Below are 91399 nucleotides of genomic sequence, written 5' to 3'. Positions count from 1 at the left end.
GGGGGCCGGGGTGCGGGCCGGGGCCCTCGGCTGACCGCCGTGGGGCCCCGCCCCCCCCCCCCGGGGGGGGGGGGCGGGGCCCCGACGAGGACGCCCCGCCCCGCGCGCCGCGCCTGCCGCCCCGATTTCCCGCCCGTCCCTGCGTTGGTGCTCGGCGCCGCCCGGGATCATGCTGGTCAGGGAGAGCCTGCCGAGCAAGGGCGAGATGAGCGGCGATGGAGCGACAGTCGACGTACACGGCCACGGCCACCATCGATGCGCAGGGCATCCTCACAGGCTGGAGCGAGGGCGCCCAGCGGCTCCTCGGCTACGACTCCTCCGCGGTCCTCGGCCGGCCCGCCGCCGCGCTGCTCGCCGCCGAAGGCGCCGCGGCGAGGCGGGTCCTCGCCGGACGGGAACGCTGGAACGGCAGCATCCCGCTGCGGCACCGGGACGGCCGGTCCCTGGAGCTGGGCGTGCTCGCCCACCGGCGGACCTCCGCCACGGGAGCCGTCGACTGGCTCGTGGTGAGCGCCGTGACGGCCCGGACCCAGCCGCCCCGGGGGGAACCGCTGGAGGAGTGGACCTTCCTTCAGTCGCCCTTCCCGCTGGCCATCTTCGACGCGGAGCTGCGGCTGGTGCGCGCCAACCGCCGCATGGAGCACGCCCTCGCCCTGCCCGAGGCGGCGATGCGTGGACTGCGCCTCGTCCACATCGTGCCCGGTGCCGCGAGCGAGGAGGCCGACCGCTCGCTGCGGCTGGCGCTGGAGTCCGGCCGGCCGCAGGACGTCCGGATCCGCCTCGGCGCGGAACTCGGCCGCGGGATCGTCCTCACCCCGCTGAAGGACGCCGACAGCCGGGTCCGGGCCGTCTGCCTGTCCACCCAGCAGCCCACCCAGGACTCGGCCGTCCGCAGGAGCCCGTCGGGCGAGACCGGCTCGCGTGTCGGCACCGTCGCGGACCAGGCCCGTGCCGCACAGGAACTCGGCGAGGTCACGGTCCCCCGGCTGGCCGACGTCATGGCGGTCGACCTGCTCGACTCGCCCCGCTCCGGCGCCGAGGACCCCGTCCCCCAGCCCGGCCCGGTCGTCCTGCGGCGCGCCGCCCTGCGCGCGATGCCGAACGGCGACGGGCCGGCCTACGGCACCGGGGTGGGCGAGGCGATCGTCTGCCCGGCCGACTCCCCGCCGGCACACTGCCTGGCGGCGGGCCGCCCGCTCCTGTACGACACCGCGGACCCGGCCATCACCGAGTGGGCGACGCTGGACCCGGGTGCCGTGTGGCTGCGCACGTCCGGCGCCCGGTCACTGCTCGCGGTGCCGCTGCTCGCCCAGGGCAACACGCTCGGGGTCGCGCTCTTCGGCCGCCACCGGGACCGGGAGCCGTTCGGCCCGGAGGACCTGCGGCTCGCGCAGGAGTTCACGGCGAAGGCGGCAGCGGGCATCCAGCAGGCCCGGGCCTACTCCCGGGCCCGCACCACCACCATGGCCCTCCAGCGCAGCCTGCTGCCGCACACCCTGCCCGACCAGGGTGCCCTGGAGATCGCCACCCGCTATCTGCCCGCGGCGACCCGGGCCGGCGTGGGCGGCGACTGGTTCGACGTGATCCCGCTGTCCGGGGCGCGGGTGGCGCTCGTCGTGGGCGACGTGGTCGGCCACGGCATCCGCGCCACCGCCACCATGGGCCGGCTGCGCACAGCGGTGCGCACCCTGGCCGACGTCGATCTGCCGGCCGACGAACTCCTCACCCACCTCGACGACCTGGTGCTGCGGCTCGCCGCCGACGAGGGCAGCGCCGACCCGGCCGCCGAGACCGCCGGCGGCATCGGCACCACCTGCCTGTACGCCGTCTACGACCCGATCTCGCGCCACTGCACGCTGGCCCGGGCCGGCCATCCGCCGCCCGCGGTGGTCACCCCGGACGGCACCGTCCGCTTCCTCGACGTGCCCGCCGGGCCGCCGCTCGGGCTCGGCGGACTGCCCTTCGAGGCCGTGGAGACCGAACTGCCCGAGGGCAGTCTGCTGGCCCTGTACACCGACGGCCTGTTCGAGGCCCGCGACCACGACATCGACGAGGCGCTGGACAAGATGTTCGCCGCGCTCGTCCGCCCGGCGAAGTCGCTGGACTCCGTGTGCGACCGGGTGCTCACCGAGCTGCTGACCCACCGCCCCGACGACGACATCGCCCTGCTGGTGGCCCGCACCCGGGCGCTGCACGAGGACCGGGTCGCGTCCTGGGAGCTGGCGAGCGAGACCACGGTCGTCTCCCGGGCCCGCCACTACGCCATCGAGCAGCTGTCCGCGTGGGGCCTGGAGGACGCCTCGTTCACCACCGAGCTGATGGTCAGCGAACTGGTCACCAACGCCATCCGCTACGGCCGCCCGCCCATCCGGCTCCGGCTGATCCACCAGGGCAAGACGCTGGGCTGCGAGGTGTACGACTCCAGCGGCACCACACCACACATGCGGCGGGCGCGGATCTTCGACGAGGGCGGGCGGGGGCTGCTGCTGGTCGCCCAGCTCGCCGAACGCTGGGGCACCCGGCACGATCGCGTCGGCAAGACGGTGTGGGCGGAACAGACGCTCGCCTCCGGCTGACCGGCGCCGCCGCCACCCCGGCGGATTTGGCTATAACTGGTAGAGCTACATATAGGCCCTACCGATACCCCATCTAGGTACTTGTCCGGCTAATCCCTCACCCATTTGCGCCGCATCCATCACCGAATGGCGGCGTTATCTGGAATATGACTAAGGCATCGGGGGGGCGGGGGTTCGCATCCGTCCCGAAGCGGTCGCACTCGACTGCGCGGCGGCCCGCGCGGCTGGGCTCCTACATGTACGTGCCCGGGCAACCCGCCACCGGCCCCGCCAAGGGAGTTCTGGTGAAGGGCGGTCTTCCCGTCGCCCTCGAGGTGACCGAGGAGATCCTCCAGGAGTTCGTGGATGTGATGAACTCCCTGGAGGATGACGTCGCACAACGCTGGCCGAGCCAGGAGACGTGGCTCTGCGGCTCGCCCACAGGGTGAGTGGGCCGCATCATGTATCAAGAGCATATGGGGTATCCGGAACCTTCCATGGGATATCCGGACGACTATCAGAGCGAGTATCAGGGCGCCGAGGGATGGCATCCGGCGTCCACCGAAGGATTCTCCTCCCCTTTGATCCCTCCGGACTCCAGCTGGGATCCCGCGGAAGAGCTGGCCTTCATCCTGCAGGAGACCATCGAGCAGCAGCCGAGGATTCCGGCCGCGCGCGATGAGGACTTCTTCGCCCATCCACGCGTGATGACTCCACGCGAAGCGCTCGTAGAGATGACCGCGGAGTTGCCCCCGGTAAAGTCGCCTCCCCGAGGCCATCGAAGGGTCAGGGCACGGCAGCGCCCGAGCAAGATCCGGATCGCCAGTCACTTCATCGCCGCGGTGGTGACCTCCGTCGCGTCCGCGGTGAGCATCTTCGGCGGCCTGATCGCCTACGACCCGCTGCGCTTCGTGGCGATGTCGCGGATGCAGACCGACGTGGTCTCGTGGTGGCCGGTGCTCGTGTTCGGACCCTGGATGGTGGCGTCGCTCTCGATCGTCCGCGCCGCGCTGCACCAGCGCCGGGCCCTGCACTCCTGGTCCGTGCTCCTGGTGTTCTCGGCCATCGGGATGACGCTCTGCGTCGCCCAGGCGCCGAAGGACATCATCGGAGCCGCGGCCGCCGCCCTGCCGAGTCTGGCCTCCCTGGCCTGCTTCCAGCAGGTGGTGCGTCAGATCACCCTGACGAGGCCGCCCCGGAAGGTCACGCCCCGGCACCGTACGAAGCTCGCCGAGCCGCCCGCCGGAAAGAGTGACCGGCAGGTCCGTACGCCACCCCGTACCAGGAGTGCCGAGTGAACAGTGTCGCCGCGGGCTTCCTGACTCTGCCCGACGTCTCCCGGCTCCTGCCCCGCCAGCAGATGGCCATGGACTGCGCGGTCTGCGCGCGCCCGCTCGGTGCCAACGGCCAGGTGATGGGCGACGTGCTGCACCTCGGTTTCCTGTACCGGCTCTGGGTCTGCATGCGCGGCTGCGAGGTGGGCGGACCGGCTTCCGGCCACCAGGTCTCCCGGGGCCCGACCACCACGGGGCCGGGGCTGCTGCTGTAGGCCGGCCGTGCACGCAGAGGGGTCCGGGTGGTGCGGTCGTCGACCGCACCACCCGGACCCTCTTACATCAACCTCTCAGGCGGTCCGCGCCCTAGCCGGCGGTGGCGTCACCGCCGTTGCCTCCGGTGGCGTTCCCACCGGCATTGGTGGTGGCGTCGCCGCCGTCGCCGCCGGTCGCGTTGCCACCCTTGTTGGTGGTGGCGTTACCGCCGTCCCCACCGGTCGCATTGCCACCGGCATTGGTCGTGGCGTCACCACCGTTGCCGCCGGTCGCATTACCACCCTTGTTGGTGGTCGCATTACCGCCGTTCCCGCCGGTCGCATTGCCACCGGCATTGGTCGTGGCGTCACCACCGTTGCCGCCGGTCGCATTACCACCCTTGTTGGTGGTCGCATTACCGCCGTTCCCGCCGGTCGCATTGCCACCCTTGTTGGTGGTCGCATTACCGCCGTTCCCACCGGTGGCGTTCCCGCCGCCGTTGGTCGTGGCGTTACCACCATTGCCGCCGGTCGCGTTGCCGCCACCATTGGTCGTGGCATTTCCGCCGTTACCACCCGTCGCATTTCCCGGGTTCTTCTTGTGATCCTTCTTGTGGTGATCCTTCTTCTGGTGGTCCTTCTTGTGATGGTCCTTCTGGTCGTGGTTCTTGTGATGAACGACCATCGCCGTCACGGCCGAGTCGGGCATCGTGCCGGCCGAGGCGGCGGTTGCCGGGAGGATGATTCCACCGGCGACGACCACGGCCGAGGCGACGAGGGTCGAGAGTCGGAAACCGCGCTTGGTGCGGATCTCCTGGGCGTTCTGAACGTTCTCGGTGTTGCGCTGCATGGTTATCTCCTACTTGTCGTCCGGGCCTTTTCGCTTTCCGGTCCTTCCGGTGCGGCCCGTGCTTCAAGTAGGCCGGAACGTGAAAGCGGGGTCACGTTCCGAGGACTCGGGACTTGACGAGGAGGAGGGCGACCGGGACTATGCCGGTTTCCCGAGGACCGGACCGGCCCAGGCGGGCGGCTCGGGGACCGGCGCGGACACCGTCAGGGTCTCCGCGCCCAGGGTCCGCACCGGGTCCGCCGGAGCGTCCACGGCGGGGGCCGCCACATGGGCGTCCACCAGCGTCGGGGTACGGCCGCGCGGGCCGACCTCGCCGGTCGCGGTGCGCAGAGCGGCCACGAACTCCAGGCAGGAGCCGTGACGGTCGTCGGGGATCTTCGCCAGGGCCCGCCTGAGGACGTCGTCGGCGGCCCCCGGAAGGTCCGGCCGCCTGTCGCTGAGCGCGGGCGGCGGATCGTACTGGTGGGCCCAGAGCAGTTCGAGGTGGTCCTCGCGCTCGAAGGGCGGGACACCGGCCAGGATCTCGTGGACCACACACGCGAGGCTGTACAGGTCTGCCCTGCCGTCGACCGGGCGCCCGGCGATCCGCTCCGGCGCCACGTAGTCGAGGGTGCCGACGAACTCGCCCGCGGTGGTGAACCCGGTGAGCGACAGGGACTTCTTCGCCAGCCCGAAGTCGGTGAGGTAGACGTGCTCGGGGTGGTCGCTGTCGATGCCCTTGGCCACCAGGACGTTGCCGGGCTTGACGTCCCGGTGCACCAGGTCACGCGCGTGGGCCGCGTCGAGCGCGGACGCCAGCTGGGTCGCGATGCGCAGTGCGGCGGGCACCGGGAGCGGGCCCTCGCGGTCGATCAGGGCGCGCAGATCGAGACCGGAGACGAAGCACATGGCGATGTAGAGGATGCCGTCGGCCTCGCCGGCCTCGAAGACGGGGACGATGTTGGGGTGGTCGATGGCGGCGGCCACCCGCGACTCCTGGGCGAAACGGCGGCGGAAGGCGTCGTTTCTGGTGTACTCGGGGGCCAGCAGCTTCAGGGCGACCGTCCGGCCGAGGCGCAGGTCCTTGGCGCAGTAGACGACGGCCATGCCGCCGCGACCGAGTTCGCGCTCGACCCGGTAGCCCGCGATCTCCGTCCCGATCAGACCGGAGGGCCGACTGCCCTGCCCATCCACGTCCGAATTCTACCGACCGGACCCCGACGCCCGCCTGATCACACCGCCTGCCCGGACGGCACGACGGGCCCGCGCACGGGACGGCGGCAGACGAGGCCGGGCACCGACGGCAGGCCGGGCGAGGCACGACGGCGGCCCTCCGATCACGGCGACGGACACGGGCGCGGCGCACGCGGCGGCAAGCCGGGCCGCGCACCGGGGGGCCACGCGGACCGGGCCGGATCACGAAGGCGGGCGCCTCCGCACACGCCGGCGGGGCGAGGCGCAGGCCCGCCCGCGGCATGGCGCGCGCCCGGTCGGGGCGCCGCTCGCGCGGCCGGAACGTGGCGGAGGCCCGGGGCCCCCTTCGGGGTCCGGGCCTCCGCTCGTCCGGGAGCGTCCGTCACGCCGCTACCGGAACCTCCGGCCTCGCACCGCTCGCGGCGGGTGCGAGCGCCAGTTCCAGGACCTGGCGGACGTCGGTCACGGCGTGGACGTCGAGCTTGTCCAGCACCTCGGCCGGGACGTCGTCCAGGTCGGGCTCGTTGCGCTTGGGGATGATCACGGTGGTCACCCCGGCGCGGTGGGCGGCGAGCAGCTTCTGCTTCACGCCGCCGATGGGCAGCACCCGGCCGGTCAGCGAGACCTCGCCGGTCATGGCCACGTCCGTGCGGACCAGCCGGCCGGACAGGAGCGACGCCAGGGCCGTCGTCATCGTGACGCCGGCGCTCGGGCCGTCCTTGGGGACCGCGCCGGCCGGGAAGTGGATGTGCACGCCCCGGTCCCGCAGGTCGCCCACGGGCAGTTCCAGTTCGGCGCCGTGGCTGCGCAGGAAGCTCAGCGCGATCTGCGCCGACTCCTTCATCACGTCGCCCAGCTGGCCGGTCAGGGTCAGCCCGGCCGCGCCCGTCTCCGGGTCGGCCAGGGAGGCCTCGACGAACAGGACGTCACCGCCCGCGCCGGTCACCGCGAGGCCGGTCGCCACTCCGGGGACCGCCGTCCGGCGCTCGGCCGGGTCCTGGGCGGACTCGGGCACGTGGTGCGGGCGCCCGATCAGTGCGCGCAGGTCCTCGTCCCGCACGGTGAACGGCAGCTCGCGCTCGCCGAGTTCGTGCTGGGCCGCGACCTTGCGGAGCAGTCGCGCGATGGACCGCTCCAGGGTGCGCACGCCCGCCTCGCGGGTGTACTCGCCGGCGAGCCTGCGCAGCGCGCCCTCGTCGATCGTGACCTCGTCCGTGTTCAGGCCGGCCCGCTCCAGCTGGCGCGGGAGCAGGTGGTCCCGGGCGATCACGATCTTCTCGTCCTCGGTGTAGCCGTCCAGGCGGACGATCTCCATACGGTCGGCGAGCGCCTCCGGGATGGCCTCCAGGACGTTGGCGGTGGCCAGGAAGACCACGTCCGACAGGTCGAGTTCGACCTCCAGGTAGTGGTCGCGGAAGGTGTGGTTCTGCGCCGGGTCCAGGACCTCCAGCAGGGCCGCGGCCGGGTCCCCGCGGAAGTCGGAGCCCACCTTGTCGATCTCGTCGAGGAGCACGACCGGGTTCATCGACCCGGCCTCCTTGATCGCGCGCACGATCCGGCCGGGCAGGGCACCGACGTACGTACGGCGGTGGCCGCGGACCTCGGCCTCGTCGCGGACGCCGCCCAGGGCGACCCGGACGAACTTGCGGCCCATGGCGTGCGCGACGGACTCACCGAGGCTGGTCTTGCCGACACCGGGCGGCCCGACGAGCGCGAGCACCGCGCCGCCGCGCCGGCCGCCGATGACGCCGAGGCCCCGGTCGCCGCGCCGCTTGCGCACCGCCAGGTACTCGGTGATGCGCTCCTTCACGTCCTCCAGGCCGGCGTGCTCGGCGTCGAGGATCGCCTTGGCGCCCTGGATGTCGTACGCGTCCTCGGTCCGCTCGCTCCACGGCATCTCCAGGACGGTGTCCAGCCAGGTGCGGATCCAGGAGCCCTCGGGCGACTGGTCGGAGGACCGCTCCAGCTTGTCGACCTCCTTGAGGGCGGCCTCGCGGACCTTCTCGGGCAGGTCGGCGGCCTCCACGCGGGCGCGGTAGTCGTCGGACTCCTCGCCCTCCTGCTCGCCGTTCAGTTCGCGCAGTTCCTTGCGGACGGCCTCCAGCTGACGGCGCAGCAGGAACTCGCGCTGCTGCTTGTCGACGCCTTCCTGGACGTCCTTGGCGATGGTCTCGGCCACGTCCTGCTCGGCGAGGTGGTCGCGGAGCTGCTGGGCGGCGAGCCTGAGGCGGGCGACCGGGTCGGCGGTCTCCAGCAGCTCGACCTTCTGCTCGGTGGTGAGGAACGGCGAGTAGCCGGAGTTGTCGGCGAGCGCGGAGACGCCGTCGATGGCCTGGACGCGGTCCACGACCTGCCAGGCGCCGCGCTTCTTCAGCCAGTTGGTGGCCAGCGCCTTGTACTCCTTGACGAGTTCGGCGACCTGGCCCGGCAGCGGGTCCGGCACGCTCTCGTCGATACGGGCGCCCTCGACCCAGAGGGCCGCGCCGGGGCCGGTGGTGCCGGCGCCGATGCGCACCCGGCTCCGGCCGCGGATCAGAGCCCCGGGGTCGCCGTCGGCCAGCCGGCCGACCTGCTCGACCGTGCCCAGCACACCGGTCTTCGCGTACGTCCCGTCGATGCGCGGCACCAGCAGCACCCTGGGCTTCCCGGGCTCCGACCGGGCGGCGGCCTGGGCGGCCTCCACCGCGGCCCGTACCTCGGTGTCGCTCAGGTCCAGCGGAACCACCATCCCGGGCAGCACGACCTCGTCGTCGAGCGGCAGCACTGGCAGAACGAGCGTGAACGCCGTGGACTCAGCAGCCATGATCTCCCCTTAGGCAGTCAACTTGAGCTATGCCGACTCAACCGTTGGGCGTGGGCTGGTGTTCCCACAGCGGTGTTCGCTGTGGGCGATCACTGGGTGACGCAGGTGTTCTTGCAGGTCAAAACTGCCGAGGCGGCTGGGCCGACGGCGTCCGGCGGCGTACGAGAGGCCATGAGGCGACGCCGAGCGCGAGGGCGATCAGGTGGCCCCAGTTGGTCATCGGGTCCGTGAAGGCGGCGAGGTCGTCGAGGAGCATGCCGCCCACCACGACGAGCAGGAGCCCGCGCAGCCACGGGGCGAGCAGTCCGGCCAGGGCGCCGATGCTGGTGGCCACGCCGAAGCTGATGCCGTAGTCGAGGCGGTGCAGCGAACTGTCGGGCAGGTGCCCGGACAGGACGGCCAGGCCCACCGGGACCTCCGTGGCGAGCGTGGCCAGGACGTGCCCGGCGAGGAACACGCAGGCCGCGCGCGTGCCTCCGATCCGGCGCTCCAGTGCGGTGAGCACGAGCAGGAACGCCAGCGCGTACGGCGAGACGATCCCGCCCGCGATCCACAGCGCGCTCGCCGGCAGCACCAGCAGGGGCGTGCGCACGAGGTGGGCCACGTCCGTGCTGGAGGCCTGGTGGACGGCGTGCACCAGCGCGGGGTCGGCCAGGGCCGCGAAGGCCGAGGTGGCGGCCAGAAGACAGGCGTAGGCGAAGGTGAACGGGGTGCCCGCCGGGGTGGGCAGCAGCAGCCACCGCCGCGCGACCGCCGCGGCCGGACGCGTCGCGGCCGGCACCGGGGCGGGAGCCGTGGCACCACGCTGACGCGGTATGCCGTCCAGCAACCGGACGACCGCGGGCGGGCCGACGGCGGCGGCGCCGTCGGGAAGGGGCGTGCCCGGCGGGGGCGGGGACGCGGCCGTCGCAGGGCCCTTCGCGGTCCGTTCCACGGTGAGGCGCTCCTTCCGTCGCGCCCCACCCTTCGTGCTCCCCGGGCCGCTGTCTATGACCGACGCCACCCGAGAGCGGATTCACAGCAACCTCTCACGCTCCCGCCGCGTCCGCGTCCGCCGGCCGGGGCCGTCATCGGCAATTCCCGTGAACGTCGGGCCCTGTTCAAGCAGGATGGGCGTATGACAGCCGCGTACGACTCCCCCGTGGTCCTGGACCGGCGCGACGGCCCGTACGGCGAGGTGGTGCTCCGCAGACAGGGCGCGCTGCTCCAGATCATCGCCAACGGCTGTTTCCTGATGGACACCTCCGACGGCCGCTCGGAGCGGCTGCTGGTCGACGCCGCGTACGGCGCGCTGGACGGGCGGCCGGCGCCGGAAGTGCTGATCGGCGGTCTGGGCGTGGGGTTCTCGCTCGCACACGCGGCCGCCGACGCGCGCTGGGGGCGCATCACCGTCGTGGAGCGGGAACCGGCCGTCATCGGCTGGCACCGCGGCGGCCCGCTCGGCGAACTGTCCGCCGCCGCGCTCGCCGATCCGCGCACCGAGATCGTGGAGGCGGACCTCGTGAACTACGTCAATGAGACATCGGACACGTTCGACGCACTCTGTCTCGATATCGACAACGGGCCGGACTGGACGGTGACCGAGGACAACGACGGCCTGTACGCGTCGGCCGGACTCGCCGCCTGTGCAAGGGTGTTGAGACCCGGCGGCGTCCTCGCGGTGTGGTCGGCGAAACCCTCTCCGGAATTTGAAGGATCCTTGCGGAATGCCGGGTTCCAACAGGTGCGTACCGAAGAGGTGCCCGTTGCCCGGGGCGTTCCGGACGCCGTTCACCTCGGCGTCCGCCCTGGATAGCGACAGCGCGGTGAGTCCCCGTAGGGTGCTGCCCTGACGCGCGGATCATTCAAGCGTCAATCGCAGACATGGGATCACCCCACGGATTCCGGAAAGCAACAACAGGGGCGGGCGATGGAGCAGACACACACCTCCCAGAGCGGCGCGGCGACGACCACCCCGGGCGCGCAGCGCCGGGTGCTGGTCGTCGAGGACGACACGACGATCGTCGACGCCATCGCGGCCCGGCTCCGCGCCGAGGGATTTCTCGTACAGACGGCTTCCGACGGTCCGGCCGCCGTCGACACGGCCGAGGCCTGGCAGCCCGACCTGCTGATCCTCGACATCATGCTGCCCGGCTTCGACGGCCTGGAGGTCTGCCGCCGTGTGCAGGCCCAGCGCCCGGTGCCGGTGCTGATGCTCACCGCGCGCGACGACGAGACCGACATGCTGGTCGGGCTCGGGGTCGGCGCCGACGACTACATGACCAAGCCGTTCTCGATGCGGGAGCTGGCGGCACGCGTGCACGTGCTGCTGCGCCGCGTGGAGCGGGCCGCGGTCGCCGCCTCGACGCCGCGCAGCGGGATCCTGCGGCTCGGCGAGCTGGAGATCGACCACGCGCAGCGCCGGGTGCGGGTGAAGGCCGAGGACGTGCATCTGACGCCCACCGAGTTCGACCTGCTGGTGTGCCTGGCCAACACCCCGCGCGCGGTGCTCTCCCGGGAGCAGCTGCTGGCCGAGGTCTGGGACTGGGCGGACGCCTCCGGCACCCGCACGGTCGACAGCCACATCAAGGCGCTGCGGCGGAAGATCGGCGCCGAGCGGATCCGCACGGTGCACGGCGTCGGATACGCGCTGGAGACGCCGACTCCATGAGCGGTGACGGGCGCCAGGCCGCACGGAGGAGCCCCGGGGAGGAACCCTGGGGCGGCGTACGCCCGTTCTCGATCAAGACCAAGCTGGGCGCGCTGGTCGTCATCTCGGTCCTGATCACCACCGGTCTGTCGATGATCGCGGTGCACACCAAGACGGAGCTCCGCTTCATCACGGTCTTCTCGATGATCGCCACACTGCTGATAACGCAGTTCGTGGCCCATTCGCTCACCATGCCGCTGGACGAGATGAACACGGTCGCCCGTTCCATCTCCGAGGGCGACTACACGCGCCGCGTGAAGGACAACCGCCGGGACGAACTCGGCGACCTGGCCGGGACGATCAACGTCATGGCCGACGAGCTGGAGGCCCAGGACCGGCAGCGCAAGGAGCTCGTGGCGAACGTCTCGCACGAGCTGCGCACCCCGATCGCGGGCCTGCGCGCGGTGCTGGAGAACATCGTCGACGGGGTCACCCGGGCGGACCCGGAGACCATGCGCACGGCCCTGAAGCAGACCGAGCGGCTTGGCCGGCTGGTGGAGACCCTGCTGGACCTGTCCCGCCTCGACAACGGCGTCGTCCCGCTGAAGCTGCGCCGCTTCGAGGTGTGGCCGTACCTGTCGGGCGTGCTGAAGGAGGCCAACATGGTCGCCTCGGCGCGCGCGGGCATCGCGTCCGGCTCGGGCAGCCACACCCGCACGGACGTCCATCTGCACCTCGACGTCTCCCCGCCGGAGCTGACCGCGCACGCGGACCCCGAGCGGATCCACCAGGTCGTCGCGAACCTGATCGACAACGCGGTCAAGCACAGCCCCCCGCACGGCCGCGTGACGGTGCGGGCGCGGCGCGGGCCGCGGCCGGAGTCGCTGGAGCTGGAGGTCCTGGACGAGGGCCCCGGCATCCCCAGGTCGGAGTGGCACCGGGTGTTCGAGCGGTTCAACCGCGGCGCGGTGACCCGGCCGCACGGCCCGGGCAGCGACGGCGGCACGGGGCTCGGTCTCGCGATCGCCCGCTGGGCGGTGGATCTGCACGGCGGCCGGATCGGTGTGGCCGAATCCGAGCGCGGCTGCCGGATCATCGTCACCCTTCCGGGACTGTCCTCCGCTTCAAGTTGACGTAAAGTTCGAACCGGAAGCCCAAGATCCACGACGGTCGCCGAGGTTCGGCGCAGCTGGACACGTGTGATCAGGCGCAGGCCCGCGCCATCCGTCGTACCCAGGCGCCCCGGGCCTCGACCGGCGCACCCTCCCGCATCCGGAACCACGCTTGTTTCCCGCCATTTCAAGCCCTGAAACAAGATTTCTGATGTGACTTACGCGACGATGAACGGGCCCGACCTGACCTTCGCGGTCTTGGAGGCGTAGCCTTTATTCCCGCTGTCCATCACCTTGTGAAGCGGAAGAGGGCGGTTGCCGCCGTGTCGCCACAGTCCCCCAGTAACTCGAGCATCTCGACCGACGACCAAGCCGGGAAGAACCCCGCTGCCGCGTTCGGTCCGAACGAGTGGCTCGTCGACGAGATCTATCAGCAGTACCTCCAGGACCCGAACTCGGTAGACCGAGCCTGGTGGGACTTCTTCGCCGATTACAAGCCGGGTGCACCTGCCACCCCGGCTCCGGCGGGTACTGCGGCCGCGGGGGCCGCAGCCACCACCGCAACGGCGCCGCAGGCCCAGCCCTCGGCTCCGGTCTCCCGGCCCGCGGCTCCGGCCCCCCAGGCCGCCGCCCCGGCCCCCGCGGCTCCGCAGCCCCCGGCCGCTCCGGCCCCGGCTCCGGCTCCCGCCGCGAAGGCCGCTCCCGCCCCCGCCAAGCCGGCGCAGCCCGCACAGGCGCCCGCTCGGCCCGCGGCGCAGGCGGCCCCCGCCAAGGAGGCGCCCGAGGGTCCCGAGTACGTGACGCTGCGTGGTCCGTCCGCGGCCGTCGCGAAGAACATGAACGCCTCGCTGGAGCTGCCGACCGCCACCTCGGTCCGCGCGGTCCCGGTGAAGCTGCTGTTCGACAACCGGATCGTCATCAACAACCACCTGAAGCGCGCCCGGGGCGGGAAGATCTCCTTCACGCACCTGATCGGCTTCGCGATGGTGCAGGCCATCAAGGCCATGCCGTCGATGAACTACGCGTTCGGCGAGAAGGACGGCAAGCCGACCCTCGTCAAGCCGCCGCACGTCAACCTCGGCCTGGCCATCGACCTGGTCAAGCCGAACGGTGACCGCCAGCTCGTCGTGGCCGCCATCAAGAAGGCCGAGACGCTGAACTTCTTCGAGTTCTGGCAGGCCTACGAGGACATCGTCCGTCGCGCCCGCGACAACAAGCTGACGATGGACGACTTCACCGGCGTGACGGTCTCCCTGACCAACCCCGGCGGCCTCGGCACCGTCCACTCCGTGCCGCGTCTGATGCCCGGCCAGTCCGTGATCATGGGCGTCGGCTCCATGGACTACCCGGCGGAGTTCCAGGGCACCAGCCAGGACACCCTGAACAAGCTCGGCATCTCGAAGGTCATGACGCTCACGTCGACCTACGACCACCGGGTCATCCAGGGCGCCGCCTCCGGCGAGTTCCTGCGCCAGGTGGCGAACCTGCTGCTGGGCGAGAGCGGCTTCTACGACGACATCTTCGAGTCGCTGCGCATCCCCTACGAGCCGGTCCGCTGGCTCAAGGACATCGACGCCTCGCACGACGACGACGTCACCAAGGCCGCCCGTGTCTTCGAGCTGATCCACTCCTACCGGGTCCGCGGCCACGTCATGGCCGACACCGACCCGCTGGAGTACAAGCAGCGCAAGCACCCCGACCTGGACATCACCGAGCACGGGCTCACCCTGTGGGACCTGGAGCGCGACTTCGCGGTCGGCGGCTTCGCCGGCAAGTCGCTGATGAAGCTGCGGGACATCCTCGGCGTGCTGCGCGACTCGTACTGCCGCACCACCGGCATCGAGTTCATGCACATCCAGGACCCCAAGCAGCGCAAGTGGATCCAGGACCGCGTGGAGCGCCCGCACTCCAAGATGGAGCGCGAGGAGCAGCTGCGCATCCTGCGCCGCCTGAACGCCGCGGAAGCCTTCGAGACCTTCCTGCAGACGAAGTACGTCGGCCAGAAGCGCTTCTCGCTGGAGGGCGGCGAGTCCGTCATTCCGCTGCTCGACGCGGTGATCGACTCCGCCGCCGAGTCCCGCCTGGACGAGGTCGTCATCGGCATGGCCCACCGCGGCCGCCTGAACGTCCTCGCCAACATCGTCGGCAAGTCGTACGCGCAGATCTTCCGCGAGTTCGAGGGCAACCTCGACCCGAAGTCGATGCACGGCTCCGGCGACGTGAAGTACCACCTGGGCGCCGAGGGCACCTTCACCGGCCTGGACGGCGAGCAGATCAAGGTCTCGCTGGCCGCCAACCCGTCCCACCTGGAGACGGTCGACCCGGTCATCGAGGGCATCGCCCGCGCCAAGCAGGACATCATCAACAAGGGCGGCACGGACTTCACGGTCCTGCCGGTCGCGCTGCACGGCGACGCGGCCTTCGCGGGCCAGGGCGTGGTGGCCGAGACCCTGAACATGTCGCAGCTGCGCGGCTACCGCACCGGCGGCACGGTCCACATCGTCATCAACAACCAGGTCGGCTTCACCGCGGCGCCGGAGTCCTCGCGCTCGTCGATGTACGCCACCGACGTGGCCCGCATGATCGAGGCCCCGATCTTCCACGTGAACGGCGACGACCCGGAGGCCGTGGTGCGCGTCGCGCGTCTGGCCTTCGAGTTCCGCCAGGCGTTCAACAAGGACGTGGTGATCGACCTCATCTGCTACCGCCGCCGCGGTCACAACGAGTCGGACAACCCGGCCTTCACCCAGCCGCTGATGTACGACCTGATCGACAAGAAGCGCTCGGTGCGCAAGCTCTACACCGAGTCCCTGATCGGTCGCGGCGACATCACCCTGGAAGAGGCCGAGCAGGCCCTGCAGGACTACCAGGGCCAGCTGGAGAAGGTCTTCACGGAGGTCCGCGAGGCCACCTCCCAGCCGGCCTCCGGCCCGGTGTCGGACCCGCAGGCGGACTTCCCGGTCGCCGTGAACACCGCGATCTCCGCGGAGGTCGTCAAGCGGATCGCCGAGTCGCAGGTCAACATCCCCGACACCTTCCACGTCCACCCGCGTCTGCTGCCGCAGCTGCAGCGGCGGGCGGCGATGGTCGAGGACGGCACGATCGACTGGGGCATGGGCGAGACCCTCGCGGTCGGCTCCCTCCTGCTGGATGGCACCCCGGTCCGCCTGTCCGGCCAGGACTCCCAGCGGGGCACCTTCGGCCAGCGCCACGCGGTCCTCATCGACCGCGAGTCGGGCGAGGAGTTCACGCCGCTGATGTACCTCGCCGAGGAGCAGGCGCGCTACAACGTCTACAACTCGCTGCTCTCCGAGTACGCCGTCATGGGCTTCGAGTACGGCTACTCGCTGGCCCGCCCCGACGCGCTCGTCATGTGGGAGGCGCAGTTCGGCGACTTCGTCAACGGCGCCCAGACCGTGGTCGACGAGTACATCTCGGCCGCGGAGCAGAAGTGGGGCCAGACGTCCGGCGTCACCCTCCTCCTGCCGCACGGCTACGAGGGACAGGGCCCGGACCACTCCTCGGCCCGTGTCGAGCGCTTCCTGCAGCTCTGCGCCCAGAACAACATGACGGTCGCCATGCCGACCCTCCCGTCGAACTACTTCCACCTCCTGCGGTGGCAGGTGCACAACCCGCACCACAAGCCGCTGGTGGTCTTCACCCCGAAGTCGATGCTGCGCCTGAAGGCCGCCGCGTCGAAGACGGAGGAGTTCACGTCGGGTCAGTTCCGCCCCGTCATCGGCGACGCCACCGCGGACCCGGCGGCGGTCCGCAAGGTCGTCTTCGTGGCCGGCAAGCTGTACTACGACCTGGAGGCCGAGCGGGTCAAGCGCGGCGTCACGGACACGGCGATCATCCGTATCGAGCGGCTGTACCCGCTGCCGGGTGCCGAGCTCCAGGCGGAGGTCAACAAGTACCCGAACGCCGAGAAATACCTGTGGGCGCAGGAGGAGCCGGCGAACCAGGGTGCCTGGCCGTTCATCGCGCTCAACCTGATCGACCACCTGGACCTGGCGGTCGGCGCGGACATCCCGGCCGGCGAGCGGCTGCGGCGCATCTCGCGCCCGCACGGCTCGTCGCCGGCGGTGGGCTCGGCCAAGCGCCACCAGGCCGAGCAGGAGCAGCTGGTGCGTGAGGTGTTCGAGGCGTAGGCCTCCGGCGCCCGCCGACACCGAAAGGGCCCGGTACCGAGTTCCGACTCGGTACCGGGCCCTTCGTGTGTCCGCCGGCTCTTCGCGCTACGGCCGCTCTCGGCTGCCCGCCGGCTACTCGTCGTCCTCGTCCTCGTCGTCGAGGCGGGCGAGCCAGGTGGCCAGCCGCTCCACGGGCACCTCGAAGTCGGGGTTCAGGTCCACGAAGGTGCGCAGCTGCTCGGCGAGCCACTCGAAGGTGACCTCTTCCTCGCCGCGCCGCTTCTCCAGCTCCTCGATACCGCGGTCGGTGAAGTACATGGGGTGTGTCTCCTGCGTATGCATCCAGGCCGTTGATGGCTTCGAGGACAGCCTATGCCGCCCTCGCTCACCCGGATGAGTGCCTTGACTTCCCGCGAGCACGATATATCGTGTTTCCCAGAGACGCGATATGGCGCGTCACGTCCGCGCCCGGCCTAGGAGGTCCCATGTCCGAGTGGTCCGTCACCGAGCCCCAGAAGCTGACCTTCGACGCCCCGGTGCACGACCTGCGGGTCCGCCTCGTCAACGGAACGGTGAACGTGGTGGGCACGGACGAAGGTTCCGCCCGCCTGGAGGTCTCGGAGATCGAGGGCCCACCCCTGGTGGTCACACAGGAGCGCGGCACCCTCACGGTGGCCTACGACGACCTGCCCTGGAAGGGCTTCCTGAAGTGGCTCGACCGCAAGGGCTGGCGCCGCAGCGCCGTGGTCTCGCTGGCCGTCCCGGCCGGCACGCGCGTGGAAGTGGGCGTGGTCGGCGCCTCGGCGGTCGTCTCCGGCATCAGCGGACCGGCGGTGATCAAGGGCGTGACGGGGGACACCACCCTGGTCGGCGTCTCGGGTCCGGTCCGCGCGGACACCGTCTCCGGGAACCTGGAGGCCCAGGCCGTCACCGGCGACCTCCGCTTCAACTCGGTCTCCGGGGACCTCACGGTGGTCGAGGGTTCGGGACGGTCCGTCCGCGCCGACTCGGTCAGCGGCTCCATGATCGTCGATCTCGATCCGGACGGGCCCACGGAGGTCGGGCTCACCAGCGTCTCCGGCGAGATCGCCATCCGCCTGCCGCACCCGGCGGACGCCGAGGTCGAGGCGAACACCGCGAGCGGCAGGATCTCCAACGCCTTCGAAGGACTGCGGGTGTACGGCCAGTGGGGCGCCCACAAGATCGCCGGCCGGCTGGGCGCGGGTGCCGGCAAACTCCGCGCCAGCACGGTCTCCGGCTCGATCGCCCTGCTGAGCCGGCCGCCCCGCGAGGACGAGCCCGGCGCCGCCTGGGAGACCGAGCCCCCACGGACCCCCGGCACCGGCCCGATACCGGACCCGGTCGGCGACGCGCCGGCCGCGGCGGGGGACAATTCCGTCTCCGGCCAGGGTTTCGACGCCACCGACGTCCCGGCCGACGGCACGACCGACAAGAAGGTGCTCTGACATGCCCCCCGTCTTCGCCCACGGCCGCCTCCGCCTGTACCTGCTCAAGCTGCTCGACGAGGCCCCGCGCCACGGCTACGAGGTGATCAGGCTCCTGGAGGAGCGCTTCCAGGGGCTGTACGCCCCCTCCGCGGGCACGGTCTATCCCCGTCTCGCCAAGCTGGAGGCCGAAGGGCTGGTCCGGCACACCACCGAGGGCGGCCGCAAGGTGTACTCCATCACCGACGCGGGCCGCGCCGAACTGGCCGACCGCAGCGGCGAGCTGGCCGACCTGGAGCTGGAGATCCGCGAGTCGGTCGCGGAACTGGCCGCCGAGATCAAGGCCGACGTGCGCGGCGCGGCCGGTGACCTGCGCCGGGAGATGCGCGCGGCCGCCTCCGAGGCCCGCCGGGACTCCCGGGCGGCCGGCGGCGGTCCGGGCCCCTTCGGGGAGTACGGCGACCTCGGTGACAAGGAGGCCTGGCGCACGGCCAAGGAGGAGATGCGCCGGGTGAAGCAGGAGTGGAAGGAGCAGGCCCGCCGCGCCAAGGACGAGAGCCGCCGGGCCCGCGAGGAGGCCAAGCAGGCCCGTCATCAGGCCCAGGAGGCTCAGGCACGGGCCCGGGCGCAGGCGCAGGAGGAGGTGCAGCGCATCGCCCGGCAGGTCCAGGACCGCGTCCAGGACCACTTCGCCCGCGGTGACTGGCCGACCGGCGTCCGCGAGGGGCTGACCGAACTGGCCAAGGAGTTCGGTGAGTTCGGCAAGGACTTCGGCAAGGAGTTCGCCAAGGACAGGGCCTCGTCCTTCGGCCGCACCCCGGGCAAGGCCGGCCCCGCCGCGGCCTCGGAACCGCAGTACACGGTCACGCGGGAGGAGTTCCCGGCCGAGTACGAACCCTCCTGGGCGCACGAGGAATCCACCGGCGACCCGGTGCGGGACCTGGACCGTCTGCTGGACCGCTTCCGGGACGACATCCGCGACACGGCACGGGATCACGGAGTCACCGCGGACCAGCTCGACGACACCCGCCACCATCTGTCACGGGCGGCGGCCCACATCACGGCACTGCTGCGGCCGCGCACCCCCTGAGCCGGCCGGGCCCGCCGAGCGCATGGACCGCCCTCCGGCCGACCGGGTCTGCCGGAGGGCGGCAGGGGTGTCGCGTCAGCCGTACAGCACCCGGGTCACCGACGCGTGCGTGACCCCCGCGTCGGCCAGCACCTCGGCGGGCGCCCCGGGCAGGACGGTGAGCGCCAGCAGCAGGTGCTCGTCGCCGATGTGCCGGTCGCCGCGTCCGACGGCCATGCGCAGGGACTGCTCCAGCACCTTCTTGGCCGTGCGGCCGAAGCCGGGCCGGCGCCCGCCCCACCGGCTCGCCCCGTCCGTCCGGCTCGCACCCTTCCCCGCGCCGGACATCGCCAGCGCCCCGACTCCGTGCGCTTCTTCCACGCGGGCCACGATCTCCGAGACGTCGATGCCCAGCCCGGCCAGCGCGTCCGTATCGGCGCGGGTCAGCCCCGCACGGCGCCGCGCCTCCTCCACGGCCCGCCGCACCGGCTCCCGGCCCTCGGCGAGCCCGAGGGCGGACAGGGCGAACGACGCGCGGCTGCCCTCGCGGTCGAGGACGGCGAGCAGCAGATGCTCGGCGTCGACGGACCGCGCCCCCTCTCCCTGCGCATGGCCGAAGGCTCCCTCGACCACGGCCCGGGCGTCCTTCGTGAACCGCTCGAACATCATCGCCTCCCGTACTTCTTGTGCACGGCCTGCCTGCTGACTCCGAGCTCCGCGGCGATCTCCTGCCACGACCAGCCCTGATTGCGCGCGTTGCGCACCTGCACCGCCTCCAGCTGCTCCAGCAGCCTGCGCAGCGCGGCCACGGCCCGCAGTCCCACCCGCGGATCACGGTCACCGGCGCGCTCGGCGAGATCGGTTGCCTCCGTCATGATGTCAACTTACGTTGACACTCGGCGGGCGTCAACCCGCGTTGACATGTCGGTCGCGGAAGAGGCGGACCCGGTATCCCGGACCCGCCTCTCGTCGCACTTTCGCCTCAGGTGGCCTCAGGCGTTGGTGAGCACGATCTTCCCGAACTGCTCGCCGGACGCCAGCCGTTCGAAGCCCTCGCGGGCGCGGTCCAGCGGCAGTTCCTCGTCGATGACGGGCCGTACGCCGGTCGCGGCGCAGAAGGAGAGCAGGTCCTCCAGCTCGTCCTTGGTGCCCATGGTGGACCCGACCACCTTCAGTTCGAGGAAGAAGATGCGGGTCAGCTCGGCGTGCGAGGGCCGGTCACCGCTGGTGGCCCCGGAGATGACGAGCGTGCCGCCGGGTCGCAGGGACTTCACCGAGTGGGACCAGGTGGCGGCGCCGACGGTCTCGATGACGGCGTCCACGCGCTGCGGCAGCCGGGCACCCGACTCCACCGCCTCGACGGCGCCCAGTTCCAGGGCCCTCTTGCGCTTCGCCTCGTCCCGGCTGGTGGCGAAGACCCTGAGGCCGGCCGCCTTGCCGAGCACGATCGCGGCCGTGGCGACACCGCCGCCCGCGCCCTGCACGAGGACCGAGTCCCCAGGCCGTACGCCGGCGTTGGTGAACAGCATCCGGTACGCCGTCAGCCAGGCCGTCGGCAGACAGGCGGCCTCCGCGAAGGACAGCTCCTTGGGCTTGGGCAGGACGTTCCAGGACGGCACGGCGACCTGCTCGGCGAAGGTGCCCTGATAGCGCTCGGTGAGGATGGAGCGCGGCTCGTTCGGGCCGACGCCGTGGCCGGTCTGGCCGATGACGGAGTGCAGGACGACCTCGTTGCCGTCCTCGTCGACGCCGGCGGCGTCGCAGCCGAGGATCATCGGCAGCCGTTCCTCCGGCAGGCCTACGCCCCGCAGGGACCAGAGATCGTGATGATTGAGGGAAGCGGCCCGTACGTTGATGGTGCTCCAGCCGGGACGGGCCTCGGGAGCCGGACGCTCCCCCAACTCAAGGCCGGTGAGCGGCTGGTCGCGGTCGATTCGGGCGGCGTAGACGGCGAACATGGCTCGACGATAGGTGCGCTGTGCAGCCGACGGAACCAGGCGGCCCTGTGACACATGCCCTCTTGCACGACGACACCCACACAGCTCAGCCCCCCTTCGCCCCTGCCCGAGCCCCCCAGCCCCCCACCCGAACAACCGTCGACCACCCCACCGACCGACCGCCGGGCCGGCACGGAACGAGCGCAAAGGGGCGCCGGGCTGGCGCGGAGCGGGGCCAGTGTGCGCCGGGCTGACCGCGGCCACCCCCACCGACCGACGCAAGGCGAACGGAGACGGGGCTGCCGACGGGCGACGGTCCGGCAGCGGACGGGCTTCGCCATCCGGCGGGGCGGCGGGCCGGTTGCCGGGCAGCCCGCCGGCAGAGGACGGGGCCTTCTCCGGCGGTGGGGTGTTCGGGTGGCGCGAAAAGAAATGGCCCCGCCCGGTCGGGCGGGGCCATCAAGGGTGGGGTCAGCTGCGGGCGACGCCCTCGGCTCGGGCGGCTGCGGCCACGGCCGCGGTCACCGCCGGGGCGACCCGCTCGTCGAACGGCGACGGGATGACGTAGTCGGCGGCGAGGTCGTCACCGACCACCGCGGCCAGCGCCTCAGCCGCCGCGATCTTCATCCCCTCCGTGATCCGCGAGGCCCGCACCTGCAGCGCGCCCGCGAAGATCCCGGGGAAGGCCAGCACGTTGTTGATCTGGTTCGGGAAGTCGGAGCGCCCGGTGGCGACGACCGCGGCGTACTTGTGCGCCACCTCCGGGTGGACCTCCGGGTTCGGGTTGGCCATCGCGAAGACGAAGGCGCCCTTAGCCATCGAGGCCACGGCCTCCTCGGCGACCGTACCGCCGGAGACGCCGATGAAGACGTCCGCGCCCGCGAGCGCGTCCTCCAGCGAGCCGGTGATGCCCGCCTTGTTGGTGAAGCCCGCGAGCTCCCGCTTGACCGGGGTCAGGTCCTCCCGGCCGGCCGACACGACGCCCTTGCGGTCCGCCACGGCCACGTCCCCGATGCCGGCCTCGACCAGCATCTTGGCGATGGCGACACCGGCCGCGCCGGCACCCGAGATGACGGCGCGCAGCTGCCCGATCTCACGCCCGCTGAGCCGCGCCGCGTTCCGCAGCGCCGCGAGCGTCACGACGGCCGTGCCGTGCTGGTCGTCGTGGAAGACCGGGATGTCCAGGCGCTCCTGGAGCCGGCGCTCGATCTCGAAGCACCGCGGCGCCGAGATGTCCTCCAGGTTCACTCCGCCGAACGAGGGAGCGAGCCGGACGACGGTCTCGACGATGTCGTCCACGTCGGTGCAGGCGAGCGCGATCGGCACCGCGTCGACGCCGCCGAACTGCTTGAACAGGATCGCCTTGCCCTCCATCACGGGGAGGGAGGCCTCGGGACCGATGTCCCCGAGTCCGAGCACGGCCGTACCGTCGGTCACCACGGCCACCACGGAGGACTTCCATGTGTAGTCGTTGACCAGTTCCGGCTGCTCGGCGATCGCGGTGCACACCCGCGCTACGCCGGGCGTGTACGCGAGGGAAAGGTCGTCCTTGTCGCGGACCGGCACGGTGGCCTGCACAGCCATTTTGCCGCCGCGGTGCAGCGCGAACACCGGATCGAAGGAATCGAGGGGCTCCGCCCCGCCGTCCTGGTCGGTGCCGCCGTCGCTGCGAGGATTGACGATCTCCGCTGCCACTTTGTTTTACCCCTTAGGTATGCATGGTTTGAGGGTCGACCACTCCTGGTGAGGGGTGGGCGGGCACCGCGCACGGCTCGATTGCGGATACGTACGAGCACATACGCGACGGGCGCGCCGCACACGCGCCCTGAGCCCCGGATGAGGGGTGTAAAGAACCTTCTTACCGGACGGACGGTACCCGCGACGAGTCCATTAGGTTCAAGGTCACATCCCGGAACCGGGAAACCACACGGAGATGACGCCCGGCCGACGGATGGGCGAGAGCACCACCGGGGCCGCCACCGGACCGCCCCGAGGGCGTCGGCGCTGGGCGGCACAAGGCCCGAACGGGGTGAAAGGGGCAGCCGCCCGGTTGATCACATCGTGAGATGCGCTGAAGATTTTCCGGCCGGAGCGCTTGATTCCCGCAGATGATTCGGCGGCTATGGACCAAGGATGTACCGACCTGATGCGGTTCGGGGGTCACCCGTTATCTGATTTTGACATAGCGACGCCCCTGAATGGCGTAGTCCGAATGGCAAGATGCCGTAAACCCACGAGGTCGCGACACCCGAAGGTGTGTGTTTCCGTCGACCCATCGGCAACTCTTCCCATCCGCCGGAGGAACCACGATGACCGCAAGCTCCACCCGTCGTACCACCGCCGCGCACTCCCGTCTTGCGGCGGTCGGTGCGATCGCGGTCGCAGGCGCCCTGCTGCTCACCGGCTGCGGTGACCAGACCAAGGACAATGACAACGGCTCCGGCAGCTCGTCCGCCGGCTCCGCTCCGCTGGCCGACAAGCTCCCCAAGGACATCCGCGACAAGGGCGAGATCAAGGTCGGTTCCGACATCGCCTACGCCCCGGTGGAGTTCAAGGACTCGTCCGGCAAGGTCGTCGGTCTCGACCCCGACCTCGCGGCGGCCATGGGCAAGCAGCTCGGCGTGAAGCTCACGTTCGAGAACGGCACCTTCGACGCCCTGCTCACGGGTCTGCGCTCCGGCCGCAACGACATCGCGATGTCGGCGATGACGGACAACAAGAACCGTCAGGAGGGCGTCGACCCCGACACCGGCAAGAAGGTCGGCGAGGGCGTCGACTTCGTCGACTACCTGACCGCCGGTGTGTCGATCTACACCCGCAAGGGCGACACCAAGGGCATCACGTCCTGGTCGGACCTGTGCGGCAAGAAGCTCGCCGTCGAGCGCGGCACCGTCTCGGAGGACCTGGCCAAGCAGGAGGCCAAGAAGTGTCCGAGCGGCAAGAAGCTCACCATCGAGGCCTTCGACGACGACCAGCAGTCCCAGACCCGTCTGCGCTCGGGCGGTGTGGACGCGGCCTCCTCCGACTTCCCGGTCGCCGCGTACGCGGTGAAGACCTCGGGCGGCGGCAAGGACTTCGAGATCGTCGGTGACCAGGTCGAGGCCGCCCCGTACGGCATCGCCGTGGCCAAGGACGACACCCAGCTGCGGGACGCGCTCCAGGCCGCGATGAACGCGATCATCAAGAGCGGTGAGTACCAGAAGATCCTCGAGAAGTGGGGCGCGGAGGACGGCGCCGTCAAGGAGTCCGCGATCAACGGCGGCAAGTGACCCGCGGATCCCGAGCGGCCACTGAGAGGCAACACCCGTGACTGACATCAACAAGACGGTCGGGGAGCCGGGCACCCCCCCGGCCGGCGCGGAGGCCATCAAGGCCATCCCGGTCCGGCACTACGGACGGTACGTTTCCGCGGTCGTCGCCATCGCGATCCTCGTCGCGATCGTCTACGCGTTCGGCCAGGGCCGGATCAACTGGCACGCGGTACCGGACTACTTCTTCGACGACCGGATCATGACCGGTGTCGGCAAGACCCTCCTGCTGACGGTCCTGTCGATGGTGATCGGCATCGTCGGCGGCATCGTCCTCGCGGTGATGCGGCTGTCGAAGAACCCGGTCACCTCGTCGATCGCCTGGTTCTACATCTGGTTCTTCCGCGGTACCCCGGTCCTGGTCCAGCTGTTCCTCTGGTTCAACCTGGGCCTGGTCTTCGAGTACATCAACCTGATGCCGCTCTACAAGGACCACTGGTCGAACTTCATGACGCCGTTGCTGACGGCGCTGCTCGGCCTGGGTCTGAACGAGGCGGCGTACATGGCCGAGATCTGCCGGGCCGGCCTGCTCGCGGTGGACGAGGGCCAGACCGAGGCGGCCCACGCCCTCGGCATGAGCCACAGCAAGACCCTGCGCCGGGTGATCATCCCGCAGGCGATGCGCGTGATCGTGCCGCCCACGGGCAACGAAGTGATCAACATGCTGAAGACGACCTCGCTCGTGGCGGCCGTCCAGTATCCCGAGCTGTTCCGCTACGCCCAGGACATCGGCCAGAACTCCGGCGCCCCGGTGGAGATGTACTTCCTCGCCGCCGCCTGGTACCTGATCATGACCTCGGTCCTGAGCGTGGGGCAGTACTACATCGAGCGGTATTACGCCCGCGGCTCCAGCCGCAGCCTCCCGCCGACACCGTGGCAGAAGGTGAAGGCGCACCTGACGACCTTCTCGAGCAGGAAGGTCACGGCATGAGCGACAAGCTGAGCAAGACGCAGGACACCCCGCCGCAGAGCACCGTCCCGATGGTGAAGGCGGAGGGCGTCCACAAGTCCTTCGGGCACGTCGAGGTCCTCAAGGGCATCGACCTGGAGGTCAAGCCGGGCGAGGTGTTCTGCCTCATCGGCCCCTCCGGCTCCGGCAAGTCGACCTTCCTGCGGTGCATCAACCACCTGGAGAAGATCAACGCCGGCCGGCTGTACGTCGACGGCGAGCTGGTCGGCTACCGCCAGCAGGGCGAGAAGCTGTACGAGCTGCGGGACCGTGAGGTCGCGCAGAAGCGCCGGGACATCGGCATGGTCTTCCAGCGCTTCAACCTGTTCCCGCACATGACGGCGCTGGACAACGTCATGGAGGCGCCGGTGCAGGTGCGCGGCACGAGCCGGGCGCAGGCCAGGGAGCGCGCCATGCAGCTGCTGGAGCGCGTCGGCCTGGCCGACCGGGCGGGGCACTACCCCTCGCAGCTCTCCGGCGGCCAGCAGCAGCGCGTGGCGATCGCCCGGGCGCTGGCGATGGACCCGAAGCTGATGCTGTTCGACGAGCCGACCTCGGCCCTGGACCCGGAGCTGGTCGGTGACGTCCTGGACGTCATGCGCGACCTCGCCGAGTCGGGTATGACCATGGTCGTCGTCACCCACGAGATGGGCTTCGCCCGCGAGGTGGGCGACAGCCTGGTCTTCATGGACGATGGCGTGGTGGTCGAATCCGGCCATCCGCGGGACGTGCTGACCAACCCGCAGCACGAGCGGACGCAGTCGTTCCTGTCCAAGGTGCTCTGACGCTCCACCGGTGAGGGGCGGTACGGATCCTCCGTACCGCCCCTTTTCCGTCGCCGGTTCAGCGGCGGGTCACCTCAGCGCCAGCAGCAGGGTGTCCGACGGCGAGCACCACACCGGCCGGGCCTCGCCGAAACCCCGCTCGCGCAGGGTGCGGGCGTGCCAGGCCGCGGACGGCGTCTCGCCGTCGGCGTGGGAGCCGTAGATCTCGAACCGACGGGCGGTGGGTGCGGCGAGGACGGGGTCCTCGGCCGCCCGTGCCCACCACTCGGCCCAGTCGAGGGCGCCGTCGCGCATGGCCTGATCCATGCGCGTGTGCCGCAGGGTGCTCTCGGCCGCGTTGATCCGGGGCGTGCTGTCGTCGATCATGTGGTCGGCGTTCATGAAGACGCCGCCGTGCCGGACGAGGCCGGCGATCCGGCCGTAGAGAGCATCGAGGGCGTCCGTGCGCAGCCAGTGGAGGGCCGTGGCGGTGAGGACCGCGTCGTACGTGTCGTACGGCAGCCGGGCCGTCCAGTCGGCGTCCTTGAGGTCGGCCTCGACGAAGATGACGCGGTCGTCGCCGTCGAAGGTGCCCCGGGCGATCGTGAGCAGCGCCGGGTCGAGGTCGACACCGGTGCTGGTGGCCTTCGGGAAGCGGGTGAGCAGCCGGGCGGTGATGCTGCCGGTGCCGCAGGCCAGGTCGAGTACGCGCGGCTCGGGCCCCGTGAAGGCCTCGACCATGTCGAGCATGATGCGGAACCGCTCCTCGCGGTCCGGCATGTACCACTCCTGCTGCCGGTCCCAGCTCTCCTGCCAGGCCTGCCAGCCGGTGTCCGTCGTCGTGGTCATGTGATCCCCTCTCCCCACCCCGTGCGTAATACCCTGGGGGCGTAGGCAGCTGTTACGTCTCCGCGCCCACGAAGATAGAACGCCTCCGTAAGGACTACAAGTGGAACTGGCCTATTACTCGGATTACGCCGTGCGACTCGTCAACAGCGAGGAACCGGCCCGGGGCAAGGACAACCTGACCTCGGTCGAGGCCGTCCGCGACCTCTTCGGGGAGAACGCGTCGGCGGCCCGCCGCGCCACCGACGCCGACGTCACGCGCTTCCGCTCGGTCCGGGCCCGGCTGCGCTCGGTCTTCGAGGCGGCCGACGGGGGCGACGAGACCCTCGCCGTCGACCTGCTGAACTCGCTGCTGCTGGAGTTCCCCGTCAGCCCCCAGATCTCCGGCCACGACCACCGCGACGAGGACGGCCGCCCGCTGTGGCACATGCACCTGGCCGACCACCCGTCCAACGCCACCGCCGGCTACGCGGCCATCGCGGCGATGGGTCTGGCCTTCCACCTGACCGAGTACGGCGTGGACCGCCTCGGCCTGTGCCAGGCGCCGCCGTGCCGCAACGCCTACCTGGACACGTCCACCAACCGCTCCCGGCGCTACTGCTCCGACCGCTGCGCCACCCGGGCCAACGTGGCCGCCTACCGGGCCCGCAAGCGCCTGGAGGCCGACCGGTCGGCCAGCAGCGGCCTAGCCGCCGAGAGGGCCCAGCGCGCCAGCGCCAGCGGCGAGCGCTGACCGGGCGCGAGCGGCCGGTACCGGAAGCGGGCCTTGCCCAGGACGAGGTCGTCCGGCACGACCCCGTAGTCGGTGCTGTCCCCGCCCGCGTAGGGGTTGTCCCCGAGCACCCACCAGCCGCCCTCGCGCCGCTCCACGGCCCGCTTGACGACCAGGAGGTCCTGCTGGAACGGGTGGCGCAGGACCACGACGTCCCCCGGCCGGACGACGGCGCCGTACTGCAGCAGCAGCCGGTCGCCGTGCTGGAGGGTGGGCGCCATGGACGGTCCCGTCACCTCGGCCAGCCCGAAGGGCGCAACCGCCCTCCCCCGCTCGGACTCCTGCGACAGCTCCGGCATCCCCGGCACCTCCCCGGTCGTTCCTCCACCAGTCTCAGTCTCACCCTGGACTTTTGTCCTAAGCCCTAGGGGGCACCCGAGAAATCGCCTTCCACAGGGAGTAATGTCGCACCTGAGAAGACGATCACGAGGAAGGAATGCTCCATGCTTTCCCGCCTGTTTGCCCCCAAGGTCAAGGTCAGCGCCCACTGCGACCTGCCCTGCGGCGTGTACGACCCGGCCCAGGCCCGCATCGAGGCGGAGTCGGTGAAGGCCGTCCAGGAAAAGATGGCCGGTAACGACGACCCCCACTTCCAGGCGCGTGCCACCGTCATCAAGGAGCAGCGCGCGGAGCTCGCGAAGCACCACGTCTCCGTGCTGTGGAGCGACTACTTCAAGCCCCCGCACTTCGAGAAGTACCCGGAGCTGCACCAGCTGGTCAACGACACCCTGAAGGCCCTGTCGGCCGCCAAGGCGTCCACCGACCCGGCGACGGGCCAGAAGGCTCTGGACTACATCGCCCAGATCGACAAGATCTTCTGGGAGACCAAGAAGGCCTGATCTTCAGAGCCTTCTGACCTGCGGTTCCCTGAACCACAGTGTCTCGACGACCGCACCCGGCCCACCAGGCCGCCGGCAACGGCGCCCCTGGCGGTCCGGGTGCGGTCGTCTCTCCTCCGCGCGCGGTCCCGGCTCCGTCGAAATCCGGGGCCGGCGGCGTGCGGACCTGTGCCAGGCTGAGGGGATGACCTGGCTGGAGGACCTCAGACGTCTGCGTCGTGTGCGGGACCGCATGGACCGCGAGTTCGCCGAGCCGCTCGACATGACCGAGCTGGCCCGCGACGCCCTGATGTCCCCGGGGCACTTCCAGCGCAGCTTCCGCAAGGCCTTCGGCGAGACGCCGTACAGCTATCTGATGACCCGCCGTATCGAGCGGGCCAAGGCCCTGCTGCGCCGCGGCGACCTCACCGTGACCGAGGTGTGCATCGCCGTCGGCTGTACCTCGCTCGGCTCGTTCAGCTCCCGCTTCACCGAGCTGGTCGGCGAGACACCGAGCGCCTACCGCTCCCGCGACCACGAGGCGAGCGCGGTGATCCCCTCGTGCGTGGCCCGTACGTTCACGCGCCCGCGCCGGCGCCCCTACTGAGTTCCGCGCGCCACGGCGCGAAGGGGCCTAGCGTGACCCCATGGACGTGAAACTCAAGCAGTGCTTCATCGCGGTGGACGACCATGACAAGGCCCTCGCCTTCTACTGTGACGTGCTCGGCCTGGAGGTCCGCAACGACGTGGGCTTCGAGAACATGCGCTGGGTGACCCTGGGCTCGCCGCTCCAACCGGACGTGGAGATCGTGCTGGAGCCGCCCGGCGCGAACCCGGACGCCTCTCCCGCGGACCGGCAGGCGATGGCCGAGCTGCTCGCCAAGGGCATGCTGCGCGGTGTCATCTTCACCACCGAGGACTGCGACGCGCTGTTCGAGCGGGTCCGGGAGTCCGGCGGCGACGTGCTGCAGGAGCCGACCGACCAGCCGTACGGGGTGCGGGACTGTGCCTTCCGGGACCCGGCCGGGAACCAGCTGCGTTTCCTCCAGCGGCCCGCGCGGTGAAATCCCGGTGGTGCCCGGGCACTTGCCGCCTACACTCCCGCGCATGATCATTCGCTGGACGTACGCCTTCGCCGACCGGCCCGCCGACCGCCTGGCCGAGGCGCGCGCCTTCTGGACGGCGGTCACCGGCACACGGCCGTCCGAACCCCGCGGTGAGAGGGGTGAGTTCGCCACCCTGCTGCCGGACGGGGCCGACGCGTGCGTGAAGCTCCAGGGTGTCGCCGAAGGGGACGGTGGCGCCCATCCCGACCTCTGCACCGACGACGTGCGGGAGCTGATCGCGACCGCCCGCGCGCTCGGCGCCGGGACGGTGGCCGACCACGGCGACTGGGCCGTACTGCGTTCCCCCGGCGGGCAGTTGTTCTGTGCGGTGCCCTGGCACGGGGAGACCGTACGGCCGCCGGTGGTGGCCGGCAGCCGCCTGGACCAGGTGTGCCTCGACATCCCGCCGTCCGCGTACGACACCGAGACCGCCTTCTGGGCAGGGCTCACCGGATGGGAGCACCGGGCGGGCTCCCGGCCGGAGTTCCAGGTGCTGGAGCCGCCGGCGGGGCTCCCCGTCCGGCTGCTGCTCCAGCGGCTGGACGAGGAGCGTCCGGCCTCCGCCCATCTCGACCTGGCCTGCGCGGACATCGCCGCGGTCCGCGCACGGCACGAGGAACTGGGTGCCGTCGCCGTCCGCCGGGGCGCCCACTGGACGGTGCTGCGCGATCCGGCCGGCGGCACGTACTGCCTGACCGGCCGGAACCCGGAGACGGGCGGCCTGCCGGCCGCCGCTCAGGGATCCGGCTTCGAGTAGGCGCAGGCCAGCAGGGGTGCGGGAGCCCCTTCGGGGGCTTGCGGGGTGGGACCCGTCGCGCAGGCGTCCGGCCGCCGGTCCGCACCGCGCGGACGCGCCGGAGGCGACGAGCCGTCCTGCCAGACGTACGGCCCCTTCGGCCCGGCCTCCTCCCGGAGCACCAGCGTGAGTCCTCCCCCGACGGCGACGGCCACCACCCAGCCCGTCACCGCCCACCGCCACCACCGGCGGCGCACTCCCCCCGGACGGGTCACCGCCAGGGTTCCACGTCCACGACTGCCTCGGCCGGCACCGGCCCGTAGACGTGCGGGAACTCCTCCCCGCCCGGCTCCATGGACTCGTACTTCACCGGCACACCGACCCGTGCCGGGTCGACGACCAGCACGACCAGCTCGTCCGGGCCGTCGTAGTCGCCGTAGAGGAAGCCGGCGACGCGCGGGAGCTGTTCGCGGGTGGAGAAGTGGATGAAGCCCTCCTCCTGGAGGGTGCGGCCACGCGTCGACACCTCGTAGGCGCCGCGCTCGCGCGCCGCGTCCCACAGGGAGCGCTCGGTGATGTGGAAGATGCGGGGCAGTTTCGGCATGCGCCCACGCTACGGCGCCCGCGGCGCGCACCGCCCGCGCGGACGGCGCTTTCCCGACACGGCCGGGATCACTTCCCGATCCGGCCGGGATCACTTCCCTGCGGGCCCCTCCGGCTGCGGCCGTGCCGCCGGTGCGGCCGTCTCCGCGGCCCCGGCGCCCGCCGCGCAGTCGGGGTTGCGGCACGGACCGGGTCCCCACACCGGCACCCAGGCGCCCAGCGTCTTGTGCCGCCGTACGACCGTCGCGACCGGCTGCCCGCAGACCGGGCAGACCGCTTCCTCCCTGGCCATGACTTCAGGGTAGGGCGGTGGCGGACTCAGCGCTTCCTGTCGTACGTCCGCACCATCACGCCGTTCGCGAAGGTACGCACCTCACCGAGGGTGAATTCCCCGATGCCGGCGCCGGTGGCGAACATCGGCATGCCTGTGCCGTAGACGATCGGATAGGACTTGATGACGAGTTCGTCGATCTCGTCGAGCAGTTCCCCGGCGACGACCGAACCACCGCACAGGAAGATGTCCAGCCCGCCCTCCTCGGCCTTGAGCGCGCGGACCCGGCCCACCAGGTCGTCGGCGACGATCTCGACGTTCGGGTCGGGCGAGACGCCCAGGGTGCGGGAGGCGACGTACTCGCGCAGATGGCCGTAGGGGCTGGTGAGGCCCTCCTTCAGTGCCAGCTCGTAGCTGGCCCGGCCCTGGATCAGGGTGTCGAACCGCTTGTTCGGCACGTCGGCGACGCCGAACTGCCTGCGCCCGGGGGTGGGCAGGGTCTCGGGGAACTCCGCCGTGAGGAACGCCATGTACTCCGCGTCCAGGAAGCGGAACATCTCCGAGGCGTCGCCGTGCTCGTCACCGATGAAGCCGTCGAGCGAGCAGGCGATGACATACGTGAGCTTGCGCAAACCGATCCCGTTTCGTCAGGTTCGGAGCGACCGGTTGACCACTCCGTCTGTAGTGCTTCATTTGTAGTACTCCAAGTGGAGTCCACGCAAGGGGGTTTCGGGACGCACGACGGCGGGCCCCGCACACCGTGGGGATGTGCGGGGCCCGCCGGGCCGGAGTCCGGGTGGCGCGTGCGGGGTCAGGTCCGCGATGCGCCGGGGGACTCCGGGGCTTGCTCGGCCGTCGGCGATCCGGCAGCGCTCAACTGCTGCGTCTGGTCACGAACTCGGCGAGCGCCAGCAGGCCGCCCGCCGCCTCGGGGTCGGGGACCGCGCGGGCGAGTTCCTGCACGGCCCGGGCCATCCGGTCGGCAGCCTCGGCCTGCGCCCAGTCCCGGCCGCCGGCCCGCTCCACGGCCTGCGCCGTGCGCGCGATCTCCGTCGCCGCTTCCGCGTCCTGCCCGTGGTACGGCTTCGCGTACAGGTCGGCGAGTTCGGTGGCCGCCGGCGTGCCCGAGGTGAGGGCGGCCACCACCGGCAGGGACTTCTTGCGGGCCACGAGATCCGCGCCCGCCGGCTTCCCGGTGTTCCGCGGGTCCCCCCATATGCCGATGACGTCGTCGATCAGCTGGAAGGCGAGTCCGGCCTGCCGGCCGAAGCCGTCCAGCGCCGCCACCTCCTCGTCGCCCGCGCCGGCGTACAGCGCGCCGACGGCACAGGCGCAGCCGATCAGCGCGCCGGTCTTCGCCTCGGCCATGACGAGCACTTCGTCGAGGGTGACGTCGTCCGGCGCGCGGCTCTCCAGGTCGGTGTCGGTGTGCTGGCCGGCGCACAGCTCCACGACACAGGCCGCGAGCCGGGACGCGGCCGGGATCGCGGCCGGGTGCGGGTCCTCGGCGAGCATCCGGAGCGCGAGCGCCTGCAGCGCGTCACCGGCGAGGATCGCGTCGGGGTCGCCGAACACGGTCCAGGCCGTGGGCCGGTGCCGCCGGGCGGTGTCGCGGTCCATCACGTCGTCGTGCAACAGCGTGAAGTTGTGGACCAGTTCGACCGCCGCGGCCGCCCGGACGGCCGCCGCCCGGGCGGCCGCGCCCCCCAGTGCGGTGGCCGCGGCGAGGACGAGCGCGGGCCGGATGGCCTTGCCGGCATTGCCTGCCGCCGGAGTGCCGTCCGCGTGCTGCCAGCCGAAGTGGTAGAGCGCGACGCGGCGCATGGAGTCGGGCAGCGACGCGAAAGCCGCGCGCAACTCCGGGTCGACCAGGGCACGGGTGCGCTCCAGCAGCGCCGCCGCCTCTGGGCCGTCGAGCGGACCGGCGGCGTCGCCAGGCCTCCCCCCGCGCTCCTTCGACGTGCCGGGACGCGGCACGACGGCGGAACGCTCTTCGGTCTCCGTCATGAACTCGGCCATGCCTCCCCCTCGCCAGGTCCGCGGACACCGGCGTCGCCGGCCCCGCCGGACGCATACTCCGAGGGTGTACCCCGCCGGGGAGGCGGGGACACGGCCACGACGTGCGAAAACGTCACCTCCACCGGCCGATCTCGACGTTCTCCAGCACACCGAGCGCATCGGGCACCAGCACGGCGGCCGAGTAGTAGGCCGTCACCAGGTACTTGATGATGGCCTGCTCGTTGATGCCCATGAACCGGACGGACAGGCTCGGCTCGATCTCGTCCGGGATGCCGGACTGCCGCAGGCCGACGACGCCCTGCTCCGCCTCGCCGGTACGCATGGCGATGATGGAGGTCGTCCGGGCCTCGCTGATCGGGATCTTGTTGCACGGGTAGATCGGCACACCGCGCCAGGTCGGGATGCGGTTGCCGGCCATGTCGACGGTCTCCGGGACCAGGCCCCGCTTGTTCAGCTCGCGTCCGATCGCGGCGATCGCCCGCGGGTGGGCCAGGAGCAGCTTGGTGCCCCGGCGCCGGCTGAGCAGCTCGTCCAGGTCGTCCGGGCTGGGTACGCCGTCGTGCGGCTGGATCCGCTGGTCGTACTCGCAGTTGTTGAGGAGGCCGAACTCCCGGTTGTTGACGAGTTCGTGCTCCTGGCGCTCCTTGAGCGCCTCGACCGTGAGCCGCAACTGCTGCTCGGTCTGGTTCATCGGCTGGTTGTACAGGTCCGCCACGCGCGAGTGGATGCGCAGCACGGTCTGGGCGATGCTCAGCTCGTACTCGCGGGGCCGTGACTCGTAGTCGACGAAGGTGTGCGGGATGTCGGGCTCGCCGGCGTGGCCGGCCGCCAGCTCGACCTCCTTCTCGCCGTACTTGTTGGTGCGCTGCGAGGGGATCGCACGGACCTCCTCCAGGTGCGCGCGCAGCGAGTCGGAGCGCTCGGCCACCTGCTCGAAGTCCTGGCGGCTGAGGATCAGCACGGTGGTCGCGGTGTCCGCGCGGGCGGTGAACTCCCAGATGGCGTCCGGGTCGACCAGCGCCTGCTCGCCGAAGTAGGCGCCGTCGGCCAGGACTTCGAGGACGGCGTCGTCGCCGTACGGGCCGGTGCCGACCTTCTCCACCCTGCCGTGGGCGAGCAGGTACACCTCGTCGGTCTGGTTGCCGAAGTCGGCGATCACCTCGCCGGGGGCGAAGTCGCGCTGGCGGCAGCGCCGGGCGAGCTCCGTCAGCACCTCCTCGTCCTCGTACGACCGCAGGGCCGGCAGCTCGCCGAGCTCGGCCGGGATGACCTCGACCTGGTCCCCGGTCTTCACGAAGGTGATGCGGCCGTCCCCGACGGCGTAGGTCAGGCGCCTGTTCACCCGGTACGTGCCGCCCTGGACGTCCACCCAGGGGAGCGTGCGCAGCAGCCAGCGGGAACTGATCTCCTGCATCTGCGGGACGGACTTGGTGGTGGTGGCCAGGTTCCGCGCGGCCGCCGTCCCGAGGGACTGCTGCGGCTTGCCCTGATCCGTGCGGACCTCTTCGCCTACCGACATAAGGAAATGCCCTCTCATGTTTGCCCGGTACCGACTCGCACACCGGTCTCGCACCCAGGGTTCCATCACGGAACGTGCTCACACCATTACCCGAAAGAGCGGGAATGGATCATCGCACTACTGGGCAGAAAGAGGGATCTTGCCCACTGGCACCCGTGATGCCCGGCCTGTCCGGATCGGCTCGCACGGTGTGCGAACGATGTCGTCCGTGACGTCCGATTTCGGTAGAAGCATGCAGACGAGAGAGCCGCCGTCGGGCGGCCACCGGGCACGGCACGAAGGAGGGGGCCATGGCCCCACCCATGTCCGCGAGCGGATTTCTGGACGCGCTCAGGGCGGAGGGCGTCACGGTCGTCGAGGTCGGCGACTGGAAACACCACAACCGCAACCACAAGGGCCCCTGGGGTCCCGTCCACGGCGTGATGATCCACCACACGGTGACCCGGGGAAGCGCGCACACGGTGGAGGTGTGCCGCAAGGGTCACCCGGCACTGCCGGGCCCGCTGTGCCACGGCGTGATCACCAAGGACGGCACGGTCCACCTGGTCGGCTACGGCCGCGCCAACCACGCCGGCCTCGGCGACGACGAGGTGCTGCGCGCGGTCATCGCCGAGAAGGGGCTGCCGCCGGACAACGAGGCGAACACGGACGGCAACCGGCACTTCTACGGATTCGAGTGCGAGAACCTGGGCGACGGCGAGGACCCCTGGCCCGAGGCCCAGCTGGACGCGATCGAACGGGTCTCGGCCGCACTGTGCCGCCGCCACGGCTGGACGGAGCGGTCCGTGATCGGCCACCGGGAATGGCAGCCGGGCAAGGTCGACCCGCGGGGCTTCGCGATGACCTGGCTCCGGGAACGGATCAGAGAGCGCCTGAAGGACTGACGCCCACCACCCGGGGGCGGCGCCGCAGCACCCGGCGGTGCCGTTCCGTGGGGTCGGGGGACAATGGGGGCGTGACCGGCCTCGACGTGCTCGCCCCCCGGCTTCCCTCGCCGCTTCACGAGGTGCGGGACGAGCGGTTCGGGCGGCGTGGGCTGCGGCTGCTGCTCAAGCGCGACGACCTGATCCACCCGGAGCTCATCGGCAACAAGTGGCGCAAGCTCGTGCCGAACGTCGAGGCGGCCGGCGGGCGGGCCCTGGTCACCTTCGGCGGGGCCTGGTCCAACCATCTGCGGGCCACCGCCGCCGCGGGCCGCCTCCTCGGCTTCCCCACCGTCGGCGTGGTCCGCGGCCACGAGCTGGCCGACCGGCCGCTCAACCCGTCCCTGACCCGATGCGCGGCCGACGGCATGCGGCTGCATTTCGTCGACAGATCGACATACCGGCACAAGTCCGAGCCGGACACCCTGGCCGCGATCCTCGCGGCGGCCGGTGCGCGCGACGCGTACGTCGTCCCCGAGGGCGGCAGCAACGCCGAGGCCGTGCACGGCTGCCGGGCCCTCGGGGTGGAACTGCGCGGCTCGGCCGAGGTCGTGGCCGTGGCCTGCGGCACCGGCGGCACGCTCGCCGGTCTCGCCGCGGGACTCGCCCCCGGACAGCGCGCCCTCGGGATCCCGGTCCTGCGCGGCGGCTTCCTGGAGGCCGACGTCCAGGCCCTGCAGGAACGTGCCTTCGGCGCCCGTACCGGCTCCTGGTCGGTGGACGACCGCTTCCACTGCGGCGGTTACGCCCGCACGACCCCGGAACTCGAGGCGTTCGCACAGGACTTCGAAGACCGCCACGGACTGCCCGTGGAACGTCTCTATGTCGCCAAAATGCTGTACGGCCTCACGACTCTGGCCGCGGAGGGCGCGTTCGCACGCGGTACGGCCCTCGCCGCGGTCGTCACGGGCCGCCCCTCCGCCTGAGCGCGCCGCACGACAGGCCCTAGCCCGCCTCCCGGTACGCGGCCGCCTCCTCCAGGTCGAGCCTGCGCAGGAGCGCGCGCAGCATCTCGTCGTCGATGTAGCGGAGGTCGCGGAGCCGGACGAACACCTCGCGTTCCGCGCTGATCATCTCGCGGGACAGCCGGCGGTAGGTGTCGTCCACGGACTCGCCGGTGACCGGGTTGGTCTGGCCGAGGCGCTCCCAGACGGAGTTGCGGCGGCGCTCCAGGACCTGGCGCAGCCGGTCGGCGAGCGGTGGGGGCAGCGCGTTGCGCTCGTCGGAGAGGAGTTCGTCGAGGCGGGTCTCGGCGGCCCGCGACGCCTGTGCCTGGGCGTTTGCCTCGGCGAGTGTCTCGGCCTGCCGGTCCCGGCCGGGGAACTTCACCAGCCGGATCAGCGGGGGCAGGCTCAGGCCCTGCACGACCAGGGTGCCGATGACGGTCGTGAAGGTCAGGAAGAGGATCAGGTTGTGCTGCGGGAAGGGGTGGCCGCCGTCCACGGTGAGCGGGATGGAGAAGGCGATGGCCAGGGAGACCACGCCCCGCATGCCGGCCCACGAGGTGACCATCGCGCCACGCCAGGTGGGGTTCTCCTCGCGTTCGCGGATCCGCGCGGACAGCATCCGGGGCACGAAGGCCGCCGGGTACACCCACACGAACCGGGCCGCGACGACGACCGCGAAGAGCACGACGGCGTACCAGGCGGCGGCCGTGCCCTCGTACTCGCCGAGTCCCTTGAGGACGACCGGCAGCTGCAGGCCGATCAGGGCGAAGACCGCCGACTCCAGGATGAACGCGACCATCTTCCACACCGCCTCCTCCTGGAGCCGGGTGGCGAAGTCGACCTCCCACGCGCGGTGGCCCAGGTAGAGGGCGACGACCACGACCGCGAGGACTCCGGAGGCGTGCACCTGCTCGGCGACCCCGTAGGCGACGAAGGGGATCAGCAGGGAGAGGGTGTTCTGCAGGAGGGGTTCGGACAGATGGGTGCGCAGCCAGTGCAGGGGCGCCATGAGGACGAGTCCGACGCCGACGCCGCCGACCGCGGCGAGCAGGAACTCGCCGACCCCGCCCGCCCAGGTCGCGCCCTCGCCGACGGCCGCGGCCAGGGCCACCTTGTAGGCGGTGATCGCGGTGGCGTCGTTCAGCAGCGACTCGCCCTGCAGGATGGTGGTGATGCGGGAGGGCAGCCCGACCCGGCGCGCGATCGCGGTGGCGGCCACCGCGTCCGGGGGCGCCACGACCGCGCCCAGCACCAGAGCGGCGGTCAGCGGCATGTCGGGGATGATCAGATAGGCGGCCCAGCCGACGGCGAAGGTCGCGAAGAGGACGTAGCCCACCGACAGCAGCGCCACCGGTCTCAGCTGGGCGCGCAGGTCGAGGTAGGAGCTGTCGCTGGCCGAGGTGTAGAGCAGCGGCGGCAGCAGCAGCGGGAGGACCACCTCGGGGTCGAGGGTGTAGTCCGGGACCCCAGGGACGTAGGAGACCGCCAGCCCGGCCGCGACCAGGAGCAGGGGCGGCGGCACGGGCCCCCTGCGCGCCGCCGCGGCGACTGCGGCGCTGCCCGCGACCAGCAACAGCAGCGGCATCACATCCATGGTTCTCGCCCACCCTCGTTTTCCGCGCGGTCCCCCGCACACCCGTCGTAATCTGGCAATCATGAAACAGTGCACGCACGCCCCCGCGCTGCCGCACCCGGAACCGGAGCCGCAGGACAAGACCTGCCTCGAGTGTCTGCGCGACGGCACGCATCCGGTACAGCTGCGGCTCTGCCTGACCTGCGGCCACGTCGCCTGCTGCGACTCCTCGCCGGGACGGCACGCGACGGAGCACCACGAGAGGTCCGGTCACCCGGTGATGCGGACCTTCGAGCCGGGCGAGGACTGGCGGTGGTGCTTCGTCGACCACGTCCTCGTCTGAGCAGCCGTCCGGGCGTGTTCCCGGTCGGCCGCGATTTCGTGTGACACTGCTTGCGGGACGCGGCCGCACGACGGTTCGAGCATCTGACGTCTGGGTACGTCAACCCGGCGCGCCCTCTTCCCATTTGGGCACGCCCACCCTCTAGACACGGAGCGTATTCACGGCTTTACTGTGAGTGACGCCAGGGGGTTGGGGTCCCGGGGACAGGAACGTTCGGAGCGCGATAGCGTCACCGCGGAACCACGTTCGCGTTACCCCCGAGGGGCGACCCTCGGCCCCGTAGAGCTTGTACCACCATGGAGGTGAGGGTGTCCCAGATCGCAGGCGAGCCCGTGACGAACCAGGACTTCGTGGAAGTCCGGCTTCCGGCTGCGGGTGCCTACCTGTCGGTGCTGCGGACGGCCACGGCCGGTCTGGCGGCCCGCTTGGACTTCACCCTGGACGAGATCGAGGACCTGCGCATCGCCGTCGACGAGGCCTGCGCGATCCTGCTCCAGCAGGCCGTCCCCGGCTCCGTGCTCAGCTGTGTCTTCCGGCTCGTCGACGACTCGCTGGAAGTCACGGTCTCGGCGCCGACCACGGACGGCCACGCCCCCTCGCGGGACACCTTCGCCTGGACCGTGCTGTCGGCCCTCGCGGGCAAGGTCTCCTCCGCCGTCGACGAGGACAAGACCGTGTCGATCAGCCTCTACAAACAGCGCGGCGCGGGCCCCGGCCCGGCGTGAGGAACGGGGACGGTCCGGTGCGGGACGAAGAGCGCGGCACACGGGAGCTGCCGGCCGGGGACGGGGGTGCCCCCTGGCCGACCGGCGCCGAGACGTCCGGAGAAGGCCCGCGGGCCGGTTCCCGGCGCATGGCGGACGGCATCGACGGCATCCCCGACCAGGCCAGGCCCCACCCGGAGGACACCTCCGCGGGGGGCGGCGGTGACGGTGCCGTGCAGGGCACACCTTCACGGGGACGCGGCGGGTCCGCCTCCGCCGGCCGTGCGAAGGCGGGGCCTCGGGGAAGGGCAACGGGCGGGCAGATGAGCGAGCACGAGCGGAACGCCGAGGACGACGCGCCGGGCGCGGAGGCCGTGCAGGCCCCCCACCACGACCCGCAGGACCGCAGCGGGGCGCGTGCGATGTTCGTCGAGCTGCGCAAGCTGAACGCGGGCAGCGCGGAGTACGCGGAGCTGCGCAACAAGCTCGTCCGGATGCACCTGCCGCTCGTCGAGCACCTGGCGCGCCGCTTCCGCAACCGCGGCGAGCCGCTGGACGACCTGACCCAGGTCGCCACGATCGGCCTGATCAAGTCGGTCGACCGCTTCGACCCCGAGCGCGGCGTGGAGTTCTCCACGTACGCCACCCCGACCGTCGTCGGCGAGATCAAGCGGCACTTCCGCGACAAGGGCTGGGCGGTCCGCGTGCCGCGCCGCCTTCAGGAACTGCGGCTCGCGCTGACCACGGCCACCGCCGAGCTGTCCCAGCTGCACGGCCGCTCCCCGACGGTCCACGAGCTGGCCGAGAAACTCGCCATCTCCGAGGAGGAGGTCCTGGAGGGACTGGAGTCCGCGAACGCGTACTCCACCCTGTCCCTGGACGTCCCCGACACCGACGACGAGTCCCCGGCGGTCGCGGACACCCTCGGCGCCGAGGACGAGGCGCTCGAAGGCGTGGAGTACCGCGAGTCGCTCAAGCCGCTGCTGGAGGACCTGCCGCCGCGGGAGAAGCGCATCCTGCTGCTGCGCTTCTTCGGCAACATGACGCAGTCGCAGATCGCACAGGAGGTCGGCATCTCGCAGATGCACGTCTCCCGGCTGCTCGCCCGCACGCTGGCCCAGCTGCGGGAGAAGCTGCTCGTGGAGGAGTAGGGCGCGGGAGTGGGGCGCCCGCCTACTCGGACCGGCCCGGTCCCTTGATGCCGAGGGCCCGGGTCGTCTCGCCGTTGACGAGAAGCACCAGCGCCGCCACGGCGACCACCGCAAGGGCGATACCGGCCGGGATGGCCATGCTGTTCGACTGGAGCAGGCTGTAGGCCACCGGCAGGGCCATGATCTGCGTGATCACGGCAGGGCCCCGGCTCCAGCCACGGCGCAGCAGCAGTCCGCGCGCGGCGAGCAGCGGGAGCAGCCCGAGCACGGCCAGCGTGATGCCCAGGGTCACGGCCTGCTGCCGGTCGTCCGGGTCACCGGTGATCCCGAGGACGAGCACCCACAGACCGCCGGCCACCAGGGCGGCACCCTCCAGTCCGGCAAGCGCCGCCGCGTACGTCAGCCGGCGCGGACGCGGTCCTTCGGCCACGGCTGCTTCGGCGGTGTCGGGTGCGGGCTTCTGGTCACTGCTCACCCCAGAAGGGTAGCCGTCGGGCCGCCACGGACGGGGTGGGGTCGCCCACTGGTCACCGACAGGTCAACGGCCCGATCGGCTGCCGGGCCACCCTCCGGCTCACCTGCCGGCACCGGCTGGCGGCTTGCGGTCGATACGCCCCGAGTGTCCAGCCTCACGCCCTCTCCTCTTACCGGATCCCTACCTCGGTCTGGGCCGGGTACCACCCAGTAGGTACGCTGCCATGCATGCGTGCACTTCTCGTGGTCAATCCGGCGGCAACCACCACAAGCGCACGCAGGCGTGATGTCCTGATCCACGCGCTGGCCAGTGAGATGAAGCTGGAGGCGGTCACCACCGAGTACCGCGGCCACGCCCGGGACCTCGGACGGCAGGCGGCGGAGAGCGACGACATCGACATGGTCGTGGCCCTCGGCGGCGACGGCACGGTGAACGAAGTGGTCAACGGCCTGCTGCACGCCGGCCCCGACCCCGACCGGCTGCCCGGCCTCGCGGTCGTCCCCGGCGGTTCCACCAACGTCTTCGCCCGGGCCCTGGGCCTGCCCAACGATCCCGTCGAGGCCACCGGCGCCCTGCTGGACGCCCTGCGCGAGAACCGGGAACGGATCGTCGGCCTGGGTCTGACCTCCGGCACGCCGGGTACCGAGGACGAGGCGGTCCCGGACCGCTGGTTCACCTTCAACGCGGGGCTCGGCTTCGACGCGGGCGTGGTGGGCCGGGTCGAGCAGCAGCGCGAGCGCGGCAAGAAGTCGACGCACGCGCTGTACGTACGTCAGGTGGTGCGGCAGTTCCTCGGCGAGCCGCACCGCCGGCACGGCACGATCACGCTCGACCGGCCCGGTGCGGACCCGATCGAGGATCTGGTCGTCGCCATAGTCTCGAACACGTCCCCGTGGACGTTCCTCGGCAATCGAGCCATGTACACGTCACCGAAGGCCTCGTTCGACACCGGCATCGACGTACTCGGCCTCAGCCGTCTGTCGACGGCCGCCGTCGCCCGGTATGGCACCCAGTTGCTCACTTCGTCCCCCGAGCGGGGACCTCATGGCAAGCATGCGGTCTCACTGCACGATCTGGACCGCTTCACCTTGCATTCGAAGGCTCCCCTGCCCCTCCAGATGGACGGTGACCACCTGGGGCTGCGAACGAGCGTGACGTTCACAGGCGTACGCCGCGCACTGCGTGTGATTGTGTGAGCGGAACGGGCGAAAGTCCTTTCACTCGAACGTTTAGGCCAGGGTCCACCCCATGGAAGTACGGCTGTGACCCAGTCGACACCGAGGAATCAAAAAAAACTTTCCGGAAGGGGTTGTATCCGCCGCTGAGGTTTGCGAGTCTCTACGTGGCGATCGGGACGGCCCGCAGGACCGGCCTCCACTGATCACCAGAACCCCTCTTCAAACCAAGGACCACGCCGGGTGAAGACTCGGCGGTCGGCCCTTCACTTGTTGAGGGATTCGTGAAAGCGTTCACATTCACAAGCAACTTGCACGTAATACCAAGGAGAGGTAGCAGCCATGGACTGGCGTCACAACGCCGTTTGCCGCGAGGAAGACCCCGAGCTCTTCTTCCCCATCGGCAACACCGGTCCTGCGCTGCTGCAGATCGAGGAAGCCAAGGCCGTCTGCCGTCGCTGCCCGGTTATCGAGCAGTGCCTGCAGTGGGCGCTCGAGTCCGGTCAGGACTCCGGCGTCTGGGGTGGTCTCAGCGAGGACGAGCGTCGCGCCATGAAGCGCCGTGCCGCCCGCAACCGGGCCCGTCAGGCCTCCGCCTGACACACCCACCCCTGCTGACAGCCTGAGCTTGGCGGCGCGTGCAGCACGCACGCATCTCCCGCCCCCGAGCCGCAGCGCGCAGTATCCCCCGATGCGCTTAGCGATTTAGCGGAGCAGCAACGAGCACAAGCCTCGGACCCATGGCGGTCCGGGGCTTTTTGCTGTCCCGGTCCCGCCCGACCCAACTGCCCTTCCCCGCGGGCTCGTCGCTCAGTACCCGGCGGGCCGGCCGCTCACTTCTGCGCCAGGACCGGGATGTCGAGGATCACCCGCGTCCCCCGCTCCGGGGCCGGCACCATGTCGAACGAGCCGCCCAACTCGCCCTCCACCAGGGTCCGTACGATCTGCAGGCCCAGGTTTCCCGAGCGGTGCGGGTCGAAGCCCTCGGGCAGGCCGACGCCGTCGTCCTGGACGGTGACGAGGAGGCGGGCCTCCTTGGTGGTGCCACCGCGGACGGCGGAAACCTCGACCGTGCCGGTGTCGCCCTGACGGAAGCCGTGTTCGAGGGCGTTCTGCAGCACCTCGGTGAGGACCATCGACAACGGGGTGGCGACCTCGGCGTCGAGTATCCCGAACCGGCCGGTGCGCCGGCCGGTCACCTTGCCCGGCGAGATCTCGGCGACCATCGCCAGCACCCGGTCGGCGATGTCGTCGAACTCGACCCGCTCGTCCAGGTTCTGAGACAGCGTCTCATGCACGATGGCGATGGAGCCGACCCGTCGTACGGCCTCCTCCAGGGCCTCCCGGCCGCGCTCGGAATCGATGCGCCGGGCCTGGAGCCGGAGCAGGGCGGCGACCGTCTGGAGGTTGTTCTTCACCCGGTGGTGGATCTCCCGGATGGTCGCGTCCTTGGTGATCAACTCACGCTCGCGGCGCCGGAGTTCGGTGACGTCCCGGCACAGCACCAGCGAACCGATGCGCGTGCCCTTGGGCTTGAGCGGGATGGCCCGGAACTGGATCACCCCGTCGTGGGCCTCGATCTCGAACTCGCGCGGGGCCCAGCCGCTGGCCACCTTGGCGAGCGCCTCGTCCACCGGCCCCCGGGACGGCGCCAGTTCCGCGGTGGTCCGCCCCAGGTGGTGGCCGACCAGGTCGGCGGCGAGGCCCAGCCGGTGGTAGGCGGACAGGGCGTTCGGGGAGGCGTACTGGACGATGCCGTCCGCGTCCAGCCGGATGAGGCCGTCGCCGACGCGGGGCGAGGCGTCCATGTCGACCTGCTGGTCGGGGAAGGGGAACGAGCCGGCCGCGATCATCTGCGCGAGGTCCGAGGCGCTCTGGAGATAGGTGAGCTCCAGCCGGCTCGGGGTACGGACGGTGAGCAGGTTGGTGTTGCGGGCGATCACCCCGAGGACGCGGCCCTCACGCCGTACGGGGATGGACTCCACCCGTACCGGGACCTCCTCGCGCCACTCCGGGTCGCCCTCGCGCACGATCCGGCCCTCGTCCAGGGCCGCGTCCAGCATGGGCCGGCGCCCGCGCGGGACGAGATGGCCGACCATGTCGTCCTGGTAGGAGGTCGGACCGGTGTTGGGGCGCATCTGCGCGACCGAGACGTACCGGGTGCCGTCGCGGGTGGGAACCCACAGGACCAGGTCGGCGAAGGAGAGGTCGGAGAGCAGCTGCCACTCCGAGACCAGCAGGTGGAGCCACTCGAGGTCGGAGTCGTCGAGGGCCGTGTGCTGGCGTACGAGTTCGTTCATGGAGGGCACGGTGCGAGCGTACCCGCGGCTTCGCGGTGGCCGGAAAACACCCGCGGGCCGCGGCGCCTGGAAGGGACCCTCAACCCTCCCGGCACCGCAGCCCGGAGCATCATCGGCCGTGGGGTGTGCGGTCCCGGTCGGCCGAAGGTCGAGGAGCCGGGGCAGTCAGGGCAGAGAGCGCCGGTTCCTCGATCCGCCTTCCTGTGCGGGGAAGACGGAGGCTTGTTCACTTGGATTGTGGACTAGACCACGAAGGCGTGTCCATGGTGCGGCGGCATGCGCGTTCGCGCGATGGCACGCGATGCCACGAAGCCTAGCCCGCCCCGGCCGGTCATGGGGCCGGATGACCGCGGCAATTTCCGCGGGCGCCCGCGGTTTCCCTTGGGGCACCTGGGAGGAGACGCCTTTCGGGGGCGCCCTCGAACGCCGATTCTGTTAGATTGGTCTAAACCACATAGAGACGCACGAGCCCACTTCAGAACGGCAGGCCCAGCGTGGAAGTTGTCATCGTTCCGGATGCCGCGGCGGGCGGCGAGCTGATCGCCGAGGCCATGGCGCAGCTGCTGCGACGCAAGCCCGACGCCGTGCTCGGCGTGGCCACCGGCTCCACCCCACTGCCCGTCTACCAGGCCCTGACCGCGAAGGTGCGCTCCGGCGCCGTGGACACCTCGCGGGCGCGGATCGCCCAGCTCGACGAGTACGTGGGGCTGCCCGCCGACCACCCGGAGTCGTACCGCTCGGTACTGCGCCGTGAGGTGCTGGAGCCGCTCGGGATCGGCATGGACGCGTTCATGGGCCCGGACGGCACGGCCGCGGACGTTCAGGCGGCGTGCGAGGCGTACGACCGGGCACTCGTCGCGGCCGGCGGCGTCGACCTCCAGCTGCTCGGCATCGGGACCGACGGGCACATCGGGTTCAACGAGCCGTGCTCCTCGCTCGCCTCGCGCACCCGCATCAAGACGCTGACCGAGCAGACCCGCGTCGACAACGCGCGCTTCTTCGACGGTGCCATCGAGCAGGTCCCGCACCACGTCATCACCCAGGGCATCGGCACGATCCTGGAGGCACGGCACCTGGTGCTGCTGGCGACCGGCGAGGGCAAGGCGGACGCCGTCGCGGCGACCGTCGAGGGTCCGGTCGCGGCGGTCTGCCCGGCCTCCGCGCTCCAGCTCCACCCACACGCCACGGTGGTCGTCGACGAGGCGGCCGCGACCAAGCTCAAGCTGGCCGACTACTTCCGCCACACCTACGCGCACAAGCCCGAGTGGCAGGGGATCTGACCGCGGCGGCGGCGGCGCGGCCGGGGTGCCGCCGCACGCACTGCCCCTGATGGACTAGACCAACAGCAGGGGCCCCGGTATACAGAGGAGATCACGGAGCGTGCGGGGTGGACTCCTGGCGCACGAAGCCGTGCCACGATGTGAGCCGTGGCCGATGCGAGGTCGGTCGCTTTCGGCATCCGGAGCCGGGAAGGCAGAGCATGAGCACCGACGTCAGCAGTGCGGAGAACGAGGCCGGCACGACCGTCCGTACCGCGCGCGTGCCCAAGTACTACCGCTTGAAGAAGCACCTGCTCGACATGACGGAGACGCAGGCGCCGGGCACGCCGGTACCGCCCGAGCGCACGCTGGCCGCCGAGTTCGACACCTCCCGCACCACCGTCCGCCAGGCCCTGCAGGAGCTCGTCGTCGAGGGCCGGCTGGAGCGCATCCAGGGCAAGGGCACCTTCGTCGCCAAGCCCAAGGTCTCCCAGGCGCTGCAGCTCACCTCGTACACCGAGGACATGCGCGCCCAGGGCCTGGAGCCGACCTCGCAACTGCTGGACATCGGCTACATCACGGCCGACGACCGGCTCGCCGACCTGCTGGACATCACCGCCGGCGGGCGGGTGCTGCGCATCGAGCGGCTGCGCATGGCCAACGCCGAGCCGATGGCGATCGAGACCACGCATCTGAGCGCCAAGCGCTTCCCGGCCCTGCGCCGCTCGCTCGTGAAGTACACGTCGCTGTACACCGCGCTCGCCGAGGTCTACGACGTCCACCTCGCCGAGGCCGAGGAGACCATCGAGACCTCCCTGGCCACGCCCCGTGAGGCGGGCCTGCTCGGCACGGACGTGGGCCTGCCGATGCTGATGCTCTCCCGGCACTCGCTGGACCGCGAGGGCAAGCCGGTGGAGTGGGTGCGGTCCGTGTACCGGGGCGACCGGTACAAGTTCGTCGCGCGGCTGAAGCGGCCCGTGGACTGACCCCGGCGGCGTCTCTTCACACCGCCACCCCGAAATCGGCATACCGATATCCGGACGAGGTCTTCCCGTGCACTGATCCCGTCACCTAGATTGCCTGCGCATTACACGCGTGATCAGCAAGGGGACGGGAGCCGTGGCATGTCCGAAACACCTCAAGTGAGACCTCCGGTGGTGACACCGGTCCGGGTCGTCATCGGCCTGTGTCTGGTGGCGCCCTTCGTCGCGATGCTGTGGCTCGGTTCGTACGCCAAGACGGACCCCACGTTCATCGGGATCCCGTTCTTCTACTGGTACCAGATGCTCTGGGTGCTGATCTCCACCGCGCTCACGATGACCGCGTACAAGCTGTGGCAGCACGACCAGCGTTCCCGCAACGGTGCGAAGGGGGGTGCCGCGCAGTGAAGGACGGGGTCAACGGCGTCGCGCTCGGCGTCTTCATCTTCTTCTTCCTGGCCGTCACGGTCATGGGCTTCCTGGCCGCGCGCTGGCGCCGGGCCGAGAACGAGCACTCCCTGGACGAATGGGGCCTGGGCGGCCGGTCGTTCGGCACCTGGGTCACCTGGTTCCTGCTGGGCGGTGACCTGTACACGGCCTACACCTTCGTCGCCGTCCCGGCGGCGATCTACGCGGCGGGCGCGTCCGGCTTCTTCGCGGTGCCGTACACGATCCTGGTGTACCCGCTGATCTTCACCTTCCTGCCCCGCCTGTGGTCCGTGTCGCACAAGCACGGCTATGTGACCACCTCCGACTTCGTGCGCGGCCGGTTCGGCTCGAAGGGCCTGTCGCTGGCGGTGGCGCTCACCGGCATCCTGGCGACGATGCCGTACATCGCGCTGCAGCTCGTGGGCATCCAGGCGGTGCTCGACGTGATGGGCGTCGGCGGCGGCGAGAACACCAACTGGTTCGTGAAGGACCTCCCGCTGCTCATCGCCTTCGGTGTGCTCGCGGCCTACACGTACTCCTCCGGCCTGCGCGCGCCCGCCCTGATCGCGTTCGTCAAGGACGCGCTGATCTACATCGTCATCGCGGTGGCGATCATCTACATCCCGATCAAGCTGGGCGGCTTCGACGACGTCTTCGCCAAGGCGGGCGACGCGTTCAGCCAGGTCAACCCGGCCACCGGCAAGCCGCGCGGCGCGCTCGTCCCGCCCGAGGCGGGCCAGTGGACGTACGCCACGCTGGCGCTCGGCTCGGCGCTCGCGCTGTTCATGTACCCGCACTCGATCACCGCGACCCTGTCGTCCAGGAGCCGTGAAGTGATCCGCCGGAACACCACGATCCTGCCGCTGTACTCGCTCATGCTGGGCCTGCTGGCGCTGCTGGGCTTCATGGCGATCGCGGCCGGGGTGAAGGTGACCAACGGGCAGCTGGCGATCCCGCAGTTGTTCGAGGACATGTTCCCGGACTGGTTCGCGGGCGTGGCCTTCGCGGCGATCGGCATCGGCGCGCTCGTGCCGGCGGCGATCATGTCCATCGCGGCGGCCAACCTCTTCACCCGCAACATCTACAAGGACTTCATCAAGCCGGACGCCACGCCCAAGCAGGAGGCCCAGGTCTCCAAGATCGTGTCGCTGCTGGTGAAGGTGGGCGCGCTGGTCTTCGTCCTCACCATGGACAAGACGGTCGCCATCAACTTCCAGCTGCTGGGCGGCATCTGGATCCTGCAGACCTTCCCGGCCCTGGTGGGCGGCCTGTTCACCCGCTGGTTCCACCGCTGGGCGCTGCTGGCCGGCTGGGCGGTCGGCATGGTGTACGGCACGGTCGCCGCGTACGGGGTGGCCTCGCCGACGCAGAAGCACTTCGGCGGCTCGGCGAAGGAGATCCCGGGTATCGGCGAGATCGGGTACATCGGTCTCACCGCGTTCGTCCTGAACGTCGTCGTCACCGTGGTCCTGACCTTCGTCCTGAAGGCCGTGAAGGCCCCCGAGGGCCTCGACCAGACCCGGCCGGAGGACTACACCGCGGACGCCGGCGACCCGGGCGTCCAGGTGGAGCTGCCGCCGGCGACGGCGGGCACCGGTCACTGAGCGACAGCCGCGCGACGGGCCGCCGGAGGGGATCCGGCGGCCCGTCGTCGTTCCCGGCACACCGCCGCCGCCCGGGCAGGCGGCCGGCGACCTCACTCTCCTCACCTACCAGTTGACGCTCTGAAACCGACGGCGACACAACATCTGGGGGTGGCGTGGCGGGCGAGCACAAGATGTATGCTCGTCCTCGCTGTCGCCGCAGGGGAATCCGGTGCGAATCCGGAACTGTCCCGCAACGGTGTACTTGCGTGTCTCCGCACGCCTGTTCAGTCCGAGGACCTGCCGCCAGCGCGCCCGGCCGTCCGGTCCGGGTGCTCACAGACGTCCGGGCCTCGCGGAGTGGGCCGGTGGACGCGACGCCGTGCGCGCTCGTGGCTGCCCCCTGCCCTCCGCCAGGCCCTGTGCCGAGCGAGGGAGAGCCCCACGTGACCATCGCGCCAGCCGACCCGGCTTCAGTCAGCGAGCTGAAGACCGACGGTCCCGGTGCCGCGCTGCTGCGGACCCTGACCGAGCTGACCGCCGACCTCCCCGACGCCGACCCCGGCCGGGTCGCCGCCGCCGCGCTGCGCGGCCGGTCCGCTCGGGCCGACGAGGCGGAGTTGCGCGAGCTGGCCACGGAGGCGGCCGCCGGCCTGATCTCCGAGGACCCCGCCTACTCCCGGCTGGCCGCCCGACTGCTGACCCTCGCCATCCGCGAGGAGGCCGCCTCGCAGGGCGTCACCTCGTTCACCGAGTCCGTGGCCGTGGGACACCGGGAGGGGCTCATCGCGGACCGGACCGCCGAGTTCGTCCGGCTGCACGCCGGGCGGCTGGACGCGCTGGTCGACCGGGCCGCCGACGACCGCTTCGGCTACTTCGGCCTGCGCACCCTGCACAGCCGCTACCTGCTGCGGCACCCCTTCACCCGCAAGGTCGTCGAGACGCCCCAGCACTTCATGCTGCGGGTCGCCGCCGGTCTGGCCGAGGACGACACCACCCGCTCGGTGGACGAGGTCGCCGCGCTCTACAGGCTCATGAGCCGCCTCGACTACCTGCCGTCCTCCCCCACCCTGTTCAACTCCGGTACGCGGCACCCGCAGATGTCGTCCTGCTACCTGCTGGACTCCCCGCTGGACGAGCTGGACTCCATCTACGACCGCTACCACCAGGTCGCGCGGCTCTCCAAGCACGCCGGCGGCATCGGTCTGTCGTACTCCCGGATCCGCAGCCGCGGTTCGCTGATCCGCGGCACCAACGGGCACTCCAACGGCATCGTCCCGTTCCTGAAGACCCTGGACGCCTCGGTGGCCGCGGTGAACCAGGGCGGCCGGCGCAAGGGCGCGGCCGCGGTGTACCTGGAGACCTGGCACTCCGACATCGAGGAGTTCCTGGAGCTGCGGGACAACACCGGTGAGGACGCCCGCCGTACGCACAACCTGAACCTGGCGCACTGGATCCCGGACGAGTTCATGCGCCGCGTCAACGCCGACGAGCAGTGGTCGCTGTTCTCCCCGGCGGACGTGCCCGAGCTGGTGGACCTGTGGGGCGCGGAGTTCGACGCCGCGTACCGCGAGGCCGAGGCCGCCGGGCTGGCCCGGAAGACCATCCCGGCCCGTGACCTGTACGGCCGCATGATGCGCACGCTGGCCCAGACCGGCAACGGCTGGATGACCTTCAAGGACGCGGCCAACCGCACCGCCAACCAGACGGCCGAGCCGGGCCACGTCGTCCACTCCTCGAACCTCTGCACGGAGATCCTGGAGGTCACGGACGACGGCGAGACCGCGGTCTGCAACCTGGGCTCGGTCAACCTGGGCGCCTTCGTCGCCGACGGCGACATCGACTGGGAGCGGCTGGACGAGACGGTCCGCACCGCCGTCACCTTCCTCGACCGCGTCGTGGACATCAACTTCTACCCGACCGAGCAGGCGGGCCGCTCCAACGCCAGGTGGCGGCCGGTGGGCCTCGGCGCGATGGGTCTGCAGGACGTCTTCTTCAAGCTGCGGCTGCCCTTCGACTCCCCCGAGGCCAAGGCCCTGTCGACGCGGATCGCCGAGCGCATCATGCTGGCCGCGTACGAGGCCTCCGCCGACCTCGCCGAGCGCAACGGCCCGCTGCCGGCGTGGGAGAAGACCCGTACCGCCCGCGGTGTGCTGCACCCCGACCACTACGGCGTGGAGCCGGCCTGGCCGGAGCGCTGGGCGGCGCTGCGCGAGCGGATCGCCTCGGTCGGCATGCGCAACTCGCTGCTCCTCGCCATCGCCCCGACCGCCACCATCGCCTCCATCGCGGGCGTCTACGAGTGCATCGAGCCGCAGGTCTCCAACCTGTTCAAGCGCGAGACGCTGTCGGGTGAGTTCCTCCAGGTCAACTCCTACCTGGTGCGGGACCTGAAGGACCTGGGCGTGTGGGACGCGCGCACCCGCGAGGCGCTGCGCGAGTCCAACGGCTCGGTGCAGGACTTCGCCTGGATCCCGGCGGACGTGCGGCAGCTGTACCGCACCGCCTGGGAGATCCCGCAGCGCGGCCTCATCGACATGGCCGCGGCGCGTACCCCGTACCTGGATCAGGCACAGTCGCTGAACCTGTTCCTGGAGACGCCGACCATCGGCAAGCTCTCCTCGATGTACGCGTACGCCTGGAAGTCGGGCCTGAAGACGACGTACTACCTGCGCTCCCGCCCGGCGACGCGGATCGCCCGGGCCGCCCAGGCCCAGGCGCAGACCCAGGCGCCCATCCCCGTCCAGCAGGTCGCCGAGCCCGACGCGGTCGCCTGCTCCCTTGAGAACCCCGAGTCCTGCGAGGCCTGCCAGTGATGACCACCCGTAACCAGAACCTCCTCGACCCGGGCTTCGAGCTGACCCTGCGTCCCATGCGCTACCCGGACTTCTACGAGCGCTACCGGGACGCCATCAAGAACACCTGGACCGTGGAGGAGGTCGACCTGCACTCGGACGTGGCCGACCTCGCGAAGCTGTCCCCGGAGGAGCAGCACCTGATCGGCCGGCTGGTCGCGTTCTTCGCGACGGGCGACTCGATCGTCGCGAACAACCTGGTGCTGACGCTGTACAAGCACATCAACTCCCCGGAGGCGCGCCTGTACCTGTCGCGCCAGCTTTTCGAGGAGGCCGTGCACGTCCAGTTCTATCTGACGCTGCTCGACACCTACCTTCCCGACCCGGAGGACCGGGCCGCCGCCTTCGCCGCCGTGGAGAACATCCCGTCGATCCGCGAGAAGGCCGGGTTCTGCTTCAAGTGGATCAACGAGGTGGAGAAGCTGGACCGCCTCGAGTCGAAGGCGGACCGCCGCCGCTTCCTGCTCAATCTGATCTGCTTCGCCGCGTGCATCGAGGGACTGTTCTTCTACGGCGCCTTCGCGTACGTCTACTGGTTCCGCAGCCGGGGTCTGCTGCACGGTCTCGCCACGGGCACCAACTGGGTGTTCCGCGACGAGACGATGCACATGTCCTTCGCCTTCGAGGTGGTCGACACCGTCCGCAAGGAGGAGCCGGACCTGTTCGACGACGAGCTCCAGCAGCAGGTCGTCGGCATGCTGCGGGAGGCCGTCGAGGCGGAGTTGCAGTTCGCGCGCGACCTGTGCGGTGACGGCCTGCCCGGCATGAACACCGACTCCATGCGCCAGTACCTGGAGTGCGTCGCCGACCAGCGTCTGACGCGTCTCGGCTTCGCCCCGGTGTACGGCTCGGAGAACCCCTTCTCCTTCATGGAGCTGCAGGGCGTCCAGGAGCTGACGAACTTCTTCGAGCGCCGCCCGTCCGCGTACCAGGTCGCCGTGGAGGGCACGGTCGACTTCGACGAGGACTTCTGAACCAACCGCCCTCAGGCGGCGCGGGTGGCGCCGTGGTGACGGCGGGACTTGACGGCCCTGCGGGGGGCCGGCGGCTGCGGGGACGCGGCCGCCGGCCGCCGCCCGCTGCGCTCGGCCTCCCTGAGCTGCCGGTCGATGCGCCGGTCGCGCACGATGCCGAGCACGGACGGGAGAACCAGCAGGAGCAGGATCCCGAGGGTGGCGGTCATTCCGATCAGGCCTTCGATCTGGTTTCCGTTCATGGACACTACTGTCGCGCCGAATGCTCCTTACCGTGAGTGGCAGGACTGCCGCAGACCCTCGAATTACTGCCATCGACGAGGCACACTGGCAGCATGCTGAAGAACGTGGCCGCAGTACTGCTGGACGGGGTGCACCCCTTCGAGCTGGGTGTCGTGTGCGAGGTGTTCGGCATCGACCGCAGCGACGAGGGGCTGCCGGTGTACGACTTCGCGGTGGTCTCGGCGGAGGGGCCGACGCTGAGCACGCATGTCGGCGGGCTCTCCGTGTCGACGCCGTACGGCCTGGACCGGCTGGAGGAGGCCGACCTGATCGCCGTGCCCGCCGGGGCCGACTACGTCGTGCGGGACTATCCGCCCGCGCTGCTCGACGCCCTGGTGCGGGCCGTGGAGCGGGGCACCCGGGTGCTCAGCGTGTGCTCGGGCGTCTTCGTGCTCGGCGCGGCCGGACTGCTCGACGGGCGCCGGTGCAGTGTGCACTGGCGGCAGGCCGGGGAGTTGGCGGTGCGCAATCCGCGGGCGGTCATCGAGCCGGACGTCCTCTACGTCGACGAGGACCCGGTCATCACCTCCGCCGGCACCGCCGCCGGGATCGACGCCTGTCTGCACCTGGTGCGCAAGGAACAGGGTCCGGAGGTCGCCAACAAGATCGCCCGCCGGATGGTGGTGCCGCCGCACCGGGACGGCGGACAGGCGCAGTACATCGAGCGGCCGCTGCCGCGGACCTCGTGCGACACCGTCGGGGAGGTCCTGGTGTGGATGGAGGAGCACCTCGACCAGGAGGTGACCGTGGAGCAGCTCGCCGCCCGCGCCCACATGTCGCCGCGCACCTTCGCTCGCCGGTTCCAGCAGGAGACGGGGACCACGCCCTACCGGTGGATCCTTCGCCAACGGGTGCTGTTGGCCCAGGAGTTGCTGGAGGGGTCGGACGAGACGATGGACGCGATCGCCTGGCGCACCGGGTTCGGCACGGCGGCCGCGCTGCGGCACCAGTTCGTCCGGGCGATCGGGACGACCCCGAACGCCTACCGGCGCGCGTTCCGGGGCCCGCAGGCCGCCTGAGCGCGCGCCGGTATCAGGCGCCCTACCAGGGCATCGCCCGCAGGCGCAGGTCGTGCGGACGGAGCGTGATGCCCACGCGTGTGCTGTCGTTCGACCCGCCGACCTGCTCGAAGCGGTACTTCGCCGAGATCGCCGCGGTGATCAGGCTCAGCTGGGTCATGGAGAAGTGGTCGCTCGGGCACTTGCGGTTGCCCACGCTGAACGGGCTCATCGCGTACTTCGGCACGTCCTTGGCCCGCTCGGGCCGCCAGCGGTCGGGGTCGAAGTCGAGGTGGCCCTCGTAGGAGCGGGCGTCCCGCTGGATCGCGTACGGGCTGTAGACGATGTCGGCCCCGGCCGGAATGCGATAGCCGCCGAGCGCGGTGTCGGTCACCGCGCGCCGCGTCAAAATCCATACGGCGGGCCTGAGCCGCATGGCCTCGACCACGACATTGTTCGTGTGCGTCAGTGAGCGGACGTGCTCGAATCCGACGGGTCGGCCACCGGTCACGGATTCGACCTCGGTCCGTACCTTCTCGGCGTGTTCCGGATGTTCCGCGAGGACCTGGAGCAGCCACATGATCGTGGACGCGACTGTTTCGCTTCCGGGGGTGAGTATCGCGACGACCTGGTCGTGGATCTCCTGTTCCCCGATGGGGTCGCCATTGTCGTCCTTCGCCTCCAGCAATGCCGTCAGCAAATCGTCCGGCTTTTGACCAGATGCCCTCCGCTCGGCGACGATCTCGTCGACCAGCAGATGCAAATCGGCCAGTGCCCGGTTGAATTCACGGTTGGCCGGGAACGGCAGCCGGTACAGCGGTCCCAGCGGAACCACCATCCTCCGGTACATGCCGCGGAAGACGGTGGCGAGGTCGTTGCTGAGCCGCTCGGCACGCTCGTCCATGTACTCGCCGCGCAGCAGGCAGCGGGCGGCGATGCGGACGGCGACCCGGAAGGACTCCGAGGTGCAGTCGATGGTCTCGCCTGGCCGCCAGCGCACGGTCAGCGCGTGCGCCTCCTCCTCCATCACCGGCCCGTAGTCCGGGATCGCGTCGAGCCGGAACGCGGGCTGGATGGTGCGCCGCTGACGCCGGTGCCGGGGGCCGTTGGCGGTGGCCACGCCCTCCTTGCCGAGCAGTCCCTCGAGGGACTCCCACAGGGGTCCGTCGATCTTGAAGTCGGGGCTCAGGGCCAGTGCGCCGGTGAGCGCCGGCGTGGTGACGGCGTACACCGTCTTGGGGCCGAGCCTCAGGCGTACGACGTCGCCGTGCCGGCCCAGCCCGGACATGAACGCGAGCGGGTCGCGGACCAGCTTCAGGCCGTGCCCGAGGCCCGGCACCGCGCCCCCGGCCAGCGGGGGCTCCCGCAGCTCCGCCGCCTCGGGGGCCACGGGCTTCACAGACTCGACGGTCATTTCTCACCTGCCGCTTCGTTGGTGACGTACGGGGGCGTGGACCGGTCGTCCCAGCTGTCGACCATGTACCGGCCGGACTCGTGGTGGAACCAGTAGACGGAGCTGAACCAGTCGCGCATATTGCCGACGCAGGCGCGGACGGCGGCGCTCAATTCCTTGCCGCTCACCGTACCGTCGTCGATTTCGTCGGCGAGCCGGAGGGCGTCCTGTTCGGCCACGACGAATTCGTCGACGCATTTCTCGACGCGCCGCCTCATTTCGTCCACGGCTTCTTCGAGAGTCAGCCCCTCGTGTGTGATGAGACTGATTCCGAGATTGTGGACCTCGTCGCCCGCTATTTCCTTGGGCAGTGAGCACAGGTCGTTGTACCAGGCGGCGAATTCCTGACTCAGCAGTGCGGCCCGGCGGTACGCGGGTTTCTTCCTCACCACGTCCGGAAGTTCACACCCGGCGCTCGGCTCCAGTAGGTCCGTCCATATCCAGTGCGCGAAGGTGTGGCGGCGCAGGGCGAGGTATTCCTCGACGCCGGGCACATATCCCTCGGTGCGGTTGCGGAACTCGCGGTCGTACGCCTCGATCACCGAGTGGAAGTGCCGGGCGAACCGCTGGTTCCAGGTGCGGGGCAGGAACCCGTACAGCCGCAGCACGCTGTCGGCGAACCCGGCGACCAGCGGGTCCGGGTGGCGCAGGTGGTGCCCCGGCGCGTCGAGCGCCGCGTGCAGGCGGTACCGCAGCCGCCGCCACTCGCCGGCCCGTCCGTGCACCACGTGGCGGTCGTGCCGGTCGTCCCAGACGAAGAACCAGGCGCTGTAGTCGGCTATGGCCTGCAGGACCTCGTCGGGGGCGCCGATGTAGTACCCCGCCATGAGGTCGGTGTAGCAAAGTCCGTCGGCATATTCGTGCACCTTGTCCGCCGGCATGAGCCGTTTTTCCAGCAGCCAGTGCCGCGTCTTCTCCTGTAGTCGCGGCCAATACGGATGCAGTTGCCGGGGAAAGGCGGACTCGATCACCGGGAGTGCCAGTGAGGGTGGGACCACCACCGCCGTCGGTGTCGCTGTGGTGCTGTGTGGGAAAGCTTGCACAGAACAAACCCCTCTCAGCCGCCAGGAGCGTACGCCCCTCCCGTCGTGCCGGGCGTGCGCCGTTGCGTATCCCGCACTTACATTCAGCACCACAACTGACCGTCGTGGGAACGGATTTGCTCCACTCACTACCCCAAGGTGCCGAGAATCTCCCCTTGCGTGACCGATTGGGGATCGCCGGGAGGACGGAAGCGACCGGATGTACGACGCACGGACGTGCGAACCGCACCCATGGCAAGGGCGCCCGGCCGGGAGTGATCCCGGCCGGGCGCCCCTACTGCCGTGCGCCGACTAGTCGTTGGCGACCACGGGGTAGCGTGGCTCGTTCTCGGCCATCTGCCGCAGCGCGTCCTTGCGGTCCCGCTTGGACAGCCGGTCGATGTAGAGGTAGCCGTAGAGGTGGTCGGTCTCGTGCTGCAAACAGCGTGCGAAGTAGCCGGTGCCCCGGACCTTGATCGGGTTGCCCTTCTCGTCCTGGCCGGTCACCTCGGCGTAGTCGGGGCGCGCGAGCGGCGCGTACGCGGTCGGCACCGACAGGCAGCCCTCGTTGCTGTCGTCCAGCCGGCGCTGCTCGGCGGGCAGCTCCACGAGCTTCGGGTTGCACACCACACCGACGTGCCGCTCGCCCTCGTCGTCGGGGCAGTCGTACACGAAGACCTTCAGGTCGACCCCGATCTGGTTCGCGGCCAGGCCCACGCCCTCGGCGGTGCGCTGGCTCGCGAACATGTCCGCGACCAGCTGCTGCAGCTCCTCGCCGAACTCGGTGACGTCCTTGCACTCCTTGTGCAGCACCGGGTTGCCGACGACCGTGATCGGGCGCGAGGTCCCGCGCTCCCGCCAGGCCGTCTCGCGCTCCTCGCAGTCCTCCGTGTCCACGACGTAGCCCTCGTCGTCGACGGGGAGCACGCCCGCGTGCTGCTGATCGGTGTCCTGCTGCGCCATGACCGACGTATGCCTTCCTGCAAGCCTGGAAATTTCTGCGAGTACAGCCTAAAGGCGGCTGGTCACGGGCGGCTCAGCAAACCTCTTCGAGATCCCGCCAGTCCCGCGAGTCCGGGCTGTCGGCGACCCACCCGTCCAGCAGACCCCGGACCAGCGAGGCCGGCGCCGCGACCCCGCACTCCCGCTCCGGGACCCACAGCTGTCCGTCCGTCCGGTGCCCCAGCGGCCCGGGATGGCCCGGCTCGCTGTGGTCGTGCGGGTCCAGGTGCACCCCTTCGCCCTCGTCCGACGGCATCCGCGACTCCGAGCACATCCGGCACAGCAGCCGTACCGACGAGGACCAGTCCTCGGCGGCGAACCCCGCGTCGGCCGCCAGCTGCTCCAGCGCGTCCCGGTCCGCCTCCGTGGCCGCCTCCAGCAGGACCACCCAGGTGGGGACGGGGGACGGCGCCCACAGCTCGATCTCGTCGAAGACGGGGTAGCTGTGCCCGGTGGACGTCGTGCGCTCGCCGTGCGGGACGCCGTCGTGCAGCACGACCTCGCCCCAGCGGCGTCCGGAGGAGGGAAGCGGGATGGACAGCACCTCCATCCGCGCCGGGTCCAGCCTGCGGCCCCACACGACCTCGGCCTCGCCCTCCGGGGAGAGCCGTACGGCCGCGCTGCCCAGCTCCATGCCCACCGGCTCGCCGGAGACGGGGGCGCCGAGACCGCCCTTCGGCCGCGAGGACCCGCCGGGCACCTTCAGCCCGTACGCCTGCCAGGCGCGCCGGGCCAGCGGCCAGTCCTGCAGGGCGGTGGCGGCGATGCCGACGTTCCACCAGTCGGGGGCGCCGGCCTCCCGGTCCAGCAGGGCGACCGCCCGCAGACCGGCGGCCCGGGCCTGCTCCCAGTCGTGCCGGAACTTGTGCAGCAGGGCGAGGTTGAACCAGGACTCCGCCAGCCAGGGCTCCAGGTCGGCGGCGCGTGTCAGCAGCTCGCCCGCGTCCTCGTACCGGCCGTCGCCGATCAGGGTGAACGCGCGGTCGGTGGCCTGCCGCCAGGAGGCGGAGGGCCGGTGCCGTCCCTTGCCGAAGATCCTCACGATTCCCGCCTGCCAGTTCCAGTTCCGCTCAGTGGGCTGGCTTGTGCCCCCGGACACCCTCTCCCTCGCATCCAACCACGTGCGGTGGGAAAGGCGCTCATTACCCATGGGTTACCCAGCCGCGGACGGGGTCAGACAGTGCCGTGCGTCTCCCGCCGCCCCCGGCCGGCCCGCTCTCGCCCCGTCCCCGCGGCTGGGCGAGGACCCGCGCGAGCGACTCCACGATCTCCGGAGCGTAGTCCCCGGCGGTGCCGAGGCGCAGTTCCTCCAGCGCACGCAGCGGCCCCTCGGGTCCGGTACCCCGGGTCTTCTCCTCGTAGGCGTTCACGGCCCGGACGATCCGCGCGGCGACCGGCTGCTCACGGCAGGGGTCGGCCTGCCGCTCGACGACGACCGCGACGGCCGCGTCCACGCCGGTCTGCCGGACGACGGCACCGCCGAGCAGGGCGATCCGCCGCTGCTCCTCGTCCGGCAGGTCCGCGGTGGCACCGGCCGGGACCGGGTCGACCAGGCTGAGCTGGCCGATGTCGTGCATGAGGGCCGCGTACTCCAGGACGGTCAGTTCGGGGCCGGCCAGGCCGAGGTCCCGGCCGACGGCCAGGCTGAGCGCGGCGACCCGGTGGGCGTGGCCGGCGGGGGTGTACCCGGCGATCTCCGTGGCGCGGGCGAGGGAGGCGATGGTCTGCCGGTAGGTGGCGCGGACGGCCGCGTGCCGGCGGACGGACAGCTGGGTGAGGAGCAGGGGCAGGCAGAAGACGGGCAGCGCCCACAGACCGGCGACGGCGACCCCGAGGGCCATCACCGCGCCGGTCGCGCAGACGGCGGAGCCGATGCCGAGCAGCCCGTGCAGTTCCTCGCGCAGCAGCGGGCCGAACGGCCAGCGGGTGCGGAAGTGGGCCAGGGCGGCGGCCAGCACGGCGTCGCAGAGCGCGCTGAGGCTGAGCAGGGTGACGAGGAGCAGGGCGTAGGCGGGGCCGTCCCAGGAGTCGAACACTCCCCGGTTGTAGAGGGGCTGGAAGCAGACGGCGGCGAAGCCGACGGTGAGGACGCGGCGGGCCAGGTGATCTCGGGTGGGCGTGCTGCCGGACCAGATGTGCGGGACGGCGCCGAGCAGGGCGGCGGTGAGGACCACGGTGACGACCTGGGCGGCGCCGTGCTGCGTGGGCCGCCCGGCGTCGGCGCCCAGCAGGGCGTACGACAGCGATCCGGCGGCGCCGAGGGGCGCGGCCTGCCGGCCGGGGGAGGCTCCCCAGCGGGTCAGCTCGCCGACGGCGATGAGCACGCCGAAGGCGAGCGCGACGCCCCTTTCCTGGAGGCCGCTCGCCAGGGTGAGGGCCAGGCAGCCGGTCGCGACGAGGGCGGCGGCGCCGTGGACGAGCCGCAGGGGGGCCGTCATCGGGGCGTCCCGGTGCCGGCCGGCCGCTGCCGGGGTGCCCCGCCGTGGGCGGGCTCGTCGGCGGTGACCGCGGGATGCCAGCCGTGGCGGCGCAGGGCGCGCACGAGCGCGGCGACCATGCGGGGGTCGAAATGGGAGCCGGCGCAGCGCTCCAGCTCGGCCACCGCGGCGGGGACCGGCCGGGCCCGGCTGTAGGACCGGGTGGAGGTCATCGCGTCGAAGGCGTCCGCGACGGCCACGACGCGGGCGCACTCGGGGATCCGGGTGCCGGCGAGACCGTACGGGTAACCGCTGCCGTCGAGGCGCTCGTGGTGGTGCAGGATCGCGGCGCGGGCCTCGCCGAGGAAGGAGATCCCACGCACCATCTCGTGGCCGTACTCGGGGTGCAGCTCGATGATCCGGCGTTCCTCGGGGGTCAGCGGGCCGTCCTTGCGCAGCAGCCGGGTGGGGACGCCCAGCTTGCCGACGTCGTGCAGGATGCCGGCGAAGCGCAGCACCTCGACGCGTTCGTCGTCCATGCCGAGTTCGCGGGCGATCAGCACGGAGGCCTGTCCGACGCGTTCGCTGTGGCCGCGCGTGTAGCCGTCCTTGATGTCGACGGCCTGCACCAGGGCGCGGATGGTGGCCTGGTGCGCGGCGCGTTCGCGGTGGTACTGGGCGAACACCCACCAGGAGACGCACATCGGCAGCAGCACGAGCAGCGCGGCGACGGGGCCGTACGGGCTGCGCCACAGGACGGCCATCATCAGCCCGGCGAGTCCGTGCACGGCGACCGGCGCGAGCGCGCGGGAGAGCAGCCCGCGCCAGGTCCGGCGCGCGGGCGCGCTCCCCCGCCCGGCGGGCGCGGGCACGCCCACGGTGAGGGCGAGGATGCCGCCGTCGAGGACGGTGAGGATCAGGCAGAACGCGAGGACGGCCGCGCCGGCGGGCAGCAGCGCGTAGGGGAAGTCGCAGTCGACGACGGCGTCCCGCCCGCCGAGCGCCCGGTGGACGTGGGCGGCGCCCCACACGGCCAGCGAGGGCTGTGCGGCGCGCCAGACGCGCCGCAGCGGCGCCGGCCGGTGCTCCCCGCGCGCGAACAGCGCGGCAGGCAGCGGAACGAGCGCGGCGGCGGGTGGGGGCAGCAGGAACGCTCCGGCCAGGAGGACCGGGTAGAAGGTGCCGCCGAAACGGCGGCCCACAAGGTGCTCACAGGCCGCGTAGAGCGCCGCGAGCAGGCCGATCGCCCACCAGGGGGCGTGCGTCCTCGGCAGCGGCAGGACGCAGAGCGCGGACAGCAGGGCGACGCAGGCCACATAGCCGCGAGCCCTCGCCGGTACCGCCTCCATCGCGCCCCTTCCCCGACCGTGCCCGTCCAGGCTCGGAGCCTAGGACGGGTGGGGAGGGAGGCAGGGCCTATGACCTGAGGATTAGCACGTTCGGGTGATGACCCGGCGGTCAGCTCTCCTGGGCGGTGGCGGTGACGTCGTGCTCCGGCACGGTCTGGCCCGAGCGGATCAGGTCGATCCGCCCCATGACCTTGGCGCGCAGGTCGGAGGGGACGTCGTCATGGCCGCAGCACCGCTTGACGAGCTTCTTCACGGCCTGCTCCAGGCCGTACTTCTCCAGGCACGGCGAGCATTCCTCGAAGTGGTGCTGGAACTTGTCGCGGTCGACGTCCGGCATCTCACTGTCGAGGAACTCGTACAGATGGTCCAGGACCTCACTGCAGTCCGTCTCGTGCGGCTCTCCGCAGCTCATGAGCCCGAGCCTTTCGCTTCGTTCGACTCCCCGGCGCCGGCGGGCACCAGCCCGCGCTCACGGGCGTAGTCCTCCAGCATGCCGCGCAGCTGACGGCGGCCCCGGTGCAGCCGGGACATCACCGTACCGATGGGTGTCCCCATGATGTCCGCGATCTCCTTGTAGGCAAACCCCTCGACGTCCGCGAGATAGACGGCGATGCGGAACTCCTCGGGGATCGCCTGCAGCGCTTCCTTCACGTCCGAGTCGGGCAGGTGGTCGAGCGCCTGCGACTCGGCGGAGCGCAGACCGGTCGACATGTGCGACTCGGCACGGGCGAGCTGCCAGTCCTCGATCTCCTCCGCGGCGGAGCGCTGGGGCTCACGCTGCTTCTTGCGGTAGGAGTTGATGAACGTGTTGGTGAGGATCCGGTACAGCCACGCCTTGAGGTTGGTGCCCTCGCGGAACTGGTGGAAGGACGCGTAGGCCTTGGCGTACGTCTCCTGCACCAGGTCCTCGGCGTCGGCCGGATTGCGCGTCATGCGCAGCGCGGCCGAGTACATCTGGTCGAGGAATTCGAGCGCGTCTCGCTCGAAGCGCGCACTGCGCTCCGCGGTGGACTCGGAGGACTCCTCCGCGCTCACGCCCTGGCCCTCGGGCAGCTCCGCCTGACCGTTGTCGGTCCCTGCGTCGGTACCGGTGACCGGACCCACCTCCTCAAGATCCCGGGCAGGACCGAAACCGGTCCTACTCGTTTCGGAGGATAGAACACCACCCGGGCCCGCCGCCCCTCGAATAGGGGTGGCCTTGGCCGCGTGCAGCACCGTCCAGTCCAGGTCAGTACGGCTGCTGCGGCTCGGGCAGATGGTCGAACCCATGCGGCGGACTTCCTTTCCCACGACGTCGGTGCCGAGGCCTCAGCACTTCTGTCCGCCACAACAGCGATGCGTCGCGCAGCATTCCCGGGGGTCACCCGAGTGACCCGGCCCACTCCACGACACTCTCCGTGACGATCTCCAGGGCGCGTTCCTGGGTGATCTCCGCGCGCTTGGGGACCGCGAACCCGTGGTCGCCGTGCGGTACCTCGACGAGTGCGAAGTCACCCTGCGGGAACTCCGCCGGTCTTCCGAACGGATCGTTGCCGCCCTGGACGACCAGCGTGGGCACCCCCGCGCCCAGCAGTTCCGCCGCGCGGGACTTCTCCGGCCTGCCCGGCGGGTGCAGCGGGAAGCTCAGCGCGAGCACGGCGTGCGCGCCGAGCTCGCCGGCGGTGCGGCAGGCGACCCGGGCGCCCGCGCTGCGCCCGCCCGAGACCACGGGCAGGCCGGGCTCCGTGAGGGCGGGCCAGAGGCCGCGCCAGCCGGCGTCCAGGGTCTTCGGCGCGGGCGCGAGCTTCTTCCCGGCCACCCGCCAGGGCTGCTCGACCAGGGCCACGCTCACGCCGTGCCCCGGCAGCTCCCGGGCGAGTGCCCGCAGGTCCCGCGCCTCGATGCCGCCGCCGGCCCCGTGGCTCACGGCCAGCACCAGCCGTGCCCTCTTCGCCCGGTGCCAGGTGATCCGGGCGTCCCCGGCCTCGGTGGCAACGGTCTGGGTCGTCATCTCGGTCCCGGTGGTCACATCAGAAGAGTGTGCCCTCCTCCGGTGCCTCCAGCTCCTTCAGCAGCTCCGGGCCGTTGTTGCGGACGTTGCTGACGGCCGTGGAGACCGGGTAGGCGCGCATCAGCCCGGCCGGCGGCGGGGCCAGCAGCTCGCGCAGCTCCTCCGGGTCGGTGCGGGCGGGGTCGAGCCAGGCGTCCCAGCGGTCCGGGGTCAGCATCAGCGGCATCCGGGGGTGGATCTCGGTGAGGGAGCGCGGGCCCTCGGCGGGGGCGACGGCCAGCGGGGTCCGCTCCGCCTCCGTGGTGATCACCGAGCAGGTGACCCACCAGGCCCGCGGGTGGTCGTCGGGCAGGGTCCGGTCGCGCCAGAACTCGTACAGCCCGGCCATGGCGAAGACCGAGCCGTCGGCGGGCAGCACGAAGTACGGCTGCTTGCGCGGGCGCTTCTTCCGGCCCTCCTCCTCCAGGTCGCGCTCCTGCTTGCCGGTGACCCACTCGAAGTAGCCGTCGGCGGGCAGGATGCAGCGGCGGGTGGCGAAGGCCCGGCGGTAGGACGGCTTCTCGTGCACGGTCTCCGCGCGGGCGTTGATCATCCGGGCGCCGCCCTCGGGCGTCTTGGCCCAGGAGGGCACCAGGCCCCACTTCAGCTTCCGCAGCTGGCGAACCGGACGGGGGGAATCCGCGTCTTTCACCGGACGGTCGAGGACGGCGTAGACCTCCTTGGTCGGCGCCACGTTGTAGTCCGGTTCCAGGGTCTCCTCCGGCTCCCACTTCTCGATCTCGAAGACTCCCGCGAGATCCTCGGGCCCACGACTCGATGCATACCGTCCGCACATACGTGCCACACTGCCAGGCCCACCCGTCCACCGACCACCGTTCCGCAGCGACGGCGCCCCGCGCCGACACCTGTTGACGACGATCAGGAGCAACGCCGCCCCATGGACAGCCTCGCCGCGACCGCGCTGCCCGACGTCTGGGACCGGCTCACCGGCACCCAGTCCGACCCCGACCTGTGGGTGGTGCTGGCCACGCTGGCCGCCGCGCTCGCCGTGGTCGTCCCCGGCACGCTGTGGCGGATATCCCGCAACGCGATCACCATCGCCCACGAGGGCGGCCACGGTCTGGTCGCCCTGCTCACCGGCCGGCAGCTCACCGGCATCCGCCTGCACTCCGACACCAGCGGGCTCACGGTCAGCCGCGGCAAGCCGTACGGCCTGGGCATGATCCTGACGGCCGCCGCCGGCTACACGGCGCCCTCGCTGCTGGGCCTGGGCGGCGCCGCCCTGCTGGCCGCCGGCCGCATCACGCTGCTGCTGTGGGCGGCGACCGCCCTGCTGGTGGTGATGCTGGTGATGATCCGCAACGCGTACGGCGTCCTGACCGTCGTCCTCACGGGCGGCGCCTTCCTGCTGGTGTCCTGGCTGACGGGCCCGCAGGTGCAGGCGGCCTTCGCGTACGCGGTCGTGTGGTTCCTGCTGTTCGGCGGGGTGCGGCCGCCGTTCGAGCTCCAGGCCAAGCGGTCCCGGGGAGGGGCCGGGGACTCGGACGCGGACCAGCTGTCCCGGCTGACGCACGTGCCGGCGGGCCTGTGGCTGTTCCTGTTCCACGCGGTGTCCCTGTGCTCGCTCATCGGTGGCGGGCGCTGGCTGCTGGAAGGTTGACCCCGGAGCCTCCTTATAAAGTGGCCCCATGGCCCCGAACACCGCATCCACCGCACTCTGGCCCGCCCCGCACGCGAGCGGAGCCGTCGACGCCACGGTCCACGTGCCGGGGTCCAAGTCGGTCACCAACCGCGCCCTCGTCCTCGCCGCCCTGGCCTCCGAGCCCGGCTGGCTGCGGCGGCCGCTGCGCTCGCGCGACACCCTGCTGATGGCCGGGGCGCTGCGCGCGATGGGCGTGGAGATCGAGGAGACGGTGTCCTCCAGCTCCTCGGGCGGCGGCGCCGGCGAAGCCTGGCGGGTGCTGCCCACGGGCCTGCGGGGCCCGGCCACCGTCGACGTCGGCAACGCCGGCACGGTGATGCGCTTCCTTCCCCCGGTGGCCGCGCTGGCCGACGGACCGATCCGCTTCGACGGCGACCCGCGGTCGTACGAGCGTCCCCTGCACGGGGTGATCGACGCGCTGCGTCATCTCGGTGCCCGGATCGACGACGACGGCCGGGGCGCGCTGCCGCTGACCGTGCACGGCGGCGGGGCCCTGGACGGCGGGCCGGTGTCGATCGACGCCTCCTCGTCCTCCCAGTTCGTCTCGGCACTGCTGCTGTCCGGACCGCGCTTCAACCAGGGCGTCGAGGTCCGGCACACCGGCACCGCGCTGCCGTCCATGCCGCACATCCGGATGACGGTGGACATGCTGCGCGCGGTCGGCGCCCAGGTGGACACCCCGGAGTCGGGCGGCGAGCCCAACGTGTGGCGGGTGACGCCGGGCGCCCTGCTCGGCCGGGACCTGACGATCGAGCCGGACCTGTCCAACGCGCAGCCGTTCCTCGCCGCGGCCCTGATCACGGGCGGCAAGGTGCTGATCCCGGACTGGCCGGCGCGTACCACCCAGCCGGGTGACCGGCTGCGGGAGATCTTCACCGAGATGGGCGGCTCCTGCGAACTGACCGAGTACGGGCTCGCGTTCACCGGTTCGGGTGCTGTTCACGGCATCGATGTCGACCTGAGCGACGTCGGCGAGCTGACCCCGGGCATCGCGGCGGTCGCCGCGCTCGCCGACTCGCCCTCCACCCTGCGGGGCGTGGCCCACCTGCGGCTGCACGAGACGGACCGGCTGGCCGCGCTCACCAAGGAGATCAACGAACTCGGCGGCGACGTCACGGAGACGGCCGACGGCCTGCACATCCGCCCGCGCACTCTGCACGGGGGGACCTTCCACACCTACGAGGACCACCGCATGGCCACCGCCGGTGCGATCATCGGCCTGGCCGTCGAGGGTGTGCGGATCGAGAACGTGGCGACCACGGCCAAGACGCTGCCGGACTTCCCCGAGCTGTGGGCCGGGATGCTCGGGCAGTAGGGACACGCCATGCGCCGCTACGGCAAGCACACCGACGAGGACGACATCCGCAGCCGTCCCAACCGCAAGGGCAACCGGCCGCGGACGAACATCCGGCCCAAGCACGAGGACGCGGCCGAGGGCATGGTCCTCACCGTCGACCGGGGGCGGCTGACCTGCCTGGTCGAGGACCGGATCGTGATGGCGATGAAGGCGCGTGAGCTGGGCCGCAAGGCGGCCGTGGTCGGCGACCGGGTGGCCCTGGTGGGCGACCTGTCCGGCAAGAAGGACACGCTCGCGCGGATCGTGCGCATCGCGGAGCGCGCCTCGCTGCTGCGGCGCACGGCCGACGACGACGATCCCTTCGAGCGGGTGGTCGTCGCCAACGCCGACCAGCTGGCGATCGTCACCGCGCTCGCCGACCCCGAGCCCCGCCCGCGGCTGATCGACCGCTGCCTGGTCGCGGCCTACGACGGCGGCCTGGAACCGCTGCTGGTCATGACCAAGTCGGACCTGGCCCCACCGGACAAGCTGCTGGAGCTGTACGGCGACCTCGACATCCCGTACGTCGTCACCAGCCGCGACGAGCTGGAGAACGGCGATGCGGCGGGCCGGGTGCGCGAGCTCCTGGACGGCCGGATCACAGCCTTCGTGGGCCACTCCGGCGTCGGCAAGACGACCCTGGTCAACGCGCTCGTGCCCGAGGAGCGCCGGCGTACCACGGGACATGTGAACGCGGTGACGGGCCGCGGCCGGCACACCACGACCTCGGCTCTCGCACTGCCGCTCGACGACGTGGACGGCTGGGTGGTCGACACCCCCGGCGTCCGCTCCTTCGGGCTCGCGCACATCGACCCGTCGCGGGTGATCCACGCCTTCCCCGACCTCGAACCGGGCACGGAGGGCTGTCCGCGCGCGTGCTCCCACGACGAGCCGGACTGCGCGCTGGACGCCTGGGTCGAGGAGGGGCACGCGGACCCCGCGCGGCTGTACTCCCTGCGCCGGCTGCTGGCCACGCGGGAGCGCCGGGAGGGCGACTGACCATCGCGTTGTTTGCCCGGGCCGGAGTCCGGCAAGTGCATAATCGCACCGAGCCGGAGATCCGGACCAACGGGAGGACAGCACATGGCGTGGCTGCTGGTCATAGTGGCCGGGATTCTCGAGACCGGTTTCGCCGTGTGCCTCAAGCTCTCGCACGGGTTCACCCGGCTGTGGCCGACGATCGCCTTCGCCTCGTTCGCGCTCGGCAGCTTCGGTCTGCTGACCCTCTCGCTGAAGAAGCTCGACGTCGGCCCGGCCTACGCCGTGTGGACGGGGATCGGGGCCGCGGGTACCGCGATCTACGGCATGGTCTTCCTCGGTGACCTGGTGTCGACCCTGAAGATCGTCTCGATCAGCTTCGTGATCGTCGGGGTGATCGGTCTCCAGCTCTCGGGCTCGGCCCACTGATTCACTCGTAGGGGTGGTCCGGCCGGCCCGTCGCCGTACGGCCGGCGTGCGCGCGGGCGCCCGGCCGGACCGCCCTCACGCGACGTGGCGGGGGAACACGGCACGCACCAGCTCCGCCATACCGCCCTCGTCCGGTGGCGCCGCCAGGCAGGACAGGGCGAGGCGCACCACCAGTTCGCAGGAGCGGGCCAGTTCGGCGGTGTCGGCGGGGGCGGCACCGGGTTCACCGAGCGCGGTCACGGCACGGTCCCTGACGGCGCGCACGAAGTCGCGGGGCGTCGGCAGCGGCCCGTCGGCCCGGCGCTGCGCGGGCACGGCGGTGGAGGACGGTACGGCGGCCAGCGGCGGGGCCGGCAGCCGCTCGTGCCAGGAGCCGGTCAGCATGGCCCGGACCAGCGCGTTGTCCCGGCCGGCGGCGGCCGTCCACTCGGCGGTCGCGGTGAGCCGCTCCCGGGGGCCGGCCGAGCCGCCGAGCGCCCGTTCCACCCCGGCGAGGTAGCCGTCGGCCTCGCGGCGCACGAGGGCCCGGGCCAGCCCGTCCTTGCTGCCGAACTCGTTGTAGAGGGTCTGCCGGGACACCCCGGCCGCCGCGGCCACGTCGACCATCCGCACCGCGGACCACGGCCGGCGCGCGAGGGCCGTATAGGCGGCGTCCAGTAGCGATTCCCGGGCAGCAGGCATCCTCGCCTCCCTGGGGCGGAGCAGCTTTGCGCCCAGATTTGACGCGCTTGTATGCACTGTCAAGAGTTCGCGGGGGTACGGGGTCGGGCTTCGGCCGCCCCCGCCCGGGCCGGCGCCGGCCGTCCCGCCCCGCGTGGCCCCGCGGGCGTGCGGGCCGATACGGTTCATCACATGCCGGACTACCTCGACGACCTGCGCCTCGCCCACGTCCTCGCGGACGCCGCCGACGCCACCACCATGGACCGCTTCAAGGCGCTCGACCTGAAGGTGGAGACGAAGCCGGACATGACCCCGGTGAGCGAGGCGGACAAGGCGGCGGAAGAACTCATCCGCGGCCAGCTCCAGCGCGCCCGCCCGCGGGACGCGATCCTCGGCGAGGAGTACGGACTCGAGGGCAGCGGTCCACGCCGCTGGGTGATCGACCCGATCGACGGCACCAAGAACTACGTGCGGGGCGTCCCGGTGTGGGCCACCCTCATCGCGCTGATGGAGGCGGCGGAGGGCGGCTACCAGCCCGTCGTCGGCCTCGTCTCCGCGCCCGCGCTCGGCCGCCGCTGGTGGGCCGCGAAGGGGCACGGCGCCTTCACCGGCCGCAGCCTGACCTCGGCGACCCGCATGCACGTCTCCGGCGTCAACGGGCTCGCGGACGCGTCCTTCGCGTACTCCTCCCTCTCCGGCTGGGAGGAGCAGGGCCGCCTGGACGGCTTCCTGGACCTGACCCGCCAGGTGTGGCGCACCCGCGCGTACGGCGACTTCTGGCCGTACATGATGGTCGCCGAGGGATCGGTGGACATCTGTGCCGAGCCCGAGCTGTCGCTGTGGGACATGGCGGCCACCGCGATCGTCGTCACCGAGGCGGGCGGCTCCTTCACCGGCCTCGACGGCCGGCCGGGCCCGCACAGCGGCAACGCCGCCGCGTCCAACGGTCTGCTGCACGACGAGATGCTGGGGTATCTCGGCGGGCGTCGCTGAGCCACGGCCGGATCCCACGCACGCCCTCAACTGACTTCGCGCGCCCTCTTGTTGACTCTCCCTTTACCTGTCACTCTGAGGTCACCCCCACTTGTGAACTTGTGAATCCCCGCACACGCGCGGATTCCTAGGAGGTGGCCCCATCCATGCTCGTCCGTGACGCCATGAGCACGGTGATCCTCACCGTCGGCCCCGCCCACACCCTCCGCCAGGCAGCGGCCCTGATGTCCGCCCGCCGCGTCGGCGCCGCCGTGGTCCTCGACCCGGACGCCGGCGGCATCGGCATCCTCACCGAACGCGACATCCTCAACTCCGTCGGCCTCGGCCAGGACCCGGACGCCGAACACGCCCACGCCCACACCACCACCGACGTCGTCTTCGCCTCCCCGGCCTGGACGCTGGAGGAAGCCGCACGGGCCATGGCCCACGGCGGCTTCCGGCACCTGGTCGTCCTCGATCGCGGCGAGGTGGCCGGCATCGTCTCGGTCCGCGACATCATCCGCTGCTGGGTCCCGGCCAGCGAGCCCGCTCCCGCGCTCTGAGCACGCGGAACGGGCCGGACCCCGAGCACCGTGGGGTCCGGCCCGCCCTGGGGCACTCCCCCAGGATCTCGGGGCACCGGGGAGCCGGTGCCGCCCGCTCAGGCGCGCAGCGCCCGCACCGCCGCCTCCAGCAGCTTGCCGAAGTCGGCGTCGGCGGCCGCGAAGTTGCCGATCGCACGCTCGGCGATGTCCTCGCGCGAGACCTGGCAGATCGCACCGGCGAGGTTGGCGATCAGCCGCTCGCGCTCCTCGTCCGACATCAGCCGGTAGAGGTTGCCCGCCTGCACGAAGTCGTCGTCCTCGGCGTGCGCCGGCGTCGGGTGGTCACCGGTGCCGCCCGAGAAGCCGTCGAACGACTGCCACAGCGGACGGCCGGTCTGCCGCGGCCCGCCGAAGCTGTTCGGCTCGTAGTTCTTCGCACCGCCGTGGCGCCCGTCGTAGAGGAGGCCGTCCCGGGAGTTGGTGCGCGCCTCGGTGGCGTGCGGACGGTTGACCGGCAGATGGTCGGCGTTGATGCCGACGCGGTAGCGGTGCGCGTCGCCGTAGGCGAAGAGCCGGCCCTGGAGCATCTTGTCGGGCGAGGGCCCGATGCCCGGAACGAAGTGCGCGGGGCTGAAGACCGACTGCTCGACCTCGGCGAAGACGTTCCGCGGGTTGCGGTTCAGCTCCAGCCTGCCGATCTCGACGACCGGGTAGTCCGCGTGCGGCCACACCTTGGTGAGGTCGAACGGGTTGAAGCGGTACGTCGCCGCGTCCGCCGCCGGCATGATCTGCACACCCACGGTCCAGCTCGGGAACTCGCCGCGCTCGATCGCCTCCCGCAGGTCACGCTGGTGCGAGTCGGGGTCCTTGCCCGCGAGGACCTCCGCCTCCGCGGCGGTGAGGTTCCTGATCCCCTGGTCGGTCTTGAAGTGGTACTTGACCCAGAAGGCCTCACCAAACGCGTTGTTCCACTGGAAGGTGTGCGAGCCGAAACCGTCCATGTGCCGGTACGAGGCCGGGATGCCGCGGTCGCCGAAGAGCCAGGTCACCTGGTGCGTCGACTCCGGCGACAGCGACCAGAAGTCCCACACGTTGTCGGCTTCCGTGCTGCCGGTGTACGGGTCGCGCTTCTGGGTGTGGATGAAGTCCGGGAACTTGATCGCGTCCCGGATGAAGAAGACCGGGGTGTTGTTGCCGACGAGGTCGTAGTTGCCCTCCTCGGTGTAGAACTTCAGCGAGAAGCCGCGCGGGTCCCGGACGGCGTCCGCCGCGCCCAGATTGCCGGCCACCGTCGAGAAGCGCAGGAAGACCTCGGTCTCCTTGCCGACCCCGGAGAGGAACGCGGCGCGCGTGTACGGCGTGACGTCGGCGGTCACCGTGAACGTGCCGTAGGCGCCGGCACCGCGGGCGTGCACCACGCGCTCCGGGATGCGCTCGCGGTTGAAGTGGGCCAGCTTCTCCAGGAGCAGCTGGTCCTGGACGAGCACCGGGCCGCCGACGCCTGCCGTCTCGCTGTTCTGGTTGTCGGCGACCGGAGCACCGGCCTCCGTGGTGAGCGGTCCCTGCGTCACGTGCGCCTCCTGCGTCATTCCCGACCAATCCTGTCCCATGGCCAAAGCCGCTGCCGATCCTACAATGGACTTTGTCTAAGTCAAATGTCGATCCAATCTCACACCAGTTCCCAACCTGGTCTGCCCTGCTGTTAGGCTGGTGGCCATGAGCGACCTTCTGGAACGGCTGCGTGGACGCGGATGGCGGATGACCGCGCAGCGGCGCGTCGTGGCCGAGGTTCTCGACGGCGAGCACGTGCATCTGACCGCCGACGAGGTCCACGCGCGGGCTGTCGCGAAGCTCCCCGAGATCTCCCGGGCCACCGTCTACAACACGCTGGGCGAGCTGGTCACCCTCGGCGAGGTGCTCGAGGTCTCGACCGACAGGCGCGCGAAGCGGTACGACCCGAACGCGCACCGGCCCCACCACCACCTGGTCTGCGCCCGGTGCGGCTCGATCCGTGACGTCCACCCGACGGGCAACCCGCTCGCCGACCTCCCCGACTCCGAGCGCTTCGGCTTCACGGTGTCGGACGTAGAGGTGACGTACCGCGGGCTGTGCCCGAACTGCGCGAGCGCGTAGACAGAGCGCGAAGGACGACGAGGAGGGGGCGAGAGCCCCCTCCTTCTGCGTTCCGGGCACCCGGGCGTCGCGTCGCGCGGGCACCGGGGGTCCATGAGGTTCGCGGAAACGACTGAGGGCCGGAATCCATTTCTGGATTCCGGCCCTCGGCCCTTAGTAGCGGGGACAGGATTTGAACCTGCGACCTCTGGGTTATGAGCCCAGCGAGCTACCGAGCTGCTCCACCCCGCGTCGGTGAACACGACATTACGTGAGGGGAGAGCGCGGAAGCAAATCCGTGGGGCGCGAGGTGTCCCGGATCACTCAGGAGACCTCGGCGGCTCACGCCGACAGCTCCTCCCGCAGCGCGTCCCGGAGCCGGCCCGCACGCTCGGACACCTCCGCCGGCCCCAGCGCCACCGCCCGGTCGGCCCACCGCTGGCCCTCCGCCAGCTCGCCACGACGCGCGTAGACCAGGGCCAGCCGCAGCGCCGCCCGTCCGTGCCCGGCGTCGGCGGCGCGGGTCCACCACACGGCGGCCTCCGGCTCGCTCCCCTCACGGGCCAGCAGCAGCCCCAGGTTGAACGCGCCGTTGCGCGAGCCGGCCTCCGCGGCCTCCCGGTACCACCGCGCCGCCTCCACCACGTCGCCGCGGGCGGCGGCCAGCATGCCGACCCGCACCTGCGCCCGCCGGTGCCCCTGGGACGCGGCACGCTCGTACCACTCCTCGCACTCGGTCTTCTCGTGCACGACCTCCCCGAGCTCGTGCGCGGGCTCCGGCGGCCGGCGCGCGTCGAGCAGGGTGGCCAGCCGGTAGGCCGCCTCCGCGCTCCCGCCGCCCGCGGCGCAGCGCAGGTGCCGCTCGGCCGCGGGCTCGTCGCCCTCGCGCTGCCGGGCGATCCCGACCTGCAGCGCGGCCTCGGTGTGCCCGGCCGCCGCCGCCCGCTCGTACCAGCGCAGGGCCATCTCCTCGGCGCCGCGCCCCGTGTACAGGATTCCGAGGTTGAACGCCGCGTCCACACTGCCGGCCTCGGCGGCCTTGGAGAACCACGGCTCCGCCCCGGTCGTGTCGCCGCCCTGGAGCAGCAGGATGGCCAGCGCGTTCGCCGCCTCCCGGTGCCCCGCGTACGCCGCCCGCCGGTACCACCGCTCGGCCTGCGCGGTCCGCCCCTGCTCCGCGCAGAGCAGCCCGAGGTTGTAGGCGCCGTTGTCGTCGCCGGCGTCCAGGGCGGCCCGGTACCAGCGCTCGGCGGTCTGCGTCTCACCGCGCTCGGCGTGCAGCGCGCCGAGCGCGTTGGCCGCGTTGCCGTCGCCGTCCTGGGCCGCGCGCAGCCACCACACGGCCGCGTTCTCGGTGTCCCCGGCGTCGCGCAGCAGGAAGCCGAGCGCGCAGGCGGCCCGCGGCTCACCGTCCTTGGCGGACGTCAGGTACCAGCGGCCGGCCTCCTTCAGCTCCCCGCGCTTCTCCAGGATCGCGCCGAGGTGCAGGGCGGCCCGCCGGTGGCCGCGCGCGGCAGCCTGCCGGTACCACCCCTCGGTCTCCGCGAGGGCGACAGCGTTGTCAGTCCCGGCCTCGTCCTCGTGCCCCGCCTTCCGGTCGATCGCGCGCGCCAGCCGGTAGGCGGCCTCGCGGTGCCCGCGCTCGGCCGCGGCCCGCATCCAGTGCCCGGCGCCCACGTCCCCGCGGTGCTCCAGCAGATCGGCGAGCGCGTAGGCGCCGAGGGCGTGGCCCTGCTCGGCGGACTGGCGCAGCCAGTACTCGGCGGCCGGCTCGTCGCCGCGCTCGCGGTGGTGGCGGCCCAGGGCGTGCGCCGCGGCGGCGGAACCGGCGACGGCGGCGATCCGCCACCAGCCGGCGGCCTCGTCGGCGTAGCCGCGCTGGTGCAGGAGGACGCCGAGGTTGTTGGCGGCGGCCCGGTCACCCGCCGCGGTGGCGGCCCGCAGCTGGGGTTCGGCTCCGTCGAGGTCGCCCCGGCGCAGGAGCATGGCGCCGAGCACGCTCGCCGCCTCGGCGTCGCCGCTCTGCGCCGCGAGAGCGAGCCGTACTTCTTCTCCGGCATCCCCCGTGTCGCTCAAGTCGTCGCGGGTCGGCTCCTCGGAAGGCTGCACAAATCGCCCTGACTCGAACAGAGTTGCCTTGTCCCCCATAACGTCCATCGTCGCACCACCTGCAACCTGGGTACACCCGGTATACCGCAGCCCGTGAGGTCACTTCAGCGTTTTGTCGACATGCCCACAGGGCGACAAGTCAAACACACTCGACCCCAACTCCCCCCGGCGGCGCGGCCGCCCCTCCCCCCAGTACATGAGTTCGCACACCACGAAGGCCCGGATCCCTGGGGATCCGGGCCTTCGATCGCAGTAGCGGGGACAGGATTTGAACCTGCGACCTCTGGGTTATGAGCCCAGCGAGCTACCGAGCTGCTCCACCCCGCGCCGTTGCCTGGCAACCGTACCACGGTGCGGGGTGGTCTTGATCAACTCCCGTTCTTGCCGCTCGGCTTCTCGGTCTTGGACTGCGCGTCCTGAGCCCGCTTCAGCGCCGCCTCCAGGTCCTTCTGGGCCTTGGCGTACGCGTCCCAGTCCGGGCCGTCCGGCTGCTGCAGGGCCTCCTTGCCGGCGTCGATGGCCTTCTGGGCGTCCGCGAGTGCCTGCTTGACCGTGGGGTTGCCGGTGTCGGGCGGGTTGGTGCCGGTGTCCGGCGGCGTGGTGGTCGTGCCCTTCACGCCGAACACGTCGTCCAGGGCCGCGTCCAGGGTGTCCTCGAAGGCGGTCTTGCCTCCGTAGGTGACCAGAACCTTGCGCAGCAACGGGTACTTGAGCGATCCGCCGCGTACGTAGACGGGCTCCACGTACAGCAGCCCCCCGTCGAGCGGCACGGTCAGCAGATTGCCGTACTCGACCTTCGAATGCCCGCGGCTGAGCAGGCTGATGGTCTCGGCGATGGCCGATTCGGAGTTGAACTGGCTCTGCACCTGTTTGGGGCCGTCGACGGTGGTGCTCGTCGGCAGTTTCAGGACTCTGATCTTGCCGTAGTCACTGGCGCGCGGATCGGAGTCGACCGCCATGAACGCGCTCAGGTTGTCCCGCCCGTTGGGCGTGAACGTCGTCGTCAGCGAGAACGCCTGCGCGGTCTGGTCCGGCATCTTCATGCTCAGGTAGTACGGCGGGACCGCGCTGCCGGAGTCGTTGGCCGGATCGTCGGGCACCTGCCAGACCTCGCTGCCGCTGAGGAACGTCTGGGCGTCCGTCACGTGGTAGCGGGTGAGCAGTTCGCGCTGGACCTTGAACAGGTCCTGCGGGTACCGCAGATGATCCATCAGGTCCGCGGAGATGGTGCTCTTCGCCTGCACCGTGCCGGGGAAGGCCTTCATCCAGGTCTTCAGCACCGGGTCATGGGTGTCCCACTGGTAGAGCTTGATCTCACCGGTGTACGCGTCGACGGTCGCCTTCACCGAGTTGCGGATGTAGTTGACCTGGTTCTGCTGGGCCACCACCGCACGGGAGTTGTTCGTCGCCGTCAGCGAGTCGGCCGTCGTGTCACCGAGGGTCGTACGGGACGAGTACGGGTAGCCGTTCGACGTGGTGTAGGCGTCGACGATCCACTGGATGCGGCCCTTGACGACGGCCGGGTAGGCGTCGCCGTCGATGGTCAGCCAGGGGGCGACCGCCTCCACGCGCTCCTTGGGCGTGCGGTTGTACAGGATCCGCGAGCCCTTGCCGATCGCGCCCGAGTACAGGATCTGCGGCTCGTTGAACGACAGCGCGTACGCGGCCCGGTTGAGCGGGTTGTCGAGGTTGACCCCGCTCCTGCCGACGTAGCTGGTGGTCTTCTCCCCGCTGTCGTCGGAGTAGTCGATCTCCTTCTGCGGACCGCCGACGATGGAGTACGTGGTGGTCTTCTCGCCGTAGTAGACCCGCTGTTCGTACGTGCCCAGGTCGCCGCGGGACGGCAGGTCGGACTCGGTGAAGACCGGCTCGCCGTTGGAGTCGGCCTCCGTGCCCTTGGCGGCGACCACGCCGTAACCGTGCGTGTAGCGGAAGTGGTCGTTGATCCAGTTGTTCTTCGGGATGCCGTCCAGGTTCAGTTCGCGCAGCCCGAGGACGGTGTCCTGCTCCTTGCCGTCCTTGGTGGGGTAGCGGTCGACGTCCAGGTTGGTCGGGAACCCGTAGTAGTTCTTCATCTGCTGCAACTGCTGGAACGTGGGCGAGACGACGTTCGGATCGATGATCCGGATGCTCGCCGCGTCGTTCGCGTCGTTGCGCAGCTTGGTCTTGTCCGTGGTCGTGGACTTGCCCGCGTACTCGCTGACCTTGGTGTCGTCGATGCCGTACGCCTCGCGGGTCGCCTTGAGGTTCTTCTGGACGTACGGGGCTTCCTTGGCCTGCTCGTTGGGCTGGACCTGGAACTTCTGCACGATCGCCGGGTACAGCCCGCCGATCAGGATCGCCGAGAGCACCATCAGGCCGAAGCCGATGACCGGCAGCTGCCAGGTGCGCCGCCACAGCGTGGCGAAGAACAGCAGCGCGCAGATGACGGCGATGCAGAACAGGATCGTCTTGGCCGGCAGGTAGGCGTTGGCGTCGACGTAGCGCAGGCCGGTCCAGTTGCCGGTCGCCTTGAAGTCGCTGGTCTTGACGGCCAGGCCGTACCGGTCGAGCCAGTAGGCGACCGCCTTGAGGGCGACGAAGATGCCGAGCAGCACCGACAGATGCCCGGTCGCGGCGGCCGTGGCGCGCGCGCCGGGGCTGGTGACGCGCAGCCCGCCGTACAGGTAGTGGGTGAGGGCGGCGGCGATCAGGCTGAGGATCGCGGCGGCGAAGCCGAAGCCCAGCAGGAACCGGTACCAGGGCAGGTCGAAGGCGTAGAAGGAGATGTCGAGGTGGAACTGCGGGTCCTTCTCGTGGAAGGGGACGCCGTTGACCCACATCAGCCAGGTCCGCCACTGGCTCGACGCCGAGGCACCGGCGATGAGGCCGACCAGGGCGGTGACGGCGAGCAGCAGCCACTTCTTGTACGGCGCTATGGCCATCCGGTACCGGTCGAGGCTCTGCTGCTCCATGGACATGGCGCTCAGCGGGGGCCGCAGCCGGTGCGCGAGCCAGATGTTGACGCCCACGGCCAGTGCCATCAGCAGGCCGAAGACGAAGAACAGCCCGATCTTGGTCGACAGCGTGGTCGTGAACACGGACGAGTAGTGCACCGACCGGTACCACAGCCAGTCCGTCCAGAAGCCCGCGAACATGGTGAACGCCATGCCGAGGACTGCCAGGACGCCCAGTGTCACGAGCAGGGTCCTCACGCGCCGGGACGGGCGGCCCGCTCTGATCCGTGGACCCGTCGGGCCTCCGCCGCGGTCCGGCATCTGGAAAGCCAAGGTGCGCACCTCGAAGTCGCTGTCGATCCGTCAGGCCCCCGGTTTCGCGGGCCCTCCGTGGCCCCCCGTGATCGTGGGCCCACACCTATGCAACTTACTCACGGTTTACTCGGTTCCCGATTCCGGGCGGGAACGAGGCAGGATTGTGACCATGTCCAACACTCCCATGGCAGCGAACCCGCTCACCCGGGCCGTACTCGAGATCGACGAGTACGCCTCCGGCCTCGGCTGGGAACAGCCCGCTCGCCTCTTCGCCCTCGTCGACACCGCACGGCTGCGGGCCCAGGAACCCTCGCTCGCGGCCCAGCTGGGCCTGGAGAACGAGTCCGAGACCGCCGGTCTCACCCCGATCGAGCAGGACGAGATCCCGTCCGGCAAGCCGCTGGACGAGTTCCTCGGCACCATCGCCTGGCCGGACGCGGTGGCCGGCTGCGCGCTCACGGTGGAGCGCCTGATGCTGCCGCCGTCGGCCGAGGCGCAGGTCCCGCAGGGCCTGAGCGAGGCCAAGCTGGCCAAGTGGGTGGCCGATCACCCCGAGCGCCAGGAGGTCCGGATGACGGTCGCGGTGCTGCGCGACGGCACCCGCGAGTCGGCGCTGCGGCTGCGTGAGAAGGACTCCTCGACGGAGGTCCTGACCGGTCCCGACCTGGTTCCGGGGCTCGCCCAGGCACTGTCCTCGACGTTCGCGGACTGACGTCCGGCGGGTACGGCGATGGGGGCGCCCCGGATGTGCGGGGCGCCCCCAGCCGTGCTCAGGGGCCGCTCAGCCCTTGGTGGTGCACTTGGGCAGGGCCGCGGTGTTCCCGCCGCGGATGTCCTTCAGCGCGCCGAGGGCGTCCCCGATCGTCTTGACCTTGACCAGGGTGAGCCCGCTCGGGGTGTCCTTGGCGGCGGCCGCGCAGTTCTCGGCCGGCGTCAGGAAGTACTGGGCGCCCTTGCTGCGCGCGCCCACGGTCTTCATCTCGATGCCGCCGATCGGGCCGACCGTGCCGTTGTCGTCGATGGTGCCGGTGCCGGCGACGAACGTGCCGCCCGTGAGGTTGCCCGGGGTGAGCTTGTCGTAGATCCCGAGGGCGAACATCAGACCGGCGCTGGGGCCGCCGACGTCGGCGAGCTTGATGTCGATGGAGAACGGGAAGGTGTGGTCGGTCCCGGCGGAGATCCCGACGATGGCCCGCTTGGCGCCCGTGTCGTGGGAGGTCGCCGTGGTGATGGTGACGTCCCGCGTCTTCGTCGCCGCCTTGTTCGCCTTCTCGGCGGCGGCCTGCTCCTTGGCCGGGACGACCGTGAAGACGACCTTCTGACCGGCCTTGTGCCTGGTCACCAGCTTGGCGACGTCGGACGGCTGCTTGACCGCCGTGCCGTCCACGGCCTTGATCACGTCACCGGCGTGCAGCCGGCCCTCGGCCGGGGAGTCCTTGACGACGGTGGAGACGATCACCCAGGACTTCACCGGGACGCCCAGCTCCTTCAGGGCGGCGACCTTGGCGCTCTCCTGGGACTGGCTGAACTCCTCGGCGTTCTCCTGGGAGGACTGCTCCTCCGTCTTGCCGTCCGGGTAGAGGGTGTCGTGCGGGACGATCTTGCTGTCGTGGGCCAGCCACCCGTAGACGGCCTCCACCAGGTTCATCCGGAAGTCCGCGCTGGTGACCCGGACCGTGGTCATGTTCAGATGACCGTCGGCCGGATAGGTCTTGTGCCCGGAGATCTGCAGCACCGGCTCGCCGTCGTGGTCCCCCAGCGTGTTCACGGTCGGGCCGGGGGACATCTCCGAGAACGGCACGGGGATGAGCACTCCCGCGCACAGGAGCGCGATCAGCATCAGGGTGGAGGCGAGCATCGTCGCGGTGCGGCGTGGCATGCCATGACAGTACGGGACGGCTGTGTCAGCACACCGTCAGGGCACCCGCGTCACGCCTCGCGCGCGCCCGTGTCCGTCTTCTCCATGGCGGCGCGGAATCGGGCGTACCCGTCGAGCTCCGGACCGTCGCTGCGCATCTTGCGCGTCCGGTTGGCCCAACTGCCCCACAGTCCGGCCGCTATCGCAGCCACCATCGGAATCAGCAACCAGGCGAGAGCCGCCATGCCGACCTCCCAACCCCTTGAGCGTCTGCGACTGACTGATCAGCAGATTAACCATTCGCACTGACAACGCTCACGCGAGGGTGCCGGTTACGCAACCGCATGGCCCGGTCGGCCGAACGTGCCGCACGGTGGGGCGCGGTCAGCAGGCGCCGACCCACTCCTCGGTCCCGTCGGAGAACTTCTGGTGCTTCCAGATGGGGACCTCGTGCTTGATGTCGTCGATCAGCCGGCGGCAGGCGTCGAAGGCCTCCGCGCGGTGCGGGCACGCCACGGCGACCACGACGGCGAGGTCCCCGATCCGCAGGTCACCCACACGGTGGACGGCGGCCAGCGCGCGCACCGGGAAGTCCGCGACGACCTTCTCGGCGATCCGCCGCATCTCGGCCTCGGCACGGGGATGGCAGGAGTACCCGAGCCCGTCGACGTCGGCGCCGCCGTCGTGGTTGCGCACGGTTCCGACGAACAGCGCGATGCCGCCGGCCGCCTCGTCCCCGACGGCCCGGAACACCTCGTCGACGGAGAGCGCGGTCTCCCGGACGCCGATCAGCTTGACGGGATCCTGAGCGGCCTGCTCACCGGGGTGCTCGTTCGCGTGTGCCATACCTCCCATCCTGCCGCACGCGTATGACATCCCGGTATACGAGATTCACCAGTCCCGCGCGCACCGGCGTTTGGAGCGTCCTACAGGACGCGCGGCACGCGCGGGTCCCGGTTCTCACACCCGCCGCCGCGCCTTCCGGGCCCGCCGCACCACGGCGGCGGCACCCAGAAGGGCCACCGTCGCGCCCGCCGCGCCCGCGGCCGTCGCGTCCTTGCGCCCCAGCCGCCGGCCGGCGACCGTGTGCCGACCGGAGACCTCCTCCAGCAGCTCCGCGAGGACCTCCTCGTTGGTCCACTTCGGCCGCCACCCGGCATCGTGCAGCCGGCTCCCGCTGACCACCCAGGGGTACATCGTGTAGGCCAGGTCCCCCGCCGGGGACGGTGTGAGCCCGATCCGGTGCAGCCGGGCCGCGGCGCCGAGCGCGACCGCCGACGGCAGCTCCATCCGCCGGATCCCGCTCAGCTCCTCGACCTCCTCCTGCTCGAGCCAGCCGTCGCAGCCGACGGCGAGTTCCCCGTCGACCTTCTCCAGGACGGCGTACTCCAGCGCGCCGCAGAGGTCCTCGACGTGGCAGAACTGCCACGCCGGCCGGGATCCGGCGACGACGAGCAGCCGGGGCGACTCGAAGTACCGGGTCAGCGCCGTGTCCGTGCCGCCGACCAGGACGGCGGGCCGGACCACGCTGACGTTCAGACCCGGGTGCGCCCGGGGCGCGCGCCGGGCCAGCCGTTCGATCTCCAGCAGGTCGCCCACGCCCGTGGCCTCGGCCGTCGCGCGGAGCTCGGCGTCCTCCGAGAGGGGCAGCTCGTTGTCCGGCAGCGCGCCGTAGACCATCGCGGAGGTGCACAGCACCACCCGGGGCACCCCGGCCGCCGCGGCGGCCGTCAGCACGGTCTGGGTCCCCCGGACGTTGTAAGCCGTGCGCGCGGCCGGATCGGTCTCCAGATCGAGGTCGAGCGCGAGGTGCACGACCACGTCCACGCCCCGCAGCTTGTCCGCGATCGCCGGGTCGCGGACGTCGAGGATGTGCCACTGGGCGTCGGCGCAGTCCCCGCGCCGCTCGTCGATGGCGACGACCCTCTTGATCTCCCCGGAGGCGGCGAGCCGCTCCGTGAGCAGGGCGCCCACCCCGGTGGCGGCGCCGGTGACCGCGACGACGGGCCCGCGCGCGGCGGGAGGGGTTGAGAGGTTTCGCGCTGCGCGAACCTGCGGATCTGGGGAACTCACCGGGCGTCTCCAGCGGTTGTCTTCAGTACGGGCGCGAGTGACGCGTACGTACCAGGTGCATCCATCCTGCCGCAGGCCTTCCGTGGGCGAAGCACCGAGGCCCGATCGGGTCGGGGTGTCTACGCTGGGTGGTGACGTCGGGCAGCCGCGCCGCCGGGAGAGACCGGTGGCCTTACCAGCCGAGGAATCCCGTGAGTGACACCCCATTCGGTTTCGGCCTTCCGCCGGAGGAGCCGGAAGACGGCGACGAGGGCAAGAAGAAGGACCAGCAGAGCGGTGGTGGTCAGGGCCCGGCCAACCCGTTCGGTTTCGGCGGCGCGCCCGGGGCCGGGGGCTTCGGCGCCCCCGGCGCCGACAATCCGCTCGCAGCCATGTTCGGGTCCCTGAACCCCACCGACCTGGGCGCCGCGTTCCAGCAGCTGGGCCAGATGCTCTCCTACGAGGGCGGCCCGGTGAACTGGGACATGGCCAAGCAGATCGCCCGCCAGACGGTCGCCCAGGGCGCCCCGGACGGCACGAAGGACGCCAGCGTGGGCCCGGCGGACCGCAAGGCGGTCGAGGAGGCCGTGCGCCTGGCCGACCTGTGGCTGGACGACGCGACGTCCCTGCCGTCGGGCTCCGCCTCCGCCGTGGCGTGGTCCCGCGCGGAGTGGGTCGAGGCGACCCTGCCCGCATGGCAGGAACTGGTCGACCCGGTCGCCGAGCGCGTCGGCGCGGCCATGGGCGACGTCCTGCCGGAGGAGATGCAGGCCATGGCGGGCCCGCTGATCGGCATGATGCGCTCGATGGGCGGCGCCATGTTCGGCACGCAGATCGGCCAGGCCGTCGGCGTGCTGGCGGGCGAGGTCGTCGGCTCCACCGACATCGGCCTGCCGCTGGGCCCGGCCCGCAAGGCCGCGCTGCTGCCGGCCAACGTCGAGGCCTTCGGCAAGGACCTCGGCGTCCCGCAGGAGGAGGTGCGGCTCTACCTGGCCCTGCGCGAGGCCGCCCACCAGCGTCTGTTCGCGCACGTGCCGTGGCTGCGCTCGCACCTGTTCGGCGCGGTCGACGGCTACGCGCGCGGGATCAAGGTCGACACGGCCAAGCTGGAGGACGTGGTCGGCCAGTTCGACCCGCAGAACCCCGAGCAGCTGCAGGACGCGCTGCAGCAGGGCATGTTCCAGCCCGAGGACACGCCCGAGCAGAAAGCCGCCCTGGCGCGTCTGGAGACCGCTCTGGCGCTCGTCGAGGGCTGGGTGGACGCGGTGGTCCACGCGGCCGCGAAGCCGCGTCTGTCGTCGGCCGACGCCCTGCGCGAGACCCTGCGCCGCCGCCGCGCGACGGGCGGTCCGGCCGAGCAGACGTTCGCCACGCTGATCGGCCTGGAGCTGCGTCCGCGCCGGCTGCGTGACGCCTCCCGCCTGTGGGCCTCGCTCACGGACGCGCGCGGTGTCGACGGCCGGGACGACCTGTGGCACCACCCCGACATGCTGCCGACGGCCACCGACCTGGACGACCCGGACGGCTTCGTGCACCGCGAGCAGATGGACTTCTCCGAGCTGGACAAGATGCTCGGCGAGGCCGCCGACAAGCCCGACCTGCGCAAGAAGGACGACGGCGAGACCAAGGGCGACGACACCGAGTGAGCCTCCACGACGACGCGGTCCTCGTCCTGAAGGGGTACGAGGGCCAGGAGGAGCTGCGCCAGGTCTACCTGGACCACCTCGCCACGCATCCCGACGGCCTGTGGAAGGCCTGCGGCGACGGGCACATCACGGCGAGCGCGCTGGTGATCGACCCGGAGCGGGGCCGGGTGCTGCTCACCCTGCACCGGAAGCTGCGCATGTGGCTCCAGATGGGCGGTCACTGCGAGCCGGGCGACCACAGCCTGGAGGCGGCGGCCCTGCGGGAGGCGACCGAGGAGTCCGGTGTCGCCGGGCTGACCCTGCTGCCCGGCGGCCCGGTGCGCCTGGACCGGCACCCGATCCCGCCGCCGTGCCACTGGCACTACGACGTGCAGTACGCGGTCCTGGCCCCGCCCGGCGCCGAGCACGCGATCAGCGACGAGTCGCTGGACGTGCGCTGGTTCGCCTACGACGAGGTGGCGGACGTGGCCGACGAGTCCGTCGTACGACTGCTGGAGGCGACGCGCGCCCGGCTGTGAACGGGTGAGGGGCGGCCGCACCGGCGGCCGCCCCTCCCGTCCGTTCGCGGGACGGTCAGCTCCAGACGTTGCCCTGGTTCTGACCGCGGGCCCCCTGCTGCCCCATGCCGAACTGGGCCGCGAGGCCCTGCCCGATCGCCGCGTTCTGCGGCGGCAGCAGCTCGCTGGGCTGCACCAGCGCGAATCCGGAGCCCATGAAGCTCAGCTCCCAGCCCTCGCCGGTGTTGCCGCGCCTGCGCCACACGCCGGAGGAATGCGTCTGCGCCTGCATCTGCACGCGCAGCCCGGTGGACCAGGCGACGATCGCGTCCGCGTCGCAGTTGACGTACTTGTCGGGCGTGACCTGCATGAGCAGCGGGGCGCCCGAGGTCATCAGGGCGACCTTGCCCCGTCCGGTGATGTTGAGCTGGTACTTCCCCGAGCCGGAGATGCCGTAGAGGCTGTCGACGGCGATGACCTCGTGGTGCAGCGAGGAGTCCATGGCGAGGACGTAGGAACTGTCGACCGTCAGCCCGTCCTGCTCGACGTCCATGACGTGCACGTGCTGGGCGAGGTTGGCGAGGTAGACCGCGCCCTGCCCGTGACAGCGCATCAGGTCCAGGCCCTCGCCGGTGCGCGCACGCGCGCGTGCCTGGTTGTTGCTGCGGTACTCGGCGTCGAACTCGACCAGCCCCTGGTAGGCGACCATGGTGCCCTTGCGGGCGAGGATGTCGTCGTGGCCCTCGAGGGTGACGCGGAGCATCTGCTTGTTCTGCAGACTCCAGCGCTCCTGGGTCTGCAGGTCGTTGTGCGCGAAAAGCGGGCTCTGCATGGTGTTCTGGCTCCCCCTCAGCCCCGGACTCGGAGGCGGTCGGTGCTGTCCTCGCTGGGCTGGACGACGACGATGCCCTGGCCGGAGAAGGCCATCTGGTAGGCCTCGCCGCTGCCCCGGCCGATCAGCGACTGCGCCTTGAAGCTGCGCTTTCCCTTCACCTTCAGGTTCGGGGACCAGGCGACGAGCGCGTCCGGGTCGACGTACGTCTCGTCCTCGCCGCCACCGCAGTCCACGACGATCGGCTTGCCGCGGGAGGTCAGCGCGACCCAGCCCTGCCCGGAGATCTTCGTGTTCCACAGGCCCTGCCCGGCGAACTTGGCGAGCCCCTTGACGCGCTCCACGCCCCAGGTGAGGTGGGCGTCGAAGGCGAGCAGGTTGGTGGCGTTGACGGAGATGCCGTCGCCGTTGAGGTTGATCACGACGACGTCGGCGCCGTAGTCGGCCAGGTAGAGCAGGCCGTCGCCGGAGCACTTCATCAGCGGGGCACCCTCGCCGGTGATCCAGTCGCGGGCGATCTGGCGGACGGCCGGCGGGTTCGGCTCGTACTGGATGAAGCCTTCGTAGGCGACCATCGACCCCACGCGCGCGAGGAGGTCGTTCCCGGTCTGCATGGCGACCTTCAGCATGTGGTTGCCGTGGTTCTCCATGCGGGCGGTGACGGGTGCGGGGGCGTAGCCCGCGAGCGGCTGGTTCATGACGGGCTCCCTCAGACCTCGTACGGCTGGACCACGATGAAGTTGCCGGGCGCGCCCCGGAACTGCAGGTTGACGCTCTCGCCGGTGTCGCCCGGGTAGGCGTTGCGGCGCATGCGGACCTGGCTGGAGACGATCACCTGGGAGGCGGCCGACCAGGCGACGACCGCGTTGCAGTCGGCGAAGGTGGTCGGCGTGACCGGCAGGACCACGGGTGTGCCGTGCGTCTTGACGACGATCGTGCCGGTGCCCTGGAACTGCATGGTGAACAGCGCGCCGCCCGGGATGCCGTGTCCCTCGACGCGGCGGACCTCGTACTGGAGGCTCTCGTCGAAGGCGAGGACGTTCTCCGCGGACACGCAGATCGCGTCGCCCTGGAGCTCGACCGGGTGCAGGTGGGTGGAGTTCTCCGCGAGGAACACCTGGCCCTGGCCGGTGCAGCGCATCAGCTGCATCTCCTGGCCGGTGGCGTTGCCGACGAGCCGCCCGGCGAAGCCGGCGCCCTTGTAGCTGAAGTCGACCTTGCCCTGGTAGAGCACCATGCTGCCCTGCCGAGCGAGCACGGGCTGTCCGCCGACGCCGAGGTCGACGCGGATGAGCTTCTTGTTCTGCTGCGTCCAGCGCTGCCCGGTCGGCGTCTCCTTGAACGCCTGGAGCGCGGCCGTGACACCGGCACCGCCCTGGGGCGCGCCCTGCGGCACTCCGTAGGGGGCGGTCTGCTGACCGGGGACCTGACCGTAGCCCGGCGGCATGGGAGCGGTCGGCTGGCCGCCGTAGGAGGGCGGCTGCTGGCCGTACCCGGGAGGCATGGGCGCGCCGGGCTGGCCACCGTAGGGCGGCTGCTGGGGCGGCTGGCCGTAGGGCGCGGGCGCCGGGGCCGGGGGCGGCACGGTGCCGCCGGGGGGCTGGTGCAGCGGGGCGATGACCGTCGGCGCGCCGTGCATGTTCGGTGCGGGTGCCGGGGCCGGCGGCGGGGTGTGCCCGGGCGGCGGCGCGAAGCCCTGTGCGGCGGGCTGGGGCGCGGGGGCCGGGGCGGGCGGGGGCGCGGAGGCGGCCGGAGCGCCGAACGAGGGCGGTGCGGCGGCCTGGGCGGGCGGGGCGAAGCCGGGCGCCGCGCCGGACTGCGGGGCCTGCGGGGCGGCCGGCGCCTCCTCCTCCAGCACCTGGCCGCCGAAGTTCTTCAGCAGCGCGTCCAGGCCGCCGTCGAAGCCCTGGCCGACAGCCGCGAACCGCCAGCCGTCCTTGAAGTAGAAGTCGCCGAGCATCACGGCACGCTCGGTGGAGAACTCCGCGCCGCTGAACGAGTAGCGGGCGACCTCCTCACCGCCCGCCACGATGCGCAGGTATCCGGGGGCGATCTGCGACATCTGCCCGGCGCCGTCGAGGGTCGCCGTGAAGGACAGCTTGCGGATCTGCGAGGGGATGCCGTCGAGCGTGACCCGGAAGGACTCCGTGTCGCCCGCCTGGGCACCCAGCAGTTGGACGGACTCCTCCGGGGTCTTCGGCTGGTTGAAGAAGACGAAGTACCGGTCGTCCGACAGGCGCTCGTCGGCGTCCAGACCGAAGCAGCTGATGTCGAAGGTCAGTCCGGGGCCGGTGATCTGCACGCCTACGTACAGATCCGTGCCCGCCGTGAGGTCACTGATCCTGGCCTTGTGGCCGCGTTGGAATTCCCTGGCCATGCGTTACGACCGTCCCCCATCCCGAATGCGATTGCGTCGCGCCAGGCTAACGGCAATGGCCGACATCGGCCCCGGTCGGGCCCGGTCGGTACAGACCCGGTACACAATCGCACCCGACCGCTCATCCGGGCGGGCGGGCCGGGGCCTCACTCGTCCCGTGCGCCGGGCAGGTGCGGGAGCCGCTGCGCGGCGACGACCCCTTCGAGGTAGCCGCGGGCGCGCTCGGTGCGCGGGTAGGCCTCCAGCAGCCGCCAGAAGTCGGGCCCGTGACCGGGCACCAGCAGATGGGCGAGCTCGTGGCACAGGACGTAGTCGACGACGTACTCCGGCATCCCCTGGAGCCGGTGCGAGAGCCGGATGCTGCCCTCGGCCGGGGTGCACGAACCCCAACGGGTGTTCTGGTTGGTGACCCAGCGCACGGAGGCGGGCCGGGCCCGGCCGTCGAAGTACTGGGCCGACAGCCGCGCTGCGCGCTCGGCCAGCTCACCGTCGCCCAGCTGCCGACGGCTCTCCTGCGCGGCGAGCTTGTCGAGCATGACGGTCACCCAGCGCTGCTCCTCCGCCTTCGACATCCGGGCGGGGATCAGCACGACGGTGCGATCGCCCTCGCGGTACGCGGAGACGGTCCGGCGACGCCGGGCACTCCTGCGTACCTCGATCGCGCTCGCCTTCGAGCCGCCGGGCGGCTGGCTCGTCGTACTGCGCTGTGGGTTTCCGGCGCGGTGCAGTGGGTCGGCGGGCACGCCCCGACGTTACCCGGTGGGCAGGGCCGAAGTCCCGGCTCGGGGACGGTGGAATGTCGACGCCCCACCATGCGTCTGATTCGTACGACCGGCCCGGGTGGCCGCTTTACGGTAATTCATCATGACTGATCAGTACGACAAATACCCCACACCTGTGGACAACTTCCGGCACCCGGCGCACGGGCCGGGCATGCTGGCAGGCGTCGGCGGAGCGTGACCGGTTCCACCGGCGGACGGATGTTCCGGGCGTTTCTACGGATACGGGGGCAAGTCATGCATCCGATGGTGAAGCCGGCGCTGCGGCGCGGCTGGCGCGACCTGAACACCGTGCAGTTCGGGATGACCCCGGCGCACGCGCTGACGCTGGGGCCGTTGGACACGGCGACGGGCGGCTTCCTGGACCTGCTCGACGGCACCCGCGGGCTGCCCCTGCTGCGCGAGGAGGGCCGCCGCACGGGCCTGCCCGACGGCCGGGTCGACGCCCTGGTGGAGCGACTGGCCGGGGCCGGCCTGGTGGACGACGCGCGCGGCGGCGGACCGGACGCGGACGCCCTGCGCGAGAAGCGGGAGGTGCTGGGGCGGCTGCGCCCCGACCTCGCCTCGCTGACCCTGACCACGTCCGAACCGGGCGGGGCGCTCGCCCGGCTCGCCGCCCGCCGTGCGCTGCGCGTGCAGGTGCGGGGCGCCGGCCGGGTCGGCGCGCTGCTGGCGTCGGTGCTGTCGGGCGCGGGCGTCGGCGAGGTCGACGTGCGGGACGACGGCCGCGTGGAGCCCTGGGACGTGGCACCGGGCGGACTGCCCGCGGAGTCCGTCGGCGAGCGCCGCGACACGGCGGCGCGGGCCGCGGTCCGCCGCGCGGCACCGGACCGGCCGCCGCGCCGCCCCCACTCCCCCGGCTCCGGCGCCGCGGACCCCGGTCTCTCCCTGGTGATCCTCGCGCCCCGGGACGACGTGGCGGTGCACGCCCCGGATCCGCGCACCGCCGAGCCGCTCCTGGCCTCCGGGACGCCCCATCTGTACGCCGGCGTCGTGGAGGGCACGGGGGTCGTCGGGCCGCTCGTCCTGCCCGGCGAGTCGGGCTGCGCCGGCTGTCTGCACGAGGACCGCACGGACCGCGACCCGGCCTGGCCCCGGCTGATCTCCCAGTGGGGATCCGGCCGGGCCCGCCGGATCGGAGCCTGCGATCTGACCCTGGCCACGGCGGTCGCCGGACTGGCCGCGGCCCACGCCCTGGCCTTTCTCGACGGCGGGTCGCCCGCCACCGCCGGGGCCCGCTGGGAGGTGTCCGCACCCGGTCTGACCTGGCATTCCCGGCCGGTTCGACCTCACCCGGCATGCGGCTGCGGTGCGGCGGAGAGAGGGAGGGAGAGTGGTAAAACGGAGCACTCCTCAACCGATGGACGACCACGCGCGACAATGGCGGTGCAACGGCCGTCCGCGAAGCGACGAAGCGAAGCAGACGCGGCGCGGCCGACTGGGACCTGGAGGGCGCATGTCTGATCTTCCCCGGAAGGCGGTCACCCGGACCGCCAAGCTCGCCGCGCTCCCGCTCGGCTTCGCCGGCCGGGCGACCTGGGGGCTGGGCAAGCGGATCGTGGGCGAGTCCGCGGAGATCGTCGGCCGTGAGCTGCAACAGCGCACGGCGGAGCAACTGTTCAAGGTGCTCGGCGAGCTCAAGGGCGGCGCGATGAAGTTCGGGCAGGCGATGTCCGTCTTCGAGTCGGCGCTGCCCGAGGAGATCGCCGGCCCCTACCGTGCGGCCCTGACCAAACTCCAGGACGCGGCGCCCCCGATGCCGACCCGCACCGTGCACACGGTGCTCGAGGAGCGCCTCGGCCCGGACTGGCGTGATCTGTTCGAGGAGTTCGAGGACAAGCCGGCGGCGGCGGCCTCGATCGGCCAGGTGCACCGCGCGGTGTGGCACGACGGTCGTGAGGTGGCCGTCAAGGTGCAGTACCCGGGGGCCGGCGAGGCCCTGCTCTCCGATCTCACGCAACTGAGCCGCTTCGCACGGCTGCTGGGTCCGCTCATCCCGGGCATGGACATCAAGCCGCTGATCGCGGAGTTGAAGGACCGCGTCTCCGAGGAGCTGGACTACGCGCTGGAGGCCCAGGCCCAGACCGCGCACGCGGACGTGTTCGCCGCCGATCCGGACGTGGTCGTCCCCGCGGTGGTGCACCAGTGCGAGCAGGTGCTGGTGACCGAGTGGATCGACGGCATCCCGCTGTCGGAGGTCATCTCCGACGGCACCCCCGAGCAGCGCGACCGGGCCGGGCAGCTCCTCGCCCGCTTCCTGTTCTCAGGGCCGGCCCGCACCGGTCTGCTGCACGCCGACCCGCATCCGGGCAACTTCCGGCTGCTGCCCGGCGGCCCGGCCGGCGAGGACGACTGGCGGCTGGGCGTCCTGGACTTCGGTACCGTCGACCGCCTGCCCGGCGGGCTGCCCCTGCCGATCGGAGTCTCGCTGCGGCTGACGCTGGACGGGGAGGCCGAGCGGGTCTACGAACTCCTCTGCGAGGAAGGGTTCGTGAAGGAGTCCATAGAGCTCGAACCCGACGCGGTCCTCGACTACCTGCTGCCGATCATCGAGCCGGCCCGGGTGGACGCCTTCACCTTCACCCGTTCCTGGATGCGCGGTCAGGCCGCCCGCGTCGCCGACCCGCGCTCCCCCGCCTATCAGCTGGGCAAACGGCTGAATCTGCCGCCGGCCTACCTGCTGATCCACCGGGTGACCCTCAGCACGATCGGTGTGCTGTGCCAGCTCGGCGCGACGGTGCGACTGCGGGAGGAACTGGAGGAGTGGCTGCCGGGCTTCGTCGGCGACGACGTCCCGGCCGAGGAGGAGCCGGCGGGCGCCTGACCGGGTGGCGTGCCCGGTGGCCGTGGCCCGGCACGCCTCAGCCGGTTCCGGGGCCGCCGGGCCGGCGGTGGGCGCAGTCGATCTCGTTGCCGTCGAGGTCGGTGACGTATCCGAGGTTGCCGTTGGAGTGCACGGTCACCGATCCCGGCCGCTGTTCGACCTCGAAGGGCTCGTAGGCGTGGGTCGTTCCGGAGAAGGGACGGCCGCCGCTGGTGTCGACCGACCAGACCATGAAGGTCTCGCCGGGAAGCAGCCAGTGGTCGCTCCCGTACGGTTCGAGGATCAGCTCCAGCAGTTCGTCGGTGTCGTTCGTGATCCTCATGCGCGCCACCGGCGCGTCCTGTGCCGCCACTGTTCCCCCGTCGTCGCACGGACCGTCCGGGCCGGCAGCGTACCGGTCAGGTCGCACGGTCCGGAGCGGGGATCTCACCACCAGGACGAGTCGAGCCGTCCCTCGATCGCCCGCAGGTTCTCCCGGGAACAGGTGTCGCAGAAGTACTGGCGGACGCCGTTCTCCACGGAGCAGGTCCAGGTGACCGGCTCGGGGCCGTCGGCGAGGGTGCCGCAGCGGGCGCACACCACGGGGCCGCTGCCGGCGGTTGAGCTGCCCTGGTCGGTGCCTCCGGGAAGACTCGTCACCCGGCGACCATAACCCCGCGGTCGGCGGATCGCCGCGCACAACGCACCGCGGGGGCCGGTCCGTTCGGCCGGACCGGCCCCCGCGGGGAATGCTTCGCCTCCCTGGGCCGGGAGGCCACCGCTGTTCAGGTGTGCTCTTTACTGCATGACGGCCATGGCGAGCGCGCGGCGGGCACGCAGCGAGGCGCGCTCGGCGCGGCGCTGCATCCGCTGGGCGACCGCCAGGCGCATGGCCCGGCGTTCGCGCACGGCGTCGTGGAGTCGCTCGTGCATATGCGCACGAGCCAGGGCTTCTTGCATGAGTTGCATTTCTCGGTTCCTGTTCTGCCGCGCTTCGGTAGCGCCGGTGGAGGTGAAGTCTGTGGTCGCGGAGCCAGTGCGCTCGCTGGTGGACGGCTTCATCGGGGCCTGCTTCTTGGGGTCGTGCGTGAGGGGGCGGTCGATCGTTCCTGCGGTGTTCATGCCGTGACCGGGTTCTTGCGCGGACGACCACGCGGCCGCTTCCGGGCGACGACGACGCCCTGGACGAACAGCTCGCCACCCCAGACGCCCCAGGGCTCGCGCCGCTCCTTGGCGCCGGCGAGGCAGGCCTCCATCAGCGGGCAGGTGCGGCAGAGGGACTTGGCGTACTCCACGTCCGCGGGCGACTCGGCGAAGAAGACCTCCGGGTCG

General features: G+C 71.3%; 91 protein-coding genes, 2 tRNA genes and 1 riboswitch (1 of these 94 cut by a window edge). Of the genes, 44 read left to right on the top strand and 49 right to left on the bottom strand.

Translation table 11 applies throughout. From position 1 onward, the window contains the following. Positions 1 to 215: 215 nt before the first annotated feature. The 4 genes from ACF08B_RS32625 to ACF08B_RS32610 all read left to right on the top strand — a co-directional run bounded on the left by ACF08B_RS32625 (position 216) and on the right by ACF08B_RS32610 (position 4104). Positions 216 to 2576 carry a SpoIIE family protein phosphatase gene (locus ACF08B_RS32625; protein ID WP_392320670.1) on the top strand — a complete coding sequence of 787 codons (2361 nt, stop codon included), beginning with the start codon at positions 216 to 218 and terminating at the stop codon, positions 2574 to 2576. A 284-nt stretch (positions 2577 to 2860) separates the two neighbouring features. After that, complete coding sequence (locus tag ACF08B_RS32620) at positions 2861 to 3004, top strand: hypothetical protein (protein ID WP_392320669.1); 144 nt, start codon at positions 2861 to 2863, stop codon at positions 3002 to 3004. 132 nt (positions 3005 to 3136) lie between these two features. After that, the gene (locus tag ACF08B_RS32615; RefSeq protein WP_392320668.1) at positions 3137 to 3853 is read left to right on the top strand and encodes a DUF2637 domain-containing protein; all 717 of its coding nucleotides are present in this window, start codon (positions 3137 to 3139) and stop codon (positions 3851 to 3853) included. Further along, positions 3850 to 4104 (top strand): hypothetical protein, encoded by a 255-nt coding sequence (locus ACF08B_RS32610; protein ID WP_392320667.1) that lies wholly within the window; start codon positions 3850 to 3852, stop codon positions 4102 to 4104. Before ACF08B_RS32615 ends, ACF08B_RS32610 begins: the two co-directional genes overlap by 4 nt. A 91-nt stretch (positions 4105 to 4195) precedes the next feature. Here ACF08B_RS32610 and ACF08B_RS32605 read toward each other — a convergent pair whose 3' ends face one another. From ACF08B_RS32605 to ACF08B_RS32590, 4 genes are all read right to left on the bottom strand, one after another. Then, on the bottom strand, positions 4196 to 4933 hold the full coding sequence (locus ACF08B_RS32605; protein ID WP_392320666.1) for a hypothetical protein: 738 nt from the start codon (positions 4931 to 4933) through the stop codon (positions 4196 to 4198). A gap of 138 nt (positions 4934 to 5071) precedes the next feature. Beyond that, entirely contained in the window at positions 5072 to 6106 is a 1035-nt protein-coding gene (locus ACF08B_RS32600) for a serine/threonine-protein kinase (RefSeq protein WP_392320665.1), read from the bottom strand. A gap of 382 nt (positions 6107 to 6488) precedes the next feature. Then, positions 6489 to 8909 (bottom strand): endopeptidase La, encoded by a 2421-nt coding sequence (lon, locus tag ACF08B_RS32595; RefSeq protein WP_392320664.1) that lies wholly within the window; start codon positions 8907 to 8909, stop codon positions 6489 to 6491. Positions 8910 to 9027: 118 nt separating this feature from the next. Then, positions 9028 to 9843: a rhomboid-like protein gene (locus ACF08B_RS32590; RefSeq protein WP_392320663.1), complete on the bottom strand. Its 816-nt coding sequence runs from the start codon at positions 9841 to 9843 to the stop codon at positions 9028 to 9030. A gap of 183 nt (positions 9844 to 10026) precedes the next feature. Between ACF08B_RS32590 and ACF08B_RS32585 the strand changes: the two genes are divergently transcribed. From ACF08B_RS32585 to ACF08B_RS32570, 4 genes are all read left to right on the top strand, one after another. Beyond that, complete coding sequence (locus tag ACF08B_RS32585; RefSeq protein ID WP_392320662.1) at positions 10027 to 10704, top strand: spermidine synthase; 678 nt, start codon at positions 10027 to 10029, stop codon at positions 10702 to 10704. Positions 10705 to 10818: 114 nt separating this feature from the next. Beyond that, a complete protein-coding gene (locus ACF08B_RS32580; RefSeq protein ID WP_093474792.1) occupies positions 10819 to 11559 on the top strand; it encodes a response regulator transcription factor in 741 nt (246 codons plus the stop codon). Beyond that, complete coding sequence (locus ACF08B_RS32575; protein ID WP_093697508.1) at positions 11556 to 12671, top strand: ATP-binding protein; 1116 nt, start codon at positions 11556 to 11558, stop codon at positions 12669 to 12671. The genes ACF08B_RS32580 and ACF08B_RS32575 overlap by 4 nt, the downstream gene beginning before the upstream one ends. A 302-nt stretch (positions 12672 to 12973) precedes the next feature. Next, a complete protein-coding gene (locus tag ACF08B_RS32570) occupies positions 12974 to 16801 on the top strand; it encodes a multifunctional oxoglutarate decarboxylase/oxoglutarate dehydrogenase thiamine pyrophosphate-binding subunit/dihydrolipoyllysine-residue succinyltransferase subunit (protein ID WP_392320661.1) in 3828 nt (1275 codons plus the stop codon). Between the two features lie 114 nt (positions 16802 to 16915). Here ACF08B_RS32570 and ACF08B_RS32565 read toward each other — a convergent pair whose 3' ends face one another. Further along, the gene (locus tag ACF08B_RS32565; RefSeq protein ID WP_007266501.1) at positions 16916 to 17101 is read right to left on the bottom strand and encodes a DUF6104 family protein; all 186 of its coding nucleotides are present in this window, start codon (positions 17099 to 17101) and stop codon (positions 16916 to 16918) included. Between the two features lie 167 nt (positions 17102 to 17268). Between ACF08B_RS32565 and ACF08B_RS32560 the strand changes: the two genes are divergently transcribed. Both ACF08B_RS32560 and ACF08B_RS32555 read left to right on the top strand, forming a co-directional pair. Further along, positions 17269 to 18249 (top strand): DUF4097 domain-containing protein, encoded by a 981-nt coding sequence (locus ACF08B_RS32560; protein WP_392320660.1) that lies wholly within the window; start codon positions 17269 to 17271, stop codon positions 18247 to 18249. A gap of 1 nt (position 18250) precedes the next feature. After that, on the top strand, positions 18251 to 19318 hold the full coding sequence (locus ACF08B_RS32555; RefSeq protein WP_392320659.1) for a PadR family transcriptional regulator: 1068 nt from the start codon (positions 18251 to 18253) through the stop codon (positions 19316 to 19318). 75 nt (positions 19319 to 19393) lie between these two features. On the opposite strand, the gene ACF08B_RS32550 is transcribed toward ACF08B_RS32555, so the two are convergent. The 4 genes from ACF08B_RS32550 to ACF08B_RS32535 form a co-directional block, all read right to left on the bottom strand. Next, positions 19394 to 19963, bottom strand: a complete 570-nt coding sequence (locus ACF08B_RS32550; RefSeq protein ID WP_392320674.1) for a Clp protease N-terminal domain-containing protein — start codon at positions 19961 to 19963, stop codon at positions 19394 to 19396. Then, on the bottom strand, positions 19963 to 20172 hold the full coding sequence (locus ACF08B_RS32545) for an HTH domain-containing protein (RefSeq protein WP_073889424.1): 210 nt from the start codon (positions 20170 to 20172) through the stop codon (positions 19963 to 19965). The genes ACF08B_RS32550 and ACF08B_RS32545 overlap by 1 nt, the downstream gene beginning before the upstream one ends. Before the next feature lie 117 nt (positions 20173 to 20289). Next, the gene (locus ACF08B_RS32540; protein WP_093474800.1) at positions 20290 to 21255 is read right to left on the bottom strand and encodes a zinc-binding dehydrogenase; all 966 of its coding nucleotides are present in this window, start codon (positions 21253 to 21255) and stop codon (positions 20290 to 20292) included. Between the two features lie 450 nt (positions 21256 to 21705). Next, positions 21706 to 22929: an NADP-dependent malic enzyme gene (locus ACF08B_RS32535; protein ID WP_392320658.1), complete on the bottom strand. Its 1224-nt coding sequence runs from the start codon at positions 22927 to 22929 to the stop codon at positions 21706 to 21708. A gap of 614 nt (positions 22930 to 23543) precedes the next feature. Between ACF08B_RS32535 and ACF08B_RS32530 the strand changes: the two genes are divergently transcribed. Genes ACF08B_RS32530 through ACF08B_RS32520 form a run of 3 tightly spaced genes read left to right on the top strand, consistent with a single transcriptional unit; the run spans position 23544 to position 26276 of the window. Next, entirely contained in the window at positions 23544 to 24503 is a 960-nt protein-coding gene (locus ACF08B_RS32530) for an ABC transporter substrate-binding protein (protein WP_392320657.1), read from the top strand. Between the two features lie 37 nt (positions 24504 to 24540). After that, positions 24541 to 25473: an amino acid ABC transporter permease gene (locus tag ACF08B_RS32525; protein ID WP_392320656.1), complete on the top strand. Its 933-nt coding sequence runs from the start codon at positions 24541 to 24543 to the stop codon at positions 25471 to 25473. 50 nt (positions 25474 to 25523) lie between these two features. Further along, positions 25524 to 26276 carry an amino acid ABC transporter ATP-binding protein gene (locus ACF08B_RS32520; protein WP_073890419.1) on the top strand — a complete coding sequence of 251 codons (753 nt, stop codon included), beginning with the start codon at positions 25524 to 25526 and terminating at the stop codon, positions 26274 to 26276. A gap of 69 nt (positions 26277 to 26345) precedes the next feature. Here ACF08B_RS32520 and ACF08B_RS32515 read toward each other — a convergent pair whose 3' ends face one another. Next, positions 26346 to 27104, bottom strand: coding sequence for a class I SAM-dependent methyltransferase (locus ACF08B_RS32515; protein ID WP_392320655.1), 759 nt, complete (start codon positions 27102 to 27104; stop codon positions 26346 to 26348). 100 nt (positions 27105 to 27204) lie between these two features. Here ACF08B_RS32515 and ACF08B_RS32510 point away from each other — a divergent pair, with 100 nt between their 5' ends. Beyond that, entirely contained in the window at positions 27205 to 27834 is a 630-nt protein-coding gene (locus ACF08B_RS32510) for a CGNR zinc finger domain-containing protein (protein ID WP_392320654.1), read from the top strand. Here the strand turns inward: ACF08B_RS32510 and sodX are convergent. Beyond that, positions 27738 to 28172 carry a nickel-type superoxide dismutase maturation protease gene (gene sodX, locus ACF08B_RS32505; protein WP_392320653.1) on the bottom strand — a complete coding sequence of 145 codons (435 nt, stop codon included), beginning with the start codon at positions 28170 to 28172 and terminating at the stop codon, positions 27738 to 27740. The genes ACF08B_RS32510 and sodX overlap by 97 nt on opposite strands. A 144-nt stretch (positions 28173 to 28316) precedes the next feature. Here sodX and sodN point away from each other — a divergent pair, with 144 nt between their 5' ends. The 4 genes from sodN to ACF08B_RS32485 all read left to right on the top strand — a co-directional run bounded on the left by sodN (position 28317) and on the right by ACF08B_RS32485 (position 30554). Further along, positions 28317 to 28712, top strand: a complete 396-nt coding sequence (gene sodN, locus ACF08B_RS32500; protein ID WP_004983535.1) for a superoxide dismutase, Ni — start codon at positions 28317 to 28319, stop codon at positions 28710 to 28712. Between the two features lie 184 nt (positions 28713 to 28896). Next, positions 28897 to 29298 carry a helix-turn-helix transcriptional regulator gene (locus tag ACF08B_RS32495; protein WP_073889413.1) on the top strand — a complete coding sequence of 134 codons (402 nt, stop codon included), beginning with the start codon at positions 28897 to 28899 and terminating at the stop codon, positions 29296 to 29298. A gap of 40 nt (positions 29299 to 29338) precedes the next feature. After that, positions 29339 to 29755, top strand: a complete 417-nt coding sequence (locus tag ACF08B_RS32490) for a VOC family protein (RefSeq protein ID WP_093474809.1) — start codon at positions 29339 to 29341, stop codon at positions 29753 to 29755. Positions 29756 to 29798: 43 nt separating this feature from the next. Next, a complete protein-coding gene (locus ACF08B_RS32485; protein ID WP_392320652.1) occupies positions 29799 to 30554 on the top strand; it encodes a VOC family protein in 756 nt (251 codons plus the stop codon). Here ACF08B_RS32485 and ACF08B_RS32480 read toward each other — a convergent pair. The 6 genes from ACF08B_RS32480 to ACF08B_RS32455 all read right to left on the bottom strand — a co-directional run bounded on the left by ACF08B_RS32480 (position 30533) and on the right by ACF08B_RS32455 (position 34945). After that, the gene (locus ACF08B_RS32480; RefSeq protein ID WP_392320651.1) at positions 30533 to 30808 is read right to left on the bottom strand and encodes a hypothetical protein; all 276 of its coding nucleotides are present in this window, start codon (positions 30806 to 30808) and stop codon (positions 30533 to 30535) included. The two genes, ACF08B_RS32485 and ACF08B_RS32480, sit on opposite strands and share 22 nt — an antisense overlap. Next, positions 30805 to 31137, bottom strand: coding sequence for a DUF952 domain-containing protein (locus ACF08B_RS32475; protein ID WP_093474814.1), 333 nt, complete (start codon positions 31135 to 31137; stop codon positions 30805 to 30807). Before ACF08B_RS32475 ends, ACF08B_RS32480 begins: the two co-directional genes overlap by 4 nt. A 90-nt stretch (positions 31138 to 31227) precedes the next feature. Further along, complete coding sequence (locus ACF08B_RS32470) at positions 31228 to 31428, bottom strand: hypothetical protein (RefSeq protein ID WP_392320650.1); 201 nt, start codon at positions 31426 to 31428, stop codon at positions 31228 to 31230. A 26-nt stretch (positions 31429 to 31454) separates the two neighbouring features. Then, the gene (locus ACF08B_RS32465; protein WP_392320649.1) at positions 31455 to 32039 is read right to left on the bottom strand and encodes a dihydrofolate reductase family protein; all 585 of its coding nucleotides are present in this window, start codon (positions 32037 to 32039) and stop codon (positions 31455 to 31457) included. Between the two features lie 241 nt (positions 32040 to 32280). Continuing rightward, on the bottom strand, positions 32281 to 33414 hold the full coding sequence (locus ACF08B_RS32460; protein ID WP_392320648.1) for a family 2 encapsulin nanocompartment cargo protein polyprenyl transferase: 1134 nt from the start codon (positions 33412 to 33414) through the stop codon (positions 32281 to 32283). 124 nt (positions 33415 to 33538) lie between these two features. Beyond that, the gene (locus ACF08B_RS32455; protein WP_392320647.1) at positions 33539 to 34945 is read right to left on the bottom strand and encodes a family 2B encapsulin nanocompartment shell protein; all 1407 of its coding nucleotides are present in this window, start codon (positions 34943 to 34945) and stop codon (positions 33539 to 33541) included. Positions 34946 to 35235: 290 nt separating this feature from the next. On the opposite strand from ACF08B_RS32455, the gene ACF08B_RS32450 reads away from it, so the two are divergent. Further along, positions 35236 to 35829 (top strand): N-acetylmuramoyl-L-alanine amidase, encoded by a 594-nt coding sequence (locus tag ACF08B_RS32450; protein WP_093474821.1) that lies wholly within the window; start codon positions 35236 to 35238, stop codon positions 35827 to 35829. Between the two features lie 71 nt (positions 35830 to 35900). After that, complete coding sequence (locus ACF08B_RS32445; protein WP_392320646.1) at positions 35901 to 36794, top strand: 1-aminocyclopropane-1-carboxylate deaminase/D-cysteine desulfhydrase; 894 nt, start codon at positions 35901 to 35903, stop codon at positions 36792 to 36794. A gap of 19 nt (positions 36795 to 36813) precedes the next feature. Here the strand turns inward: ACF08B_RS32445 and ACF08B_RS32440 are convergent, their stop codons facing one another. Beyond that, positions 36814 to 38409, bottom strand: a complete 1596-nt coding sequence (locus tag ACF08B_RS32440; RefSeq protein WP_392320645.1) for a Na+/H+ antiporter — start codon at positions 38407 to 38409, stop codon at positions 36814 to 36816. Positions 38410 to 38470: 61 nt separating this feature from the next. Between ACF08B_RS32440 and ACF08B_RS32435 the strand changes: the two genes are divergently transcribed. The 3 genes from ACF08B_RS32435 to ACF08B_RS32425 all read left to right on the top strand — a co-directional run bounded on the left by ACF08B_RS32435 (position 38471) and on the right by ACF08B_RS32425 (position 40586). Continuing rightward, positions 38471 to 38731 (top strand): UBP-type zinc finger domain-containing protein, encoded by a 261-nt coding sequence (locus ACF08B_RS32435; RefSeq protein WP_392320644.1) that lies wholly within the window; start codon positions 38471 to 38473, stop codon positions 38729 to 38731. Between the two features lie 308 nt (positions 38732 to 39039). Beyond that, positions 39040 to 39456: an anti-sigma regulatory factor gene (locus ACF08B_RS32430; protein WP_073889396.1), complete on the top strand. Its 417-nt coding sequence runs from the start codon at positions 39040 to 39042 to the stop codon at positions 39454 to 39456. Between the two features lie 17 nt (positions 39457 to 39473). Continuing rightward, positions 39474 to 40586 (top strand): RNA polymerase sigma factor SigF, encoded by a 1113-nt coding sequence (locus tag ACF08B_RS32425; RefSeq protein ID WP_392320643.1) that lies wholly within the window; start codon positions 39474 to 39476, stop codon positions 40584 to 40586. A 22-nt stretch (positions 40587 to 40608) separates the two neighbouring features. On the opposite strand, the gene ACF08B_RS32420 is transcribed toward ACF08B_RS32425, so the two are convergent. Then, a complete protein-coding gene (locus tag ACF08B_RS32420; RefSeq protein ID WP_392320642.1) occupies positions 40609 to 41061 on the bottom strand; it encodes a hypothetical protein in 453 nt (150 codons plus the stop codon). A 227-nt stretch (positions 41062 to 41288) separates the two neighbouring features. Here ACF08B_RS32420 and ACF08B_RS32415 point away from each other — a divergent pair, with 227 nt between their 5' ends. After that, entirely contained in the window at positions 41289 to 42257 is a 969-nt protein-coding gene (locus ACF08B_RS32415; protein ID WP_392320641.1) for a diacylglycerol/lipid kinase family protein, read from the top strand. A 321-nt stretch (positions 42258 to 42578) separates the two neighbouring features. Then, positions 42579 to 42836, top strand: coding sequence for a WhiB family transcriptional regulator (locus ACF08B_RS32410; RefSeq protein WP_003992873.1), 258 nt, complete (start codon positions 42579 to 42581; stop codon positions 42834 to 42836). Between the two features lie 233 nt (positions 42837 to 43069). Here the strand turns inward: ACF08B_RS32410 and ACF08B_RS32405 are convergent, their stop codons facing one another. After that, complete coding sequence (locus ACF08B_RS32405; RefSeq protein WP_093474832.1) at positions 43070 to 44545, bottom strand: sensor histidine kinase; 1476 nt, start codon at positions 44543 to 44545, stop codon at positions 43070 to 43072. A gap of 485 nt (positions 44546 to 45030) precedes the next feature. On the opposite strand from ACF08B_RS32405, the gene nagB reads away from it, so the two are divergent. The 6 genes from nagB (at position 45031) to ACF08B_RS32375 (ending at position 52616) form a co-directional block, all read left to right on the top strand. Beyond that, positions 45031 to 45816 (top strand): glucosamine-6-phosphate deaminase, encoded by a 786-nt coding sequence (nagB, locus tag ACF08B_RS32400; RefSeq protein ID WP_392320640.1) that lies wholly within the window; start codon positions 45031 to 45033, stop codon positions 45814 to 45816. A 200-nt stretch (positions 45817 to 46016) separates the two neighbouring features. Continuing rightward, positions 46017 to 46781, top strand: coding sequence for a GntR family transcriptional regulator (locus ACF08B_RS32395; protein WP_073889388.1), 765 nt, complete (start codon positions 46017 to 46019; stop codon positions 46779 to 46781). 138 nt (positions 46782 to 46919) lie between these two features. Further along, complete coding sequence (locus ACF08B_RS32390) at positions 46920 to 47183, top strand: DUF3311 domain-containing protein (RefSeq protein ID WP_176985578.1); 264 nt, start codon at positions 46920 to 46922, stop codon at positions 47181 to 47183. Then, positions 47180 to 48808, top strand: coding sequence for a monocarboxylate uptake permease MctP (gene mctP, locus ACF08B_RS32385; protein ID WP_093697494.1), 1629 nt, complete (start codon positions 47180 to 47182; stop codon positions 48806 to 48808). Before ACF08B_RS32390 ends, mctP begins: the two co-directional genes overlap by 4 nt. Before the next feature lie 202 nt (positions 48809 to 49010). Continuing rightward, a riboswitch (cobalamin riboswitch) is annotated at positions 49011 to 49088 on the top strand. A 145-nt stretch (positions 49089 to 49233) separates the two neighbouring features. After that, positions 49234 to 51603: a ribonucleoside-diphosphate reductase subunit alpha gene (locus tag ACF08B_RS32380; RefSeq protein ID WP_392320639.1), complete on the top strand. Its 2370-nt coding sequence runs from the start codon at positions 49234 to 49236 to the stop codon at positions 51601 to 51603. After that, a complete protein-coding gene (locus ACF08B_RS32375) occupies positions 51603 to 52616 on the top strand; it encodes a ribonucleotide-diphosphate reductase subunit beta (protein ID WP_392320638.1) in 1014 nt (337 codons plus the stop codon). Before ACF08B_RS32380 ends, ACF08B_RS32375 begins: the two co-directional genes overlap by 1 nt. Positions 52617 to 52627: 11 nt before the next feature. Here the strand turns inward: ACF08B_RS32375 and ACF08B_RS32370 are convergent, their stop codons facing one another. Beyond that, positions 52628 to 52858, bottom strand: coding sequence for a hypothetical protein (locus tag ACF08B_RS32370; protein ID WP_093474840.1), 231 nt, complete (start codon positions 52856 to 52858; stop codon positions 52628 to 52630). Between the two features lie 93 nt (positions 52859 to 52951). Between ACF08B_RS32370 and ACF08B_RS32365 the strand changes: the two genes are divergently transcribed. After that, on the top strand, positions 52952 to 53917 hold the full coding sequence (locus tag ACF08B_RS32365; RefSeq protein WP_392320637.1) for a helix-turn-helix domain-containing protein: 966 nt from the start codon (positions 52952 to 52954) through the stop codon (positions 53915 to 53917). Between the two features lie 22 nt (positions 53918 to 53939). Here the strand turns inward: ACF08B_RS32365 and ACF08B_RS32360 are convergent, their stop codons facing one another. From ACF08B_RS32360 to ACF08B_RS32315, 10 genes are all read right to left on the bottom strand, one after another. Next, positions 53940 to 55310 (bottom strand): cytochrome P450, encoded by a 1371-nt coding sequence (locus tag ACF08B_RS32360; RefSeq protein ID WP_392320636.1) that lies wholly within the window; start codon positions 55308 to 55310, stop codon positions 53940 to 53942. Then, the gene (gene cyc1, locus ACF08B_RS32355) at positions 55307 to 56392 is read right to left on the bottom strand and encodes an epi-isozizaene synthase (RefSeq protein WP_392320635.1); all 1086 of its coding nucleotides are present in this window, start codon (positions 56390 to 56392) and stop codon (positions 55307 to 55309) included. Before cyc1 ends, ACF08B_RS32360 begins: the two co-directional genes overlap by 4 nt. Before the next feature lie 291 nt (positions 56393 to 56683). Next, positions 56684 to 57334 (bottom strand): peptide deformylase, encoded by a 651-nt coding sequence (gene def / locus ACF08B_RS32350; protein WP_073889376.1) that lies wholly within the window; start codon positions 57332 to 57334, stop codon positions 56684 to 56686. Between the two features lie 73 nt (positions 57335 to 57407). Continuing rightward, the gene (locus tag ACF08B_RS32345) at positions 57408 to 58415 is read right to left on the bottom strand and encodes a tetratricopeptide repeat protein (RefSeq protein WP_392320634.1); all 1008 of its coding nucleotides are present in this window, start codon (positions 58413 to 58415) and stop codon (positions 57408 to 57410) included. Positions 58416 to 58515: 100 nt separating this feature from the next. Continuing rightward, positions 58516 to 59811, bottom strand: coding sequence for an HD-GYP domain-containing protein (locus ACF08B_RS32340; protein ID WP_392320633.1), 1296 nt, complete (start codon positions 59809 to 59811; stop codon positions 58516 to 58518). Then, on the bottom strand, positions 59808 to 61139 hold the full coding sequence (locus tag ACF08B_RS32335) for an HD-GYP domain-containing protein (RefSeq protein WP_392320632.1): 1332 nt from the start codon (positions 61137 to 61139) through the stop codon (positions 59808 to 59810). The genes ACF08B_RS32340 and ACF08B_RS32335 overlap by 4 nt, the downstream gene beginning before the upstream one ends. Before the next feature lie 109 nt (positions 61140 to 61248). Next, positions 61249 to 61551, bottom strand: coding sequence for a mycothiol system anti-sigma-R factor (gene rsrA / locus ACF08B_RS32330; protein WP_073889370.1), 303 nt, complete (start codon positions 61549 to 61551; stop codon positions 61249 to 61251). Continuing rightward, complete coding sequence (sigR, locus tag ACF08B_RS32325) at positions 61548 to 62243, bottom strand: RNA polymerase sigma factor SigR (protein WP_198960315.1); 696 nt, start codon at positions 62241 to 62243, stop codon at positions 61548 to 61550. Before sigR ends, rsrA begins: the two co-directional genes overlap by 4 nt. Before the next feature lie 256 nt (positions 62244 to 62499). Next, entirely contained in the window at positions 62500 to 63129 is a 630-nt protein-coding gene (locus ACF08B_RS32320) for an alpha/beta family hydrolase (protein ID WP_392320673.1), read from the bottom strand. A 19-nt stretch (positions 63130 to 63148) separates the two neighbouring features. Further along, positions 63149 to 63964, bottom strand: coding sequence for an SOS response-associated peptidase (locus tag ACF08B_RS32315; protein ID WP_093474852.1), 816 nt, complete (start codon positions 63962 to 63964; stop codon positions 63149 to 63151). Positions 63965 to 64066: 102 nt separating this feature from the next. On the opposite strand from ACF08B_RS32315, the gene ACF08B_RS32310 reads away from it, so the two are divergent. From ACF08B_RS32310 to ACF08B_RS32295, 4 genes are all read left to right on the top strand, one after another. Beyond that, positions 64067 to 64789, top strand: a complete 723-nt coding sequence (locus tag ACF08B_RS32310) for a M50 family metallopeptidase (protein ID WP_073889364.1) — start codon at positions 64067 to 64069, stop codon at positions 64787 to 64789. Between the two features lie 28 nt (positions 64790 to 64817). Next, positions 64818 to 66146, top strand: coding sequence for a 3-phosphoshikimate 1-carboxyvinyltransferase (gene aroA / locus ACF08B_RS32305; RefSeq protein WP_392320631.1), 1329 nt, complete (start codon positions 64818 to 64820; stop codon positions 66144 to 66146). 9 nt (positions 66147 to 66155) lie between these two features. Then, positions 66156 to 67166 (top strand): ribosome small subunit-dependent GTPase A, encoded by a 1011-nt coding sequence (gene rsgA / locus ACF08B_RS32300; protein ID WP_392320630.1) that lies wholly within the window; start codon positions 66156 to 66158, stop codon positions 67164 to 67166. Positions 67167 to 67250: 84 nt separating this feature from the next. After that, on the top strand, positions 67251 to 67574 hold the full coding sequence (locus ACF08B_RS32295) for a multidrug efflux SMR transporter (RefSeq protein WP_073889359.1): 324 nt from the start codon (positions 67251 to 67253) through the stop codon (positions 67572 to 67574). A gap of 75 nt (positions 67575 to 67649) precedes the next feature. On the opposite strand, the gene ACF08B_RS32290 is transcribed toward ACF08B_RS32295, so the two are convergent. Then, a complete protein-coding gene (locus tag ACF08B_RS32290) occupies positions 67650 to 68255 on the bottom strand; it encodes a TetR/AcrR family transcriptional regulator (protein ID WP_392320629.1) in 606 nt (201 codons plus the stop codon). 171 nt (positions 68256 to 68426) lie between these two features. Between ACF08B_RS32290 and hisN the strand changes: the two genes are divergently transcribed. Further along, the gene (gene hisN / locus ACF08B_RS32285) at positions 68427 to 69227 is read left to right on the top strand and encodes a histidinol-phosphatase (RefSeq protein ID WP_392320628.1); all 801 of its coding nucleotides are present in this window, start codon (positions 68427 to 68429) and stop codon (positions 69225 to 69227) included. A 146-nt stretch (positions 69228 to 69373) separates the two neighbouring features. Next, positions 69374 to 69769, top strand: coding sequence for a cyclic nucleotide-binding/CBS domain-containing protein (locus ACF08B_RS32280; protein ID WP_392320627.1), 396 nt, complete (start codon positions 69374 to 69376; stop codon positions 69767 to 69769). A 98-nt stretch (positions 69770 to 69867) separates the two neighbouring features. On the opposite strand, the gene ACF08B_RS32275 is transcribed toward ACF08B_RS32280, so the two are convergent. After that, positions 69868 to 71322: a catalase gene (locus ACF08B_RS32275; protein WP_392320626.1), complete on the bottom strand. Its 1455-nt coding sequence runs from the start codon at positions 71320 to 71322 to the stop codon at positions 69868 to 69870. A 145-nt stretch (positions 71323 to 71467) separates the two neighbouring features. Between ACF08B_RS32275 and ACF08B_RS32270 the strand changes: the two genes are divergently transcribed. Next, entirely contained in the window at positions 71468 to 71884 is a 417-nt protein-coding gene (locus ACF08B_RS32270) for a Fur family transcriptional regulator (RefSeq protein WP_093474863.1), read from the top strand. A gap of 157 nt (positions 71885 to 72041) precedes the next feature. Here ACF08B_RS32270 and ACF08B_RS32265 read toward each other — a convergent pair. From ACF08B_RS32265 to ACF08B_RS32250, 4 genes are all read right to left on the bottom strand, one after another. Then, positions 72042 to 72115 (bottom strand) — tRNA-Met (locus ACF08B_RS32265). 90 nt (positions 72116 to 72205) lie between these two features. Next, positions 72206 to 74020, bottom strand: coding sequence for a tetratricopeptide repeat protein (locus ACF08B_RS32260; protein WP_392320625.1), 1815 nt, complete (start codon positions 74018 to 74020; stop codon positions 72206 to 72208). 205 nt (positions 74021 to 74225) lie between these two features. Next, a tRNA-Met gene (locus ACF08B_RS32255) sits at positions 74226 to 74299 on the bottom strand. Positions 74300 to 74340: 41 nt separating this feature from the next. Continuing rightward, positions 74341 to 77229 carry a UPF0182 family protein gene (locus tag ACF08B_RS32250; protein ID WP_392320672.1) on the bottom strand — a complete coding sequence of 963 codons (2889 nt, stop codon included), beginning with the start codon at positions 77227 to 77229 and terminating at the stop codon, positions 74341 to 74343. A 163-nt stretch (positions 77230 to 77392) separates the two neighbouring features. On the opposite strand from ACF08B_RS32250, the gene ACF08B_RS32245 reads away from it, so the two are divergent. Continuing rightward, the gene (locus ACF08B_RS32245) at positions 77393 to 77935 is read left to right on the top strand and encodes a PPA1309 family protein (protein WP_093474868.1); all 543 of its coding nucleotides are present in this window, start codon (positions 77393 to 77395) and stop codon (positions 77933 to 77935) included. A 69-nt stretch (positions 77936 to 78004) separates the two neighbouring features. Here the strand turns inward: ACF08B_RS32245 and ACF08B_RS32240 are convergent, their stop codons facing one another. The 4 genes from ACF08B_RS32240 to ACF08B_RS32225 all read right to left on the bottom strand — a co-directional run bounded on the left by ACF08B_RS32240 (position 78005) and on the right by ACF08B_RS32225 (position 81154). Next, the gene (locus ACF08B_RS32240) at positions 78005 to 79102 is read right to left on the bottom strand and encodes a PDZ domain-containing protein (RefSeq protein WP_392320624.1); all 1098 of its coding nucleotides are present in this window, start codon (positions 79100 to 79102) and stop codon (positions 78005 to 78007) included. Positions 79103 to 79152: 50 nt separating this feature from the next. After that, on the bottom strand, positions 79153 to 79296 hold the full coding sequence (locus tag ACF08B_RS32235; protein ID WP_392320675.1) for a hypothetical protein: 144 nt from the start codon (positions 79294 to 79296) through the stop codon (positions 79153 to 79155). A 169-nt stretch (positions 79297 to 79465) separates the two neighbouring features. After that, positions 79466 to 79927 carry a molybdenum cofactor biosynthesis protein MoaE gene (locus tag ACF08B_RS32230; RefSeq protein ID WP_392320623.1) on the bottom strand — a complete coding sequence of 154 codons (462 nt, stop codon included), beginning with the start codon at positions 79925 to 79927 and terminating at the stop codon, positions 79466 to 79468. Positions 79928 to 80041: 114 nt separating this feature from the next. Continuing rightward, a complete protein-coding gene (locus ACF08B_RS32225; protein ID WP_392320622.1) occupies positions 80042 to 81154 on the bottom strand; it encodes an SDR family oxidoreductase in 1113 nt (370 codons plus the stop codon). 191 nt (positions 81155 to 81345) lie between these two features. Between ACF08B_RS32225 and ACF08B_RS32220 the strand changes: the two genes are divergently transcribed. After that, positions 81346 to 82779 (top strand): zinc-dependent metalloprotease, encoded by a 1434-nt coding sequence (locus tag ACF08B_RS32220; protein WP_093474871.1) that lies wholly within the window; start codon positions 81346 to 81348, stop codon positions 82777 to 82779. Next, positions 82776 to 83297 (top strand): NUDIX hydrolase, encoded by a 522-nt coding sequence (locus ACF08B_RS32215; RefSeq protein ID WP_392320621.1) that lies wholly within the window; start codon positions 82776 to 82778, stop codon positions 83295 to 83297. Before ACF08B_RS32220 ends, ACF08B_RS32215 begins: the two co-directional genes overlap by 4 nt. A 55-nt stretch (positions 83298 to 83352) precedes the next feature. Here the strand turns inward: ACF08B_RS32215 and ACF08B_RS32210 are convergent, their stop codons facing one another. The 4 genes from ACF08B_RS32210 to ACF08B_RS32195 form a co-directional block, all read right to left on the bottom strand. Continuing rightward, on the bottom strand, positions 83353 to 84108 hold the full coding sequence (locus ACF08B_RS32210) for an AIM24 family protein (RefSeq protein ID WP_392320620.1): 756 nt from the start codon (positions 84106 to 84108) through the stop codon (positions 83353 to 83355). A 17-nt stretch (positions 84109 to 84125) separates the two neighbouring features. Continuing rightward, positions 84126 to 84806, bottom strand: coding sequence for an AIM24 family protein (locus tag ACF08B_RS32205; protein ID WP_073889342.1), 681 nt, complete (start codon positions 84804 to 84806; stop codon positions 84126 to 84128). An 11-nt stretch (positions 84807 to 84817) separates the two neighbouring features. Beyond that, on the bottom strand, positions 84818 to 86485 hold the full coding sequence (locus ACF08B_RS32200) for a TerD family protein (RefSeq protein WP_392320619.1): 1668 nt from the start codon (positions 86483 to 86485) through the stop codon (positions 84818 to 84820). Positions 86486 to 86631: 146 nt separating this feature from the next. Then, positions 86632 to 87228: a M48 family metallopeptidase gene (locus tag ACF08B_RS32195; RefSeq protein WP_093474877.1), complete on the bottom strand. Its 597-nt coding sequence runs from the start codon at positions 87226 to 87228 to the stop codon at positions 86632 to 86634. Between the two features lie 273 nt (positions 87229 to 87501). On the opposite strand from ACF08B_RS32195, the gene ACF08B_RS32190 reads away from it, so the two are divergent. Together ACF08B_RS32190 and ACF08B_RS32185 are read left to right on the top strand one after the other, a co-directional pair. Next, on the top strand, positions 87502 to 88728 hold the full coding sequence (locus ACF08B_RS32190; protein WP_392320618.1) for a TOMM precursor leader peptide-binding protein: 1227 nt from the start codon (positions 87502 to 87504) through the stop codon (positions 88726 to 88728). After that, a complete protein-coding gene (locus tag ACF08B_RS32185; RefSeq protein WP_392320617.1) occupies positions 88721 to 90088 on the top strand; it encodes an ABC1 kinase family protein in 1368 nt (455 codons plus the stop codon). The genes ACF08B_RS32190 and ACF08B_RS32185 overlap by 8 nt, the downstream gene beginning before the upstream one ends. Before the next feature lie 37 nt (positions 90089 to 90125). Here the strand turns inward: ACF08B_RS32185 and ACF08B_RS32180 are convergent, their stop codons facing one another. The 4 genes from ACF08B_RS32180 to ACF08B_RS32165 all read right to left on the bottom strand — a co-directional run. Continuing rightward, positions 90126 to 90410, bottom strand: a complete 285-nt coding sequence (locus tag ACF08B_RS32180; RefSeq protein WP_392320616.1) for a hypothetical protein — start codon at positions 90408 to 90410, stop codon at positions 90126 to 90128. Positions 90411 to 90514: 104 nt separating this feature from the next. After that, on the bottom strand, positions 90515 to 90727 hold the full coding sequence (locus ACF08B_RS32175; RefSeq protein WP_392320615.1) for a hypothetical protein: 213 nt from the start codon (positions 90725 to 90727) through the stop codon (positions 90515 to 90517). A gap of 138 nt (positions 90728 to 90865) precedes the next feature. Beyond that, the gene (locus ACF08B_RS32170; protein ID WP_093697478.1) at positions 90866 to 91189 is read right to left on the bottom strand and encodes a hypothetical protein; all 324 of its coding nucleotides are present in this window, start codon (positions 91187 to 91189) and stop codon (positions 90866 to 90868) included. Continuing rightward, positions 91186 to 91399: the 3' portion of a WhiB family transcriptional regulator gene (locus ACF08B_RS32165; protein ID WP_037660091.1), read on the bottom strand. The gene runs 155 nt beyond the window's last position; 214 of the gene's 369 nt are visible here — the last part of the coding sequence; the start codon falls outside the window, past its right edge; the stop codon is at positions 91186 to 91188. Before ACF08B_RS32165 ends, ACF08B_RS32170 begins: the two co-directional genes overlap by 4 nt.

The organism is Streptomyces sp. NPDC015139 (genome assembly GCF_043079785.1).
GTDB classification, from domain to species: domain Bacteria; phylum Actinomycetota; class Actinomycetes; order Streptomycetales; family Streptomycetaceae; genus Streptomyces; species Streptomyces albidocamelliae.
This window is presented reverse-complemented; position numbering and strand designations above follow the sequence as displayed.

Coding starts and splice junctions, on each gene's coding strand:
- ACF08B_RS32365 (WP_392320637.1), top strand. CDS start 52,952: ATGCTGAAGAACGTGGCCGCAGTACTGCTGGACGGGGTGCACCCCTTC.
- ACF08B_RS32315 (WP_093474852.1), bottom strand. CDS start 63,964: ATGTGCGGACGGTATGCATCGAGTCGTGGGCCCGAGGATCTCGCGGGA.
- ACF08B_RS32280 (WP_392320627.1), top strand. CDS start 69,374: ATGCTCGTCCGTGACGCCATGAGCACGGTGATCCTCACCGTCGGCCCC.
- ACF08B_RS32270 (WP_093474863.1), top strand. CDS start 71,468: ATGAGCGACCTTCTGGAACGGCTGCGTGGACGCGGATGGCGGATGACC.
- ACF08B_RS32290 (WP_392320629.1), bottom strand. CDS start 68,255: ATGCCTGCTGCCCGGGAATCGCTACTGGACGCCGCCTATACGGCCCTC.
- ACF08B_RS32605 (WP_392320666.1), bottom strand. CDS start 4,933: ATGCAGCGCAACACCGAGAACGTTCAGAACGCCCAGGAGATCCGCACC.
- ACF08B_RS32485 (WP_392320652.1), top strand. CDS start 29,799: ATGATCATTCGCTGGACGTACGCCTTCGCCGACCGGCCCGCCGACCGC.
- sodN (WP_004983535.1), top strand. CDS start 28,317: ATGCTTTCCCGCCTGTTTGCCCCCAAGGTCAAGGTCAGCGCCCACTGC.
- lon (WP_392320664.1), bottom strand. CDS start 8,909: ATGGCTGCTGAGTCCACGGCGTTCACGCTCGTTCTGCCAGTGCTGCCG.
- ACF08B_RS32390 (WP_176985578.1), top strand. CDS start 46,920: ATGTCCGAAACACCTCAAGTGAGACCTCCGGTGGTGACACCGGTCCGG.
- sodX (WP_392320653.1), bottom strand. CDS start 28,172: ATGCCGGAGCTGTCGCAGGAGTCCGAGCGGGGGAGGGCGGTTGCGCCC.
- def (WP_073889376.1), bottom strand. CDS start 57,334: ATGGCGCAGCAGGACACCGATCAGCAGCACGCGGGCGTGCTCCCCGTC.
- ACF08B_RS32295 (WP_073889359.1), top strand. CDS start 67,251: ATGGCGTGGCTGCTGGTCATAGTGGCCGGGATTCTCGAGACCGGTTTC.
- ACF08B_RS32320 (WP_392320673.1), bottom strand. CDS start 63,129: ATGACGACCCAGACCGTTGCCACCGAGGCCGGGGACGCCCGGATCACC.
- ACF08B_RS32360 (WP_392320636.1), bottom strand. CDS start 55,310: ATGACCGTCGAGTCTGTGAAGCCCGTGGCCCCCGAGGCGGCGGAGCTG.
- ACF08B_RS32560 (WP_392320660.1), top strand. CDS start 17,269: ATGTCCGAGTGGTCCGTCACCGAGCCCCAGAAGCTGACCTTCGACGCC.
- ACF08B_RS32170 (WP_093697478.1), bottom strand. CDS start 91,189: ATGAACACCGCAGGAACGATCGACCGCCCCCTCACGCACGACCCCAAG.
- ACF08B_RS32530 (WP_392320657.1), top strand. CDS start 23,544: ATGACCGCAAGCTCCACCCGTCGTACCACCGCCGCGCACTCCCGTCTT.
- ACF08B_RS32370 (WP_093474840.1), bottom strand. CDS start 52,858: ATGAACGGAAACCAGATCGAAGGCCTGATCGGAATGACCGCCACCCTC.
- ACF08B_RS32460 (WP_392320648.1), bottom strand. CDS start 33,414: ATGACGGAGACCGAAGAGCGTTCCGCCGTCGTGCCGCGTCCCGGCACG.
- ACF08B_RS32625 (WP_392320670.1), top strand. CDS start 216: ATGGAGCGACAGTCGACGTACACGGCCACGGCCACCATCGATGCGCAG.
- ACF08B_RS32580 (WP_093474792.1), top strand. CDS start 10,819: ATGGAGCAGACACACACCTCCCAGAGCGGCGCGGCGACGACCACCCCG.
- ACF08B_RS32210 (WP_392320620.1), bottom strand. CDS start 84,108: ATGCAGAGCCCGCTTTTCGCGCACAACGACCTGCAGACCCAGGAGCGC.
- ACF08B_RS32375 (WP_392320638.1), top strand. CDS start 51,603: ATGACCACCCGTAACCAGAACCTCCTCGACCCGGGCTTCGAGCTGACC.
- ACF08B_RS32410 (WP_003992873.1), top strand. CDS start 42,579: ATGGACTGGCGTCACAACGCCGTTTGCCGCGAGGAAGACCCCGAGCTC.
- ACF08B_RS32540 (WP_093474800.1), bottom strand. CDS start 21,255: ATGTTCGCCGTCTACGCCGCCCGAATCGACCGCGACCAGCCGCTCACC.
- aroA (WP_392320631.1), top strand. CDS start 64,818: ATGGCCCCGAACACCGCATCCACCGCACTCTGGCCCGCCCCGCACGCG.
- ACF08B_RS32185 (WP_392320617.1), top strand. CDS start 88,721: ATGTCTGATCTTCCCCGGAAGGCGGTCACCCGGACCGCCAAGCTCGCC.
- ACF08B_RS32575 (WP_093697508.1), top strand. CDS start 11,556: ATGAGCGGTGACGGGCGCCAGGCCGCACGGAGGAGCCCCGGGGAGGAA.
- ACF08B_RS32200 (WP_392320619.1), bottom strand. CDS start 86,485: ATGGCCAGGGAATTCCAACGCGGCCACAAGGCCAGGATCAGTGACCTC.
- ACF08B_RS32415 (WP_392320641.1), top strand. CDS start 41,289: ATGCGTGCACTTCTCGTGGTCAATCCGGCGGCAACCACCACAAGCGCA.
- hisN (WP_392320628.1), top strand. CDS start 68,427: ATGCCGGACTACCTCGACGACCTGCGCCTCGCCCACGTCCTCGCGGAC.
- ACF08B_RS32340 (WP_392320633.1), bottom strand. CDS start 59,811: ATGACGGCCCCCCTGCGGCTCGTCCACGGCGCCGCCGCCCTCGTCGCG.
- ACF08B_RS32180 (WP_392320616.1), bottom strand. CDS start 90,410: ATGAGGATCACGAACGACACCGACGAACTGCTGGAGCTGATCCTCGAA.
- ACF08B_RS32310 (WP_073889364.1), top strand. CDS start 64,067: ATGGACAGCCTCGCCGCGACCGCGCTGCCCGACGTCTGGGACCGGCTC.
- ACF08B_RS32240 (WP_392320624.1), bottom strand. CDS start 79,102: ATGCCACGCCGCACCGCGACGATGCTCGCCTCCACCCTGATGCTGATC.
- ACF08B_RS32455 (WP_392320647.1), bottom strand. CDS start 34,945: ATGTCGGTAGGCGAAGAGGTCCGCACGGATCAGGGCAAGCCGCAGCAG.
- ACF08B_RS32555 (WP_392320659.1), top strand. CDS start 18,251: ATGCCCCCCGTCTTCGCCCACGGCCGCCTCCGCCTGTACCTGCTCAAG.
- ACF08B_RS32565 (WP_007266501.1), bottom strand. CDS start 17,101: ATGTACTTCACCGACCGCGGTATCGAGGAGCTGGAGAAGCGGCGCGGC.
- ACF08B_RS32520 (WP_073890419.1), top strand. CDS start 25,524: ATGGTGAAGGCGGAGGGCGTCCACAAGTCCTTCGGGCACGTCGAGGTC.
- ACF08B_RS32335 (WP_392320632.1), bottom strand. CDS start 61,139: ATGGAGGCGGTACCGGCGAGGGCTCGCGGCTATGTGGCCTGCGTCGCC.
- ACF08B_RS32475 (WP_093474814.1), bottom strand. CDS start 31,137: ATGCCGAAACTGCCCCGCATCTTCCACATCACCGAGCGCTCCCTGTGG.
- ACF08B_RS32495 (WP_073889413.1), top strand. CDS start 28,897: ATGACCTGGCTGGAGGACCTCAGACGTCTGCGTCGTGTGCGGGACCGC.
- ACF08B_RS32435 (WP_392320644.1), top strand. CDS start 38,471: ATGAAACAGTGCACGCACGCCCCCGCGCTGCCGCACCCGGAACCGGAG.
- ACF08B_RS32190 (WP_392320618.1), top strand. CDS start 87,502: ATGCATCCGATGGTGAAGCCGGCGCTGCGGCGCGGCTGGCGCGACCTG.
- ACF08B_RS32245 (WP_093474868.1), top strand. CDS start 77,393: ATGTCCAACACTCCCATGGCAGCGAACCCGCTCACCCGGGCCGTACTC.
- ACF08B_RS32550 (WP_392320674.1), bottom strand. CDS start 19,963: ATGTTCGAGCGGTTCACGAAGGACGCCCGGGCCGTGGTCGAGGGAGCC.
- ACF08B_RS32395 (WP_073889388.1), top strand. CDS start 46,017: ATGAGCACCGACGTCAGCAGTGCGGAGAACGAGGCCGGCACGACCGTC.
- ACF08B_RS32235 (WP_392320675.1), bottom strand. CDS start 79,296: ATGGTGGCTGCGATAGCGGCCGGACTGTGGGGCAGTTGGGCCAACCGG.
- ACF08B_RS32260 (WP_392320625.1), bottom strand. CDS start 74,020: ATGGACGTTATGGGGGACAAGGCAACTCTGTTCGAGTCAGGGCGATTT.
- rsgA (WP_392320630.1), top strand. CDS start 66,156: ATGCGCCGCTACGGCAAGCACACCGACGAGGACGACATCCGCAGCCGT.
- ACF08B_RS32250 (WP_392320672.1), bottom strand. CDS start 77,229: ATGCCGGACCGCGGCGGAGGCCCGACGGGTCCACGGATCAGAGCGGGC.
- ACF08B_RS32470 (WP_392320650.1), bottom strand. CDS start 31,428: ATGGCCAGGGAGGAAGCGGTCTGCCCGGTCTGCGGGCAGCCGGTCGCG.
- ACF08B_RS32230 (WP_392320623.1), bottom strand. CDS start 79,927: ATGGCACACGCGAACGAGCACCCCGGTGAGCAGGCCGCTCAGGATCCC.
- ACF08B_RS32205 (WP_073889342.1), bottom strand. CDS start 84,806: ATGAACCAGCCGCTCGCGGGCTACGCCCCCGCACCCGTCACCGCCCGC.
- rsrA (WP_073889370.1), bottom strand. CDS start 61,551: ATGAGCTGCGGAGAGCCGCACGAGACGGACTGCAGTGAGGTCCTGGAC.
- ACF08B_RS32440 (WP_392320645.1), bottom strand. CDS start 38,409: ATGGATGTGATGCCGCTGCTGTTGCTGGTCGCGGGCAGCGCCGCAGTC.
- ACF08B_RS32545 (WP_073889424.1), bottom strand. CDS start 20,172: ATGACGGAGGCAACCGATCTCGCCGAGCGCGCCGGTGACCGTGATCCG.
- ACF08B_RS32515 (WP_392320655.1), bottom strand. CDS start 27,104: ATGACCACGACGACGGACACCGGCTGGCAGGCCTGGCAGGAGAGCTGG.
- ACF08B_RS32490 (WP_093474809.1), top strand. CDS start 29,339: ATGGACGTGAAACTCAAGCAGTGCTTCATCGCGGTGGACGACCATGAC.
- ACF08B_RS32450 (WP_093474821.1), top strand. CDS start 35,236: ATGGCCCCACCCATGTCCGCGAGCGGATTTCTGGACGCGCTCAGGGCG.
- ACF08B_RS32585 (WP_392320662.1), top strand. CDS start 10,027: ATGACAGCCGCGTACGACTCCCCCGTGGTCCTGGACCGGCGCGACGGC.